This window comes from Methylobacterium brachythecii (assembly GCF_014196345.1).
Lineage (GTDB): Bacteria > Pseudomonadota > Alphaproteobacteria > Rhizobiales > Beijerinckiaceae > Methylobacterium > Methylobacterium brachythecii.
The window spans coordinates 671,054-768,656 of record NZ_JACIDN010000002.1; the positions used below are offsets into that span (position 1 = coordinate 671,054).

A 97,603-nucleotide genomic window follows, 5' to 3' on the forward strand; every position below is an offset into this window, starting at 1 on the left:
GCGCCAGCCCTCGTCTACGCCAAGATGTCGGAGGATCCGACCCCGACGCTGACGCCGGCGACCTTCCTCGCCACCATGCGCATGGCCGATCATTACAAGGCCCTGGCCGAGGCAGGCGGCTGGAGCCAGGTTCCGACTGGTCTCAGCCTTAAGCCCGGCGACCGCGATCCGGCCGTCGCGGCCCTGCGCGGCCATCTCGTCATGACCGGCGACCTCGCGGCCAACGCCACGCATTCCGATCTCTATGACGAGACGCTGGTAGCGGCCGTCAAATCCTTCCAGGCGCGGCATGGCCTGCCGGAATCGGGCCTCGTCCAGCGCCTCACAGTCGCGGCCCTGAACGTCCCGGCGAGCGTGCGCCAGCGTCAGCTCGCGGCATCGGCCGAGCGGTTGATGGGCTCGAAGTTCCCGTTCGGCGATCGCTACGTCGTCGTGAACATCCCCTCGGCCACGGTCGAGGCGGTGGAGAACGGAGCGGTCGCTCGCCGCTATGTCGCCGTGGTCGGCAAGCCCGACAAGGCGACGCCCTCGGTCGAGACCCGGGTCACCGATGTCAACCTCAACCCGACCTGGACCCTGCCCGTCTCGGTGATCAAGAACGAGATCATCCCGACGATGCGGAAGAACCCAGGCTATCTCGCCAAGAATCACATCCGCATGCTCGGTCCCGGCGGCGTCGAGGTCGATTCCACGACCTTCGACTGGAGCGGCGAGAAGGCGGTCAACTACACGCTGCGCCAGGATTCCGGCTTCGACAACTCGCTCGGCCAAGTCCGCATCGACATGCCGAACAAGTTCGCCGTCTACATGCACGACACGCCGTCGAAGTCGCTGTTTGCGGGCAACGTCCGCTTCCATTCGCATGGCTGCGTGCGCGTCGGTCAGGTCAAGGAGTTCGCGGCCTGGCTGCTCCAGGGCACAGAGGGGCCGAACGGTGCCGGCTCGGCCTGGGGTCCGATCGAGATCGAGAGCGGCATCGCCACGGGCGAGAAGCGCGACATCAAGCTCGTGAAGCCGGTCCCGGTGACCTTCGTCTATCTGACCGGGTACGCCACGCCCGACGGCCGCGCCCATTTCCGCGACGACATATACGGCCTCGACACGCCGGGTACACCGGCGCCATCGGCGGCGACCGACGTCGTGACCACCGGTTCGATCACGCCGCGCGCGGTCATCAAGCCGGCGCGGGCCGGCCAACCCGTGCCGAGCACCGCCGATCTCACACCGGCAGCCCAGCCGATCGCGCGGTCGAGGCCTGCTGCGGCGCCTGCTCCGAAACCCGAGGCCGTCCGCCAGGCCCCCATCGCGCGTCCGACCCCTCGGTCGGCGCCGCGCGAGCCGGACCTCTTGCCCCCCGGCCTCGTTGGCCCGCGCGGCTGAGGCGACCGGGCCGCGAGCCCCTCTCGGCAATTCCTAAGGACGGCGTCGAGCCAAATTCCGACGGCCACGCTTGCGTTTGGTGCTGCGAGCTTCCACCTGTTTGGCCGTTGTCTGCGGCCCACGGTCGCTTCCTCACGTCGATGCGAGAGCCGGCCCGCAGAGTTGGCCCGCATCGACGATGCCCAAGGACGAATCCCTGTTCATGCCGATGCTTTCCCGCTTCCTGCGCCCGAGCGCGCTCGTGTTCGCGCTCTCGCTTCCCGCCGCCGCTCTGGCCCAGGAGCCGGCCGCCGCCCCGGGGACGCCCGCCGCTCCCACCGCGAAGCCGTCGCCCGACACCGTGGTTGCAAAAGTGAACGGCGCGCCGATCACGCAGGGCGATCTCAACATCGCGGGTGAAGATCCGGCGCTTTCGCTGCCGGGCGTCGACGAGAGCGGTAAGAAGGGCCTACTGGTCGACTACATGATCGACCTTCGCGTGGGCGCACAGGCGGCCGACGCCGCCAAGGTCGGCGACAGCCCCGAGTTCAAGCGCAAGCTCGCCTATTTTCGCGATAAGCTGCTGCTCGACGATTACCTGGAGCAGGAGGCGAAGAAGGCAGCGACTCCCGAGGCGGCCAAGGCGCTCTACGACCAGACCGTGAAGTCGATGAAGCCGGAGGAGGAAGTCCACGCCCGGCACATCCTGGTCGACAACGAGGCCGATGCTAAGAAGATCGCCGCACGCGTGAAGGGCGGCGAGGACTTCTCGAAGATCGCCGGGGAGCTCTCCAAGGACCCGGGCTCGAAGACCGAAGGCGGCGATCTCGGCTGGTTCACCAAGGAGCGCATGGTCGCTCCCTTCGCCGAGGCCGCCTTCAAGATGAGCCCCGGCGAGGTCTCCGACCCGGTGAAGACGCAGTTCGGCTGGCACGTCATCAAGGTCGAGGAGAAGCGCACCAAGCCGATCCCGAGCTTCGACGAGATGAAGGAGCAGGTTGACCAGTACCTGACCCGCAAGGCCCAGCAGGACGTCATCATGAAGCTGCGCGAGGCCGCCAAGGTCGAGCGCACGGACGCCGCGCCGACCGCGCCGGCCCCTGCTACGTCCCAGCCGGCCACACCGCCAGCGGATACGAAGAAGCCCTGAGGCCATCACGACGCGTCATTGCGAGGCGAAGCCGAAGCAATCCAGGGCCGACGCGCCGATGGTGCGGCTGCCGCCGTGGATTGCTTCGCTGCACTCGCAATGACGTTAGAGGCGATCGAACCGACAGCGGCCTAGCCGCAGGCGATCTGGTCGCAGCGGCGCATGGAGGCGATCATGCGGGCAAGCGCCTTCGGGCCGGGATGCCCGAGGATACCGATATTGCCGAGCACGTAGGAGGGCGTCGCGGTCAGGCCGAGATTGGCCGCGAGACGCATCTGCGCGCTGAGCGCCTCGCGAATCTCGTCGCTGTTGCCGATCTCTTCCAACTCCGCGCGGGGCACGCCGATCTTGGCAGCGATGGTGAGCGCCTTGATCCCGTCGATCTGACCGGGCGTGCCGAGGAGTTGGCCGTAGAGCTTGAATGCCGCAGCCGAGCCAAGCTTGCGCTGGACTGCCAGCGCCACCTTGGCCGCCTGGGCCGACATCGGCGAGAGGATCGGATTGTTCACGAGGCCGATCCGGAGCGCAGGGTCGCTCGCCGCGAGCGCCTGGATGTCCGCAGCCGCCTTCCGGCAATAGGGGCAGTTGTAGTCGAAATACTCGTAGAGCACGACTTCGGCGTCGCGCGGGCCGATATAGGTCACGCCCTTCAGCTCGGCGGCCTGCCCCGTGAGTTCGCCCGGCAGGCGCATGTTGGCGATCGGGCGTCCCTCGTCGTTGTCGACCTTGAAGGTCTGCCCGTAGCCCTGTGCGAGGGCCGGCCCGGCGAGGGCGATGCCGGCGGTGGCTGCGAGGAAGCGGCGGCGATCGAAGGTCATGGAAGGCCCGTAGGTCGAGACGATGGCTGAAGTTCGGTCGCCGAACGGCTCAGGTTACGCTCGGGACCTGCCGGCCCTGGCGCCACCAGATCCAGGCGCAGAGCAGGGCCACCGGAATGCCGATCAGCGAGGTGCCGACGAAGAATCCGGCAAAGCCGAGCGCCTTCACCGCGACGCCCGAGGTCATCGCCAGCAGATTGCCCGGCAGCGCCACGAGGGAGGTCATCAGCGCGAACTGGCTCGCCGCATGCGCGTCCGAGGTCAGCGTCGACATGTAGGTGATCAGCACGATCGAGGCGAAGGCATAGGCGAAGGACTCGATCCCGACCGCGGCCACGAAGGTCCAGTAGGCGCCGTCGTTGTGGTCGCCGTAAAGCGCGAGATAGGCGAGCGCGAGATGAGCCGCCGAGCCGAACACGGTGCCGAACAGAAGCGTCGGCATCAGCCCGATCCGCGGGATCATCCAGCCACCGAGGAAGGTCGCGCCGAGCGCCAGCCAGAAGCCGTAGACCTTCACCACCGTGGCGATGTCGACGTCCGAATAATGCAGCGTCACGAAGAGCGGGTTCGCCATCGCGGTGGACACGTAGCCCGACATGCGAAAACCCGCGATCATGAGAAGGATCGGGATGCCGAGCGGCCCGAGCCGGTCGAGCAGGTCCTTGATCGGGGCCCAGATCGTCGCGCCGAACTTCAGCGGTTCTCGCAGGGGCTCCTTGTCGGATTTCGGCTGGGGCGCCATCCAGGCCGCCATCATGCTCGGCAGCATCATCCCGGCCATGACGAGATAGGCGACCTTCCAGCCATGCTCGCCGGCGACGATCAGCGCCCCGGCTCCGGCAACGAGGGTGCCTACGCGCCAGCCGATCTCGGCCCAGGACGACATCAGCGGCAGCTCGGCCTTCGAGACCACGGCGATGCGCCAACCGTCGACGGTAATGTCCTGCGTCGCACCGGCGACGCCGAGCGCCAGCGAGAACGCGATGGTCCAGCCGAGCCAGTTCGCCGGATCACCGAAGGCGATGCCCACGAGCCCCGCCGCGACGCCGAGCTGCGCCAGCAGGATCCACCCGCGACGTCGCCCGAGCCAGGCGCCGATGAACGGAGGATCGTAGCGGTCGAGGAACGGCGCCCAAAGGAATTTGAGCTTGTAGGGAAAGGTCAGCCCGAACAGCCAGCCGATGGTCTCGATCGGCACGCCTGACCGTGTCAGCCAGACGGATTGCGTGGCGTAGATCAGCGGGAAGGCCATCCCCGAGCCGATCCCGAGAAACAGCCCGGCGGCGATTCGGCGATCGGTGAGCAGCGGCGTCAGGAAGGACGCGCGGCTTCGTCCGGCTTCGGCGGCGGGAGCCTGCATGCGGTTCGGGCCTCGCTGACTTTGGCGAGGCCCTGCATCAGGGTTTCGGCGGTGCGGTCAAGCCCTGCTTATCCGCTCAGACTCGTTCGACCGCCGTGGCCGCCGCATCGATCGCTGCCGCCACGGCATTGATCTGCTCTTCGTCCAGCGCGCCGCGCGACAGGCGCATGCGCAGCGCCATCCTCAGGTTCTCCATCGCGCGCACCACCTGTGGCGCGGAGCCCCCGCCATGGCGACGGCCGGTCTCGTCCATGCGGGCGAGGAGCGCGTCGAGGGTCGGACGGTGGGCATCGAGAAACGCCCGTCCCTCCTCCGTGATCGTGTGCAGCTTCTTGGCACCCTCGCCGTCGCTGACCGTCACGTGGCCGAGATCCTGCAGCATGGTGAGCGTCGGGTAGATCGTGCCGGGGCTCGGGCTGTAGGCGCCGCCGACGCGCTCCTCGATCGCCTTGATGATCTCGTAGCCGTAGCGTGGCTGCTCGCCGATGAGGTGGAGCACGACGAGGCGCAGGTCGCCATGACCGAAGAAGCGGCCGGGGCCGCCATGGCGCCCGAAGCCGCGATGCGGCCCCCGGCCGAGTGGGCCGAAGCCGTGATCATCCCCGCGCTCGTGGCGGGCGAAGAGCCATTCCTGGCGAGCATCGCGACAACGGTGGTGAAAGCGTCCGAACATGTGTGATTCCGATTGTGTTTCGATATGTCGATAATCTAGATATATCGAAACACAATCGAATTGCAAGAGGGTCGTCGCGCTGCCAGCAAAAAGCCCGGCCCGCATCGCGGACCGGGCTCGTCAGCCGTCGTCTTGAGGATTCGTGCCGTCAGGCCGCCTCGGCCTCCGAGGCCCGCTCCTTGGCGAGCTTCGTCACGCCGACTTGGTCGACCTTGCCGGTGCCGAGCATCGGCAGTTTGTCGAGCACGACCACCTCCGCCGGCACGGCGATGTCCGGCGCGCCCTTCGACTTGGCGAAGGCCTGGTAGGCGGGGCGCGTGGCGCCCTTGGCCTCGGTGAACAGGATCAGCCGCTCACCCTTGCGGGCGTCGGGCACGGCGGCCACCGCGCTCGGAGCATCCGGCCAGAGTTCGGCGGCGAGCGACTCGACGGTGGCGAGGGAGACCATCTCGCCGGCGATCTTGGCGAAGCGCTTGGCGCGGCCCTTGATCGCGACGAAGCCCTCGGAGTCGATCGCGACGATATCGCCGGTATCGTGCCAACCACCGGGCGGCGGTTCGAGCGCGCCGGGATTCTCGGCGCGGTAGTAGCCGAGCATGATGTTCGGCCCCTTCACGAAGAGCCGGCCGCCCTCGTCGATGCCGGGCACGGCCTCCAGGCGGTACTCCATGCCGGGCAGGATGCGGCCGACCGTGCCGAAGCGGTTGAACATCGGCGTGTTGAGCGCGACGACCGGGCCGCATTCGGAGACGCCGTAGCCTTCGAGGATCCGCAGGCCGAACTTTTCAGCCCAGGTCTTGCGGGTGGATTCCTTCACCTTCTCGGCCCCCGCCACGACGTAGCGCAGCGAGCGCAGGTCGTAGGGGTGCGCCGCCTTGGCGTAGCCGGTGAGGAAGGTGTCGGTCCCAAACAGCACCGTCGAGTTGGTGCCGTAGATCAGCTCCGGCACGATCCGGTAATGCAGCGGCGACGGGTAGAGATAGACCGGCACGCCGGACACCAGCGGCAGCACGAGGCCCGCCGTCAGGCCGAAGGCGTGGAACACCGGCAGGGCGTTGAACACCTTGTCCTGGCGCCCGAAATCGATGCGCGCGGCTGCCTGGGCGGTGTTCGCCAGCATGTTGCGGTGGGCGAGCACCACGCCCTTCGGCGTGCCCTCGGAGCCGGAGGTGAACAGCACGGCGACCGGGTCGTCGCCCTTGCGCTTCACGAGAGGCTTGCGGGGGGCGAGCAGACCCTTGAATTTGTCGCCCGTGGTCACGGTTGCGCGCACGTCCTCCAGGTAGACCAGCTTCACCTTGCCTTCGAGACCCTCGATGAGGCCGCCGAGGCGCCCCTTCTCGATGAAGGCGCGCGAGGTGACGATGGTCGTCACTTCGGCCGCCTTGCAGGCCGAGAGAACGTTGGCGGCACCCGCCGAGAAGTTGATCATCGCCGGCACGCGGCCCGCGCTCGCCAGGGCGAAGAAGGTCACCGCGGCGCCGTTGGCGTTGGGCAGCATCAGCCCGATGGTCCTGCCCTCGGCGGCCAGCGGCATGAGCTTGCGGCCGAGGATGTTGGCGCCCATCACGAGGCGCGAGTAGGTCATGGAGCCCGTGACCGGGTCTTCGAGGGCGACGCGTCCCCAGCCGTGGCGATCCCCCGCCTCGATCAGCGCGGACATCACGCTGCGGTCGATGTCGGTGGTGTCGAAGACCAGATCCGACATGATGTCGTAGAGGGCGGCGCCGGCCGCGCGACGACGGTTCTTGCCCTTCAGCTCCGGATCGACTTCGAGCTTGACCGGCTCCATGATCGTCACGGTGACCTTGGGCCACCAGCGGCGGCGAACCTGACTGCGCGAGAGCCGCGAGAAGGCAGTCTGTTCGAGCCCGTCGATCTTCACCGGCACGACCATCGCACCGGACTTGTCGGCGATGAGGCCCGCACCGTCATAGACCTTCATCAGGCTGCCGGTGACGGTGAGGCGCCCCTCGGGGAAGATGATCAGCGTCTCGCCGTTCTTTACCGCGTTGATGAGCGAGCGGGTGGCGAGCGGCCGCGTCGGGTCGAGCGGCATCGCCTTGGTGATCTTGAGGAAGGGCTTCACCCACCAGCGCTGGGCGATGCCGTGGTCGATGGCGAAGACCGGCTCGGTATCAAGGAGCGACAGGGCGAGGGGCGCATCGAGGAAGGAGACGTGGTTGAGCGCGATGATGGCGTTCGGGCCGGCCTTCTCGACGTTCTCCAGGCCCTTCACCTCAAGGCGGTAGAAGGCGCGGAACAGGATCGAGAGGAAATCGCGAAAGGGGCTCGTCGGCATGATCTTGAAGACGATCACGCCCACGACGAGGTTGAGCACCGCCACCAGGGCAAGGAGTTGGGCCATCGATAGACCGGCGGCCTGCAGACCAGCGAGTGCCAGGGTGCCGCCCACCATGAAGGCTGCGGTTAGGACGTTGACGGCGCCGATGACGCGGGCCCGCTTCTCCTTCGGCGTCCAGGCCTGCACGGCGGCAAAGGACGGCACGATGTAGAGGCCGCCCGCGATGGCGAGGCCCGCGAAGTCGATGAGCAGGCGGATGCCCGTGCCGCTACCGATAAAGGCCAGAGCGGTCATCGGTTCGCCAACGGCCGGCATGGCATGCGCGACGGTCCAGGCGAGGTCGAGGCCGAACAGGCCCATCAGGATCGCGCCGACCGGGGTCGGCAGCAGGACGATGCGTCCGCTGGCGAGCCAGGAGGCGAGCGCCGAGCCAATCGCGATGCCGATCGAGAACACGGCGAGCAGGGTCGTGGCGACGATCTCGGTGCCGTTCAGGGTCTGGCGCACCAGCACCGGCAGCAGCGAGAGCACCACCACGCCGACGAGCCAGAACCAGCTCACGATCACCGAGCCGCGCCACAGCCGCGTATCGGCCCAGAGGTCGCGCAGCAGCTCGACAGTCGAGCGGGCGACGTTCGCGTCGACCTTGAGGGTCGGGTCGCCCTCGCCGGTGCGCGGGATCTGGCGAGCGGCGAGCCAGCACAGCACCGCGAACAGCATCAGGCCGGCGCCGAGGCCGAGCGCATGGCCGCCCATCGCCATGGCGAGGCCGGCGGTGATGGTGCCGAGCAGGATCGCGAGGAAGGTCGCGGCCTCGACCAGTGCGTTGCCGGCGGTGAGCTCCTCGCGCTTCAGGTGGTCCGGCAGGATGCCGTACTTGATCGGCCCGAACAGTGCGGCGATGACGCCGAAGGCGCCGAGTGCCGCGAAGAGCAGCGGCACCGATTGCAGCCAGAAGCCGAGCACCGAGAGCAGGGCGGCGAAGATCTCCGCGAACTTCAGACGCTTGGCCAAAATCGCCTTGTCGTGGCGGTCGGCGAGCTGGCCTCCCAGGCCCGAGAGGAGGAAGAACGGGCCGATGAACACGGCGCTCGCAAGCGTGACGAGCACACCGCCATGACCGGCATCCGCGCCGGTTTCGCCGACCTTGAACAGAATCAGCAGGGCCAGCGCGTTTTTCAGAAAGTTATCGTTGAAGGCCGAAAAGAACTGGCACCAGAACAACGGCGCGAAGCGCCGTGTCGTCATCAGGGAAGTGAACATGGACCTCTCTCCCGGCTGGCCCATGACTGCCCGGCGATAGCTTGGGCGTCAAATCCAGCCTGTCCGACCTCCCGGCGACCCGAGCCATCGGATAGTTTGCACGATGTTCAAAATATCTAACCTGCGTCGTGGCGCAACATTGATTTTGCACGACGTGCAATCTAGACGGCTCGTTGCGTGCGAAGATGCACGTGGAGCCGGCGCCGCGCGACACTAGCCGGGACATCCTAAGGTTCTGTTGTACCGTGAGATTCGACGACGGAGACGCCTGAGTGACGAGAGGCAAGCGAGCCGCCGGGCCACGAGGCGAGCACGACCGCGAGGGATTTACCGAGATGGTCGCCCAGGCCGCCGAGAGCCTCGTGCGCAACGAGGGCTTTCGCGGGCTCGGGATGCGACGGCTGGCCGCCGCGATCGGCTATGCGCCGAACTCGATCTACAATGCGGTAGGCGACCTCGATCAGGTCATCCTGCGGGTGAATGCCCGCACCTTCCGCCGCCTGCACACCACGCTGCAGAGCGCGATCGACCCGAATAGGCCTGCGCGCGACAACGCCCTGGCGCTCGCCGACGCCTATCTCGTCTTCGTCGCCGCCGACCCCCGGGTCTGGAGCCTGGTCTTCGAGCATGTCGCCGCGCCGGATGTGCCGTTTCCCGACTGGTATGCCGAGGCGCTGGCCGAGGCGGTCGGCCTCGTGGACCAAGTTCTGACGCCGATGCTGCCGGATCCGACGGAACGCCGGCAGGCCGTCGCAACCCTCTGGGCCGGTCTTCACGGCCTCGCCTCGCTGTCGACCTCGAACAAGCTCGCCGTGTTGGTGCCCGACTCGCCGCGGGTGCTGGCGAGGATGCTGGTCGGACGCTTCCTGGGCGAGGGCCCGCAAGCGCCCTGATCGCCGAAGCACGACCAAATTAAACAGGTAAACTTGCAAGTTAACCTGTCGAGTTTTACGGTGGGGCATGGCCGATGCCCTTGATCACGCCGCCGCGCTGGCGAGCGATGTCGAAGACCTCCTCCAGGCGACGGGGCTGCTGCTCCGCCGGCTTCGGTCGGAATCGAACCCCGGCGAGCTGACCTGGTCGCAATTCGCGGCGCTCGCCCGGCTCGGCAAGCTCGGCCCCGCGACGACAGCCGATCTCGCCCGCGCCGAGACAGTGAAACCGCAATCCATGGGGGCGACCCTCGCCGCCCTGGAGCAAGCGGGCTTCATCGAGCGAAGGCCGCATCCGAGCGACGGCCGTCAGGTGCTCTTCGCCCTCACCGAGGGCGGCGACGCAGCCTGGCAGGAAGGCCGCCGCCTGCGTCGCGCCTGGCTCGGCCAAGCCTTGAACCAGCTCAATCCCGCCGAGCGAGAAGCCGTGACGGGCGCCGCTGCCGTCATTCGCCGCCTCGCCACCTCCTGACCCCGAATCCTCACACCTCGCGGAGATTGCATGGCCCTCACCGCCCTCGACCCCAAAACCGCGCTTCTCGTCATCGACCTCCAGAAGGGCATCGTCGGCATGCTGTCGGCGGAGCAATCTGCAGGAGGGGTCGCCAACGCGGCCCGGCTCACGAAAGCCTTCCGTCGCCAAGGCCTGCCGGTGGTTCTGGTCAACGTCGCCGGCGGCTCGCCTGGCCGGGTCGAGCAGCGTCGCAACCTCGGCGACCTGCCGCCCGACTGGACGGAGATCATCCCTGAGCTCGACCGGCAGCCCGGCGATCATCTCGTCACCAAGCGCAGTTGGGGTGCGTTCACGGACACGGATCTCGATGCGCATCTGCGCGGGCGCGGCGTGACTCAGGTCGTGCTCGCCGGCATTGCCACCAGCGTCGGCGTCGAATCGACGGCGCGGTTCGCGCACGAGCTCGGCTACAACGTCACCCTTGCGCACGACGCGATGGCCGATCGCAGCCCCGAGGCCCACCAATACAGTCTGACCCAGATCTTTCCGCGCATCGGCGAGACCGGCACCAGCGCGGAGATCGTAGCCATGCTCGATCGGGGCGAGGCCTGAATGGGCGCGCTCGCTCTCCTCGCCCACGGTCTCGGCGGCGTGGTGCTCGCCAATGCCGTGCCTCACTTGGTCTGTGGCCTGCAGGGACGGCCGTTCCAGAGCCCCTTCGCCAAGCCGCCCGGCGTCGGATTGTCGAGCTCGACGGTGAACGTCGCCTGGGGCTTCGCCAACCTCGTGATCGCTTACCTGCTGGTGTTTGGGGTCGGCACGTTCGACCTGACCTCCAGCGGCGACGCCCTCGCCTTCGGCGTGGGCTTTCTCCTCTCCGGCCTCGGGCTGGCGCGGATGTTCGGGCGCCTGCATGGTGGCAACCACCCGGGGAGGCCGTGAACGCCGTCGCCCCGGTGCCTGCGACGGGCACCTTCCGCTCGCTGCGGATCCACAATTTCCGGCTCTGGGCCACCGGCGCCCTCGTCTCGAACATCGGGACGGGGATGCAGCGCACCGCCCAGGACTGGCTCGTCCTGACCCAGCTCACCGATCACAACGCGACGGCCGTCGGCATCGTCACCGGCCTGCAATTCGCCCCACAGGTACTGCTCCTGCCCTGGACCGGTGCCGCGGCCGACCAACTCGACCGGCGCAAGCTGCTGCTCGCCACGCAGGCGATGCTCGCTCTCCTGGCCCTCGTGCTCGGTCTGCTCACCGTGACGGGTGTCGTGCAGACGTGGCACGTCTGCCTGCTCGCGCTGCTCCTCGGCTGTACCTCGGCCTTCGATATCCCTGCCCGGCAGACCTTCGTCGCCGAGCTCGTCGGCGAGACCGATCTGGCGAATGCCGTCGCGCTCAATTCGGCGATGTTCCATGGCGCGCAACTCGTCGGCCCTGCCGCCGCCGGGCTGCTCGTCGGCGTGATCGGCACGGGCGCCGTCTTCCTGATCAATGCGGCGAGCTACGTCGCCCCGATCATCGCGCTGGCGCGGCTCCGGCGCGGCACGCTCCACCACAGCGAAAGGGCGGCGCGTCGGCGCGGCAGCATGCGGGAAGGGCTGCGCTACGTCGCCGGCCGGCCGGATCTGCTGGCCGTACTCGGCATGCTCTTCCTGATCGGCACCTTCGGCCTCAACTTCCCGATCTTCATCTCGACCATGTCGGTGAAGATGTTTCACGCCGATGCGAGCGCCTTCGGCCTGCTGGCCTCGAGCATGGCGGCCGGCTCGGTCGTCGGCTCCCTGCTCGCCGCGCGGCGCGAACGTCCCCGCATGGACTTCCTTGTCAGCGGCGCAGCTCTTTTCGGAGTTGGGCTCGGATTGGCTGCGCTGACCCCGAACTACGTGCTGTTCGGCATCGCCCTGGTCCTGGTCGGATTGGCTTTCCAGACCTTCATCACCTCTGCCAACGGCGCGATCCAGCTCGGCACTGAGCCTGCCATGCGTGGCCGGGTCATGGCGATCCTGATCGCGATCACGCTGGGCGGCACGCCAATTGGCGCGCCCCTGGTCGGCTGGGTGGCGGATCATCTCGGGCCGCGCTGGGCACTCGCCGTCGGCGCAGCGGCCGGTCTGCTGGCAGCCCTCGTCGGCCTCCGGCAGATGTCGTCGCGCCGGCCCGAACGGTCCAGCGCCGCAAGCTAGCGCTCAGACGGCCTCGGCCGCCTGGGCCTGACGGTAGTCGTTGCCGTGCGCGCAATAGCCTTCGACGATCCGCGCCATCATCGTGCGCTTGGCCGCGTCGAGCGGCGCCAGGATGCGCGCGGGGCGGCCGCCCCAGAGGTGGCCCGAGTCGAGGAGCTGGCCCGGATCGGTGGTGGCGCCGCCGGCCAGCATCACGTCGTCGGCGATCACGGTGCCGGGCGCGATCGTGGCACCGATGCCGATCAGGCTGCGGGCGCCGATCCGGCAATCGGCCATGCGCACGTTGTGGGCGATGGTGGTGTCGCGCCCGATGACCACACCCTCGCCGCGCGTGCGGATCACGCTGTTGTCCTGGATGTTGGTGTCGGCGCCGACCACGATCGGGCCGACCTCGGCGCTGAGCGCGCAGGAGAACAGCACACTCGATCCGGCCCCGAGCATGATCCGACCCGAGAGCCGCGCAGTCCGCGCGACGAAAACCGTTGGGTCGGTTTCGAGTGCATCGCCCTGCGAAGGCGCCGGAGCGGCGGCAGCGGCTTCGCGCAGACGCTCCGCGCGCTCCGCGAGATCTTCATGACCGATGGGGCGCTGAGCCTTGGCCGGGCTGCCGGCATAGACTTGTCCCGCCTCCAGCGTAGAACGCGGAAACACGGTGGACCCCGCCTCGATCAGCACGCCGTCGCCCACCACCGAGCCGTCGAGCACGATGACGTCGTCCTCGATCACCACGTCCGAGCCCACCTTGCAGGCATGGACCACGGCGTTGCGACCGACCGTGACACGGTCGCCGATGACGGTGGGGTGCGTGTCGGTCGCGATGTGGACCGTCGAGCGGTTGCCGAGCCAGAAGCGGTCGCCGATGGTGACGGTCTGGCCGTCGGCCCGGATCACGCTGTCGTCGCCGAGCCAGGCCTGCGCACCGATCGTCGCCACGCCGATCGCCGTGCTGCCCGTGCCGCACCAGACCGGCCGCGTGGAAAAGACCGGCAGCACGCCGTCATAGGGAAGAATCAGGTCAGGGGTCACGCGAGCGTCCTCGACGGAAGCAGACGCGCGATGGCGCCCAAGGCCGAGCAGGGACATATAGGCGCATACGCGGCAGGGTAAGCCGTGCCTTTCGTTTCCGAGGAGCGCATGAGCCGCGTCAGCATCCAACGCGAGCCGTTCGACGTCGCCGCAGAACTCGCGGCGGTCGAGGCAGGGCTGCAGGGCCGCGCCGGAGCGGTCGTCAGCTTCACCGGCCTATGCCGCGACGAGGACGGCCGGCTCGAGGCGCTGGAACTCGAGCACTATCCCGGCATGGCCGAGGCCGAGATCGGCCGGGTCGTCGGGGAGGCCGAGGAGCGCTGGCCGATCCAGGCGTCCCGCGTGGTCCACCGTCACGGGCTAATCCGGCCGGGCGAGGGCATCGTTCTGGTCGTCACGGCCTCGGCCCACCGCAAGGCCGCCTTCGAGGCGGCGAGTTTCCTGATGGATTACCTGAAGGCGCGCGCGCCGTTCTGGAAGCGCGAGCATCTCGCCGATGGCAGCACGGGCGGCTGGGTCGAGGCGACGGCAGCAGATGAGAAGGCCGTGCAAGGCTGGGCGTAGCGCCCGGCCGGCTACGATGGACGCCGCCTGATTTTCCGTCCATGCCGCAGGCGCCGGTGGCCCCGGCCGGAGGATGCGCATGGCGAACCTGGACAACGAGACGGCCGCCGGCGAGAAAACCGTCGTACCGAGCGGCACGCGCTCGCTCGTCAGCGCCGGTCTGGCCGTGGTGGCCGTCATCGTGGTGCTGGCGCTCGCCTGGACGGCCTCCGCGACGCTCCTTCTAATCTTCGCCGGGATCCTGCTCGGCGTCTTCCTCGACGGACTCACACGCGGCCTCGGCCATGTGCTGCCGCTTCCGCGGGCCCTCCGGTTGACGGTCGTCAGCATCGCCGTCGCCGGCTTTCTTCTCGGGATGAGCGCCTTCGGCGGCGCCACCGTTGCCCAGCAGGCGCGTGATCTCGGCCAGACCATCCAGAGCCAGTCCGGCACAGTCCGCGACTGGCTGAAGGACCGCGGCGTCGACATCGGCAAGCTCGAAGCTCTGCAGGGCACCGGCGAGGCCGGGAAGACGAAGGCAGCCGGCGACGAGGAGCAGAAGGGTGGCCTCGGCAGCATCGCCTCCGGGGTGCTCAAGAGCCCCGGCTCGCTGCTTTCAAGTGCCGGCAACGTGCTCGGTCCGGCAGCGGCCGTGCTGCTCGAACTGTTCAACGCCCTCGGCAACGTCCTGGTGATCGTCTTCCTCGGCCTCTCGGTGGCGGCCGATCCGGGCACCTATCGCAACGGCCTCGTCCGTTTTCTTCCACCTCGGCACCGCGAGCGTGGCGGCGAGGTTCTCGACGGCATGGGCGAGACCCTGCGGCACTGGCTGTTCGGCCAGCTCATCACGATGGCGGTGATCTTCCTCTGCACCTGGGCGGGCCTCGCCTTCCTCGGCATCGGCGGCTCGCTGATCCTCGGCCTTCAGGCGGGGCTCCTCGCCTTCATCCCGACGGTCGGTCCGCTCGTGGCGGGCGTGATCATCCTGCTCGCGAGCCTGGCCTCCGGCTTCAACGCGCTGCTCGGCGCGCTCGGCGTCTATCTCGTGGTGCAGACGCTGGAGAGCTACGGGCTCACGCCCTTCATCCAGAAGCGCGCGCTCGACATCCCGCCGGCCACGATCTTCGCCGGGCAGCTCCTGCTCGGCGTCCTGTTCGGGCTCTGGGGCATCGCGCTGGCGCTGCCCCTGATGGCGGTGATCAAGGTGCTGCTGGAGCAGCTCTACATCGAGGAGACGCTCGGTGAGCAACCGGAGATGTGAAGCCAGAGGCTTCCGTCATCGCGAGCGAAGCGATCCAGGGCCAACTCACCGACGTCGCGGGTGTTGCCTTGGATTGCTTCGGCCTCGCCTCGCAATGACGGTGAGGCTCAAACGGCCTGCGGCAGCGGCACCACGTTGTGGAGCGTCTTGTCGGTGTTATCGAAGAAGCGGCGGACGTTGCGGGCGGCCTGGCGGATGCGCTGCTCGTTCTCGACCAGCGCGATGCGAACGAAGTCGTCGCCATGCTCGCCGAAGCCGATGCCCGGCGCGACCGCGACATCGGACTTCTCCAGGAGCAGCTTCGAGAATTCGAGGCTGCCCATGGCCTTGTACTTCTCCGGGATCGGCACCCAGGCGAACATCGAGGCCTGCGGCGGAGGAATGACCCAGCCGGCCTTGCCGAACGACTCGACCATCACGTCGCGGCGCTTCTTGTAGATGGCGCGCATCTCCTTGATGCAGTCGTCCGGCCCATTGATCGCGGCGGTGGCGGCGACCTGGATCGGCGTGAAGGCACCGTAGTCGAGGTAGGACTTCACCCGTGTCAGCGCCGCGAGCAGGCGCTCGTTGCCCACGGCGAAGCCCATGCGCCAGCCGGCCATCGAATAGGTCTTGGACAGCGAGGTGAACTCCACCGTCACGTCGATGGCGCCGGGCACCTGCAGGACCGAGGGCGGCGGGTTGTTGTCGTCGAAATAGACCTCGGCATAGGCGAGGTCGGAGAGCAGGATGATCTCGTGCTTCTTCGCGAAGGCGACGAGGTCCGTGTAGAAATCGAGGCTCGCGACGTACGACGTCGGGTTCGACGGGTAGCAGACCACGAGCGCGACCGGCTTCGGGATCGAGTGCAGCATCGCGCGTTCCAGGATCGGGAACATCGCGGGCGTCGGCTCGGCCGGCACGGAGCGCACGACGCCACCGGCCATCAGGAAGCCGAAGGCGTGGATCGGGTAGCTCGGGTTCGGCACGATCACCACGTCGCCGGGCGCCGTGATGGCCTGCGCCATGTTGGCGAAGCCCTCTTTCGAGCCGAGCGTCGCCACGACCTGCGTGTCGGGGTTCAGGCTCACGCCGAAGCGGCGCTGATAGTAGCCGGCCTGGGCGCGGCGCAGGCCGGCAATGCCCTTGGAGGCCGAGTAACGGTCGGTGCGCGGACGGCCCGCCGTCTCGACGAGCTTCGCGATCACGTGCTTGGGGGCATCGAGGTCCGGATTGCCCATGCCGAGATCGATAATGTCGGCGCCACGGGCTCGGGCGGCGGCCTTGATCCGGTTGACCTGCTCGAAGACGTAGGGCGGGAGGCGCTTGATGCGGTGAAAATCGGTCATGGCGTTCTTGGCGTCCGGATCACGCGAGCCTCGATTGCGAGGCCCGTTCATCGCGCACGGCGATGAATCGTCTCTCCTATCACCGTCCGGCGTGAACGCCGACCCCCAAGGCGACTGCCTCAGCCTTCGAATCCGGGCCTGTGTCGCCGGCGCAGCGCGGCTATTCGGCCGGCGCCTCGGCCGGCTTGAGACCCTTGGCGATACCCTTGCCCGCGCCTTCGGCGGTCTTACCGCGCGCCTCGTTGCGGGTACGCGCCGCCTCGAGATCCGCCTCCAGCGATTTCTGGGCCGTCGCGTTGCGGGCGCGGATGGGACGCTTGGGTTCGTCTTTGCCCACGGGCATGTAGCTGCTGCCCGAGCGGCGCGACGACTCGATGAACTCGGGCGTCTCCACCGCTTTCGGACCGTAGCCGGCGCCGACCATGGCAGCCTTCATGGGATTGACGTCGCTGGAGCAGCCGGTCGCGATCGAGGCGGCGAGTAGCGCGACGGCGAGTCCCGGGAGTCTGGACGAAAGCATGGGATGCGCGATCTGGACAATGTCAGGCGGACTGGCGACATGTTCGGGTGAAGCGCTAATTTGTCCGAAACGAGGCCCACCGTCGCGCGGTTGACGTGAAGAGACGGGAGAGAGCCGGTAAGGGAGGATCAAACGCGTGACGGACGTTCCGAAGCCGGCCGGGCCGGATCTGGAAGCAATCTCACGCAACGCCGCGGCTTTGGCCGAGGGGTTCGGGCGCATGTCCGCGAGCTATCTCGCCCCGCTCGAAGGCAAGCCCAATGGGCGCGGGTCCGGCGGCCAGTCCGACGAGATGGGCGAGATGACCCGCACCCTCACCAGGGTCGCCGAGACCTGGATGAGCGACCCGCAGCGGGCGATGCAGGCGCAGGCCCAACTCGGCCAGGCCTTCATGTCGCTCTGGTCCTCGACTTTGACCCGGATGCAGGGCAACGCGGCCGAGCCGGCCATTCCCACCGATCCGCGGGACAAGCGCTTCACCGACCCGGAATGGTCGTCGAACCCGGTCTTCGACTTCATCAAGCAGAGCTACCTGATCACGTCGCGCTGGGCCGAGGGGCTCGTCGAGAATGCCGAGGGCATCGACGCCCATACCCGGCACAAGGCCGAGTTCTACCTGCGCCAGCTGCTCGCCGCCTACTCGCCCTCGAACTTCGTGATGACCAACCCGGAGCTGCTGCGGCACACCCTTGCCGAGAACGGCGAGAACCTCGTGCGCGGCCTCAAGATGCTGGAGGAGGATATCCAGGCTGGCGGCGGCGAGCTACGCGTGCGCCAGACCGACACCACCGCCTTCACCTTCGGCGTCGACGTCGCGGTGACGCCGGGCGAGGTGGTCTACCGCAACGAGCTGATGGAGTTGATCCAGTACGCGCCGAAGACCGAGACGGTGCTCAAGCGCCCGTTCCTGATCGTGCCGCCCTGGATCAACAAGTTCTACATCCTCGACCTCAACCCGGCCAAAAGCCTGATCGGCTGGATGGTCAGCCAGGGCTTGACGGTGTTCGTGATCTCCTGGGTGAACCCGGACGAACGCCACCGCGAAAAGGATTTCGAATCCTACATGCGCGAGGGCATCGAGGCGGCGATCGACCAGATCGGGATCGCCACCGGCGAGACCGAGGTCTCGGCGGCCGGTTACTGCGTCGGCGGCACGCTGCTCGCGGTGACCATGGCGGCGCAGGCGGCCACCGGTAACACCCGCATCAAGAGCACGACCTTTCTCACCACGCAGGTCGACTTCACCCATGCGGGCGACCTCAAGGTCTTCGCCGACGAGGAGCAGATCCAGGCCATCGAAGAGCGCATGAAGGAGCACGGCTATCTCGACGGCTCGCGCATGGCGAGCGCCTTCAACATGCTCAGGCCCAGCGACCTGATCTGGAGCTACGTGGTCAACAACTACGTGAAGGGGAAGGCGCCGCTACCCTTCGACCTGCTCTACTGGAACGCCGATTCCACGCGCATGCCGGAGGCGAACCACTCGTTCTACCTGCGCAACTGCTACCTCAACAACAACCTCGCCAAGGGCAAGATGGTGCTCGGCAACGTCAAGCTCGACCTCAAGAAAGTGAAGGTGCCGATCTTCAACCTCGCCACCCGCGAGGACCACATCGCTCCCGCTCTCTCGGTGTTCGAAGGGTCCTCCAAGTTCGGCGGCAAGGTCGATTACGTGCTCGCCGGCTCGGGCCACATCGCCGGCGTGGTCAACCCGCCGGGCAAGAAGCCGAAATACGGCTTCCGGACCGGAGGCCCGGCCAAGGGCAAGTTCGAGGATTGGCTTGAGGCCGCGACCGAGCACGAGGGCTCGTGGTGGCCCTACTGGTTTTCCTGGCTAGAGGCTCAGGCGCCCGAGCGCGTCCCAGCCCGCGTGCCCGGCGAAGGCGCCCTGCCTTCCCTCGGGCCGGCGCCGGGGACCTATGTTCGGATGAAGTGCTGACGCCGCGCCAAATCGCTCGGCCGGTATCATTCAGAGGCAGCCTTGAACCTCGAGCCTCCGTCGAACGACGGAGATCGGAGCGGCGTGGGCCAAGCTGCCCTCCATCGATCGGACCGCCCATGGGTCACCACGGCGAATACTTTAATTTGCCGACGACCAGATTGGCATCCAGCATTTATACTAAGCAATTGCTGATAATTCCGCGAATCATATTGAGAATCGATATCGGCTTTTATAAAGCGGAAGAACGATCAAATATCCGATGGGGTTCTCACGATGACGCCATCACAAAGTCGCCTCGCGACAGATGCCTATAAGGCGGCATGGGATATCGCGAGCAAGACTTATGACAGTTTTGCAAACACACCTGATTATATCGTCAAAAATCACATCATGATCGAGATTGTCTGCCGCATGCGGCAGGGCGTCAAAAGCAGGCGCGAGCTGATCAATTGTGGCGTTCGCGTCGCTTCCACTGCTTCGGGTCAGACGACGTAGTTAGTCGGGCGGCCAAACGAACAGAACGTTGCGACCAGGCCTCGCTATGGCAGTGAGCGCGACGCTGCCTTCTTCGAAATGAACGATTACGGTCGTTGTAACACCAATATCTCCGCGACTCTTTTGCCGAGTCTTGGCGGCAACGATCAGTCTCAACGCGTGGGCGGCGATGTCATCGCGCCAGGTCAATTCGAGTCCGGTGTCGTCCCAGTGCGGTGGGCCGTTATCGTGTACATTGAAAAAGTATTTTGGCATGGCCGAACCCAGCATGGCGCAAGCTGAGACCAACCGATTAGTCGAGTTCCGATACCTACCACTCGGTCTCTCAAGTCTTCCGGCGATCGTTTGTGCACGATCATGTGACCTGGGCTGGCTTTGGTGAAAGTACCATAATCCACCCCAGCGTCATGTATGCACGACTTTTTCGCGCTATAGACGATTAAGTCCATTTGCGTACCGAGGGAGCACGGCTGCGCAGGACTTCTGATGCGGGCTTCTCGATGTGCGTCAGCACACAGATATAGATTGCGCACAATTTATTTTGATCTAGCTGTGGGGTTGGCGGCGCATCCGCGTCATCGAACCCATCGAGTCAGGAGATCATCATGAGCGTCGACGTAAAGTACCGCACCTCCGCAACCACCACCGGCGGCCGCGACGGCACCGCCCGCACCGATGACGGCAGCTTCGAGGTGAAGCTATCCACACCGAAGGAGCTCGGAGGTGCAGGCGGCGACGGCGCGAACCCGGAGCAGCTTTTCGCTTCCGGCTATTCGGCCTGCTTCCTCGGTGCGCTCAAGGTCGCCGCCGCCCAGGCCAAGGTGAAGATCCCGGCCGAGACCATCGTGAATGCCAAGATCGGCATCGGGCCACGTTCGGAAGGCGGCTTCGGCATCACGGCGGACCTCACCGTCACCCTGCCGGGCATCGACAAGGCCGAGGCCCAGAAGCTCGTCGAGGCGGCGCACCAGATCTGCCCATACTCCAACGCCACCCGCGGCAACGTGGATGTCGGCCTGACGGTCGCCTAAAGCATGCTCTAAACCATTGAATCGATCACGTTTTCTGCGGTTTGACGAATTCCGTCGAAACGCAGCGTGATGGAAGGCGTCCCATCGTCGAGGGCACGGCCTGATGCAGCCGTCAGACGGTGCCTTTCTTCTGCCGGCGCGTCGGGTGGGTCATCGCCTCTAGTTCCAGCAATTGGTTGAGCTGGGCCTCCGTCAGCAGCCCCTCTTCCAGGACCAGTTCGGCGACGGAGCGGTTCTCCTTCAGCGCGCGCTGGGCGATGCGCGAACTCGCCTCATAGCCGAGCGTTGGGGCCAGTGCCGTGACGAGGCCGATCGAGCCCTGGACCAGGGCGCGGCAACGCTCGCGATCGGCCTCTATGCCCTCGACGCAGCGCTTGGTCAGGGTCTCGATCGCCGCCGTCAGCATGCGGATCGAGGACAGCACGCAGTAGCCGATGGTCGGCTCGAAGGCGTTGAGCTGGAGCTGGCCGCCCTCGGCGCAGAGCGTCACCGTGAGATCCTGCCCGATCACCATGTAGGCGACCTGGTTCACCACCTCGGGGATCACCGGATTGACCTTGCCCGGCATGATCGAGGAGCCGGCCTGCACCGCCGGCAGCCGGATCTCACCGAATCCGGTGCGCGGGCCGGAGGAGAGCAGACGCAGGTCGTTGCAGATCTTCGAGAGTTTTACGGCGACACGCTTCAGGACGCCCGAGAACAGCACGAAGGCGCCGAGATCCGATGTCGCCTCGATGAGGTTTCCGGCGAGCACCATCGGCTGGCCCGAGACGCGCGATAACTCCTCCACGGCCAGCGCCGCGTAGCGTGGATCGGCGTTGATGCCGGTGCCGATGGCGGTGGCGCCGAGATTGACCTCGCGGAACAGCGCGCTGGTCTCGGTCAGCCGGCCGACATCCTCCTTGATGGTCGCGTGGAAGCCGTCGAATTCCTGGCCGAGCGTCATCGGCACGGCGTCCTGAAGCTGGGTGCGGCCCATCTTGAGAACATCGGCGAACTCCACCGCCTTGCCCTTGAAGGCATAGGCGAGGTCGTCGAGCGCGCGGGTCAGGGGCTGCGTGGCGATGATGACTGCCAACCGCAGAGCCGTCGGATAGGCATCATTGGTCGACTGCGCCATGTTGACGTCGTCGTTCGGATGCAGCTTGCCGTAGGTGCCCGGCGCATGGCCCATCAGGCCGAGGGCGACGTTGGCGATCACCTCGTTGGTGTTCATGTTGGTCGAGGTGCCGGCTCCGCCCTGGATCGCATCGACCACGAAAGCCTCGGCATAGGACTTCTCGGTGGCGACGAGGGTGCAGGCCCGGTCGATGGCGTCGGCCTTGGCCGCGTCGAGATAGCCGAGCCGCTTGTTGGCCCGGGCCGCGGCCTGCTTCACCAGAGCCAAGGCCTGTACGAATTCCGGAAAGTGGCCGACGGGCACACCGGTGATCGGGAAGTTCGTCACCGCGCGCTTGGTGTGAATGCCCCAGAGCGCCTTCGCCGGCACCTCGTCATAGCCGAGCAGGTCGTGCTCGGTGCGGGTCTTGGCGGTCTCCATGTCGACGGTGCGGACCGTTGCGACGGCAATGTCGTCGGAGGTCGTGCTGTCGTCGACCGGTATCGTCTTGCCCGATTTGCCCTTGGCCGCCGTCTTCGCCTTGGTCATCGCTGGCCTCCATCCGTCGTGGAAGACGGAAGGCTAGGCTAAGTGCCAGAGGTGCAAAAGCATTTTGTCCAGGCAGTCGGACGGCTCACGAAAGAATGATCCTGCGCGCGCTCAGCTCAGCGCCAAATCCCGCAGCGTCTCGGCGATGCGCTCCCGTACCGCCTGCGGCAGAGGCAGGATCGGATGCGGCGGCTCGGCCTCGGTCAGGCCGAGGATCGCGGCGGCCGCGTACACGACTCTCAGGCTCGAATATTCGCGGAAGAGCACCCAGAGCGGTTCGAGCGCGGCATCGAGGCGACGCGCCTCCTCGGCCTCCCCGCGCTCGGCGGCGCGCACGATCGCGAGGCACACCTTCGGAAACAGTCCAGCCGCGACGCTGTACCAGGCATCGGCACCGCCAATTAGCGCCTCGGTGACGTGCCAATCGCCGCTGCAGCCGACAGAGAAGCCCTCGGGCACGGCTTGGCGCAGACGCTCGACATGCGCCGCCACGGCCGAGGCGGCCGGAGCCGGGCTCTTCATGGCGATCACCCCCGGTAGCCGGCTCACGCGGGCGACCAGTTCCGGGCCGAAACTGAAATGCGTGGTGCCGGGATTGTCGTAGATCACGAGCGGCAGGCCGCTCTCCCGCGCCACCACGGAAAAGTGCTCGAACACCTCGTCATCCGTAAGCGGCGTGTAGGAGACCGGCGCGAGGAGGCCGGCCGTCGCCCCGACCGCCTTGGCGTCCCGGGCGAGCCGAACCGTCTCGTCGGTCCGGAGCGCCCCGACCCCGACGAGGACCGGCACCCGGCCGCCGACCTTGTCGACGGCAATCTCCAGCGCCCGGCGGCGCTCTTCGCGGGAGAGGTAGGCGTAAGTGCCGGTGCTGCCGAGAAGCCCAATCGAGTCGACCTCCGCCTCCCGAAGCGGCGCGAGCAGGCCACGCAGACCTGCCTCGTCGACGCGCCCGTCCGGGCCGCAGGGCGTGATCGGGAAGGCCGAGAGCTGCTTACCCATCATTCGTCCAAGGCGGCCGGCTCGGCGCCGCGCCCGCGAAAGCCGGTGGCCAGCACATAGAGCTCGCTCGAATCTGCGCGGCTCGCATTCGGCTTCACGTGGCGTACCGTGGCGAAGTCGCGCTTGAGATCGTTCAGCAGGTCGCCCTCGGTACCGCCCTGAAACACCTTCGCGAGGTAGCTGCCGCCGGGCGCCAGGATCTCGCGAGCGAACTCCGCGGCGACTTCGGCAAGGCCGATGATGCGCAGGTGATCGGTCTTCTTGTGACCGGTGGTGTTGGCCGCCATGTCCGACATCACGAAATCGGCCGGCCCGCCGAGCAGTTCCGTGAGGATGCCGGGGGCGGTCGGATCGAGGAAGTCGAGGGTGATGAATTCGACGCCGGTCATCGGCTCGATTTCGAGGAGGTCGATGCCGACGATCTTGCCCTCCGCCCCGATCTTCTTGGCCGCCACCTGCGACCAGCCGCCGGGCGCCGCGCCGAGATCGACGATCTTCTGGCCAGGCTTGAGCAGATTGAAGCGCTCATCGATCTCGATGAGCTTGAAGGCAGCGCGCGAGCGGTAGCCCTCGCGCTTGGCCCGCGCCACATAGGGGTCATTGAGCTGGCGCTCGAGCCAGCGCTTCTGCGACAGGGTGCGCCCGCGCCCCGTCTTCACCCGCTGCTTCAGGTCGCCCCGCAGGCCGCCGCTGGCACCGCGCCGGTCGGTCATCCTCAGTCCTTCTCGATCACCGTGACCCAGGCCCGCACGGGTCAGCCCTGCGGATGGAACGGCCCATCCGACGCCGGCCGGGCGTAAAGGCTACACCAGCAACCCGACAATATCGCAAGGCGCGATCGTGACAGCACCCATCCGGCCCGACACCGTCGCGGTCCCCGAGGCGGAGCGCCCCGGCTTCCGCGAGTTCGTCGGCATCGTCGCGCTGATGATGGCGGTGACCGCGATGTCGATCGACAACCTGCTGCCGGCCTTTCCCGTAATCCAAGAACGATTCTCGGTCCCGGACCCCAACCACCTGCAGATGTTGATCTACGTCTACATGGTCGGGTTCGGCGTCGGGCAGATCCTCTACGGCCCCCTCTCCGACTCGCTCGGACGGCGCAAGACGCTGCTGGCGAGCCTCGTCATCTATCTCGCCGCCACGGCGATCGCGATGTTCAGCCCGAGCTTCGGCTGGCTGCTCGCGGCACGCTTCATCCAGGGAACCGGTGCCGCCGGCGGACGCGTGCTGTCGCTGGCCATCGTGCGTGATCGCTATGCCGGCCGCGCCATGGCGCGCGTCATGTCGCTGATCATGATGGTCTTCCTGATCACGCCGATGCTCGCGCCGGCCGTCGGCCAGACCATGTTGTTGCTGGGCTCATGGATCTGGGTCTTCGTCTCGATGCTGGCGCTCGGCGGCATCCTCACGGTCTGGTTCACGCTGCGGATGCCGGAGACGCTGCATCCGGAATACCGCCGCCCGCTCTCGCTCGGCGCGATGGCGCAGGCCTTGCGCCTGACCGTCACCAGCCGCGCGACAATCGGCTACGGCACGGCGCTCGGCCTCATGGTCGGCTGCATCATGGGCTATGTCGGCTCGGCCCAGCAGGTGTTTGATACCGGCCTCTACCATCTCGGCGGCTGGTTTCCGCTCGCCTTCGCCGTGGTCGCTGGCGCCATGGGCACCTCGACGCTGATCAATTCGCGGCTCGTCGAGCGGCTCGGCATGCACTGGCTCTCGCATGCGGGCCTGATCGCCTTCCTCGGCGTGGCCATGGCGCAGGTCGTGATCGGGTTTGCGTGGCAGGGCCACCCGCCGCTCTGGCTTTTTCTGGTCATGTTGTGCGCCAACCAGTTCCTGATCAGCTTCACCATGCCGAACTTCCAGGCTCTCTCGATGCAGCCCGTCGGCGAGGTGGCGGGCACCGCCTCCTCCTTCCTCGGCTTTTATACGACGCTGTTGGGCGCGGCCTTCGGCGCGCTGATCGGCCAGAGCTTCGATGGGACCGTGATGCCGGTCGCCGTCGGCTATGCGGGGCTTTCCGCTCTGGCGCTGATCGTGGTGGCCTGGACCGAGCGCGGACACCTCTTCCGCGCCGGGGCCTCGGCCTAGCGGGTGAAATCCGACGCCCGGTCCCATCGGCAAAGCGTGGTTTGCGGTCGGTCCGCCGAGGGTCGTAAGTGCCCCGAAACGGCCATGGCAGAGGCCTGACTAAGGAGTACCGGATGCCGAGCGAGCACATCACGATCCGGACACGCGACGGGGATTGTCCCGCGCACGTCATCACGCCCACCGGCGGCGGATCGAAGCCCGGAGTGATCTTCTACATGGATGCTGGCGGCATCCGGCCGGCGATGCTCGATATGGCGCAGCAGCTCGCCAAGGCCGGCTGCGTCGTCCTGCTGCCGGACCTGTTCTACCGCTATGGACCCTACGGCCCGTTCGTGCCGAAGGAGGTCCTTGCGGGCGATTTTCGCGCGACGCTCGGTCCCTTGATGGCCACGACCGGGAACGACAAGGCCGCCGAGGATACGGCGGCGTTTCTCGCTTACCTCGACACGCGAAGCGACGTTGCGGGGCGCCGCCTCGGTGCCGTGGGCTTCTGTATGGGTGGTGGCATGGCGCTCGCCGCCGCTGGAACCTTCCCCGACCGGTTCGCGGCTGCGGCGAGCTTTCACGGGGGCAATCTCGCGACCGACGCGCCCACGAGCCCCCACCTCTTGGCGCCGAAGCTTGAGGCGGAAGTCTATATCGGGGCGGCCGAGAACGACGGCAGCTATCCGCCGGCCATGGCCGAGCGGCTGGAAACTTCCCTCACGCAGGCCGGCGTGCGCTATGCGACGCACACCTATCCGGCCGCGCATGGCTGGATGATTCCGGACTTTCCCGTCCACGATGAGGCCGCCGCCAAACGTGGCTGGGGCGAGATGCTCGCGCTTTTCGGTCGGACCCTGAACGGCCGCACGTGAGTACGGTACCGAGCGCCAGGCGCTGCCCACTCCATCAGCGCGCCTCCCAGCCGAAGCGCCAAGTCGGCGTCGGCATCAGTTGCAGCATGATCGGAATGAGGGCGGTCATCACGGCCGCGCCGATCCTACTGCGGGTGGTCCAGCGGTTTCTCGAGGTGTCGCGCGCGGTCCAACTCGATCATCTCGGCTGAGGCGCGCCGCCGCAGGCTCGATCTGGATCTTAGCCGTAACCCGGGCGTCTCCCTCGGCGAAGAGCCTGGCGATCGGCGGGTCACACCGGCGGTCGTCGCTCTGCGTCAGACAACGTCACTCAGGACAACGATATGCTTCGCTTCACCATGATTGCCGCGCTGGCGGCACTGTCGACGGCCGCCGTCGCGGCGCCGGTCGAACGAGTCCGCGGCACGATCGAAAGCGCCAGCGACACGACGCTCACGCTCAAGCAGGATGACGGCAGCTCGAAGAGCATCAGCCTCGGTGCCGACACCACCTACGCCTCCGTGGTGAAGTCGAGCCTCGATCAGATCAAGGACGGCGTCTTCGTCGGCACGGCGACCAAGGGCGACAATCCTCCGACGGCCCTGGAGGTCGTGCTGTTCCCCGAAAAGATGCGCGGCACGGGCGAAGGCCACTACGACTGGGACGAGATCCAGGACACCAGCGCAGGAGGTACCAAGGTCAAGAGCTCGATGACCAACGGCACCGTGAAGGCGGCCACCGGAGCGCCAAAGGTAAAGAGCTCCATGACCAACGGCACCGTCTCGAAGAGCACCAGCGCGACCGGCGCCAAGACCCTCACCGTCTCCTACGGCAAGGATGGCGGCACCCAGACGATCACCGTTCCGCCCTCGGCCCCGATCGTGACCTTCGAACCGGCCGACGCTGCCGTGATGAAGCCGGGCGCCAAGGTGTTCGTCATTGCGGGCAACGAGGACGGCAAGCTCAGCGCGAAGCGCGTCGCCGTCGGCAAGGACGGTCTGCGGCCGCCGATGTAAATCATGTGCCCGGAGGCCGATGCTTAACCGGGCCTTCAGGCGAACGTCGGAAGCTGGGCCATATCGCCCGCTTCCGGAGTTTCCGCCGTGACCGATCGTGCCCGCAACGGTGCTTTTCTCGCGGCCCGGCTGCTCATGGCCGCCGCTCTGCTTCCGACCGGGATCGGCCGAGCGCTCAACGTCTCTGGCTTCGCCGTGACGCTCGCCAGCGCCGGCCTCCCGGCTCCGAACGCGTTGGCCACCGCGACCGTGATCATCCAGGTCTTCGGGCCGCTCGCCCTGATCCTCGGCGTGATGCCGCGTGTCACGGGGCTTGCGATGGCCGGGTTCGTGGCGGCCTTCGCCGTCCTGCTGCACCCGTTCTGGCTGTTCTCCGGAGCTGCCGCCGTCACCGAGCGAGCCTTCCTGCTCTCCGATCTCGGCCTCGCCGGCGCCTTCCTGATCTACGCCGTGGCCGGCCCCGGCGGCTGGAGCTGGCAGGGCTGGCGCTCGGGCAATGCCGCTCCGGCCAAGCCGCGGTCGAGCGTGGCCAAGGCCCCTGCGAAGAAGGCCCCGGTCAAGCGCTCGGGCGGCCGGGCTCCGATGCGTGAAGCGGCGTGATCGGCCCCAGGGTCTGCGGTGATCCGTCACCAGGCTTCGTCGCCAGGACCTTCTGACCCGACACCTCCGCCCCTGCATCCGGCGCCAGGCGCGCGAAAGAGAAAATCGCCGCGGCCGAGATCAGCGCCACGGTGAAGAAGGCTGGCGTGAAATCCGCCGCCGTGATGCTCGCATGCCCCTGCACCCTGGCCGAGGTCTCGAGCGCCAGCGCGCCGATCGTGACGCCGAGGCTGAGCGAGATCTGCTGCGCGACGCTGGCGAGACTCGTCGCAGCGCTCATTTCGCGCGTGTCGAGATCGGCATAGGCGATGGCGTTCACGCAGGTGAATTGCAGCGAGCGGCAGCAGCCGCCGAACAGAAGCGCGCAGACGATCAGCCAATGCGGCGTGCCGGCCGTGAACAGGCCGTTCAAGGCCAGGAAGGCCGAGGCGATGAGCGCGTTAGACAGCATGACCCGGCGGAAGCCGTAGAGGCGCAGGATGCGCGGGCCGATGATCTTGATGAGGAGCGCCCCCAACGCGGAGGCGAAAGTGATCAGCCCCGAGCGCAGCGGATCGAGCCCGAAGCCGATCTGCAGCATCAGCGGCAGCAGGAAGGGAATCGCGCCGGTGCCGATGCGGAACAAGCTGCCGCCCGTCACGGAGGCGCGGAATGTGCCGTGTTTCAGCAAGTCGAGCCGGATCACCGGGTTGGCCACGCCGCGCGAGTGCCGGAAATACGCAGCGAGCAACACTGCTCCGAAGGCGACGCTGCCCCAGGACAACCAATCCGGCAGAAGGTGCCGGCCCGTCGAGGCGAGGCCGAGCATCAGCAGGGCGAGACCGGCGCCGGAGAGGAGGAAGCCAAGGACATCGAGTGGCGGCCGCTCGGGCTCTCTGACGTTTTCGAAAAAGATCGTCGCGAGCGCGATGCCGGCAAGCCCGATCGGAATGTTGATGAAGAAGATCCAGCGCCAATCGAAATAGGTCGTGATGAATCCGCCCACTGGCGGCCCGAGCACCGGCCCCATCAGGGCGGGGATGGTGAGATAGGCGAGTGCGCCGACGAGCTCGCTCTTCGGAACGCTGCGCAGGATCACGAGACGTCCGACCGGCACCATCATCGCCCCGCCCATCCCCTGCAGGAAGCGCGCGGCGACGAACCCGGCGAGCGAACTCGATCCGGCACAGGCGAGCGAGCCCGCCATGAAGACACAGAGCGCTGCGCGAAACACCGTGCGCGCGCCGTAGCGGTCGGCGGCCCAGCCCGAGACGGGAATGAAGATCGCGAGGCTGACCAGGTATGACGTCAGCGCGAGCTTCAGCGCGATCGGATCCTCGCCGAGGCTCTTCGCGATCACCGGAAGCGCCGTGGCGATCACCGTGGAATCGGTGTTCTCCATGAAGAGCGCAGTGGCGACGACGAGGGGTACGATCTGGGAGGGACGCATTGTGGCCCGAAATAGCGCCAACAGGCCTCTCGTGGATTCCCTGGGGATGAATTCGCCGCGTGAATCGTGTTTCGGAATCGTGTCTGACGCGCCACAGGGGTGCCCGCTTGAGCGGCCCGCGACGCCCTTGGCCCTTCGCAGAGCCCAAGCTCGGCCTTAAGTTTAGAAACAATTCGCGGTGGCGTGGGCGGCGTCGCAGCTCCGCATGATCGTCCCAGTCGATCGAGGGCGATTCCAAGACGATCCATGAAAGGCATCGGATGCCATTTCGGCACGATAAGCCACGCTTTGCCCTGCGTCTCGCCCTGGCTTCCGCCATGCTCGCGTCGGTCGCCGGTTGCGGCCAGGTTGTCCTCACCGACGGCCAATCGCTGACGCGTCGCGACCGCCTGTCGGGCAGCGACGCCGTCGCCTCAGATTCGCGCCTGTTCGTCGATCAGGCCGCACTGTCGCGCACGCGCACCGTGCGCATCATCCCGACCTCCTTTCCGGCCAACGCCTTCGGCGCGTCGGTGCTGACGCCGGAACAGCGCGCGCTGGCAGCGAACGCCGCCGACCGCGCCATGTGCTACGAGCTGTCGCTGAAATACGACGTCGTCTCGACGCCCGATGCCGACCTCACGGTGCGCTCGCGGATCACCCGCGTCGATCCCACCGACCTGCTCGGCGCCGGTTCGACCATCGGCCTGTCGGCGGCGATCTCGATCGCGGGACAGCTCGGAGTCAGCGCGGCCGAGGGGCTCGGCCGCATTCCGGTACCGCGCATCCCGATCGGACTCGGCAGCCTGACCGTCGAGGCCGAGGCGATCGACCGCCATCGCCAGCAGCGGGCCGCAATGATCTGGGGCGGTGCGGCCAACTCCTTCACCAGCCAGCCGCGCTTCTCGCGGGACAGCGACGCCTACGACCTCGCCGGCGAGTTCGGGCAGGATTTCGGCTTCTTCATCGCCACCGGCAAGGATCCGTTCAAGTCGGAGCTGTTCATCCCGAACTGGAACCGCATCCGCATCACGATGCTCGGCGAGGCGCCCCTCGACCCGGATTGCGCGCGCTTCGGCCGGGCTCCGGGCGTCGACGGCATCCTGACCGATTATATCGGCCTGCCGCCGGAATATGGGGACAAGGGCACGGCCGGGCGCAGCGAGTGAAACCGTAGCCTGCGGCTTCGGGACAGCCCTGCCATCATCAACGCTCCAGCCACCGGCACTGCGCATGCGCAGCGGTCGCGCGCGTTATTTCCCCGTGCGGGAAGCATGGCATCCGCGCATTCGCGTCTTTGCGCGCGCCCGTTCCGCATGATACTGGCACGCGCCAACCTGAGACCGTCGACGCGACGCAAAAACCACGCGGCCGACCTTCACATCACCGGAGTTGGCACATGGCCCTGATCAGCGCGGAATCCATCATCGAGGGCCTGACCTTCGACGATGTTCTTCTGCGTCCCGCCGCTTCGTCCGTGATGCCCGGCGAGGTCGACATCGCCTCGCGGCTCACCCGCACCATCCGGCTCAACCTGCCGATCGTCTCCTCGGCCATGGACACGGTGACCGAGGCGCCGATGGCCATCGCCATGGCCCAGAACGGCGGCCTCGGCGTGATCCACCGCAACCTCGAGCCGCCGGAACAGGCCGAGCAGGTCCGCCTCGTCAAGAAGTACGAGTCGGGCATGGTGCTGAACCCGATCACCATCCATCCCGACGAGACCCTGGCCGACGCCTTCGAGGTGATGAAGGCCAACCGCATCTCCGGCATCCCGGTCGTCGAGCGCGGCCCCAACGGTTCGCGCGGCAAGCTCGTCGGCATCCTGACCAACCGCGACTGCCGCTTCGCCACCAATTACGGCCAGCCCGTCTCCGAGCTCATGACGAAGGACCGGCTCATCACGGTCCGTGAGGGCGTGACGCAGGACGAGGCCAAGCGCCTGCTCCACCAGTTCCGCATCGAGAAGCTGCTGGTGGTCGACGATCATTACCGCTGCATCGGCCTGATCACCGTCAAGGACATCGAGAAGCAGGTCGCCCATCCCAACGCCGTCAAGGACGAGCAGGGTCGGCTGCGCGTCGCCGCTGCGACCACCACGGGTGATGGCGGCTTCGAGCGCGCCGAGCGTCTCATCGATGCCGGCTGCGACGTAGTGGTGGTCGACACCGCCCACGGCCACTCAATCAAGGTGCTCGACGCCGTCCGCCGGGTGAAGTCGCTCTCGAACGCCGTGCAGATCATCGCCGGTAACGTCGCCACCCGCGACGGCGCCAAGGCGCTGATCGATGCCGGCGCGGACGCCATCAAGGTCGGCATCGGACCGGGCTCGATCTGCACCACCCGCATCGTCGCGGGGGTCGGCGTGCCCCAGCTGACCGCGCTGATGGAGGCGGTGGAAGCCGGCCACGAGGCCGACATCCCCGTCATCGCCGATGGCGGCATCAAGTATTCGGGCGACCTCGCCAAGGCGATTGCGGCCGGCGCCTCGGTGGCGATGCTGGGCAGCCTGCTCGCCGGCACCGACGAGGCTCCCGGCGACGTGTTTCTGTACCAGGGACGCTCCTACAAGAGCTATCGCGGCATGGGCTCGGTGGGCGCCATGGCCCGCGGCTCGGCCGACCGCTACTTTCAGGCCGAGGTCAACGACACCCACAAGCTCGTGCCCGAGGGCATCGAGGGCCAAGTCCCCTACAAGGGCCCGGTCTCGGCCGTGCTCCACCAGCTCGCCGGTGGGCTGCGCGCAGCCATGGGCTATGTCGGCGCCCCGACCGTGCCGGAACTGCAGGAGCGGGCGCAGTTCATCCGCATCACCAATGCGGGCCTGCGCGAGAGCCACGTCCACGACGTGACCATCACCCGCGAGACGCCAAACTATCCGAGCCGGTGACGGACGGATCGTATCCGGCGGCCAGCTTACTGACCGCCGGATTTCACGATTACTTCACGGTCTTGAGCAGCTCGTCATAGGCCAAGCAGGCCTGGGCGTTGTTGTTGTTCGCCGCCTGCAACTTCACGCCGACTTCCTGGAACTTCTTCATCAGCTCCTGGCCGCTCGACGGGTCTGCGGCGATCTTCTGCTGGATCGCTGTCATCAGCTCCTGCGACTTCTTGGTGATCGCTTCTGGGGTGCAATCGTTGCCCTTCGAGCAGGCTGCCACTCCGCCGGCCAATGCGACGGCGGCGATCAAGTTCACGATCTTCAACGCTTCAGTCCTCCCTCTGCTTCGGATGGTCGAGGCTGCAGGACCACTTGCCCCCAGCTTGCGGCCATCTCGAAGTCTGCAAATGCGACCTCTCCTCATCTCTCCGGATACTGATGATCCGCGAGCGGAAGAATCGCAGGGACTTTCCTATAAGGGCCACGCTCGGCCGGCGCGAACGCTTTGCCGCAGGCCTGAAGCGTCGCCGTGCCGTTGCTCACATTTGCGCCGGGGCCCGAAGGCCGCATAGAGACGCTGAAACGGAGGGAGGATGGCGATGCGGGTTCTCGTAGTCGGCGCAGGCGCGACCGGTGGCTATTTCGGCGCACGGCTCGTCGAGGCCGGGCGCGACGTCACCTTCCTGGTCAGGAAGGCGCGTGCCGAAAAGCTCGCGGCAGAAGGCCTTCAGGTCCGCAGCCCCGTCGGCGACTACAAGATCGATGCGCCGCAGACCGTCACCGCCGATGCGCTCGCCGGCGCGAGGCCGTTCGATCTCGTGCTCCTGTCCTGCAAGGCCTACGACCTCGACACCGCCCTCGCGGATGTCGCGCCGGCCGTTGGACCGCAGACCGCCGTGCTGCCGATCCTCAACGGCATGAACCACCTCGATGCCCTCGACCGAAAATTCGGCGGGGAGCGCGTGCTCGGCGGCAGCTGCGCCATCGTCGGGACGATGACCAAGACCGGCGAGATCCGCCAGATGACCGACCTGCACTCGCTCACCTACGGCGAGCGCGACGGCTCGCGTTCCGAGCGCCTCCAGGCGATCGAGGCGCTGATGGAGGGCGTGCGCTTCCAGGCTCGGTCGAGCGACAAGGTGGTGCTCGAGATGTGGGAGAAGTGGGTGTTCCTGGCGACGCTCGCCGGCAGCACCACCCTGATGCGCGCCGCGATCGGCGACATCCTCGCCGCGCCGGGCGGCAAAGCCCTCATCGAGTGTCTGCACGACGAATGCCGCGCCGTGGCGGTGGCCTCTGGCTACGGTCCGCGTGAAAAAGTCTTCGAGGGCGCGCGGAAGATGCTGACCACGGAAGGCGCGCCGATGACCGCGTCGATGCTGCGTGACATCGAGGGTGGAGCTCGTGTCGAGGCGGACCACATCATCGGCGACCTGATCGCCCGCGGCGCCAAGGTCGCGCCGGATTCGCCCCGGCCGCTGCTGCAACTCGCCTATACGGGGCTGCGCAGCTACCAGAACAGGCGCGAACGCGAGGCGGCGTGAGCGCGCCGGCCCCGGTCGCGCGCGGTCGCACCCTGCGAGCGCCCGAGACTGGAAAGACCTGGGCGTCGCATTGCGACGGCGCCGCCGTCAGGATCACGCAGGCGACCGGCAAGCCGCGGCAGAAGGATTTTCCCGATCCTGCCGCCGCGAGCGCCTGGGCGGAAAAGGAAGAGTGGTCGCGGCTCAAGAAGGGCATGGTGCTCGTTGCGCCCGACGCCGCGCCCGGCCAGCCCCTGCTGCACCGTTTCGTCGGCGGCGCCTATACCGGCGCGATGGCTTTGTGCGACTTCGGTGGGCGCCTGCTCTGCAATCGGCATGAAGACAGCGGAGAGCAGCTCCTCGCGGTCGATTCCGAGGGCGCCATCGACGTCCTTCTGGAGCAATTTCGCGACCGGCTGATCTGGTCGGCGGCGGAGGTGCCGGAGCTCGGCCGTATCCTGATGCGGGCCGATCATCAGGTCTTGGCGCTGGTGCCGGCCACGGGGGCCATGGCCGAGCTGAGCCCCAATCTTATGCCGAGCTTCATGAGCGTCGCGGGGACCCGCGTCGCCTGGTTCGACGGCACGGCGGTTGTGGTGGAGGACCTGGCCACCGGCCAGCGGCTGATGCGGCAGCCGGCCACGCCGCAGCTCTATTTGGGCCATACGACGCAGATGGAAGGCGCGCTCTCGCCCGACGGCCGCACCCTCGCTTTCTGTGCTGAAGCCGGCGAGGTCCGCCTGTTCGACGTCGGGACGGGAGCCGAGCGGCCGCCTTGGCGCGGCGGCTTCGCGATGGTCCGCCAACTTCGCTTCGCCCTCGGCGGCCAGCGGCTGCTGATGCTGGAGCAATACGGACGCAACACGTTGCATGCCTTCGATCTGCAGAGCGGCGCGGAACCGGCAGGCTGGCCTGATCTCGGCGAACTCGCCCGGGCCGATCTCGCGGTCGACGCGTCCGGCCAGCAGGTCGTCGTCACGAAGGGCAATCGGGGAACGCTTTACGATGCCGCGACCATGGCGCCGCGCCTGGAGTTCCGCATCGAGCACGTCGTTCGGCGCTGCGTGGCCGCGTGGATCGGCCCGGATCGTCTGTCGATCCGCACCGATTACGGCTGCGCGAGCCTCTATGCCATAAGGTGACCGCGCCGATGGCGGTTTGCCAAGCTTCAGCAACTCGTTAGGGTACGGCGCACCGTTCGGCGCTCGTCCGGCACACGACCTGGGATTGCCGACACCATGACCAAAGCAGACTGCATCGAGACGCTGCGCGCGCTGATCGAGCGCAGCGATCGCAATGAATTGGCGGAGGTCCAGGCCGCGATCATCCAGTTCGCGCTCGCGTCTCCCGATCTGAAGAGCCGCACCGAGGCGATGGCCGACCTGCAGACGTCCCTCGAAACCGAGATGCTGGCGGCGAAGCTCGCGCCCGATCAGGCCGCTTACCACGCGGTCGTCGAGGCGATGATCGACCGCACGCGGGATGCGGTCTTGAACTATACGGGTGCGACGGCCTGAGGCTCGCGGCTCAGTAGCGCTGCGGCGCCGGAGGGCGCGGATCGCCGTATTCGAGCTGGGTCTTGGCGTCGTAGGGACGGCGTGGCGGCGGCACCGGATCCGAGATCGGCTCGGCCGGGGCGCGAGAGCAGGCCGCGGCGGCCAGTGCGAACAGGCAGGCCGCAGCCAGGGGATAGAGGGGCGATCTGGGCTTCATCGGGTACTCCCGCTCGAACTCATACGGGAGCCGTTGACGAGAACGGCTCACGGCATGTCTTGAGGAACGAACGCGCTTTTAGCTCGGCCGTATCATGGCCAAGCCTAGCAGTAAGCGTGGCCGTATCGTGACAGAGTCAACGAGACCTTTCTGGAGTCCATCCTGACCCCTTCCGCCCGCCTTTCCGCCGCCATCGAGGTGCTCGCCGACATCGCCGAGCGCCGCCGCCCGGCCGCCGACGCCCTCAAGGATTGGGGCCTCGCGCACCGCTTCGCCGGATCGGGGGACCGTGCCGCCATCGCGAGCCTCGTCTATGACGGCCTGCGGCGGCGCGCCTCCGCCACCTGGATCATGGGCGAGGAGACGCCGCGCGCCACGGTGATCGGCATGCTGCGTCTGCAGCGCGGCCTCGCGGCATCGACCATCGCCGACCTGTTCGACGGCTCCCGCTTCGCCCCGGAGCCGCTGAGCGACCACGAGCGCGAGCGCCTCGCCAACGGCAGCCTGGACGACGCGCCGCCGGCCGTCGCGGGCGATGCGCCGGACTGGGTTTTGCCGTCGCTTCAGACCCTGTTCGGCGACGATCTGCTGCCGGAGCTGCGTGCCCTCGGCCGGCGTGCGCCCCTCGACATCCGGATCAACGGACTGAAGATCGCGCGCGACGAGGCGCTGGCCCGGCTCGGGCATCTCGCCCCCGAGCCGACGCCGCATTCGCCGATGGGTCTGCGCATTCCTCTTGGCGAGGACGGCCGCGGACCTGCGCTGCATGTTGAGCCGGAATTCATCGAGGGCCTCTACGAGATCCAGGACGAGGGCTCGCAGCTCGCGACGTTGCTGGCCGGCGCCCGGCCCGGCGAGACGGTGGTCGATCTCTGCGCCGGCGGCGGCGGCAAGACACTGGCATTGGCAGCGCTGATGCGGGGCCATGGTCGCATCGTCGCCACGGACGCCGATCTGCGCCGGCTCGCCCCGATCCACGAGCGCCTGCGCCGAGCAGGTGCCGAGGCCGAGATCCGCACGCCGCGCGCGGGCCGTGCGCGGGCCGACGTGCTGGAGGATCTCGACGGAACCGTCGATCGGGTGCTTGTCGACGCGCCCTGCACCGGCACCGGGACATGGCGGCGCAATCCGGACGCCAAATGGCGCCTTCGCCCGAACAGCCTCGCTTTGCGCGTCTCCGAGCAGGCGCAGGTGCTCGACCGGGCGGCCCAGCTGGTGCGGCCGGGTGGGCGCATCGTCTACATCACCTGCTCGCTGCTGCCCGAAGAGAACGACGACGCCATCTCGGGCTTGCTGAAGCGCCAGCCCAAGGGCTTCACCGTCATCGACGCCTCGACCGTGCTCTCGGAGGGCGTGCCGGCACTGAAGCCCTTCGTGCGCCTGACGCGGCAGGGCTTGCAGATGAGCCCGGTGCTCACAGGAACCGACGGGTTCTACCTCTCGATGATCGAGCGCGCGGGCTGACGCGGCGCGAGACTCGCCTTATCAGTCGAGTCGGCGCCCGATGCTGGCAACAGACCAGTTCGGCAAGGATCACAAGCGCTTCTGAGTCGTTTGTCAGGAGGAGCCTCGCGCCTTCGGAGATTCTCGGATGCTTCGCTCATGACGCTCGATCGCAGAGCCCTGATGGCGGCTGCTGCAGCGCTGCTGACGGCGGAGCGGGTGAAAGCCCAGGAAAATCCGGGAGAGTCGACGGTCCGGGCCCTCAGGCCGATCGGCGATCCCGCGATGCGGACCCTTCCGGAGGTGCCGCCGCAGCCGCCCGTGCGGGAGACCGTGCAGGCTCTGCCGAAATCGGCGCCGGGTTCCGAACTCGAAGTCATCGATCTCTGGCCCGGCCTGCCGCCGGGCGGCGGCGGTCCGTTCCGCAGCGACTACCGCTTCGACGAGACTCTCGGCGGGGTGATCACCGGCGTGACCCGCCCTTGCCTCATGGTCGTCCGCCCGGAGCGGCCGAATGGCGGCGCCTTTCTCGTCGCGGCCGGCGGCGGTTATCGCCGGATCGACATCAGCGGCGAGGGCCTCCCGGTCGCGGCGTGGCTCGCCAAAGCGGGCTTCCACGTCTTCGTGCTGATCTACCGTCTGCCGAGCGAGAAATGGGGCGACGGGCCGGATGCGCCGCGCCAGGACGCGCAACGCGCGGTGCGCCTGATCCGCGCCAACGCGGCGCAATACGGCATCGATTCGGAGCGGATTGGCCTGCTCGGCTTCTCCGCCGGCGGCCACCTGATGGGTGAGACGGCGGTCGATTCCGAGGTCGACCTCTATGACGACGTCGACGAGGCGGATCAGCAGAGCGCGCATGTGGCCCTGGCCGGCCTGATCTATCCGATCATCACTCTGAAGGCGCCGTTCGACCGGACCATCTCCAGCCGCGTCGTGCTGGTCGGCGAAAACCCGTCGGAGGCGCAGAGGCGGGCCTATTCGGTGGATGCGCAGGTGACAAAGCGGGCGCCGCCCGTCTTCCTGGCGCAGGCCGCGGACGATCCGGTCGGCACCGTCGATCACCCGTTGCGGATGTACAATGCCCTGCGGGCGGTCGGGGTGCCGGTCGAGATGCACCTGTTCGAGCGCGGCGGCCACGGATTCGGCCTCGGCGTGCCCGGCATGCCGGCGGCGGCCTGGGCCAGCCTGTTTCTCAGTTGGATCCGCGCCCGCGGCTTCATGCGCAACGTCTGAGCCGCGAGCGCTGCCTTCGTCCCCTTGCGGGGAGGGAAGGCGATCAGTCGATCAGAAGCACTGACGCTTGCGCACGATCACGACGCGACCCATCGGCCCACGGCGCTTGGTGACGACGGTGCGGCAGCGCGGACCGCGGATCACCGTGCGGGATACGACCCGTGCCTGCTCGATTCCATTGCCCGGCGCGATGCCGCCGGCGAGCGGCATGGCCGAAGCGGGCGCGGCAGCGACGAGGCTGCCGAATGCGAGGGCGGCGATACCGAGGAGAGATGCTCTCATGGTGCTAGGCTCCTTGCTTTTGGTGGGGCCGGGCCTGTCGCAGGAGAGGCATGAATGCGCCGTTAATGCTCAGCTTACAAACCGGAATCAAAGCGATGTGGAAAGCCGGCAAATTATGCGTGCTGCCTTAGGTGGACGCGCACATGCGCTCGCTCGGTATGGCTCTGTCTTGCAAGAACCGATCGGCCTGCGTTCCGAGCGCGAAGCCGGGAAAACTGATCTGTAGCCAGCTACGCGGCGAGGGCCGCCGCCACCTGCTTCAGCGTCGGCAGCTTGCGGATCGGCCCAATCGCGGCGAGCGTCGGCGCCCCGGCGATCACCGCGCGGCCGGCCGCACGCACCTCGTCCACCGTCACGGCATCGACCTTGGCGATGACCTCGCCCGAGGGGATCACGCGCCCCCAGGCCAGGAGCTGCCGGGCATTGCGCTCGATGCGGCCGCCGGGCGTCTCCAGCGCCGAGAGCAGTGAGACCTTGAGCTGCGCCTTGGCGCGGGCGAGTTCGGTCTCGTCGAGGTCTTCCGCCGTCGTCCGAGTGGTGGCGATGGCGACGTCGACGAGTTCGGGCAGATCCGCCCCCGAGGTCCCGGCGCCGATGCCGAACAGGCCGCAATCCGAGAAAGGCCAGTGGAAGGCCTGGATGTCGTAGGCGAGGCCGCGTGTCTCGCGGACCTCGTGCCAGAGGCGTGAGGTCAGGCCACCGCCGAGCACATGCGCGAACAGGTGCAAGGCGTAATAGCCGTCGTCGCGGAAAGAGAGACCCGGCAGGCCGAGGACGAGGTTGGCCTGTTCGAGCTTCTTCTGCATGCGGCGCTCGCCGCCGCCGTAGAGACCGGGCACCACATTCGGCACCGAGGCCGGCTTCATGTCGCCGAACAGCCGCTCGCCGGCCTCGACGATCTCCTCGTGCGACACGGCGCCGGCCGCCGCCAGCACCATGCGCTCGGGCACGTACTCGCGGGCGATGAAGGCCTCGATCCCGGCGCGGTCGAAGCTCGTGATCGTCTCGGGCCGCCCCAGAATCGGCCGGCCGATCGGCTGGTCGGGAAAGGCCGTCTCGACGAAGGCGTCGTAGACGACGTCGTCCGGCGTATCCTCGACCGCCGCGTATTCCTGCAGGATCACGCCCTTCTCGCGGGCGAGCTCGCCGGCCTCGAAGGTCGAGCGCGTGAGAATGTCGCCGAGCACGTCGAGGGCGACGCCGACATCCTCGCCGAGCATACGCGCAGTGTAGCTGGTGCTCTCAGTCGAGGTCGCGGCGTTGATCTCACCGCCGACATTCTCGATGTCCTCGGCGATCTTCCGGGCCGAGCGGGTCTGCGTACCCTTGAAGGCCATGTGCTCGATGAGATGGCTGAGGCCATGCTCCTCTGGCCGCTCATGGCGTGAGCCGGCACCGACATAGACGCCGAGCGAGGCCGTCGCCACCCCGGGGATCGCCTCCGTCGCGATGGTTAGGCCGTTGGAAAGCCGCGCGATCTTGAGATCGGGCGAGGCGCCGAACGTCGTGAAATGCTCGTTCATCTCTGCTTTCAGGCGCCTGCCGTGATGCGGGCGCGCTCACGGATGAAGCGCTCCACCGCCGCCTGGTCGTTGGCGAGATTCGAGACCAGCTCGGGCCGGTCCATGAGATCCGCGAGGTGCGGCGGCAGCGCCGGACGTCCGGCCCCGGTAGCGAGTGAAACAGCATCCGGGAATTTCGCCGGATGCGCCGTGGCGAGCGCCACGACCGGCGTCGCAGGGTCCTTCTGGAGGAGCCTGCGGCCCGCACGCACGCCGATGGCGCTGTGCGGATCGAGCACCACACCGGTCTTGCGGTAGGTGCCGGCGATCTCTTCCACCACCTCCGGCTCGGGGACGGCGGTGGCATCAAACTCGTCGCGCACGGTCTGCAGGACGGCCGGGTCGAGGCTGAAGCCGCCCGATTGCTTGAGCCCGTCCATCAGCCGGCCGAGCGAGGAGGAATCACGGCCCAAGGCCTCGAACAGAAGCCGCTCGAAATTCGAGGAGATCTGGATGTCCATCGAGGGCGACGTGGTCGGTTGGACTCCGCGCAGCTCGTAGGCGCCGTGCTCCAGGGTGCGGGCGAGGATGTCGTTGGCATTGGTGCCGATCATCAGCCGGTCGATCGGCAGGCCCATGCGCTTGGCGACCCAGCCGGCGAGGATGTCGCCGAAATTGCCCGTCGGCACCGCGAAGGAGACCGGCCGGCGCGGGCCGCCGAGCGAGACGGCGCTGGTGAAGTAGTAGACGGCCTGCGCGGCGACGCGCGCCCAGTTGATCGAGTTCACGCCCGAGAGGTGGACGTCCTTGGCGAAATCGCCGTGCTGGAACATCGACTTCACGATGTTCTGGCAATCGTCGAAGGTGCCGTCGATGGCGATGGCGTGCACGTTCGGGCAAGCCACCGTGGTCATCTGCTTGCGCTGCACCTCCGACACGCGGCCGTGCGGAAACAGGATGAACACGTCGACCTGATCGAGGCCCTTGAAGGCCTCCACCGCCGCCGAGCCGGTATCGCCCGAAGTGGCTCCGACAATGGTGGCGCGCGAACCGCGCTGGCGCAGGACATGGTCCATCAGCCGCCCGAGCAGCTGCATCGCCACGTCCTTGAAGGCGAGCGTCGGGCCGTGGAAGAGCTCGAGCAGGAAGAGGTTGTCGTCGAGCTGGGTCAGCGGGCAGATCGCCGGATGCCGGAAGGTCGCGTAGGCATCCTCGATCATGGAATCGAGCGCCTCATCCGCGATCTCGCCGTCGATGAGCGGGCGCAGCACGCGCTTGGCGGCATCGGCGTAACGCACCCCGCTCAGAGCCGCGATCTCCGCTTTCGCAATCTGCGGCCAGCTTTCCGGCACGTAGAGGCCGCCATCGCGGGCGAGGCCGGCGAGGAGGGCATCGGAAAAGCTCAAGGGCGCAGCGGCGCCGCGGGTCGAGACGTGCAGCAAAGGGGCCTCCGGGAAGGCGCCCGCTCTACACGATAGAGGCTCGACTGTCGAAGTGGATCAGGCGCTGGTGCCCGGCGCCTTCTTCAAGTGGCAGCCGGTGATGCGCCACTGGCCGTCGGACTGCTTCTGAAGCAGGTAGAGGGCCATCCAGTCCACGCCCTCGTCGTCCTGCAGCATCACGGCCTGTGCGAGCTGGTCGCCCTCGGCGTCTTCGGTCTTGTCGAAGCTGTAGCTGCGCGAGTGCAGAACCGGCTTGTAGCCCTGCTCGACCATCGCGAGGAAGGTCTCGGGCGAGGAGAACATGCTCTGAATCTGCGGGGCCGCCTGGGCGTAGGCGGTGGCCGGATCGTTTTTCTTGAAGGCCTCGAGCTGCCGCTCGATCGTGGCGCGCGCCGCGCTCCGGTCCCCGTCGTCGACCGCCCAGGCGGCCGTACCCACCATCACCAGTAAGAGACCACCAACGAGACCGCGCATCGTCGCTACCCTCCAAGGCCAGCCGATATCAAAGTACCGCGCCGCCTAAGAAGGACAAGCAGAGGTCGTGCCGAACGGTTGCAGTCTCAGCCCGTCATTCCGGCGCCGCGAAGCAGAAGCCGGACCGACGCTGCGTCAGTTATTCCGCCGGCTCTTGCAGCCGCCGCCACGCAAACACCGAAAACACGCCCACGAGGCATGCGGCGATGCCGAACCAGGTGAAGGCGTATTGCAGGTGGTTGTTCGGCAGGTCGACGCGCAGCTGGCCGCCGCGCGGCCAGCCGCCGGGATTGTCCGTGGCGTCGGCCTCGATCAGGTAGGGCGGCACGTCGGCGAGCCCCTTCGCGGCGGCGATGCCGGCAATGTCGCGGTTGAACCACTCGCCGCGGGCCGGATCGGGGGCCGGCACGAACATCGTGCGCGGCTCGGAAGCCCGCAGGATACCGATGACGGTGGTCTCGCCGGCGACTTGGCCCGCCTGACGGTCGGCGGGTTGCTTGAGTTCGGTCGGGATGAAGCCGCGGTTGACCAGGAGCGTCGGGCCGTCGGCGCGTGCGAGCGGCGTGATCACGTAGAAGCCCTGGAGCGCGCGTCCTGGCGTATCGCCGGGCGCCAGTCCGTGGACCAGGGTCTCCTTGTCGTTCTGGAAAGTGCCTGTGACGCGGACGCGGCGAAACTCGTCGACCTTCGGATCCCAGGCGGGGGAGGGCAGCGCGCCGGGCGGCTCCTCGTGCGAGCGCTCGATGATCCGGGCGATGAGCGCTTCCTTCTCGCCCTTGCGCTCGATCTGCCAGACGCCCAGCCCGAGCAGGATGACGAGGCAGACGAGCGAGGCGAGGCCCGGAGCGATCAATCCGCGCCAGCGGCGATCCGGTGGTGTAGCCGAGGCGCTCACGAGCGGAAACGTCCCTGTTCGGCCTTGTTGTGGTACTGGAGGGCTGCGAGCAGGCCCTTGAGCGGGCGCACCAGAGCGAGGCTCAAACCGATCGAGAGCGAGCCCGCGACCAGCGCGTGCACCCAGATCGGCGGCTCGAAGGTGATTTCGATCCAGAGCGCGAGGCCGACCACCACGACGCCGACGATCGACATCACGAAAAAGGCCGGCCCGTCCGCCGAGTCGAAGGCGGAAAAATCCTGGCCGCAGACCTCGCAGCTCGGCCGGAAGCTCAGGAAGCCGTTGAACATGTGACCCTCGCCGCAGCGGGGGCAGCGGCCTCTGAGGCCTGTCGGGATCGGCGGCGGAGCGTTGCTCGGTACGGGCACTGAGGGGACCTTCTTCGGCTCGCCCCTGATATGGGCAACGTCCCGCCTTCGGGCATGAAAAAGGGCGGCTCGCGCCGCCCTTCAGGGTTGCCCACCGCGCAAGACGGGGACGGGTTTGCGCGAGGCTTCAGCCGTGAGCGGCAGCGTGGCCGAAGCCCGAGCCCCAGACGTAGATGGCGGCGAACAGGAACAGCCACACCACGTCGACGAAGTGCCAGTACCAGGCGGCGAACTCGAAACCGAGGTGCTGCTTGACTGTGAAGTCGCCGGCATAGGCACGCATCAGGCAGATCGCGAGGAAGATCGTGCCGATGATGACGTGGGCGCCGTGGAAGCCCGTCGCCATGAAGAAGGTCGACGAGTAGATCGAGCCCGAGAAGCCGAAATGCGCGTGGCTGTACTCGTAGGCCTGGCACATCGTGAACAGGACGCCGAGGACGATGGTCAGCCAGAGGCCGTATTTCAGGCCCTTGCGGTCGTCGTGCAGCAGGGCGTGGTGCGCCCAGGTGATCGTGGTGCCCGAGGTCAGCAGGATCAGGGTGTTCAGGAGCGGCAGGTGCCAGGGATCGAAGGCCTCGATGCCCTTCGGCGGCCAAGTGCCGCCGGTGAACTCGACGCGCTGGGCCTGGATCGGATCGGCCGTGTAGAGCGCAGCCTCGAAATAGGCCCAGAACCAGGCGACGAAGAACATCACCTCGGAGGCGATGAACATCATCATGCCGTAGCGGTGATGAAGCTGGACGACGCGGGTGTGGTCGCCGGTATTGGCCTCGTGGGCGACGTCCTTCCACCAGGAAAGCATGGTGTAGAGGATGCCGAGGAAGCCGGCGCCGAACATGTACGGACCGACCGCGAGGCCGCCCAGCGTCAGGCTCTTCATCCAGAAGACCGCGCCGGTCGTGGTGATGAAGCCGGAGAAGGCGCCGATCAGAGGCCACGGGCTCGGGTGGAGGATGTGGTAATCGTGGTTCTTGCCGTGCGCCTCGGCCATCGAATAGCTCTCCTCACCCCTGGCCTTCGCCGCCGCCGGCTGGCCCCGTTTCACTTTGTCGACGATCGGCTTAGCACCGGCCATCGAGCCTGAAGCTCTATCGCGGGCGCGAGCCCGTTGTCACGCTTGCGCGCTCAGAAATTCGTCCGCGTTCCCGTACCGGTGGCCGTCCCCTCGGCGGCCGCCTGGGGCGAGCCGTTGCGCGAGACGAAGTAGGTATAGGACAGGGTCATCTCGGAGAGGTCGCCGATATCGGGATCCTTGCGCAGCCCCTGGTCGACGTAGAACACCAGCGGATAGTCCGCGCTCTCACCCGGCTGCAGGGTGTGCTCGGTGAAGCAGAAGCACTCGACCTTCACGAAATAGCTGCCCATCAGGCCGGGCTGCACGTTGAAGGCCGCGATCCCCGTCGCAGGCTTGGAACCGGTATTCGTCACCTTGAAGAACACGGTCTTGGTCTCGCCCGGCACGGCGTCGACGCTCGTCACCTCAGGCTGGAAGCGCCAGGTCAGGTTCGGGGCGACGTTGGTGTCGAAACGGACGCGCAGCGGCTTGGATGCGGCATCGGCCGAGGCGGTCGGCGCGGCGCCGACGCGTGGCGTGCCGTCGAAGCCCGTCGCCTTGCAGAACAGGTTGTAGAGAGGCACCGACGCGAAGGCGAGACCGGTCATCCCGGCGACCACGCCGGCGCAGGCGATCGCCGTCCAGCGAGTGCCCTTCTGCGAATTCCGGCCCGCCGCGCTCACAGCGGGCGCTCCAGGATCTGGGGGCCGAGCTTGGCGATCGTCAGCACGAAGAACAGGATCACCAGGGCGCCGAGCGTCAGCGCGATGGCGATGGAGCGCTTGCGGCGCGCCTTCTCCTCCTCGGGGGTCAGCGCTCTGACCTGGAATTTCGGATCCATCATGGCGTGCATCAGGCGATGACGGCGCGGAACAGGCCGAAGCCGTGCTCCACCAGGAGCCCTGCGAAGAGCAGGAGCAAGTAGAGGATCGAGAAGCCGAACAGGCCCATGGCCGCGCGCCGCTCCGCCTCGCCCTCGCGCAGACGAAAGACCTGGAGCGCCCCAGCGAGCATGCCGAGGCCGCCAAGCGCGGCGATCGCCGCGTAGAGCCAGCCGCCAAAGCCCATGGCGACCGGCACGAGGCCGAGCGGGGCGAGGAGCAGCGTGTACCAGACGATCTGGCGACGGGTGGAATCGGGTCCGGCCACGTTCGGCATCATCGGGATGCCGGCCTTGGCGTAATCGCCGCTCTTTACGAGCGCCAGCGCCCAGAAATGGGGCGGCGTCCAGATGAAGATGATCAGGAACAGCACCACCGAGTCGAGGCCGACATGGCCCGTCACCGCGGCCTGCCCGACGATGGGCGGCAGCGCACCGGCAGCACCGCCGATGACGATGTTCTGCGCGGTCGCCCGCTTCAGCCACATCGAATAGACGACGGCGTAGAAAACGATGGTGAAGGCCAGGAGCCCGGCGGCTAGCCAGTTCGAGGCGAGGCCGAGGATCAGCACCGAGCCGACCGAGAGCACCATGCCAAAGGCGAGCGCCTCGTTCGGGAGGATGCGACCGTCGGGGATCGGGCGCTTGGCGGTGCGCGTCATCAGCGCGTCGATGTCGGCGTCCCACCACATGTTGAGGCAGCCGGAGGCACCGGCGCCGACGGCGATCATCAGGAGCGCAATGCCGGCGATGATCGGGCTGACATGCGGGTGCGAGATCACCATGCCGACCAGCGCGGTGAAGATCACCAGCACCATCACCCGCGGCTTCAGCAGGGCGAAGAAGTCCGAAACCTCGCCGCCGGCCGCGCTGGCGGTCGGGTTGAAGGCTTGCCCTTCGAAGGCTTGGGCCTCGCCGGAGAGGCTATTCGACAGGCTCGACATGAAAACCGTGTTTCGGATCGCTTGAACCAAAGTCCTTTCAGGCTCGCGCGGCCCCTGGGGGCCGAACCGCCCTTTCCGGGAGGCCGTCGGCGCGAGGGCCTGGGGCATCCGGGAAAGAGCGAGGACCGCCGCAGCGGTCCTCGCGATGTTCTGTCGTCGAGGGAGCGGCTTAGTGGGCCGGCTCGTCGACGATCTGCGGAAGCGTCTCGTACTGGTGGAAGGGCGGCGGCGACGACAGCGTCCATTCCAGCGTCGTGGCGCCCTCGCCCCACGGGTTGTCCGCGGCGCGCTTCGACGAACGGAAGGCGATGATCACGCCGATGATGAAGACCACCATGCCGAGCGCGAAGATGTGGCCGCCCCAGGTCGCAACCTTGTGCCAGGGCGCGAAGGCTTCCGGATAGTCGGCGTAGCGACGCGGCATGCCGGCGAGGCCGAGGAAGTGCATCGGGAAGAACAGGACGTTCGCGCCGATGAAGGCCAGCCAGAAGTGCAGCTTGCCGGCCCATTCCGGGATCACGCGGCCGGTCATCTTCGGGAACCAGTAGTAGATGCCGCAGAAGATGATGAACACCGCGCCGAGCGAGAGCACGTAGTGGAAGTGCGCGACCACGTAGTAGGTGTCGTGCAGGTACTTATCGACCGCCGAGTTCGCGAGCACGACGCCGGTGACGCCGCCGACCGTGAACAGGAAGATGAAGCCCACCGCCCAGTGCATGGCGGCGGTGAAGCGGATCGAGCCGCCCCACATCGTCGCGATCCAGGAGAAGATCTTCACGCCGGTCGGAACCGCGATCACCATGGTGGCGAACACGAAGTAGGACTGCGTCTGGAGCGACAGGCCGACCGTGTACATGTGGTGCGCCCACACGACGAAGCCGACGACGCCGATCGCGACCATAGCGTAGGCCATGGCGAGGTAGCCGAAGACGGGCTTCTTCGAGAAGGTCGCGATCACGTGCGAGACGATACCGAAGGCCGGCAGGATCATCACGTACACTTCGGGGTGGCCGAAGAACCAGAACAGGTGCTGGTAGAGGATCGGGTCACCACCGCCCTCGGGGGCGAAGAAGGTCGTGCCGAAGTTGCGGTCCGTCAGCAGCATGGTGATCGCGCCGGCGAGAACCGGGAGCGAGAGCAGCAGCAGGAAGGCGGTGACCAGCTCGGCCCAGGCGAAGAGCGGCATCTTGTGCAGCGTCATGCCCGGAGCGCGCATGTTCAGGATCGTGGTGATGAAGTTGATCGCGCCGAGGATCGAGCCGGCACCGGCGAGGTGCAGCGAGAAGATCGCGAAATCGACCGCAGGGCCCGGATGTCCCGAAGAGGAGAGCGGCGGATAGACCGTCCAGCCCGTGCCCGCGCCGGCCGCGCCCGGAGCGCCTTCGACGAAGAGCGAGCAGACCAGGCTGCAGAAGCCGGCGACGGTGAGCCAGAACGAGATGTTGTTCATGCGCGGGAACGCCATGTCCGGCGCGCCGATCATCAGGGGCACGAACCAGTTGCCGAAGCCGCCGATCAGCGCCGGCATCACCATGAAGAACACCATGATCAGGCCGTGGCCCGTCACGAAGACGTTGTAGGTCTGCGGATTGGAGAAGTACTGCAGGCCGGGGGCCTCCATCTCCATACGGATGCCGAAGGAGAGAAACGCGCCCACACAGCCCGCGAAGAACGCGAACAGCAGGTAGAGCGTGCCGATGTCCTTATGGTTGGTCGACAGGAACCAACGGGCGAAGAAGGACGGCTTGTGATCGTCGTGGGCATCATGCCCGGCATGTGCTGCGGCGGTTGCCATCGGGTCTGACCTTAACTTCGAAATGTGATCAGGCGAGGGGGCCGGCGCGCAGTCGCGCCCGCCCCACGAGCGTCCTTACTTGGCCGAAGCGAACTTCGAGCCGCCATCGGTCGCGGCGTACTTGGTCTTGGCTTCCTTGAGCCACGCTGCGTAAGCCTGATCGCTGACCACCTTCACGACGATCGGCATGTAGGCGTGGCGCATGCCGCAGAGCTCCGAGCACTGGCCGTGATAGGTGCCCTCGCGGTCGGCCTTGAACCAGGTCTCGTTCAGACGGCCCGGGATCGCGTCGATCTTGCCGCCGAAGGACGGCATCGCCCAGGAATGGATCACGTCGGTCGAGGTCACCTGGACCTTCACGACCTTGTTCACCGGAACGACCATCTCGTTGTCGGTCTGGAGGAGCTTGGGCTCCTTCTCCTCGTCGATGTTGGCATCGAAGGTGAAGCCGCCATCTTCGCCGACCTTCGGGTACTCGTAGGTCCAGTACCAGGCATGGCCGGTGACCTTCACCGTCACGTCCGAGGCCGGCACGATGAGCTGCGTGCGCAGCATGCGGAAGGACGGGATCGCCACGGCGACGAGGATGAGCACCGGGATGATGGTCCAGGCCACCTCGATCGCGGTGTTGTGCGTCGTGCGCGACGGCGTCGGGTTGGCCTTCTCGTTGAAGCGGTAGATGCAGTAGACGAGCAGGCCGAGCACGAAGAGCGAGATGATGAAGGCCAGGACGTGAAGCCAGCCTTCGAACGAGGCGAGCTGCGCCGCCTCTGCCGTCACCGGCGTCTGGCGATCCATCTGCCACGGCACGGGAATGCCGGGTTCCGCGAGAGCGGAGGTCGACGTGACGAGCAGGGCGCCGAGCGCGGCAATCCCCCATTTAGACCGGTGTTGCGCGTGCGCCGTCCGCATGTGCTCTCTCGTGGCTCCCCGTTATTATCTTGATTTCGCGACGGCCCATTCGCAGATAGCGATTGTGCATTGCGAGGTCCTGATCGCGCGGGGACGGCCCAAGACGAGGCTATCAACGCGAGACTGTTGGACCGCGACGTAGAACCATACTGATCTCAAACACGCAACCGCCAAGAGCGTCGCACGGCCAAGTTCCGCGCATGACTTAAGGCGAATGCGTCGGGCCTCTCAACATTCGTTAGTGAGCTGTTGAGAAATGCCCCGGGATGCGAGCCTGACGCCATGGCATCGACCGAGCTGGCCGCCCCCGATTCCGAAAAACGCTGCGAAACGGCGCAGGCAGCGACGAGCGTGCGCGTTTCGACTCTCGTTGTTGCCTACGACGATCCCGTGCCGCGCGAGGACAGCCGGCCGCTCGCCGTCGAGATGCCGGTCAACGTCGTCTACGGCAGCGTCCCCTATGCGGTGATGATGACGAGCCCGGCGGATCTCGAGGATTTCGCCTACGGATTCAGCCTGACCGAGGGCATCGTCGAGACGGCGGAAGAGATACGCTCGGCCCAGGTCGAGCCGGGTGATGGCGGCCTGCGGCTCCTCGTCGACCTCGCGCCGGGGCGCCTGCGCGAGCACCTTGCCCGCAAGCGTGCGATCAGCGGCCGGACCGGCTGCGGCGTCTGCGGAATCGACGACCTCGCCTCGCTTCCCCTCGCCTCACCGCGCAGCGGCAAGGGCCCCGACATCGCGGTCTCGGCCATCAAGACAGCGCTCGATGGGCTTCATGAAAAACAGAGTCTCAATCGTGAGACTCGCGCGGTTCACGCTGCGGCCTGGGCCCGGCTCGACGGAACGGTGGTGGCCGTGCGCGAGGATGTCGGCCGCCACAACGCCCTCGACAAGCTGATCGGTGCGCTGATGCGGGCGGGCGAGGACCCGGACCGAGGCTTCCTGATCATCACGAGCCGCTGCTCGTTCGAGATGGCCGAGAAGGCGGCGACCTTCGGCGCCTCGGTGATCGTCGCGATTTCAGCGCCGACCTCGCTGGCGATCGAGCGCGCGAGGCAGCACGACCTGACGCTCTGCGCCATCGCGCGCTCCGACACGCTGACGGTGTTTTCCGGCCGCGAGCGGCTGCTGCCCGGCGCGTAGGCTGACGTATCCCGCGCCGTCATTCCGGAGCTCGCCATGAACGAGAATCCGGAATGTCAGTTATCGAATTGAAGACGTCCGGCGTGGACTATACCGAGCCGGATCCATCGGGAGCGATCAGTTGGCTGCCGGCGATACCGCGTCGTTGCTCGGAGCACCCGGCGCCGTCGACGTTCCGCCGATGATGCGGACCTTGCGCTTGGCATCGCCGCTCGGCGGATCCTGCCACTTCTGATTCGCGGCTTCCTTGGACTCCGGTTTCGGGGCCTCGGCCGGCTTCTCGGCCACCGGCTTGTCGACGGCCTGCGGAGCTGCGGGCGCCTCGGCAGGCTTTTCGGCCGCTTTGGCCGGAGCCTCGGCCGGCTTCTCCGTGGCCTGCGGCGCTGCCGGCTTGTCCGCGGGAGCAGGCTCGGCCGGCTTCTCGGCGGCCTTCTCCTCATTTACGGGCAGCTTGGCGGCCGGCAGAAGCGGAGCGGTCTCGGCCTTCGGCAGCTCGGCCGGCGCCTTGACGGCGTCCGGAGCCTTCACGACGTCCGGCACCTTCGCCGGCTCGGGTGTCGCGCCGGCGTTCGGAGCGGCCTGCTCGACGGGCGCCACCGTCGGAACCGGGGCCTCCGGCGCGACGCGCGGCGCGGCGGGCTTCGATGGCGGGGTGAGCTTGGCGGTCTTGCGCTGCTGGGCCTTGTCGGCCTTTCGCGCATCCGGCTTGGCGCCGGAGCGCGCGTCGGGGTTCACGCCGTAGGTATTGGGATCGGTGGCGCCAGGACGCGAGGCGATCGTCGGAGCGCGCTCGCTTTCGCTGTGCAGCGAAGGCCGCGGCAGCGGAATGTCGCCCGGCGGCAGCAAGGCTTCCTGGTCGCGGCCGCGACGCATGGCGGGCTCGTCGTTGGTCCAGCCGTAGCCGGGCGCGGCCCGGGCGACGCGGTTCGGCGGCGCATCGATGCGCTGGCGCCCGAAGATGGAGCCGTCGCCGGCATCGACATAAAGGCGGACGCGGTGGCCGGCGGGGTTGGTGGCCTCGACGACGTAGGCGCGACCGTCGAAGCGCGGACGGCTGATCTCGCTGAAGCCGCGATCCTGCAGCCGGTAGACGACGGCGCGTGGCGGCATCGGCGCCATGTCGTCCTCGTCGATCGGCCCGCGATAGGTTCCGACATAGCCGTAGAATTGTGCGGACGCCTCGCTCGCGGCGACGAGCGACAGGGCGGCTGCCCCGAGCAACATCGCGCGAAGAGCGCGGCTGCGGTGGGAAACGGCGCGGGATGACCGCGTACGGCGCATGGATGCCATGTGGCTTCTCTTTCGCCCCCTCGAGTTAGGACTCGTTCTGCCTCGACCGGCGGCGGATCTCGACCGACCCTTTAAGCCTCCGGTCCGATCAGCGAAGTCGTTGCTTCGCATCCCCTTGTGACCGGCAAGCTCGCTTCAAACAGGTGATCGGGGCAGAAATGCGGGACGAGCGCGTCCGGCATCCGCATCGTCCCGGCCGTCATGGGGAGGGTCGTTTGGCGCAGACCGATCGGGCGTCATTGCGAAAGCTGGTTTGCGGCGGCTTTGGGGCACTTGCTGGAGTCGATAAAATCTGGCAACGTCAATTTATAGGACAGGGAGACTGTCCTTTTCTCGAACTGCCGGCTGCCCGGCAGGAGCGGTTGGCGTGAACGACACGACGTCGAAACGAACCGAGATGCCGATTGCCGACGCGGCGATCAGGGCGAACGCCGGCTGAACGAGACAGCCGGTGTGACGCCCGCGGGTTGCGGGCGCCCCCCTTCGAGTAAGGTGCCGAGCCGACCCGATCGCGACGACTGAACGATCCCCGGCCGCTCTCTGGCGTTCGGGCACGAAACATGCTCGCATCCTCGCCGGATCCGGTGAGACGATCGGAGAACGGTTTGGACATGAGCGAAATCTCATCCGGAGGGTCGATGTCCCGCGCCGCCGCCGAGAGCGAGCGCGCCGCGCCATCGCGTCACGAGAGCACGGCCCCGATGATCGTGCGCGATCCGGCGATGCCGGTCGCACAGGGCATGTATGACCCGGCCCATGAGCGTGACGCTTGCGGCCTCGGCTTCGTCGCCGACATGCACGATCGCCGCACGCACACCATCGTGCAGCAGGGTCTCAAGATCCTGGAGAACATCGACCATCGCGGCGCAGTCGGCGCCGATCCGACCATGGGCGACGGTTGCGGCATCCTCACTCAGATCCCGCACGACTTCTTCGCCGAGGAGTGCTCGCGGCTCGGCTTCGAACTGCCGCCGGCCGGGCAATACGCGATCGGCCAGTTCTTCATGCCGAAGAACGATCAGGCGCGCGCCGTGATCGAGGACATCGTCGAGAAGGTGCTCGCCGAGGAGGGCCTGCCCCTGGTCGGCTGGCGTGACGTGCCGGTGGATTCGGAGGATCTCGGCCATGCGGTGAAGGAGACCGAGCCGCATCATCGGCAGGTCTTCATCGGCATGCCCGCTTCGACGAGCGACCAGGACGCCTTCGAGCGGCGCGTCTACATCGCCCGCAAGGTGATCTCGAACAAGGTCTATGGCCTCGACGACCAGCGGGTGAAGGAGTTCTATCCGGTCTCGGTCTCGAGCCGCACCATCGTCTACAAGGGCATGGTGCTGGTCCACCAGCTCGGCCACTACTACCTCGACCTGAAGGACGAGCGCTTCGTCTCGGCGATCGCGCTCGTGCACCAGCGCTTCGCCACCAACACCTTCCCGACCTGGCGCCTGTCGCACCCCTACCGGATGGTCGCGCATAACGGCGAGATCAACACGCTGCGTGGCAACGTGAACTGGATGAAGGCGCGTCAGGCGAGCGTCGATTCCGAGCTGTTCGGCAACGACATCTCGAAGCTCTGGCCGATCTCCTACGAGGGCCAGTCCGACACCGCCTGCTTCGACAACGCCCTCGAGTTCCTCATTCAGGGCGGCTACTCGCTCAGCCACGCGATGATGATGCTCATCCCGGAGGCCTGGGCGGGCAACCCGCTCATGAACGACGAGCGCCGCGCCTTCTACGAATACCATGCCGCGCTGATGGAGCCGTGGGACGGCCCTGCCGCCGTGGCCTTCACCGATGGCCGCCAGATCGGCGCGACGCTCGACCGCAACGGCCTGCGCCCCGCCCGCTACATCGTCACCGATGACGGGCTCGTGGTGCTCGCCTCCGAGATGGGCGTGCTGCCGATCCCGGACGAGAAGATCGTCCAGTCCTGGCGCCTGCAGCCGGGCCGCATGCTGCTGATCGACCTCCAGAAGGGCCGCATCGTCTCCGACGAGGAGCTCAAGAAGGAACTCGCCGCCGCGCACCCCTACGCGGACTGGGTGAAGAACACCCAGATCGTGCTGGAAGACCTGCACCCGATCCAGCCGCGCGCCTCGCGCACCGACGTGTCGCTGCTCGATCGCCAGCAGGCCTTCGGCTACACCCAGGAAGACCTCAAGCTGCTGATGGCGCCCATGGCCGTGACCGGCCAGGAGGCCGTCGGCTCGATGGGCTCCGACACGCCGCTGGCGCCGCTGTCGGACAAGTCGAAGCCGCTCTACTCCTACTTCAAGCAGAACTTCGCGCAGGTGACCAACCCGCCGATCGACCCGATCCGCGAGGAGGCCGTGATGAGCCTCGTCTCGTTCATCGGGCCGCGGCCGAACCTGCTCGACATGGAGGGCGCCTCACGCCGCAAGCGACTCGAGGTGCGCCAGCCGATCCTGACGAACGGCGACCTCGAGAAGATCCGATCGATCTCGCATTTCGAGGACCGCTTCGACACCAAGACGCTCGACATCACCTTCCCCGCCGAGACCGGCGCGGATGCGATGGACGGCGCGCTCAACCGGCTCTGCGACCGGGCGGAGGTCGCGGTCCGCGGCGGCTACAACATCATCATCCTGTCGGACCGCGCGGTCGGCCCGGATCGCATCCCGATCCCGGCGCTGCTCGCCACCGCGGCCGTGCACAACTACCTGATCCGCAAGGGGCTTCGCACCTCGGTCGGCCTCGTCGTCGAGTCCGGCGAGCCGCGCGAGATCCATCATTTCGCGTGCCTGGCCGGCTACGGCGCGGAGGCGATCAATCCGTATCTCGCCTTCGAGACCTTGATCGAGATGAAGGACGAGTTCCCGCCGGACATCACCAACGACGAGATCGTCTACCGCTACATCAAGTCGATCGATAAGGGGCTGCTCAAGGTCATGTCCAAGATGGGCATCTCGACCTACCAGTCCTATTGCGGCGCGCAGATCTTCGACGCGATCGGCTTGAACTCCGAATTCGTCGCCCGCGACTTCTTCGGAACCGCGACCACGATCGAGGGCATCGGCATGGCCGAGGTCGCCCAGGAGACGACGCTTCGCCACCGCGACGCGTTCGGCGACGCGCCGATCTACCGCAACGCGCTCGATGTCGGCGGCGAGTACGCCTACCGGCTGCGCGGCGAGACCCATACGTGGACGCCCGACACCGTGGCGACGCTGCAGCATGCGGTGCGTCTCGGCGCGGCCGAGCGCTACCGTGAATATGCGCGCCTGGTGAACGAGCAGGAGAACCACCTCAAGACCCTGCGCGGCCTGTTCGTCGTCAAGACCGCCGCCGATCTCGGCCGCGAACCCGTCGCCCTCGATCAGGTCGAGCCGGCCTCCGAGATCGTGAAGCGTTTCGCCACAGGCGCGATGTCCTACGGCTCGATCTCGAAGGAGGCGCACGAGACCCTCGCCATCGCGATGAACTCATTCGGCGGCCGCTCGAATTCGGGCGAAGGCGGCGAGGAGCCGCGCCGGTTCGTCACCGGGCCTGACGGCCGCTCACGGCGCTCGGCGATCAAGCAGGTTGCCTCGGGCCGCTTCGGCGTGACCACCGAGTACCTCGTCAATTCGGACATGATGCAGATCAAGGTGGCGCAGGGTGCCAAGCCCGGCGAGGGCGGCCAGCTGCCCGGTCACAAGGTCGATGCCAAGATCGCCAAGGTCCGCTACGCCACTCCGGGCGTCGGCCTGATTTCGCCGCCGCCGCACCACGACATCTACTCGATCGAGGATCTCGCCCAGCTGATCTTCGACCTGAAGAACGTCAACCCGGCGGCCGACGTCTCCGTGAAGCTCGTCTCCGAGGTCGGTGTCGGCACCGTCGCGGCCGGCGTCGCCAAGGCGCGCGCCGACCACATCACGATCTCGGGCTTCGACGGCGGCACCGGCGCGGCGCCGCTGACCTCGCTCAAGCATGCCGGCGGCCCGTGGGAGACCGGGCTGGCCGAGACGCAGCAGACGCTCGTCCTGAACAACCTGCGCGGCCGCGTTGCCCTGCAGGCCGATGGCGGCATCCGTACCGGCAAGGACGTCCTCATCGCCGTGCTGCTCGGGGCCGACCAGATCGGCTTCTCGACGGCGCCGCTGATCGCGGCCGGCTGCATCATGATGCGCAAGTGCCATCTCAACACCTGTCCGGTCGGAGTCGCGACGCAGGACCCGGTTCTGCGCAAGCGCTTCAAGGGCACGCCCGAGCACGTCATCAACTACTTCTTCTTCGTCGCCGAAGAGGTGCGCGAGCTGATGGCCGCGATGGGCTTCACGAAGGTCGAGGACCTGATCGGCCGCTCCGATCTCCTCGACAAGCGGGATGCCATCGAGCACTGGAAGGCCCGCGGCCTCGATTTCAGCAAGATGTTCCACCGGCCCGATGTCGGCGAACATGTCGCGATCCGCTGGGTCGATCGTCAGCATCATCCGATCGACACGGTGCTCGACCGCCGCCTGATCGAACGCGCCAAGAGCGCCATCGAGACCGGCGAGCCGGTCGTCATCACCGACGTCATCAAGAACTCGGATCGGGCCGCCGGTGCGATGCTCTCTGGTATGGTCGCCAAGGCCCATGGCCACGAGGGCCTGCCCGACGACACCATCACGGTGAAGCTCGCCGGCACCTCTGGCCAGAGCTTCGGCGCATGGCTCGCCGCGGGCGTGACCATCGAGCTGACCGGCCACGGCAACGACTACATCGGCAAGGGCCTGTCGGGCGGAAAGCTGATCATCCGCCCGAGCGAGGCGCTGAAGTCTCCCGCCGAGCGCACGATCATGGCCGGCAACACCGTGCTCTACGGCGCCATCGCCGGCGAGTGCTACATCCGCGGCTCAGCGGGTGAGCGCTTCGCCGTGCGCAACTCGGGCGCCATCACCGTGGTCGAGGGCATGGGCGACCATGGCTGCGAATACATGACCGGCGGCGTCGTCGTGTCGATCGGCGAGACCGGGCGCAACTTCGCGGCCGGCATGTCGGGCGGCATCGCCTACGTGCTCGACGAGGACGGCTCGTTCACGGCGCGCTGCAACCTCTCGATGGTCGACCTGGAGCCCGTGGAGGAGGAGGACGACATCATGCGTCGCTTCCACCAGGACGGCGATCTCGAGACCAAGGGCCGCGTCGATCTCCTCGGCGACATGTCGGGCCATGACGAGGAGCGCCTGAGCCAGCTCCTCACCAACCACTACAAGTATACCGGCTCGCCGAAGGCCAAGGCGATCCTCGACGGCTGGAGCGAGTACCGCACCAAGTTCGTCAAGGTCATGCCGGTCGAGTACCGCCGGGCGCTCCGCGAGATGGAAGCCGCCCGGATGCCGATCGCGGCGGAGTAAGATCATCTGCGCTGCCAGACCATCTGGCAGCGCTGGCTACGAAACGGACGCGGCAAGCCGCGCCATGCGCGCGCGTTCCGCGAAGGGCTGATCGATGGGCAAGATCACGGGTTTCCTTGAGTTCGACCGGCAGGAGCAGAAGTATCAGCTCGCCGCCGACCGGGTTCGCCACTTCCGCGAGTTCACGCTCCCGCTCGACGAGCATGATCTCGCCAAGCAGGCGGCGCGCTGCATGGATTGCGGCATCCCGTTCTGCCACGGCCCGACCGGATGCCCCGTGCACAACCAGATTCCGGACTGGAACGACCTCGTCTTCCAGTCGGACTGGGAGGAGGCGATCCGCAACCTCCACTCCACCAACAATTTCCCGGAATTCACCGGCCGCGTCTGCCCCGCGCCCTGCGAGGAGGCCTGCACGCTGAACCTCGAGAACCAGCCGGTGGCGATCAAGACCATCGAGCAGGCGATCGCCGACCGTGCCTGGAACATGGGCTGGGTGAAGCCCGAGCCGTCCGCCACGCAAACCGGCAAGCGCGTCGCGATCGTCGGATCGGGCGCCGCCGGCATGGCAGCCGCCCAGCAGCTCGCCCGCGTCGGCCATGAGGTCCATGTCTTCGAGCGCGAGCCGAAGGCCGGAGGCCTGCTTCGCTATGGCATCCCCGACTTCAAGATGGAGAAGCGCCACATCGACCGGCGCGTGAAGCAGATGGAGGCCGAGGGCGTCCAGTTTCACTACAAGGTCAATGTCGGCGTCGATAAGCCCGTCGACGAGCTGACCGCCGAGTTCGACGCCGTGCTTTTCGCAGGGGGCGCCGAAGAGCCGCGCAACCCGCAGCTTCCGGGCCAGGAGCTCGACGGCGTGCATTACGCCATGCCCTATCTCGTGCAGTCGAACCGGCGCGTCGGCGCCGAGCCGATGCCCGGCAACGGCGAGCTGCCGATCATCGCCGCGAGCAAGAACGTCGTCGTCATCGGCGGCGGCGACACCGCGTCGGACTGCGTCGGCACCGCCTTCCGCCAGGGCGCCCTCTCGGTGACGCAGCTCGATATCCGCCCGCGTCCGCCCGAGCGCGAGGATAAGCTGACGGTATGGCCGTACTGGCCGACCAAGATGCGCACCTCGTCCTCGCAGGCAGAGGGCGCCGAGCGCGAGTTCCAGGCGGCGACGCTGGGCCTCGAAGGCGACCGCAAGGGTCGGCTGACCGGCGTGCTCTGCGCGCGTGTCGACGAGAAGCGCCAGCCCATCGCAGGCACCGAGTTCGTCCTGCCAGCCGACCTCGTTTTCATGGCGATTGGCTTCGCGAGCCCCCTGCACAAGGGCATGGTCGCGGATTCCGGCGTGAGCCTCGACAAGCGCGGCAATGTGCTCGCCAACGAGGAGGATTACCGGACCTCGCATCCGAAGATCTACTCGGCCGGCGACATGCGCCGCGGCCAGTCGCTCATCGTCTGGGCGATCCGCGAAGGCCGCCAGGCCGCCCGCTCGATCGACGAGGATCTGATGGGCGAGAGCGTGCTGCCGCGCTGAGGCGTCTCGCTCACGATGCGCAAGGGCGTGTCGTGAGCGATTTGGATGAAGCAGATCTCTCCTCGCCGCGATCAAGCTTCAGCGCATTCGCTCGACCCATTGTGCGCGCGAAGGTCCCGGTTCGAAAGGATCCCCGAAGTACTGCGTCTCGCGGCTCACCCGCCCGTCCAAAAACTCCATGATGCTCACGGTGTAGGACGGCCGCCCGTCATAGGTCAGGACATATTCGGTGACCCATAGGTCGCCCGCACCGACGATCCGCCGGACTGCAAACCTTTTCTGATTTGGTTGCGCGGCGCGAGACGATCGAATCCGCCACCGTCCGCAGATGCGCTCTCCCGATTGCGGATATTCGAGCACCGCGTCGTCTCGGTAGATCTGGTGCTCACCTTCGAGGTCGTTCGCATCGGAGGCCGCCCAGTGGCGGTCGAGAGCCGCTCGGATGTCTCGATCCTCCATCCTGGATCTCCCTGTCCGCGGCGATCGATGTCCCTACCCCGGCGGCCACTTGAAGTCGTCGGCGCGGCCGGGCTGCGGCACCGGTGCGGCGCCGCGCTGCAGGGTGCGCTCCACCGTTCCCGCGGCGTCGCCCTCGCGCGGACGGCCGCTGGCGAGCACGCCGCCGGGCGAGATCTCGTTGCGGCCGAGAGGCACCACCGGGCCGGCGGCCGGCTTCACCGGCAGGCTCGGGATGCCGGGCGGCTCGGGCAGGCTCGGCAGCATCGCCGTGATCTTGCGGTCGATGGCCGAGGAGTCGTCGAGGCTCGGACCGGCATCCCCGGGCGTCGCCGAGGGCACCGTCGCGACGGTCGGCTGCTCCGGTTGCAGCGTACCATTCGCCCCCATCAGCCGCTTCAGCTCAATATCGGCGAAATGGGCGGCCTTGCGGGCTCCGGGGAAGGTGAAGTGGATGCCGTCCGAGGTGCGCAAGGTGGCGCGCTGGCCGTCGAGGTCGGGGCCGGTCGCGGTATAGCGGTTGCGGTCGTCGACGAAGCCCGGCCAGATGTCGACATAGGTCTGGCCGGCCTTCTGGACGCGCTCGCGCGCGAGGTCATTGATCGAAGCGAGATCCTTGGTCAGCATCTCGAAGCGCACCGGGGGCACGCCGACCCAGACCAGCGGGATCTTGTGGTCGGTGAAGACCTTGATCACCGCGTCGATCCGCGCCGCGTAGACCTCGCGCCACTTGTCGGTGAGCGGCTCGAAACTCTCTCCGCCTTCTCGGATCGCCTGGCGGTCGTTCACGCCGATCATGAACAGGGCGTAGGCGACCTTCGGGTTGGCCTTGAGATAATCTTCGGCGGCCTTGGGCCAGTCGACCACGTCCTTGCGCACGATGCCGCTGTCGCCGCGAGACCGGTCGACCACCGCAACGTCGGCGTTCTCACGGAAGGCGTCGTCGAGCCCCTTGGCGAGATAGGAGGCGAGGGAATCGCCGAACACCGCGACCTGGACGTTCGGGGAAGTCTTGGCGGGCGCAGGCGGCGCCTGCCGCGCGACGCTCGGCGCGGCCGCCGGCGTGCGCCGCCGGACGGTCTGCCCGTCCTGACCGCCGCGCGACCCGATCGACGGAGCGCGCGGATGGGACGGACGGCCGAAGGTCCGCGACGGCGCCTGCCGCTGGGGCTGCACCTGCTGCTGCGGGCGCTCCTCCCAGGGCCAGTAGAACTGGCGCGGCGCCTCCTGCTGCTGCGGCGCATAACGGCGATCCTCGCGCGCGGCGCGGCGGCGCGGGGCGTAGTAGGGATCGCGCTGAACCTCGTAGCTGTCGCCCCACTGCGCCCTCGCCTCCTGCGCCGGCGTCAGGAACGAGACCAGCGCGAGCAGCACGAAGACGGCGATCTGTTTCGGCGCGAAGGCCATCGGGCTCCCGGATTCCGACCGCCGGGGCGAGAGGGGCTCGTCCCGGCATGGGCCGTGATCATAGCGGGGAACCGCGACGTGTCGAATGCCGGGGCGGAACGCCCCCGGGCATCGCGCCGAGACCGCCGTTCCGGAGCGACGGCGAGCCGGAAGGCTTCAGTCCAGGTGGTGGCCGTAGCGCTCGACGTGGACGGCCAGGCCGAGCCCGTGATCGCGCACGAGGCGCTCCGAGAGGTCCGCGTCGCGCGCTTCCAACGCCTCGATGATCTGAACGTGCTCGGCGATGGACGTCGAGGCGCGGTCGCCCTCGCGCAGGGCGATGTTGCGCACGCCCTTCACATGCATCAGCAGGTTGCTGCACAGGTCTTGGATGACCTCGCAATGGCCGAGCGAGATGATCTTCTGATGGAAGCGGATGTTGGCTTCCGAATATTCGGCGAGGTGCTCTGCCGGCTTCCCCTCGAAGAATTCGGGGAACATCTTGCGCATGCATTGGAGGTCGTCGTCCGAAGCGCGCGTGCAGGCGAGACGCGCCGCCATGCTCTCCAGGGCCGCCCAGGCCTGGATCATGCCGACGATCTCGCGCTTCGTCTTTTTGACGACGAAGACGCCGCGCCGCGGCTCATTGCGCACGAAGCCTTCCTGCTCCAGCACGGTCAGCGCCTCGCGGATCGGCGTCCGGCTGACGCCCAGCGTCTGCGACAGGCCGCGCTCGTCCAGACGGATGTCTCCGTTCTGACCGTAGATATCCATGTTGGTGATGGCCGACTTCAAAGCCTCGTAGGCCAGAGTCCGTAGACTCGTCGCCGGAACGAGCGGCTTGATCGTGAAGTTCTGCATGGCGTCAGTATCGGTCTGGTACTGGCTACGGATCGGCGATGTCGGCATCGTTTCCCGGCGCGGACCATGGCGATTCGGTCTGGGAAACACAAGACAAGCGCCAAGCATAGCCGGGTATAGCCCGATTGGGGCTTGACGCCGCGATGGGTAACGCTGCCGGGTTTCAGTCGGCAAAATTGACCATTGGTATTTGGTATGCCAATATCGAGCCGTCGTCAAAAGCGAATGTTTCGCCCTGCGCCGCGTCCATCGAGACGCAGGCCGTCCGGGCTTCCCGCTTCCGGGCGGCGCATGGCTCGACACGGGATCACTGAAATCCCGGTCGAAGTATCGCAGAAGCATCTCCCTGGGAGGAGAGGATGACGAGCACGCCACTGCACGGGGTGAGAATCCTGGACTTTACGCATGTCCAGTCGGGTCCGACCTGTACGCAGCTTCTCGCCTGGTTCGGCGCCGACGTGATCAAGATCGAGCGGCCGGGCACGGGCGACGCCACGCGCCAGCAGCTCCAGGATCTCCCTGGCGTGGACAGCCTCTATTTCACGATGCTGAACCACAACAAGCGTTCGATCACGATCGACGCGAAGAACGCCCAAGGCAAAGAAGTGCTCTGGCGGCTGATCCGCGAATGCGACGTGCTGGTCGAGAACTTCGCCCCCGGCGCGCTCGACCGCATGGGCTTGACCTGGGAGAAGCTGCAGGCCGCCAATCCAGGCCTGATCCTCGCTTCGGTGAAGGGATTCGGGCCGGGCCGCTACCAGGATTGCAAGGTCTACGAGAACGTCGCGCAATGCGCGGGCGGCTCCGCCTCGACCTCGGGCTGGCGCGACGGCGTGCCGATGGTGACCGGGGCCCAGATCGGCGATTCCGGCACTGGGCTGCACTTGGCGCTCGGCATCGTCACGGCGCTGTTTCACCGTACGCAGACCGGTCAGGGCCAGCGCGTCGACTGCTCGATGCAAGACGGGGTGCTGAATCTCTGCCGCGTGAAGCTGCGCGACCAGCAGCGCCTCGAAAAGGGGCCGCTGCAGGAATACAGCCAGTTCGGCGAAGGCGTGGAGTTTGGTGAATCCGTGCCGCGGGCTGGAAACGATTCCGGCGGAGGCCAACCAGGCCGCATCCTGAAGTGCAAGGGCTGGGAGCAGGACCCCAACGCCTACATTTACTTCATCACGCAGGGCGCGGTCTGGGACCCGATTTGCGACATCATCGGTGAGCCCGGCTGGAAGACCGATCCGGACTACATGACGCCGAAGGCGCGTCTGCCGCATCTGAACGAAATCTTCACGCGCATCGAAGCGTGGACCATGAAGCACGACAAGTTCGAGGCGATGGACATCCTCAATGCCTACGACATCCCGTGCGGGCCGATCCTGTCGATGAAGGAGATCGCCGAGGACGAAGCGCTGCGGGCGAGCGGCACCGTGGTCGAGATCGAGCATCCGACCCGCGGCAGCTACCTCACCGTCGGAAACCCGATCAAGCTCTCGGCGAATCCGGTCGAGATCAAGCGGTCGCCTCTGCTCGGCGAGCATACCGACGAGATTCTGCGCGAGGTCTTGGGCTGCTCGGACGCCGAGGTCGACGCGATCCTCGGCTCGGGAGCGACGGGTCCGGTCCAGCGAGCCGCTGCCGAATAGCCCAGCGCACCGAACCGACGGGCATGCATGCACTATATTGACGAACTCGCCGTTGGTATGCCAGATACCAACCTTGATGCGGCAGTCGGCTGTGAAGGCCAGGACGCCGGGGCGGTGAGCGGAGGACGAGGATGATCGATTTCGTTTTCGACGAACCGTTGGCCATCCTCGCCGAGGCCTTCGGGCATGAGCCAAACGGAGACGCCCTGTCTCGCTATGATGGCGAGACAGCCCCTCCGATGCCAATCGCGGCCGCCGTTTTCACCGCGACGCGGGCCGAAGTCGTCATCTCCGCCGATCAGGCAGAGTGACTGCCGGCAGGCTTTCTGAGCGACTCAGCCGATCTCAGGCGGCGAGCTGCGCGTAGCGGCCGGCGCCCTGGAGATTGCCGTTGCGGCCGTCCTGGCTGGTCACGGCGTCGGCGGTCAGCTTGTCGGCGACCTTGACCACGAGCAGGGCCTGAAGAGCGAACAGGAGAACGAGAGCGACGAGTGCGGTGCCGAGCATGGTGGCCTCTGGAAGCAATATTGCGTTGCAATAGAGATAGCCCCGGCGTTTTTGGATATGAAGTACAAAATACCAGATACCGTTATGCGCAAAACGCATAGCACAGCATTTTTTTGCCGATTTTAATCCTTAGCGCGGCGCATTTCGCCGCTTTCTGCACTGCAGTGCAACAAAGCCAGCCATCATTGGGCTCGGGCGTCTTGCTCGGATCCCCACACGCCGAGCGTCGACGCATCCGCGCAGCGCAGCGTCTCTTCGATCGGCGGTGCATCGGCTTGGTCGAGAACGAGGCCGGCAGCCGTCAGAGCGGCGCGCATCTCGCCGTCTTCGCAGACCCGGACGAGGACGCTCCGGTCGAGCCCGATCAATCGCCTGTTCTCGAAGTGGGCGAAGACACGCCCTGTCCCCTGTTCCGCGAAACGGACGCTCGACAGACGCGAGAGACAGTCGCGCAGGAAGCCGGCGTTGCGCTCCGGCGCAAGGTCCGCACCGGCATAGACCTCTTCCGGCGCGTGCGCGTGGATATTGATTCGGCGGAAGCGGTCGATGTCGAGCATCCGCCGCGCATCGAGGATGGTGATGGCGCCGTTGCTGCCGAAGGCGATCGTGCGCGGGGTCTCGCCCAACGCGACGGTGTTGTCGAGGAACTCGAACGCCACCGCCTTGTCGGTCCGCAGCGCCCAGAGGAAGAACAGGCGCGGCATGCCGGCGAAGGCCTCGACGTTGTGCGCGAGCAGATCCTCGACCGCCTTGTAGCGGCCGAACTGCTCGCCGCGCTTCCAGGCGCGCTCCACCGTCGCCTCGGGCGGCGTCACCATGAACTGCAGATAGATGCGGTGCCCGAAGCGGGTCAGCAGCTGGCTGGTGCCGTCCCCGCGGGAATCCGCCGAGAAGCTGTCGAAGCGGAATCGGTCGATCAACAGGTGCGAGATCCGACCCTCGGCCGCCTTACGCGTCATGTAGCGGTCCAGCTTCGAATCGACGACCTCGACCTCGTGGCCGGTCAGCGGGCCGGCATAGCGCCGGGCCGAGCCGAGGCTGTCGTAGTCGAGCAGGAACTTGCGCCAGACGTCGGGCGTGATCACGGCGAAGTCGGACCAATCCGTACCGTTTCGCTCGGCGAGACCGCGCTGGTAGGGACGGATCGTGCTCTTGCCGGAGGCCGAAGCGCCCTTGACGTTCATCACCACCGGCTCGCTTTGGGCGCGGACGCGGCGATACCCCTCGCGTGCGACGATCTCGGCGATCCACGGGTCGATGGTCTCGCCGATCCGCCGGCTGCCATGGGCGTTCGAGACTAGGATGGCGGCAAGCTTGCCGAGCAGCGCCTTGTCGCGGATCAGGAAGCCCTGGCGGCCGATGAGTCCGGCGACGACGCAGCGCAACGCCTCGCGGACCTCCTGTTCGAGACTTCCCAGTGGACCGGCCGTCTCGTCGAGGCGGCGGCAGGCCCGCGTCTGCCAGTCCTCGGCAGGCTTCGGCGCGTCCCGTCGCCCGAACGGCCAAAACCCGCGCTTGCGGGCCGGGGACGCCTCCGGCGGATCGAGGAGCGCGGCGATCTCGCGCGCGATCAGCGCATCCGCCTCGGCGCGAACGGCGCGCAGGGTCTCGGCGACCTGCGGCATGCGATTCCCGATCCCATCGCGCAGGATCGTCGTCACGATGCGGCGGAAATTGACGCCGAGATCCGCATAGACGGCGCCGAGCGGCACCGACAGGTCGGCCATGACGCGGATCAGCACCGCATGGACGACGAGCCGCTCCGGGCGGAACAAGGCGAGCTGGGTGGCCTGAAGGCCGCTGAAATCGCTGAGCTCCTGGATCTCCGCGTAGGAGTTCTCGATGTTCTCGGCGCGAAAGATCGTGGCGAGCGGCCGGACATGCCGCGGCAGGCCGGAGACGATGCCCGGGTTCCAGGCATCGAAAGGGGCGTCCTCGGTCTCAGGGGCGGAGGTCGGCGCCGGCATCGTCCTACCAGCTCCCGCGCCCCGGTCGGATCAGGCCGCCGAGGCGTCGTCGATCGGCTCGAAGCGGGTCTGGTAGGCGTCGCCCCAGACGTCGTCGGCCTTTTTGTGCCAATCCTTGTCGAAGAACCGCTTGGCCTGGAACTCGCTGCTCCAGATGCAGACCGCGGTGATGCGGTTGTCGAGGACCCGCACGTGCCGGCTCTCGAGGCCGGAGGTGACGCCGGCGCGGGGGAGCATGTCCTTGCTCGAAAATCCGTGTTCGTTCTCTGCCGGGAACACCACGGGGCATTCGACGACGGTCAGATATTTCATCGGACGCTCTTCCGGCTTTCTCGATTGATCGGATGGGTGGCTCATGCGCGCAGGTCCGCGCAGGCGCAGTCCCAGATACTAAGGACTCCGCTGACCCGAAATCCATCCATCAGCGCGATATGATCGACCTTGCGGTCGCAAAAGGCCTGCAGCCGGTCCCGGGGTGAGGCGGCAACGTCGATCGCCGGGAAATCATGCTCGGTGATGAGCCAGACGCGGTGGCCGTAAACGTCGGGTCCGCGAGCGGACAGCGCTCGGAAGATGTCGCGCTCGGTCAGCAGTCCAACGACGCTGGCCTCCTGCCCGTGGCCATCGACCACGAGGAGGGCGCCCACACCGGACCGTGCGAGCAACCGGGCCGCGTCCCCGACGGAGCTGTCCACATGAACACGCGGTACGCCGACAGCGTCGCGCGCTTGGCCCGTTCCTCGGTCCACGGCGCTTCTCCCGATGGCCGCCACCTTTACGTGGGGACGATCCATGCTTCTCATCCTGGTATACAACATACCTGTTGTCAATTCTGGATTTTGAATTATGGTGCCAGAGTCGGTCAACGCAAGCGGAAGAATACAACCGCTGGCATTGATCGCAGCATTCATGTTTTTCGGTGTGGCCCGAAAGATTGATCGGGCCAGATTTCGCGTTCTTCGTCACTCTGGCGAAGACGAGTCCGGAAGAAGCAGGAGGGGGTTCGCCGAGTTCACCTTGAAATGGCTTTTCGCCCGCGGCGTTTGCGCAGGGGCTGAGCCGACGACCACGATTACAGGCTTTCGACACACAACGATCGAAGCCCAAGAACACAAACACTATCGGCCCAATAACGCCAGAAATTCCAAAGGCCTTAGGAGATAAACAATGGCTACCCCTTCTGTAACCGCGAGCGCGCCGCCGAGCGGCCGATGGCTGCAACTGATCTTCGGCGTCATCTGCATGTGCATGATCGCCAACATGCAGTACGGCTGGACCTTCTTCGTGAACCCGATCCAGGAGCGCCACGGCTGGGACCGCGCCGCGATCCAGGTCGCCTTCACGATGTTCGTCGTCACCGAGACCTGGCTCGTTCCGATCGAGGGCTGGTTCGTCGATAAATACGGCCCGCGCATCGTCGCGCTCGTCGGCGGCCTGCTCTGCGCCATCGGCTGGGTGATGAACTCCTATGCCGACTCGCTCACCATGCTCTACGTCGCCGCTGCGGTCGGCGGCACGGGCGCTGGCGCCGTCTACGGCACTTGCGTCGGCAATTCGCTCAAGTGGTTCCCGGATCGCCGCGGTCTCGCCGCCGGCATCACCGCGATGGGCTTCGGTGCGGGCTCCGCTCTGACCGTCGTGCCGATCCAGGCCATGATCAAGAACTACGGCTACGAGTCGGCGTTCTTCTACTTCGGCATCGGCCAGGGCGTGATCGTCATGCTGCTGGCTCTATTCCTCATCGCCCCGAAGAAGGGTGACGTGCCGGAAGTGGCCAAGGTCAGCCAGAGCAAGCGCGACTTCACGCCTGGCGAGATGGTGCGCACGCCGGTCTTCTGGATCATGTACATCATGTTCGTGATGATGGCGGCAGGCGGCCTGATGGCCACCGCGCAGCTCGGCCCGATCGCCAAGGACTTCCACATCATCGACACGCCGGTGAGCCTGCTCGGCATCACCCTTCCGGCGCTGACCTTCGCGGCGACCATCGACCGCGTGCTCAACGGCGTCACGCGACCGTTCTTCGGCTGGGTCTCCGACCATATCGGCCGCGAGAATACGATGTTCCTCTCCTTCGCCATCGAAGGTGTCGGCATCTACCTCCTGAGCGTGTTCGGCAACGACCCGTTCATGTTCGTGATCCTGACCGGTCTCGTCTTCTTCGCCTGGGGTGAGATCTACTCGCTGTTCCCTGCGACCTGCGGCGATACCTTCGGGTCGAAGTATGCGGCGACCAATGCCGGCCTGCTCTACACGGCCAAGGGGACGGCCGCGCTCATCGTGCCCTTCACCAGCATCCTGACCACGATGACGGGCTCCTGGCACGCGGTGTTCCTTGCCGCAGCCGCGATGAACATCCTCGCTGCGATCATGGCGCTCTTCGTGCTCAAGCCGATGCGGGCCTCCTACACCAAGGCGCCGGCTCCCCTGGGCGCAGTCCAGACTGCGCAGGCCTGACGACAACCTCCGCTGCCGGTCTCCCGACCGGCAGTCACATCAGACCAGCAACGCGCGCCGCGGCGGATTCGCCCGGCGCGCGTTGTCGTATTCAGGGAGCGATTCGCCCGGCACCCCGCGACGGTGTCCCTCGCAGAAAATCTTCTGGAAAATCGTTCGGATCCCGAAGTCCTCCGCAGTCGTCTCGTGCTGCAGGATATTACGTTCTGCGCATATCTTTAATCCTGGTATATTGCATACCTAGCGATCCCGTGCATGATGGCGCCGGTAAGGGCTCGAGAAGACCCTCAAAGGAAGGAATCCGGGATGGAACGCCAGGACGGGCTGACTTCAGCCGCTCACCCCGCGGCTGCGCCGCACGATGCCCCTTCGGCCAAGTGGTGGCAGCTCGCCTTCGGCGTGCTCTGCATGGCGATGATCGCCAACCTCCAGTACGGCTGGACGCTCTTCGTCGACCCGATCGACGCCAAGTTTCACTGGGGCCGCGCGGCCATCCAGTTCGCCTTCACCCTCTTCGTCGCCACCGAGACCTGGCTCGTTCCCGTCGAGACGTGGTTCGTCGATCGCTACGGCCCGCGGGTGGTGGTGTTCTTCGGCGGCGTGATGATCGCTCTCGCCTGGTTCATCAACGCGCACGCCGATTCGCTGGCTCTTCTGTATCTCGGTGCCGTGGTCGGCGGCATCGGTGCCGGCTCGGTCTACGGCACCTGCGTCGGCAACGCCCTCAAGTGGTTCCCGCACCGCCGCGGTCTCGCCGCGGGTGCCACCGCCGCCGGCTTCGGTGCCGGTGCGGCCATCACCGTGGTGCCGATCGCCAAGATGATCGCCACCAGCGGCTACCAGGATGCCTTCCTGTATTTCGGCATCGGCCAAGGCGCCGTCGTGGTCCTGCTCTCGTTCCTGCTCCGCAAGCCCTCGGTCGCGGTGCCGGTTCAGCGCAAGAGCCTGCGCCTGCCCCAGACCAAGGTCGACCGCACTCCGAAGGAAGCCGTGCGCACGCCGGTCTTCTGGGTGATGTACGCCATGTTCGTCATGGTCGCCTCGGGCGGCCTGATGGCGGCCGCGCAGATCGCCCCCATCGCCCACGACTACAAGGTCGCGGACGTCCCGGTGAGCCTGTTCGGCCTGCAGATGGCAGCGCTGACCATGGCGATTTCCCTCGACCGTATCTTCGACGGCTTCGGCCGCCCGTTCTTCGGTTGGGTCTCGGACAATATCGGCCGTGAGAACACGATGTTCATCGCCTTCTCCACGGCGGCGATCGCCATCATCGCGATGCTGAACTTCGGCACGAACCCCTACGTGTTCGTCTTCGCCACGGCGGTGTATTTCGGCGTGTTCGGCGAGATCTACTCGCTGTTCCCGGCGACCTGTGGCGACACGTTCGGTTCGAAGTTCGCAGCCAGCAATGCCGGCCTGCTCTACACGGCCAAGGGCACCGCGGCCTTCCTCGTGCCCTTCGCGAGCATGCTCTCGGCGGCCTATGGCTGGTCTGCGGTCTTCGCGCTGATCATCATCCTCAACGCCATCGCCGCCTCGCTCGCGATCTTCGTGCTGAAGCCGCTGCGTCGCCGCTACCTGCTCGAGGGTGCCGATGCGAAGGACGGCAAGGTCAGCTCCCTGACCCTCGCCTGATCGCGATACCCACACATCATGACGCCGGCCGGATCCGATCCGGCCGGCGTTTTCGTTGACCCCTATTTGGTATCTGGTATACCAGTCGCCTGGCTCAAAGCCGTAGGTGTCGATTCGGCCTGGTCCGAACCAGCAACTGCGGTGCGCCGACAAAAAATCACTCGGGAGGAAATGACATGTCCGCAGTGGCACATCTCGTCGATACGTCCGCATCTGCCGAAGCCGAACAGACCGACGGCTTCCACCTCGTCATCGATGCGCTCAAGCTGAACGGCATCGAGACGATCTACGGCGTGCCCGGCATTCCGATCACCGATCTCGGCCGCATGTGCCAGGCCGAGGGCATCCGCGTAGTCTCGTTCCGCCACGAGCAGAACGCCGGCAACGCCGCCGCCATCGCCGGCTTCCTGACCAAGAAGCCCGGCATCTGCCTCACCGTTTCGGCGCCCGGCTTCCTGAACGGCCTCACCGCCCTCGCCAACGCCACCACCAACTGCTTCCCGATGATCCTGATCTCGGGCTCCTCCGAGCGTGAGATCGTCGACCTCCAGCAGGGCGACTACGAGGAGATGGACCAGCTCGCCATCGCCAAGCCCCTCTGCAAGGCCGCCTTCCGCGTGCTGCACGCTGCCGACATCGGCATCGGCGTCGCCCGCGCCATCCGCGCCGCCGTCTCCGGCCGTCCCGGCGGCGTCTATCTCGACCTGCCCGCCAAGCTGTTCTCCCAGGTGATGGATGCCGAGGCCGGCGCCAAGTCGCTGGTCAAGGTGATCGACGCGGCTCCCGCCCAGATCCCGGCTCCGAGCGCCATTACCCGCGCCCTCGAGGAGCTCAAGAACGCCAAGCGTCCGCTGATCGTGCTCGGCAAGGGCGCCGCCTACGCCCAGGCCGACGACCTCGTGCGCGACCTCGTCGAGAAGAGCGGCATCCCCTACGTGCCGATGAGCATGGCCAAGGGCCTGCTCCCCGACACCCACCCGCTCTCGGCCGGTGCCGCCCGCTCGACGGCGCTCAAGGATTCCGACGTCGTCCTGCTCGTCGGCGCCCGCCTCAACTGGCTGCTCTCGCACGGCAAGGGCAAGACCTGGGGCGAGCCCGGCTCCAAGCGCTTCATCCAGATCGACATCGAGCCGCGCGAGATGGACTCGAACGTCGAGATCGTCGCCCCGGTGGTCGGCGATATCGGCTCCTGCGTTTCCGCCCTGCTCGACGGCATGGCCAAGGGCTGGACGGCCCCGCCGGCCGACTGGATCGAGACCCTGCGTACGAAGCGCGAGGCCAACGTCGCCAAGATGGCGCCGAAGCTGATGAAGAACACCTCGCCGATGGACTTCCACTCGGCTCTCGGTGCCCTGCGCACGGTGATCAAGGAGCGTCCGGACGCGATCCTCGTCAACGAAGGCGCCAACACCCTCGATCTCGCCCGCGGCGTCATCGACATGTATCAGCCGCGCAAGCGTCTGGACGTGGGCACCTGGGGCGTGATGGGCATCGGCATGGGCTTCGCCGTCGCCGCCGCGATCGAGACCGGCAAGCCGGTGCTCGCCGTCGAGGGCGACTCGGCCTTCGGCTTCTCGGGCATGGAGGTCGAGACGATCTGCCGGTACAATCTCCCGGTCTGCATCGTGATCTTCAACAACAACGGCATCTACCGCGGCACCGACACCGACCCGACGGGTCGCGATCCGGGCACCACGGTCTTCGTGCCGGGCTCGCGCTACGACAAGATGATGGAGGCCTTCGGCGGCGTCGGCGTCAACGTGACGACGCCGGACGAGCTGAAGCGCGCCGTCGACGCCGCGATGGATTCCGGCAAGCCGACCCTCATCAACGCCGAGATCGACCCCGCTGCCGGCAGCGAGAGCGGCAATATCGGCAGCCTCAACCCGCAGAGCGTGGTCAAGAAGAAAAAGTGAGGCGGCGCATCAGCATCGCCTGAACCGGGGCCGCAGCGTCACGCGCTGCGGCCCTTTCCATTTCACTCACCAGCGCAAGGGACGGCCATGAGCTCCACTGCGACGGAAACCCCTCCCCTCGATCCCCATCTCGCCGGACGCCTCGGCTTCCTGCACCGGCTCCCGACCGCCGAGCCGATCCCTGCGGGCCGCCACGAGCTCGGGCTCTTCACCGAGCGGGACGCGGTCCTCGTCGTTCCCGAGGGGATCGACGCGCGGAAGCCCGTGCCGCTCGTCGTACTGTTCCATGGCGGCGGCGGCAGCGCGGAAAAGATCCTGCCGATGCTCCAAGGGCATGCGGAGGCGCGCGGCTTCCTTCTACTGGCGCCGCAATCCATGCATCCGACCTGGGATCTGGTGATCGCCGGCAACGGACCGGATCGCGCACGTCTCGACCTGACCCTCGCCGTGCTCGCCCGGCACTTCATGCTCGACCCGTCGCGCATGGCCTTCGCGGGCCATTCCGACGGCGGCAGCTACGCCATGTCGATCGGCATCACCAACGGCGACATCGTCAGCCACGTGATCGTGTCGTCGGCCGGCTTCCTCTCCGTCCAGGCCCAGGCCGGGTCGCCGCGCATCTTCATCTCGCACGGCACGCAGGACGAGCAGATCCCGATCGACCGCAGCGGACGGGCCCATTCCCGGGCGCTGCGCGAGGCGGGCTATGACGTCACCTATGTCGAGTATGACGGACCACACGCCTACAACCCAGGCGTCGTGCGCCAGGCCGTCGACTTCTTCCTGCAGGATCCGCCGGCGGCGGCCTGACTCCTCAGCCGGCCACGGCCAACGGCGTGGTGTCGTTGTCGCCGCGGCTGGCCATATCGGCCAGCATCGCGCCCACGAGATCGGTCTGAGCGACGACACCGACTAGGCGGCCATCCGCCGCGATCACCGGTGCGTGGTGGAGACCGGCCTGGGTCATCTCCAGAGCCGCCTCGCTCGCGACCGTCTGCGGATGCAGCGTCGCGAAATGCTTGGTCATCACGTCGGCGACCGAGCCGTGCGGTGCCCGCCCGCGCTCGACGGTGAGCCGGACGCGGCGATCGAAGGCGAGGCGCGGTCCGCGCTTATCCCAGACCGCCTTGTCGATCAGGTCGGTCTGCGTGACGACACCGAGCACCCGCGCATTCTCGTCGGTCACCGGGAGCATGGTGACGCGGTAGCGCCGCAAGGTGTCGAGCGCCTCGCGCAAGGACGTCTCCGGCGCGATCGCGCGAACCTCCAGCGACATCACGGCGGCGCAGGTCGTCTGGCCCGAGCGGCGCAGCGAGGCGTGGATCTGCGCGCGCCGCAGGATCGCCTGCAGGTCGCCGCGGCCGATATCGAGCACCTCGTCGACCTCGCTCAGCGCGGCGTCGACGTCGGCGGCGGTCAGGCCGCCGGCGGAAGCAGGCCCCGCATTCGCATCGTTGGCCGGCTGTTTCGGCGCGACATGCGGGTAGGAGCGTCCGGTAAGGTTGTTGAACACAAGAGCCGTCGTCAGCAGCAGGGCCGAGTTCACGCCGACCGGCCAGAGCACGAAGCCGTAGCCGAGTTCGCGGATCACCGGGCCCCCGAGCACGGCGGTCAGCGCGACGGCGCCGCTCGGCGGATGCAGGCAGCCGAGCAGCATCATCAGCGCGATGGCCACGGAGCCGGCGACCGCACAGGCGAGAATCGGGTCTGATATGCTGGCGGCGGCGGTCACGCCGACGAGCGCCGAGACGAGGTTCCCGCCGAGGATCGACCAGGGCTGTGCCAGCGGGCTCGACGGCACCGCGAAGAGCAGGACGGCGGAAGCGCCCATCGGGGCGATCAGCGTCGGCAGCGCGGTTCCCGAACCGACGGCGAGATGCGCGACCAGCCCGGTGACGAAAAGCCCGATCATGGCCCCGCAGGCGGAGCGGACACGCTCACGCGGACTGACGGAGGGCAGTTCCGGCACGAAACGGCGCAGGAAAGGGCTCTGCATCGGCGGTGACCTCGGTGCTGCGATGGGGCGTCCTGAAACGGGTCTCAGCGGCTCGCTACGCGGGCAAAAGCCGCACGGAAACCGCCAAGGTTGCATGGCCGGGTAAAGAAAAGCCGGGCCGACGGAGTCGGCCCGGAGTTGAAAAGGACGGGTCTTGGGCTCTTCCCACCGATCCATCCTTCCTGGGAGAGGAGAAACCAGGATGGTCCGGAACCGAGGGCAGCGGCGCGCGCCGCCCTCTCGCCGGGCTTCAGGCCGTCGTGTCAGACGGCCTTCGCGTCATGCAGTTCTGCGATCTGCTGCTGGGTATAGCCCAGATCCTTCAGAACCTCGTTGGTGTGCTCGCCGAGCAGCGGCGAAGCCTTGATGTTGACCTTCAAGTCCGAGAACTTGATCGGGCTTCCGACGGTCAGGTACGAGCCGAGCTTCGGATGCTGCACTTCGGCAATGGTGCCGCTCTCGCGCAGGGACTTGTCGTTGGCGATCTCCTTCATCGACAGAACCGGCGAGCACGGGATGTCGAACTTGCGCAGAATGTCGACGGCCTCGAACTTGGTCTTGTCGGCGAGCCACTCCTCGATCGTCTTGAAGATGTCGAAGATCTTGTCCTGGCGAGCGCGGGCGGTGTTGTAGGCCGGATCGTCGATCCACTCTTCCTTGCCGAGCGCCTTACAGATCGGGGCCCAGGCATGGCCCTGGATCGTGAAGTAGATGTAGGCGTTCGGGTCGGTCTCCCAGCCCTTGCACTTCAGCACCCAGCCCGGCTGGCCGCCGCCGCCGGCATTGCCGCCGCGCGGAACCACGTCGCCGAACTCGCCATGCGGATACTGCGGGTACTCCTCGAGGTAGCCGAGGGCATCGAGGCGCTGCTGGTCGCGCAGCTTAACGCGGCAGAGGTTGAGCACCGAATCCTGCATGGACACGGCGACCTTCTGACCCTTGCCGGTCTTATCCTTGTGGCGGAGCGCCGTGAGGATGCCGATGGCGAGGTGCATGCCGGTGTTCGAGTCACCGAGAGCGGCGGCCGAAACGGTGGGCGGGCCATCCCAGAAGCCGGTGGTGGAAGCGGCGCCGCCGGCGCACTGGGCAACGTTCTCGTAGACCTTCAGGTCCTCGTAGTGGTGGCCGTCCGAGAAGCCCTTCACCGAGGCGAGGATCATGCCCGGGTTCAGCTCCTGGATGCGCGCCCAGGAGAAGCCCATGCGATCGAGGGCGCCGGGGCCGAAATTCTCGACCATGACGTCCGACTCGCGGATCAGCTTCTCGAGGACTTCCTTGCCCTGCTTGGTCTTGGTGTCGAGGGTCAGCGAACGCTTGTTCGAGTTCAGCATCGTGAAGTAGAGCGCGTCGGCATCTTCCACGTGGCGCAGCTGGCTGCGGGTGACGTCACCGGCGCCGGGACGCTCGACCTTGATCACGTCCGCGCCGAACCAGGCGAGGAGCTGCGTGCAGGCAGGACCGGCCTGGACGTGCGTGAAGTCGATGATCTTGATGCCTTCCAACGGCTCGCTCATTGTTGCTTTCTCCCTGTCTTTCGATCTCGTTGCGGTTCAGGTAAACTCTTGTCGAAACTGCCATAATTGGCAGTTTCTGCGGGCTAGACCGAAGCTGGCTTCAGTTCTGCCTCGAGGTCGGAGACACGGCGTTTCAGGCGCCGCTCCTCCTCCCAGCGCGCGGTCTCGTCGCGGATGATCGCGGCGATCCCGGTGACCTCTCCGTCGGCGCCGTGGAGCATGCCGACGGTGAAGGCGATCGAGAGCTGGTGCCCGTCCTTGTGCAGCGCGGGGACCTTCAGAACGTCGGCGCCGTACTTGGTGGTGCCGGTGCTCATGCTCTTGTGGTAGCCGTCCCAGTGCCGGCGGCGGTGCCGGTCGGGCGTGATCAGGTCGAGGCTCTGGCCGAGGGCCTCGGCTTCGGAGAAGCCGAAGATCCGCTCCGCGGCCGGATTCCACACGACGATCAGTCCCTCACGATCGGAGATGACGACACCATCGCCGATCGCATCGACCAGTCCCGACACGTCGAACGTCGACGGCATGTCAGACCGAGTGCCGCACGCGCCGAAGGGCTGGGCAAGGATCGGTCATGGCGTTTGTCCTCCCGTTTGCCGTGGCGAGGGCTCTCCCCCCGTCCGGTGACTCGGTGATTGGCATCTGGTATACCAGACACAGAAGATGGGTCAAGGCCGTCTATCCGCGTACTGAAACGGCTGGGGATACCGAGGCCGGTACCATTCGTTGTGAGGGCATGATCCGGCCCAGAAGCACGGATCGAGGGAGGATCGAGCCGGCATGGCTCAGCAACCGACGATCACCATCACTCAGGTCGATGGCTTCAAGTTCCTGGTCGATTTCGGGGAGGCCTTCCCCGATCTCGTGACCGACGAGCCGGAGCCGATCGGCCGCGGGGCGGGCCCCTCACCGGAACAACTGGTCATCGCGGGGGTCAGCAATTGCCTCTGCGCCAGCCTCGCCTTCGCGCTGGGTAAATTCCGGCAGGAGGGCGGAGGAGTCTCGGCCCGTGCCGCGGCGCGGATTGAGCGCAATGCCGAGCAACGGCTGCGGATCGGCGGCATCGACGTAGAGATTACGCTCGGTGCGGCGGCGGCGGCGATGCCGCGGATCGACCAGGTCCTCGCTCAGTTCGAGCGGTTCTGCACCGTCTCGGAGAGCGTGAAGACCGGGATTCCTGTCGCGGTCACCGTCCGTGACACCCTCGGGGAACGCCTCAAATAGCCACAGGAGAACGCCTGATGACGGATCATCACCACGGGGCCCGCGAGCCCCGCGAACTCGCCGGCCTCTTCAACGCCCGCGCCAATGCCGGCGACGTCGAGGGTCTGGTCGCCCTCTACGAGCCCGAGGCCGTCCTTGCAGCGGGCGACGTCGTCGCGACTGGCCACACGGAGATCCGCCGGTTCTATACCGACCTTCTCGCGCGGAAATCGGAGTTTCCCGCCGCCGAGGAATTGCCGGCCATCGTCAACGGCGACCTGGCCCTGACCTTCGCTCGCCTCCCCAACGGCTCCCTGTCCGTCGAGGCGGCGCGCCGGCAAACGGACGGCACGTGGCGGTGGGCAATCGACCAGCTGAAGATCAAGCCGAAGGCCTGAGCCTGCTCCACCTCTTTGAATCGATCATGTTTTTTGGGTTTCGATGGATTCCATCGACACGCAACATGATCTACCGGCCGCCGCTCACATGCGCGAGCAGGGCCGGGCTGGCATAGCCATCCGCAGGAAGGCCGGATTTGATCTGGTACTGCCGCACGGCCTCTCGCAGCTTGGGACCGGCCCGGCCGTCGAAGTCGCCCTTGTAGAAGCCGGCGGCCGCCAACCCTTCCTGCAGTGATTTCAGGCCCGCATTGTCGAGCCGCGCGGCGCCGGTCGGCCACGGGGCCGCAAGCGCCGGGGCACCCGAGAGTCGGTCGGCGAGATGGCCGACCGCCAGCGCGTAGGAATCGCTCGTGTTGTAGACCCGGATGACCTCAAAATTGTCGGTGATCAGGAAGACCGGTGCCCCCAGGCCGCCAGGCAGGAACAGGCTGCCGGTCCCTGTGGCCGGGAGCGCCTTGCCGTCGGTGCGCTTCACGCCGCGCCGGCCGAACTCGGCGAGATCGCCCCGGTAGCGGGTCAGGTCGAAATCCGGCGGCAGGCGCACCTCGTAGCCCCAGGAATAGGCCCGGTTCCAGCCGATCTCCTGCAGGTAATGCCCGATCGAGGCCAGGGAATCGGCCTGGGAGCCCCAGATGTCGCGATGGCCGTCGCCATCGAAATCCACCGCGTACTTCAGGAAGACGGACGGCAGGAACTGTACCTGCCCCATGGCGCCAGCCCAGGAGCCCTTCATCTTGTCGGGGGTGATGTCGCCCCGCTGGAGGATGTCGAGGGCGGCGAGCAGTTCGGGGCGGAAGAAGTCGCCGCGATGCCGCGCATAGGCGAGGCTCGCCAGCGACCGCACGATCGGCAACGTGCCGGGACTGGTGCCGAAATCCGACTCGACGCCCCAGAAGGCGAGCATGATCCAGCGTGGCACGCCGGTCTTCGCCTCGATCTTGCCGAGGGTGTCGGAGAGCCGCGCGGCGTGGGTGCGGCCCCGGTCGAGCCGCCCCGGCGAGATCGCGCCGACGAGATACTCCCAGACCGGCCGGCTGAACTCGCCCTGCTTCTTGGTGCGGCCGATGACGTCGAGGTCGGGGGTCGTGACGTCGCGGAAGGCGGCGTCGAAGGTTTGCTGAGAGACGCCGCGGGCCCGGGCCCCGGGGCGCAGGCCGTCGATGAAGGCGCGGAAGTCGGCATCGGCCGCGAGGGCGCGGTGGCTGCCGCCAAAGACGAGTGTCACCGCTGCTGTCAGCAGGGAGCGGCGGTCCCATACGGGCGGCCATCCCCTCCCCCTTGCGGGGAGGGGTAGGGTTTGGGGTCGTCCAGGATCGAGCGCAGGGGTGCGTTCTGCACCACCCCCACCTCCACCTCCTGCCCGCAAGGGGGAGGAGAGCGCCCGTGACATCATCCCCAAGGGCATCACTTCCGGTTCCGCTTGCCCAGCGCATCCTCCCAGGCCATCGCCTGCCGGACGATGCCATCGAGATCGTCGTGTTTCGGAGTCCAGCCGAGCTCGTTCCGGATGCGGTCGGCCCCGGCGATGATCTGGGCAGGATCACCGGCGCGGCGCGGCGAGATCCGTACCTCGAAATCCTTGCCCGAGACGCGCTTCACCACATCGACCACCTCCAGCACGGAGTAACCGCGCCCGTAGCCGCAATTCAGCGTCAGGCTCTCGCCGCCCTTCCGAAGGTGATTGAGCGCCACGAGATGAGCCTCGGCGAGGTCTGAGACCTGGATGTAGTCTCGCAGGCACGAGCCGTCCGGCGTCGGGTAATCGGTGCCATAGACCTCGAGATGCGTGCGCTGGCCCAAAGCCGCCTGCGTCGCCACCTTGATCAGATGCGTCGCGTTCGGCGTCGATTGGCCGGTACGGCCGCGCGGGTCGGCGCCGGCGACGTTGAAGTAGCGCAGGATGACGTAGCTGAAGCCATGCGCCTTGGCCGCGTCGGCGATCATCCATTCGCTCATCAGCTTGGAGCGGCCATAGGGGTTGATCGGGTTGGTCGTCAGGGTCTCCGGAACGGGCACGACCTCTGGCTCGCCATAGACCGCGGCGGTCGAGGAGAAGATGACGTGCCGCACGCCCTCCTTCACCGCCGTCTCGATCAGCGCCCGCGTCTTCACGGTGTTGGCGAGGTAGTAATGCAGCGGGTCGGCCACCGAATCCGGCACCACGATCCGTGCCGCGAAATGCGCCAGCGCCTCGACCTTGTGCTCACGGATGGTCTTGGCGACGAGGTCCTGGTCGGCGATGTCGCCGACCACCAGCGTCACCTCTGGAGGCAATGCCCATTCGAAGCCGGTGGAGAGGTCGTCGATCACCACGACGTCGTCGTGCCCCGCATCGATCAGCGCCAGCACCATGTGGCTGCCGATGTACCCAGCGCCCCCCGTGACCAGTACCGCCATGATGTGAAAATCCTCCTCTGAGCCGCTGGACGCTACACAATGGCATGCGCCTGATGAAGCGAGTTTGTCGCCACTCTCGAACCACCCATCGGGAGGAGATCCATAAATCTCAAGGCTTAAGCCAGGCTGGACGGTGAATTGGGCCGGCCCCATGTTATGTAAAGCTGAGCAACACCAGTTCCCGACGCATGCCACCAACGGGTCCGACATCGATGAAGAGAATTCGCAAGGCCGTCCTCCCCGTCGCCGGCCTCGGCACGCGCTTCCTGCCGGCCACCAAGGCCGTGCCGAAGGAGATGCTCACCGTGGTCGACCGGCCGGTGGTTCAGCACGTGGTGGACGAGGCCAAGGCGGCTGGCATCGAGCACTTCATCTTCGTCACCGGCCGCGGCAAGGCGGTGATCGAGGACCATTTCGACATCGCCTACGAACTCGACGCGACGCTGCAGGAGCGCGGCAAGACGGCGGCCTTCGAGGAGTTGAAGAGGGACCTGCCCAAGGCCGGTCAGACCAGCTTCACCCGCCAGCAGGCGCCGCTCGGCCTCGGCCACGCGGTCTGGTGCGCCCGCGAGATCGTAGGCGACGAGCCTTTCGCGGTGCTGCTTCCGGACATGCTGAGCCCGGGCTGCATGGGCCAGATGCTGGCGGCTTACGAGCAGCACGGGGGCAACGTCATCGCCGTCGAGGAGGTGAAGCCCGAGGAGACGCATCAATACGGCATCGTCTCCGTGGGCGAGACCTACGGCCAGACCTTCGAGATCACCGGCATGGTCGAGAAGCCGAAGCAGGGCACCGCCCCGTCGAACTTCATCATCTCCGGCCGCTACATCCTGCAGCCCGAGGTCTTCTCGATCCTGGAACACGGCAAGAAGGGCGCCGGCGGCGAGATCCAACTCACCGACGCGATGATCGACCTGATGGCCGATCAGAAGTTTTTCGGGATGCGCTACGAGGGCAAGACCTACGACACCGGCTCGAAGATCGGCTTCCTCACCGCGAACATTGCCTATGGGCTGCAGCGGCCGGACTTGAAGGATGCACTGGTGGCGGAGATCAAGGCGCTGTTGGGGTAGACCAAGCGCATTCCTCTCCCCCTTGCTGGGAGGGGCAAGGGGTGGGGGTCGCTCAGGATCGAGCACCGCAGTGCTGCCTGCACGCCCCACACCTCCAACTCCTCCCCGCAAGGGGGAGGAGAGCAGGTCGCGCTAAAACAGCCCGTCGATCTGGCCGTTCTCGTCGAGCCGGATGGTATCCGCGGCCGGGACCTTCGGCAGGCCCGGCATCGTCATGATCTCTCCGCAGATCACCACCACGAAGCCCGCACCGGCCGAGAGTCGGACGTCGCGCACGGTGATGGTGTGGCCGGAAGGCGCGCCCATCAGGGTCGGGTCGGTCGAGAACGAGTACTGCGTCTTGGCCATGCAGACCGGCAGGTCGCCATAACCGTCCTTCTCGAAGCCGGCGAGCTTGGTGGCGGCCTTTCCGTCGATCGAGATGCCTGAGGCGCCGTAGAGCTTGGTCGCGATCGCCTTTACCTTGTCAGCGAGCTTGGCGCTGGTCTCATAGGCGAAGGTCAGCGGCTTCTGCTCGCCCTCGGCGAGCTTCACCACGGCATTGGCCAGACCCTCGGCGCCGGCACCGCCGTCAGCCCAGTGCTTGCAGGTGAGCGCCTCGACCTGGAGCTTGTCACGGCACAGCTCTTTGAGCTTGGTGTGCTCGGCGTCCGTATCCTGGAAGAAGTGGTTCACGCCGACCACGACCGGCAGGCCGAAGCTGCGCACGTTCTCGACGTGGCGGGCGAGATTGGCGAAGCCCTTCTCGAGCGCCTCGAGGTTCTCGGTGGCGAGGCTCTTCTTGTCGACGCCGCCATGCATCTTGAGCGCCCGCACGGTGGCGACGATCACGACGGCCGAGGGCTGTAGGCCGGTCTGCCGGCACTTGATGTCCAAGAACTTCTCGGCGCCGAGATCGGCACCGAAGCCGGCTTCGGTCACGACGTAATCGGCGAGCTTGAGGCCGGTCTGGGTGGCGATCACCGAGTTGCAGCCATGGGCGATGTTGGCGAAGGGGCCGCCATGGATGAGGGCCGGGTTGCCTTCGAGGGTCTGCACGAGGTTCGGCTGCAGAGCGTCCTTGAGCAGCACGGTCATGGCGCCGGTCGCCTTAACCTGGGCCAGCGTCACCGGCTTGCGATCACGCGTCTCGGCAATGACGATCTTGCCGAGGCGCGCTTCGAGGTCGGCGAGATCCTTGGCGAGGCAGAACACCGCCATGACCTCGGAGGCCACGGTGATGTCGAAGCCGTCCTCACGCGGAAAACCGTTGGCGACGCCGCCGAGCGACTGGTTGATGGAGCGCAGCGCCCGGTCGTTCATGTCGACCACACGGCGCCAATGGATGCGGCGCACGTCGATGTTGAGCTCGTTCGCCCAGTAGATGTGGTTGTCGATCAGCGCGGCGGCGAGCGAGTGCGCCGAGGTGATCGCGTGGAAGTCGCCGGTGAAGTGCAGGTTGATTTGCTCCATCGGCACGACCTGCGCCTTGCCGCCGCCGGCCGCGCCGCCCTTCATGCCGAAGCACGGGCCGAGCGAGGGTTCGCGCAGACAGGCCACCGTCTTCTTGCCGACGCGGTTCAGCGCGTCCGACAGGCCGACCGTCGTCGTGGTCTTGCCCTCGCCGGCAGGCGTCGGCGAGATCGCGGTGACAAGGACGAGCTTACCCTGGCTCTTGCCGTCCAGCGACTTGATGAAGTCGTGGTCGATCTTGGCGATGTGCTTGCCGTAATTGTGGAGCGCCTCGTCCGGAATGCCGATCTTAGCGGCGACCTCGGCGATGGGCTTCAGCGTCGCCGCGCGGGCGATCTCGATATCTGAGGGCATTTCCTCTCCTTGTCCTTTTAGGGGCCGGCCATCGCCGGGATCTCGGGGCACGCGCTGGCGTACGCGGCCATCACCGAGGTCCTCAGTGGCCGAGATAAAGGCTTCCGCTTGTTTTGGTCGAGAGCGCGGAGAAAAGCACCTCGGACTTTTTGGAGGTTTTTCCGAAATTTAATTTGAATAGCTTCGCATCCGCCGAAAGCAGCGACTTCAGGATCCGGCAGGCCCGCGGCCGGTGAAGGACCCGCCTTGCCGCCCGCCACCGATGAACTGAGCGGCGACGGTTCTCACGGACGTTGGGATCCGCGCCGCTACTGCTCGATCACGCCGCGCCAGCCGAGCCCGCGGTAGGTCTCGTAACCCGGCGTCTCGTGGAAGGCGACGACATGGCCTCGCTCGTCGGCATAGTGCCCCTGCGGTTGGCCGCCGGTCCGCAGCGGATAGATCTCGCTCAGCACGCCGCGCCCCTTGGAGCAGGCGATCACTCTGTCACGGGCGTCGAGCAGCATCACGCGTGTGCCCTCGCGCTCGCCGGCGCCGAGGCGGATGCCCTCGACGATCGCGCGGGCCTGTGGCTGCCAGTCGAAGTGGATCGCGAGCACGCCGAGGGCGCGGCCGTCGCTGCGTCCTTCCTCGCGGACACTGGCGCAGTAGGTCGCGACCTGTGCGCCGACGAGGCGCGGCTCGGCGCGAACATCGGCAGCGGTGAACGCATCGCCGTTCGGCAGGCCCATGGCCTCGCGGAACCAAGGCTCTCCGCCGACGCGCATGCCCCTCACCTCGGGATAGGTCTCTGGCCGGCCATTGGCGATGACGCGCCCATCGAGGTCGCACAGCCAGAGATCGAGATAGACCGTGTAGGCATTGAGGATCACACCGAGCCGCTCACTGGCATAGACCACGGCCTCGGGGGTCGGCTGCACGGCACAATCCACCACCGCTGCATCGGTCGCCCACCAGCGCACGTCGCAGGTGCGCTCATAGAGATTGCGATCGATCAGCTCGACGGCGTTCAGGGCCAGGTCGACGCAGCGCGTGGCGCGCGCCTCGTCGGCCAGGCGTCCGACGGCCTGAGTGAGATTTTCGACGCCGTCGCTCAGGCTGTGGCCGAGGGCGGCGGCGAGGCGCTCGACTTCTGCGGAGACGACGCGCACCTCCTGGGCGACCACGGAGAAGCCTGCGCCCTTCTCGCCGGCATGGGCCGCCTCGATCAGTGCATTCAGCGCGAGCAACTTCATGCGCTGCGTGATCGACTGGATGGACGCGAGATTGGCCGACGCGCCGGCCTTCAGTGCAAGCGCGGATTTTCCGACGAGGTCGGACAGGGCGAGGTTGCTCATAAAACCATCCGGGCGCCAACGACCGCTGCAATGCTTCGTTGCATCGCAAAATAATCCCGTCCGGATCTATAAAAATCTGACGTTAACAAAACCTACCCTGCACGCGGTAGACCAAAGTACGACTTCGGTTGGCGCATCGTATTACCCAAGCAAATCCTGATTATTTCTTGAGCAAATGCTCAGTAAAACATCGCTTGCGGGGCGTCACGCCACCGCTCTGATCATCGCACGCGTTTTTTCTACTAGCTCGCCGATCTGATCTTCGCTGACGATCAGCGCCGGACAGAGGGACAGCGTGTCGCCCGAGATTCGGATCACCAGATCGTTCACGTTGAAAGCGTGGACCATGGCGTCGTAGCCGCGCGCTCCCGGCGCGTCGGCGCTCGGCGCGAGGTCGATGCCGGCGGCGAGTCCGATGGTGCGGATATCGAGCACGTTCGGCTCCTCGCGCAGGCTCATCACGGCTTCCGCGAAGACCGGCTCCAGGGTGCGGGCGCGCTCGAACAGGCCCTCGTCTCGGTAGAGGTCGAGCGTGGCGAGGCCAGCGGCACAGGCGAGCGGGTGGCCGGAATAGGTGTAGCCGTGGAACAGTTCGATCGCCCGCTCGGGCCCCTGCATCAGTGCCGCATGGATGGCCTCACGCACGATGACGCCGCCGAGCGGCACCGCGCCCGAGGTCACGCCCTTGGCGAAGCAGATCATGTCCGGCACGACGCCGTAGCGCTCGGCCGCGAAGGCGAAGCCGAGACGGCCGAAGCCCGTGATTACCTCGTCGAAGATCAGCAGGATGCCGTGCCGGTCGCAGAGCGCACGCAGCCGCTGCAGGTAGCCCTTCGGGGGCGCCAGCACACCAGTCGATCCGGCCATCGGTTCGACGATCACCGCGCCGATGGTCGAGGCATCGTTCAGGGCGACGATCCGTTCGAGATCGTCGGCCAGATGCGCGCCCCATTCGGGCTCGCCGATGGAGAAGGCCTGCTGCTCGCGATCGTAGGTGTGCGGCAGGTGGTCGATTCCGGAGAGGCCGTGGCCGAAGGCCTTGCGATTGGCCGGCAGACCGCCGACCGAGATGCCGCCGAAGCCGGTACCGTGATAGCCGCGCTCGCGCCCGATCAGCCGGGTCCGGCCGCCCTCCCCTCTCGCATGGCGATAGGCCAGCGCGATCTTGAGCGCCGTATCGACGGATTCTGAACCCGAATTGCAGAAGAAGACGTGGTCGAGATCGCCTGGCGCCAGGGCCGCGATCCGAGAAGCGAGCGCGAAGGCGCCTTCGTGCCCGAACTGGAAAGGCGGCGCATAGTCGAGCCGCGCGGCTTGGTCCTGGATCGCGGCAACGATCGGGGCGCGGTTGTGCCCGGCGTTGCAGCACCACAGCCCGGAAATGCCGTCGAGCAACCGCCGCCCGTCCGGCGTGCAGTAGGTCATGCCCTCCGCGCTGGCGATCAGGCGTGGATCACGCTTGGCCGCGCGGTTGGCGGTGAAGGGCATCCACCATGCGTCGAGGTCGTTGCGCGAAGCGTTCATCAGACCGAAATGCTGTTCCATCGGCGCGAAATCGCGGTCGTCATGCGGCAGCGTGTGACAATGCTCGATTCAGTACGTGCCGATGATGATGTTGGCCATCTTACGCATGGCCATCATTGGCGTCAGCTTATCGGGCGCCTGGGCTCGCCGAGCTCGTGAGCACCGATCGGCGCGCTGGGACGGCAATGCCGCGTGTCGTCCCAGGAGTGGCGCGCGCCTGCTTCTGCCGCAGTTGCCGCGAGGGAAGTGCCTCGCTACCTACACGCCAACCGATCGCCGGCTGCGCCGACGCGCGCACCACCCTCACCGGAGCCCTCCGTGGAGCTTTTGAAGCTCGCCGCCCTCGACGCCGACGATCTCGCCGTCGTCTCCGCGCATCTGCAGGACGCGATCCTGCGCGCGGACGATCTCGCTTGGCTCGCGGGCGAGCATCGTTTCGTGCTGGTCGCTCGCCGCTTCGACCGCGACACCGCGCCTGGCGAGGCCCCGCGGCGGCGGCTCGTCGGCATGCATTTCGAGCGCGTGCTGAGCGTGAAGACCAAGGGCATCGCGCCGGGGCACGCCACGGACGAGACCCTGAGCCTGCTCGCCGTCACGTTCGAGCCGGGCGAAGCCCCATCCGGTACCGCGACCCTGGTCTTTGCCGGCGGTGCCGCGATTCGGCTCGACCTCGAATGCATCGAGGTCCGCCTGAAGGATCTCGGTCCCGTCTGGGAAGCGGAGGGGCGCCCCGACCACGACGCCGAGCAAGCCGGGCAGGCTGCGCTCGAGGGCCAGACCCGAGACCTCACATCATGATCCGCCTCGACAGCCGCGCCGCCGATTTCGGCGACGCCTTTGCCCGCCTGCTCAGCGTCAAGCGCGAGATCTCCGAGGATGTCGACGAGACCGTGCGCGGCATCATCAAGGGGGTGATCGCCGGCGGCGATGCGGCGCTGGTCGATTACAGCCGCCGTTTCGATCGCCTCGGCGAGGACTTTTCGGAAGTCACTTTGCGCTTCACCGCGGACGAGATCGAGGCCGCGATGGCCGAGTGCTCGGCCGAGACGCTGGCGGCCCTTCGCCTCGCCGCCGAACGGATCGAGACCTATCACCGCCTCCAGGTCCCGAAGGATCACCTCGCCACCGACGATCTCGGCGTGACCTCGGGCTGGCGTTGGACGGCGCTCGAATCCGTCGGGCTCTACGTCCCCGGCGGCACCGCGAGCTATCCCTCCTCGGTGCTGATGAACGCGATTCCCGCGCGCGTCGCCGGTGTGCCGCGCGTCGCCATGGTGGTGCCGACGCCCGAGGGCCGGCTCAACCCGCTGGTGCTCGCCGCCGCTCACATCTCCGGCGTCACCGAAATCTTCCGGATCGGCGGCGCGCAGGCCGTGGCGGCGCTGGCCTACGGCACGCAGAGCGTGGCGCCGGTGGCGAAGATCGTCGGCCCCGGCAATGCCTATGTCGCGGCGGCCAAGCGCCGGGTGTTCGGCCAAGTCGGCATCGACATGATTGCCGGCCCCTCCGAGGTGCTGATCCTCGCCGACCATCACGCCAATCCCGACTGGATCGCCGCCGACCTCCTGGCCCAGGCCGAGCATGACGAGGCGGCTCAGGCGATCCTCATCACGACCTCCGACAGCCTTGCCGAGCAGGTCGAGCAGTCCGTCGAGCGCGCGCTCGGCACCATGTCCCGCGAAAGCATCGCACGGGCGAGCTGGCGCGATTACGGCGCGATCATCCGCGTGGCGAATTTCGACGAGGCCGTCCCGCTGGTCGACCGGCTCGCGCCCGAGCATCTCGAGGTCGAGACGGAGGATGCCGAGGCACTCTCCCTCAAGATCCGCAATGCCGGCGCCATCTTCCTCGGTTCACACACGCCCGAGGCAATCGGCGACTATGTCGGCGGCCCCAACCACGTGTTGCCCACCGCCCGCTCGGCGCGGTTCTCCTCGGGGCTCTCGGTGCTCGACTTCATGAAGCGCACCTCGATCCTGCGTTGCGACCCGGCCGCTTTGCGGGCACTCGGCCCTGCGGCCATCGCCCTCGGGCACTCCGAAGGCCTGGATGGTCACGCCCGCTCGGTCGCGATCCGCTTGAACCTCTGATAGGCGTGTCCTGACGCGAAGCTGAGAGAAGGCAACGGCGATGCCGGCCGAGGCGGACAAAGCGACTGAGACCGACGCCTCGACCAACCGCCTCGCGGCGGTGAGCCTCGACGAGGCCTCGATCAGTCGCGGCAATCCGGATCAGGAACACGAGCGCGCTATCGCGATCTTCGACATCCTGGAGGAAAACTCCTTCAGCCTGCCGGGCCGCGATCACGGCCCCTATGCGCTGGTGATCGGCCTCGTGGAGAACAAGCTGTCCTTCGCCATCTCGACGGAGAAGGGCGAGGCGGTGATGACCCACCTGCTCTCGCTCTCGCCGTTCCGGCGGGTGATCCGCGACTACGAAATGGTCTGCGAGAGCTATTACAGCGCCATCCGCACCGCCTCGCCTACCCAGATCGAGGCGATCGACATGGGCCGGCGCGGTCTGCACAACGAGGCTTCGGAACTGCTGAAGCAGCGCCTCGACGGCAAGGTCGACCTCGACCACCAGACCGCACGGCGGCTGTTCACCCTGGTCTTCGCCTTGCATTGGAAGGGCTGACGGGCGTGCGTCGCGCGTCCTGAGGAACCGGCATGGCGGACGAGGCTCCCCCCGGCGGCCCTGCGAAGAAACGGCGGGTCCAGGCCGTTCTGTTCATGTGCAACTTCAACGCCGTCCGCTCCCTCGCGGCGGAGGCCATCGCGCGGCATTATTTCGGCAAGTCGATCTACGTGCAGTCGGCCGGGATCCGCACTGGGGAGCCGCGCGATCCGCTCATGGTGGCCGCCCTCGACGAGATCGGCATCGACGCCTCGCGCCATAAGCCGCGCACGGTCGAAGAGTTGGAGGAGTGGGAGGGCCTGAACTTCGACCTGATCGTCACGCTCTCGCCGGAGGCGCACCACAAGGCGATCGCGCTCACGCATACTCTTGCGGCGGATGTCGAATATTGGCCGACGCCCGATCCGACGCTCAACCAGGACGGCACCCGAGAACAGCGCCTCGACGGCTACCGCGACGTGCGCGACGGCCTCACCTATCGGATCAAGTCACGGCTGAAGAGCTGAGCCCGGCCATTGCCGTGCAAAGCCTTCCCGGCTGAATGTCCGGCGAAACGATGAAGGCTTACTTTTCGGTCTGAACCGCTTCGGCGGCAGCGGCGCGCTGCGCCCATGACGCGCGCAGGTCCTTCACCATCTGCGTGATGAACATCTCGAACGAGACGTACGAGAAGATCGCGATGCAGATCAGGAGGGCGAGAGAGACCAGGGTCTTGGCGGTTGCGACGTCCACGGCGAAATGTCCAAATGCGATGTGTCAGGCGAAGGGCTGAATAAGGAGGCCTGAATTCCTTTGCGCTCAGCGCATGGCATTCATATGAACCTGCCCCAGACCGGCCGCCGTGCGCAGACGCACCTCGCCCTGCACCGGACGAGCTTTTGCAAGTGTGTCCTAAGATTTCGCAAAAATCAGAAACGCATTTGGCGAGTCTTCGCCGAATCCATCCGCCGAATGGGCTAGTCTATGCCGCGGCCTGCGAAAGACGCCGGATCGAGGTGACCGCGCCGAAACTCTTCTCGGCGATCCGCTCCACCGCTTCGCGCAGCGGCTCCACGGCGACGGTCATATGGTGGCCGTTGGCGTGGATGAGCCGCTCGGCATCGAGCATGAGGCCGACATGGCCCTTCCAGAAAACCACGTCGCCGCGTTGCAGGCCGTCGAGGCCCAAACGGAGCGGCTCGCCGAGAGCGGCTTCCTGCATGTCGGTGTCGCGCGGACAGGCCATGCCGGCCATCAGCAGGGAGAGCTGGACGAGCCCCGAGCAGTCGAGCCCGAGGCTGGTGCGGCCGCCCCAGAGATAGGGCGTGCCCACGAGCCGCTCGGCCGTCGCGCAGAAATCCGGCTGCCGATCCCCCAGGTCTCCGGCATGGTCAGCGACGATGTAGGCACCCGGCCGGATGCGCAGATAATCTCCCTCGCGCGCCTCGGAAGCGAAGGTCGCGCCCAGGCTGAGATGGCCGAGATTCGGCCGCTTCATGTTGGGTGCGGGGTAGAGGAAGGTGCGAAGCGCCGTGACGCGATCGGTCGGCTCGGCACCGATCGGACCGAGAGCGGCCTCGGGCAGGTAACCTACATAGCCGTCGAGCCCGAGCTGCACGAAGGCGAAGCCGTCCCGGGCCTCGTAGAGCGTGACGGCCTCGCCCATCACCGCCTCGGTTTCGTAACCGGCTTCGCTGTCAGGGCGTTTGCGCAGAGGCGCAGATGGCGCGACGACGCGGCGAGCTTCACCCGCAACATACCGCTCGGCCTCGACGAGCCCCTTCAGATGCAGGGCGGCCAGATCGGGCCGTGCGGGCGTCAGGCGGGGATCACGGGCGTCGAGCGTCATGCCCACGATCCGATGACGAACGGTCTGGACAAGTCAACGCGGTTTGGGCCGAAGCGGCTACCTAATGTCGGGTATCGCTCACCGGAGGCGTGGCGGTTCGTGCCTCCTCGTCCGCCGTGTAGCCCTCCAGCCAATCCAGGCTGTCCTGGGAGCCAGCGCGATAGGGATTGTCCTCGTCCGACTGGTTCGCCGCCTTCGCGGCGCGGCCTTCGTCGTAGATCGTCTGGGAATGAATGAGCATGATGGCGCCCTCCTGTTCCAGGAGAACAAAGCGCTAGTGCGTCGCCGGTTCCGGGAGGCCGGCTAACCGGCGACGGCCGGCTCCTCCGGCGCCTTGAGCCGGTAGCCGATTCCGGTTTCGGTGAGCAGGATGCGCGGGCGCTCGGGGTCGGCCTCCAGCTTCTGGCGGAGCTGGCGCATATAGACCCGGAGATATTGCGGATCGGCCGAGACCGAGACCCGGCTGAGCAACTGCGAATGCGTCAGCACCTTGCCGGCATGCTGCACGAGGATGCGCAGGAAATCGTATTCCCGCGGCGTCAGCTTCACCTCCTCCTCGTTCACGCGCACGATGCGGCGCACGAGATCGACGGATAAGCCGTCCACCTTGAAGACCGCACGCTCGCCCTGCGTCGCGAGCCGATGGCGCAAGGCGTTGCGCAGCCGCGCCAACAGTTCGGCCATGCCGAAAGGCTTCGTGACGTAGTCGTCGGCGCCGAGATCGAGCGCCTCGACCTTGCCTGGCTCGTCGTCGCGGCTCGACAGGACCACGACGGGCAGATCCGGCTTGCGCTCGTGGATGGCGCGCAACAGGTCGTGCCCGCGCATGTCGGGCAGGCCGAGATCGAGAATCGCGAGGTCGATGGTCTCGGCAGCGAGCGCATCGAGGGCGGCCTTTCCGGTGGCGGCCTCGACGATGGCGTAGCCTTGCGTGGTGAGCCCCATCCGCAGCAGCTTCCGGATGGGAGGCTCGTCGTCGATGACGAGGATGGTGGCAGCGGTCATGGACGCGCCCATCTCTCCTCCCCCTTGCGGGGAGGAGTTGGAGGTGGGGGTGGTCCCGCCGGGCTCGGTCGGCGGCAGGCGGAACCACCCCCACCCCTGCCCCTCCCCGCAAGGGGGAGGGGATGGCGGCTCCTCCCTTCGCGATGGTCCGAATCCTCTCTCATGCCGCCAATTCCGATGCACTTTGAGCGGTGGTCGAAACAGGTAAGGTCAACGAGAACACAGCCCCTCCCCGCTCGCGCCGGTTGGCGGCAGTCAGCCGTCCCCCCATCGCCTCGATGAACCCGCGGGCGATGGCGAGGCCGAGACCGGTGCCGGCGCGGACCCGATCGCCCTTCCGCGCCCGATAGAACTTTTCGAAGACCCTCTCGGCATCGCCTTCGGGAAGGCCTTCGCCCTCGTCGAGCAAGTCGATGCGCAGGCTCGCTCCCTCGCGGCTGCCACGGATCGTCACCGTCGTGCCCTCGGGGGCGTATTTCGCGGCATTGTCGAGCAGGTTCACCAACACCTGCTCGAACAGAACCGGATCGAGCGAGACCGGCGGCAGACCGGGGGCCATCTCCACGACGACGCGGTGGTCCGCGAGGATCTTCTCCATGCGCCGAAGCGCCGTGGCGACGATCTCGGCAACGTCGTGCTGGGCGAGGTTCGGGGCGACTGCGCCCGCTTCCAGCCGGGTCATGTCGAGGAGATTGGCGATGAAGCGGTTGAGCCGCTCCGATTCCGCGACGATCGTCGCCAGCAGGTCGGCCTTGGATTCCCGTGGCAGGGCCTCGTCGAGATCGCGCAGCGTCGTGGCGGCGCCGAGCACCGAGGCGAGCGGCGTGCGCAGGTCGTGCGAGATCGAGGTGAGCAGCGCTTGGCGCAGCCGGTCGGTCTCCGCCGCGCGTTCGGCCCGGTCGAGGTCTTCCACGAGGCGGACCCGCTCGATGGCGAGAGCGCCCATGTCTGTGAGCGCGTCGATCAGGCGGCGGCCCTCCGGCGTCAGCAATGGTCCGCTCGCATCGGAATCGAGCCCGATCACGCCGAGCGTGCCGCGTCCGGTGCGCATCGGCAGAAAAAGGCGTCGGGCGCCGGGCAACGTATCGGCCCCCCGGCCAGCCGGCCGCTCGTTATCGAAGGCCCAGCGCGCGGCAGCGAGATCGGCCTCGTCGAGGTGATCCTCGGGCGGGTAGCCGGCGCGCACCGCCACGCTGCCATCCTCCGGCAGCACGAGAACCACCCGCACCCGCAGCATGGCCGCGACCTGGGCGGCGGTCGCCCAGAGAACATCGTCGAGGGTGCCGCAGCTCGAGAGCTTGCGGCTGAACCCGTAGAGCCGCTCGGTCGCCGAGGCGCGCGCCTGCGAAACCACGGCCTGCTTGCGCGAGCGTGCCGCGAGGTTCGAGACCAGAATGGCGACGAGCGTGAACAGCAGGAAGGCCGCGATGTTGGTCGGGTCGGCAATGGTGAAGGTGTAGAGCGGCGGCAGGAAGAAGAAGTTGTAGGCGAGCGAGGCAGAGACGACCGCCGCGAGCGACGGGCCGAGGCCCAGGCGCACGGCCACCGCGACCACGGCCGTCAGCAGGATCAGGTCGGCATTCTCGACGCCGAGAAGCGGCTGAAGCAGCAGGGCCAGCCCTAGCGCCGAGCCCGTGGCCAGCAACGCTAGCGCATAGGGCAGCGGGCTCCTGCGGGTGCTGCCGGGCGCCGTGTCGACGGTCCTGCGGGGCCGGGACCCGCCTTCGACCGTTTCTCCGCTGATGACGTGGACGCTGATATTGCCGCTGCCACGCACGAGGTCGTGCACCACGGAGCCGTTCACGAGTTCGAACAGCCGCGAGCGGTCCGACTTGCCGACGACGATGTGGATGACGTTGGAGGCGCGGGCATGGGCGAGCACGTCCTCGGCGATGCGCCGGCCGCCCGGAATGGTGACGGGCTCGCCGCCAAGCCGGTCGGCGAGGCGCAGGGCCTCCGCGATCCGGTCGCGCTCCGCCTCACCGAGGGAGGCGCTGCGTGGCCCCTCGACGGTGAGCGCCGTCCAGGGCGCATGCAGCCGGTCGGCGAGGCGCTTGGCGTAGCGCACGAGCCCGTGTGAGCGCGGATCCTCGCTGATACAGACCAGCACGCGCTCGCCGGCGCCCCAGGGGCCGGAGATCGCGTTGGCCCGCATGTGGCTCAAGAGTTCGTCGTCGACGCGGTCGGCCGTGCGGCGAAGCGCCAGCTCACGAAGCGCCGTGAGATTTCCGCGCGAAAAATAATGGAGCAGCGCCCGCTCGGCATTCTGCGGAACGTAGACCTTACCGTCCTTGAGCCGCTGGATCAGGTCGTCCGGGTTGAGATCGACCACCTTGATGTCGTCAGCTCGGTCGAGAATGCCGTCGGGCACCGTCTCGCGCACGCGGATGCGGGTGATCTGGGCGACAACGTCGTTGAGGCTGTCGACATGCTGGATGTTGAGCGTGGTGTGGACGTCGATGCCGGCATCCAGCAGCTCCTCAACGTCCTGGAAGCGCTTGGGATGCCGGCTGCCCGGCGCATTGGTGTGGGCGAGTTCGTCCACCAGAGCCAAAGCCGGCCGGCGGGCGAGCAGCGCATCGAGATCCATCTCCTCGAGCACCGCGCCGTGATAGTCGATCTGCCGCCGTGGCAGCACATCCAGGCCCTCGACCAGGGCCTCGGTCTCGGCCCGGCCATGGGTCTCGACGATGCCCACCACTACGTCGATGCCGGCCTTGGCCCTGGCACGCCCGACGGTGAGCATCTCGTAGGTCTTGCCGACCCCCGGCGCCGCGCCGAGAAAAACCTTCAGCCGGCCGCGCGGGCTCTCCTCCCGGCGCGCGACGTCGAGCAGCGCGTCGGGCGAGGGGCGGCTCGGGTCTCTCCGCTCATCCGGCATGGTGCGATCTTAGCACCGCGCGCTCATTTCCGGGCGAGATCGTCGAGAGCGAGATTGAGCGCCAGCACGTTGACGCGCGGCTCGCCGAGGACGCCGAGCCAGCGGCCCTGAACCTGGCTGGCGACGAGGGCCGCGACCTTCTCCTCCGCGATGCTTCGCGCCTTGGCGACCCGCGGGATCTGGAAGCGTGCCGCCTCCGGCGAGATGTCGGGATCAAGGCCCGACCCGCTCGTCGTGACGAGATCGGTCGGCACCGGCTGAGCGGAATTCTCCGCCTTCAGCGTCGCGACGTCGCCCTTGAGACGCTCGGCCAGCGCGGCGCTGGCCGGGCCGAGATTGGCGCCGCCGGAATTCGCGGCGTTGTAGGGCGCCGGCACCGTCTTCGACGCGTCAGCCGGATCGGGCGCCACGGTGGCGGAGGGGCGGCCATGGAAGTAGCGCTCGCTGCTGAAGCTCTGGCCGATCAGGCCGGAGCCGACGATCGTGCCGTCGCGCTCGATCAGGCTGCCGGCGGCTTTCGCGGGGAAGATCGCCCCGGCGATGCCAGTGATGGCAAGGGGATAGGCGAGCCCGGTGATCGCGGTCAGCGCAACGAGGAGGACGAGAGCGGGGCGCAGATGGGAGAGCATGGGTTGATGTCCGGTGGGCGGGGGCAACTCTCCTCCCCCTTGTGGGGAGGAGTTGGAGGTGGGGGGTGCCAGATGAAGCTCTGCGTCTGATCCTGAGCCACACCCACCCTCGATCCCTCCTCGCAAGGGGGAGGGAAAGTGCTCGTCAGGCCAAGTGCAGCGCACTGACGGCGAGGTCGATCGCCTTGATGCCAACGAAGGGCACCAGGATGCCGCCGAGGCCGTAGATCAGGAGGTTGCGCCAGAGCAACGAAGCGGCGCCGACCGCGCGGTAGGTCACCCCCTTCAGGGCGAGCGGGATCAACGCGATGATGATCAGCGCGTTGAAGATGATCGCAGACAGGATCGCGCTCTGCGGCGAGGCGAGGCCCATGACGTTGAGCGCCTGAAGCTGCGGATAGAGCGTCAGGAACATCGCCGGGATGATCGCGAAGTACTTCGCGACGTCGTTGGCGATGGAGAAGGTGGTCAGCGCGCCGCGGGTCATCAGCAGTTGCTTGCCGATGCCGACGATCTCGATGAGCTTGGTCGGATCGGAGTCGAGATCGACCATGTTGCCGGCCTCGCGGGCGGCGACGGTGCCGGTGTTCATGGCGACGCCGACATCGGCCTGGGCGAGCGCCGGGGCGTCGTTGGTGCCGTCGCCGCACATGGCGACGAGCTTGCCCTGCGCCTGCTCCTTGCGGATCAGCGCGAGCTTGTCCTCGGGCGTGGCCTGCGCGAGGAAATCGTCGACGCCCGCCTCGGCCGCGATGGCAGCGGCGGTCATCGGGTTGTCGCCGGTGATCATCACCGTGCGGATGCCCATCTGGCGCAATTCCGAAAAACGCTCGCGGATGCCGCCCTTCACGATGTCCTTGAGATAGACGACACCGAGCAGCCGGCCGTCTCGTGCCACCGCCAGCGGCGTGCCGCCGGCCTTGGCGATCTCCTCCGCGATCGCGCGCACCTCCCCGACCACCTCGGTCTCCGCGGCCGGATGATAGGCGAGCGCAGCGCTGGAGCCGCGCGTCGCCATCGGCTGACCGGTGACGGAGGCGATGACGGAATCGACCGCGCCCTTTCGGATCGACGAGCCGTCGAGGTCGGCGCCTGACATGCGCGACTGCGCCGTGAAGGGCACGAAGGTGGCGTTCAGCCCGGCCATGTCCCGGGCGCGGATGCCGTATTTCTCCTTGGCGAGCACCACGATGGAGCGGCCCTCGGGTGTCTCGTCGGCGAGCGAGGCGAGCTGGGCGGCATCGGCCAGCTCCTGCTCGGAGACGCCGCGCACCGGGCGAAACTCGGTTGCTTGGCGGTTGCCGAGCGTGATGGTGCCGGTCTTGTCCAGCAGCAGCGTGTCGACGTCGCCCGCCGCCTCGACGGCGCGGCCCGACATGGCGAGCACGTTGAACCGCACCAGCCGGTCCATGCCGGCAATGCCGATCGCCGAGAGCAGCGCGCCGATCGTCGTCGGGATCAGCGTGACGAACAGCGCCACGAGCACGATGAGCGGGATCGACCCGCCAGCGTAGGAGGCGAAACTCGGGATCGTCGCCACTGCGAAGACGAAGACGATGGTGAGCCCCGCGAGCAGGATGTTCAGCGCGATCTCGTTCGGCGTCTTCTGGCGGGCGGCGCCTTCGACCAGCGCGATCATGCGGTCGACGAAGGTCGAGCCGGCCGCAGCGGTGATGCGCACACGGATTTCGTCGGAAATCACCTGGGTGCCGCCCGTCACCGCCGAACGGTCGCCGCCGGATTCCCGGATGACGGGGGCGGATTCGCCGGTGATCGCCGCTTCGTTCACCGAGGCGACACCCTGGATCACCTCGCCGTCGGAGGGGATCAGGTCGCCGGCCTCGACGAGGACGACGTCACCGACCTTGAGGCTCGCGCCGGGCACCGTCTCGTAGTCGCGGCCCGTGCCTGTCAGGCGCTTGGCCGTCATTTCAGTTCGGGTGCGGCGCAGGCTGTCGGCCTGGGCCTTGCCGCGGCCCTCGGCCAGCGCCTCTGCGAAATTCGCGAAGATCAGGGTGAACCAGAGCCAGAGGATGATCTGAGCAGAGAAGAGCAGGTCGGAGCCGCCTGCGAACACGTCGCGCAGGAACAGGAGGGTGGTCAGCGCTGCAACCACCTCCACCGTGAACATCACGGGGTTCCTGATCATGGCGCGCGGGTCGAGCTTTCGCAGCGAACCGAGGAGGGCCGGCCCGATCAGGGCGTAGCTGAAGAGGGAGGAAGTCCGGGAAACCATCGCGAGACGATCCGATGAGAGAAAGCGGGGGCACGGCGTGCGCCGTCAGGAACCGAAGGCGGACAGGCCGGCAAACAGGGCGGCCGCGCCGAGCAGGCCGACGCCGAGCACGGCAAGGATCAGGTCGGAGACCCGCATCGGCGGCATCCGGGCCGCGCGAGCCCGAACCTGGGACCGGGGTCTGTGCTGGCGAAGGCCGGCCGAGGCGATGCGGGCTGGAGGCTGAGCGGGACGCATCTCAGCCTCCCGTCGCGAAGGTCTGGCCGGCGGAACCGGCGAAGTGCTCGACGATCGGGCCGAGCGCCAGGGACGGGAAGAAGGTCAGGCCGCCGACGATTAGGATGACACCGACCAGCAGACCGACGAACAGGCCACCATGCGTCGGGAAGGTCCCCGCGGAGGCCGGCAGCACCGCTTTGCCGGCCAAGGACCCGGCAATGGCGAGTGCCGGGATGATCACGAAGAACCGTCCCACCAGCATGCCGAAGCCGAGCGTGGTGTTGTAGAAGGGCGTGTTTCCGCTGAGCCCACCGAAAGCCGAGCCGTTATTCGCGGCTGCCGAGGTGAAGGCGTAGAGGATCTCGGAAAACCCGTGCGGCCCGGCATTGGCGGGTCCGGCGAGGCCGGCGGCGGTCACCGTGGCGAGCGCGGTGAAGCCGAGCATCATCAGCGGCAGGCAGAGCACGGCGAGCATCGCCATCTTCACCTCGCGCGCCTCGATCTTCTTGCCGAGATATTCCGGCGTGCGACCGACCATGAGCCCGGCCACAAAAATCGCGACGATCACGAAGACCAGCATGCCGTAGAGGCCGGCGCCCACGCCGCCGACGATGATCTCGCCGAGCTGCATGTTGATCATCGGGATCATGCCACCGAGCGCCGTGAAGGCGTCGTGCATGGCGTTGACCGCGCCGCAGGAGGCCGCCGTGGTCACCACCGCGAACAGCGCGGAGCCGACGATGCCGAAGCGGATTTCCTTGCCTTCGAGATTGCCGCCCGGCAGGCCCAGCGCATTCAGCACGGGGCTGCCGGCGCTCTCGGCCCAGTAGGTCACGACGGTACCGGCCAGGAACATCACCCCCATCGCGGCGAGGATGGCCCAGCCCTGGCGCTCGTCGCCGACCTTGCGGCCGAAGACGTTCGTCATCGCCGCACCGAGCGCGAAGATCGCGACCATCTGCACGAAGTTCGAGAGCGCCGTGGGGTTCTCGAAGGGATGCGCGGCGTTGGCGTTGAAGAAGCCGCCGCCATTGGTGCCGAGCATCTTGATCGCAACCTGGCTGGCCACCGGCCCGACCGCGATCGTTTGCTTGACGCCTTCTAGCGTCGTCGCTTCCACGTAGGGGCCAAGAGTCTGCGGCATGCCCTGGAAGACCAGGAACAGGGCCAGGATCACGCAGAGCGGCAGCAGCACGTAGAGCGTGCAGCGGGTCAGATCGACCCAGAACGAGCCGACCGTCTTGGCCGAAGAGCGGGCGAAGCCGCGGACCAACGCCATCGCCAGGGCGATGCCGGTGGCGGCCGAGAGGAAGTTCTGATGGGTCAGCCCCAGCATCTGGGAGAGGTAGGAGAGCGTGCTCTCGCCACCGTAATTCTGCCAGTTGGTGTTGGTGACGAAGCTCGTGGCGGTGTTGAAGGCGAGGTCCGGCGCCACCGCCCCCTGCCCCGCCGGGTTCAGCGGCAGAAGGTCCTGTAAGCGCAGCACCGCGTAGAGCAGTACGAAGCCGAGGACGTGGAAGGCGAGCATGGCGAGGCCGTAACCGAGCCAGCCCTGCTCGTGGCGCGCATCGATCCCAGCGAGCCGATAGAGCGCGCGCTCGACCGGCACGAGCACCGGCGAGAGCAGGGTGCGCTCGCCATCGAAGACGCGGGCCATGTAGAAGCCGAGCGGCTTTGCGAGGGCCAGCACCGCCGCGCAGAACAGCGCGATCTGGATCCATCCGAGGAGGGTCATGAGGGTGGGATCCTTCAGAACCGCTCGGGACGGACGAGGGCGTAGGCGAGGTAGGCGAGGAGGCCGGCGGCCGTCAGCGCGCCGAGCACGAGGTCGAGGGCCACGTGCACCTCCCTCAGAGCCGTTCGCAGACGAGAGCGTAGCCGGCCGCCACGCCAAAGAAGGCGAGGCCGGCGGCGATGAAGACGATGTCGAGCATGATGAATGCGTCCGGCGAGCGAATGCGCTCCAGGCCTTCACGAAAAGTGGCCTGCGCGGATCGACTCGTGCCGGGAAGTGCATGAGGATTCGAGACGCTCGACACGTCGCGCGCATTAGGATCGCATGAGGATCGCATGAGGATCTGGGACACCGGAGAAAGCTTGGCAGCCTGGGCTTCCGGTTTCCGCAATCGCCCTCTCAAGGATCTTCCGGTTTTTTTTGAACCGTTTTGGTTTGTGTTTCGACCCATGGATCGAGGGGC

The 97,603-nt window shown here is 67.1% G+C and carries 91 protein-coding genes (1 of these 91 only partly in view); 39 read left to right on the forward strand and 52 right to left on the reverse strand.

What is annotated here, in order from left to right; genetic code table 11:
* Together GGR33_RS07175 and GGR33_RS07180 are read left to right on the forward strand one after the other, a co-directional pair.
* On the forward strand, positions 1-1,380 hold the 3' portion of the coding sequence (locus GGR33_RS07175) for a L,D-transpeptidase family protein (RefSeq protein WP_425488754.1). The gene continues 165 nt to the left of window position 1, outside the view; the window shows 1,380 of its 1,545 coding nt (coding positions 166-1,545); its start codon lies beyond the left edge, outside the window; the stop codon is at positions 1,378-1,380.
* Positions 1,381-1,582: 202 nt separating this feature from the next.
* Positions 1,583-2,509, forward strand: coding sequence for a peptidylprolyl isomerase (locus GGR33_RS07180; protein WP_183503613.1), 927 nt, complete (start codon positions 1,583-1,585; stop codon positions 2,507-2,509).
* A gap of 131 nt (positions 2,510-2,640) precedes the next feature.
* Here the strand turns inward: GGR33_RS07180 and GGR33_RS07185 are convergent, their stop codons facing one another.
* From GGR33_RS07185 to GGR33_RS07200, 4 genes are all read right to left on the reverse strand, one after another.
* Complete coding sequence (locus tag GGR33_RS07185) at positions 2,641-3,327, reverse strand: DsbA family protein (protein ID WP_183503303.1); 687 nt, start codon at positions 3,325-3,327, stop codon at positions 2,641-2,643.
* Between the two features lie 49 nt (positions 3,328-3,376).
* The gene (locus GGR33_RS07190) at positions 3,377-4,687 is read right to left on the reverse strand and encodes an AmpG family muropeptide MFS transporter (RefSeq protein ID WP_183503305.1); all 1,311 of its coding nucleotides are present in this window, start codon (positions 4,685-4,687) and stop codon (positions 3,377-3,379) included.
* 76 nt (positions 4,688-4,763) lie between these two features.
* Entirely contained in the window at positions 4,764-5,360 is a 597-nt protein-coding gene (locus tag GGR33_RS07195) for a PadR family transcriptional regulator (RefSeq protein ID WP_183503307.1), read from the reverse strand.
* A 148-nt stretch (positions 5,361-5,508) separates the two neighbouring features.
* On the reverse strand, positions 5,509-8,928 hold the full coding sequence (locus tag GGR33_RS07200; RefSeq protein WP_183503309.1) for an acyl-[ACP]--phospholipid O-acyltransferase: 3,420 nt from the start codon (positions 8,926-8,928) through the stop codon (positions 5,509-5,511).
* A 335-nt stretch (positions 8,929-9,263) separates the two neighbouring features.
* On the opposite strand from GGR33_RS07200, the gene GGR33_RS07205 reads away from it, so the two are divergent.
* The 5 genes from GGR33_RS07205 (at position 9,264) to GGR33_RS07225 (ending at position 12,500) form a co-directional block, all read left to right on the forward strand.
* Positions 9,264-9,821, forward strand: a complete 558-nt coding sequence (locus GGR33_RS07205; RefSeq protein WP_183503615.1) for a TetR/AcrR family transcriptional regulator — start codon at positions 9,264-9,266, stop codon at positions 9,819-9,821.
* 67 nt (positions 9,822-9,888) lie between these two features.
* Positions 9,889-10,332 carry a MarR family transcriptional regulator gene (locus GGR33_RS07210; protein WP_183503311.1) on the forward strand — a complete coding sequence of 148 codons (444 nt, stop codon included), beginning with the start codon at positions 9,889-9,891 and terminating at the stop codon, positions 10,330-10,332.
* 30 nt (positions 10,333-10,362) lie between these two features.
* Positions 10,363-10,926 carry an isochorismatase family protein gene (locus tag GGR33_RS07215; RefSeq protein WP_183503313.1) on the forward strand — a complete coding sequence of 188 codons (564 nt, stop codon included), beginning with the start codon at positions 10,363-10,365 and terminating at the stop codon, positions 10,924-10,926.
* Positions 10,927-11,256 carry a hypothetical protein gene (locus GGR33_RS07220; protein WP_183503315.1) on the forward strand — a complete coding sequence of 110 codons (330 nt, stop codon included), beginning with the start codon at positions 10,927-10,929 and terminating at the stop codon, positions 11,254-11,256.
* Positions 11,253-12,500 (forward strand): MFS transporter, encoded by a 1,248-nt coding sequence (locus GGR33_RS07225; protein WP_284211073.1) that lies wholly within the window; start codon positions 11,253-11,255, stop codon positions 12,498-12,500. The genes GGR33_RS07220 and GGR33_RS07225 overlap by 4 nt, the downstream gene beginning before the upstream one ends.
* A 3-nt stretch (positions 12,501-12,503) precedes the next feature.
* On the opposite strand, the gene GGR33_RS07230 is transcribed toward GGR33_RS07225, so the two are convergent.
* Complete coding sequence (locus tag GGR33_RS07230; RefSeq protein WP_183503317.1) at positions 12,504-13,526, reverse strand: gamma carbonic anhydrase family protein; 1,023 nt, start codon at positions 13,524-13,526, stop codon at positions 12,504-12,506.
* Between the two features lie 108 nt (positions 13,527-13,634).
* Here GGR33_RS07230 and GGR33_RS07235 point away from each other — a divergent pair, with 108 nt between their 5' ends.
* Positions 13,635-14,090, forward strand: coding sequence for a molybdenum cofactor biosynthesis protein MoaE (locus GGR33_RS07235; RefSeq protein WP_183503319.1), 456 nt, complete (start codon positions 13,635-13,637; stop codon positions 14,088-14,090).
* A gap of 79 nt (positions 14,091-14,169) precedes the next feature.
* Positions 14,170-15,330 carry an AI-2E family transporter gene (locus GGR33_RS07240; RefSeq protein ID WP_183503321.1) on the forward strand — a complete coding sequence of 387 codons (1,161 nt, stop codon included), beginning with the start codon at positions 14,170-14,172 and terminating at the stop codon, positions 15,328-15,330.
* A 107-nt stretch (positions 15,331-15,437) separates the two neighbouring features.
* Here GGR33_RS07240 and GGR33_RS07245 read toward each other — a convergent pair whose 3' ends face one another.
* Both GGR33_RS07245 and GGR33_RS07250 read right to left on the reverse strand, forming a co-directional pair.
* Complete coding sequence (locus tag GGR33_RS07245) at positions 15,438-16,658, reverse strand: LL-diaminopimelate aminotransferase (protein ID WP_183503323.1); 1,221 nt, start codon at positions 16,656-16,658, stop codon at positions 15,438-15,440.
* A 160-nt stretch (positions 16,659-16,818) separates the two neighbouring features.
* Positions 16,819-17,178, reverse strand: a complete 360-nt coding sequence (locus GGR33_RS07250; RefSeq protein ID WP_183503325.1) for a hypothetical protein — start codon at positions 17,176-17,178, stop codon at positions 16,819-16,821.
* Positions 17,179-17,314: 136 nt separating this feature from the next.
* Between GGR33_RS07250 and GGR33_RS07255 the strand changes: the two genes are divergently transcribed.
* Both GGR33_RS07255 and GGR33_RS07260 read left to right on the forward strand, forming a co-directional pair.
* Positions 17,315-19,117, forward strand: a complete 1,803-nt coding sequence (locus GGR33_RS07255; RefSeq protein WP_284211075.1) for a PHA/PHB synthase family protein — start codon at positions 17,315-17,317, stop codon at positions 19,115-19,117.
* A gap of 276 nt (positions 19,118-19,393) precedes the next feature.
* On the forward strand, positions 19,394-19,615 hold the full coding sequence (locus GGR33_RS07260; RefSeq protein WP_183503327.1) for a hypothetical protein: 222 nt from the start codon (positions 19,394-19,396) through the stop codon (positions 19,613-19,615).
* Here GGR33_RS07260 and GGR33_RS07265 read toward each other — a convergent pair whose 3' ends face one another.
* The gene (locus GGR33_RS07265; RefSeq protein WP_183503329.1) at positions 19,616-19,885 is read right to left on the reverse strand and encodes a hypothetical protein; all 270 of its coding nucleotides are present in this window, start codon (positions 19,883-19,885) and stop codon (positions 19,616-19,618) included.
* Between the two features lie 335 nt (positions 19,886-20,220).
* Here GGR33_RS07265 and GGR33_RS07270 point away from each other — a divergent pair, with 335 nt between their 5' ends.
* Positions 20,221-20,646 (forward strand): organic hydroperoxide resistance protein, encoded by a 426-nt coding sequence (locus tag GGR33_RS07270; RefSeq protein ID WP_183503331.1) that lies wholly within the window; start codon positions 20,221-20,223, stop codon positions 20,644-20,646.
* Positions 20,647-20,758: 112 nt separating this feature from the next.
* Here the strand turns inward: GGR33_RS07270 and GGR33_RS07275 are convergent, their stop codons facing one another.
* The 3 genes from GGR33_RS07275 to GGR33_RS07285 form a co-directional block, all read right to left on the reverse strand.
* Entirely contained in the window at positions 20,759-22,294 is a 1,536-nt protein-coding gene (locus GGR33_RS07275; RefSeq protein ID WP_183503333.1) for an aspartate ammonia-lyase, read from the reverse strand.
* Positions 22,295-22,405: 111 nt separating this feature from the next.
* Positions 22,406-23,296 (reverse strand): dihydrodipicolinate synthase family protein, encoded by an 891-nt coding sequence (locus GGR33_RS07280; protein ID WP_183503335.1) that lies wholly within the window; start codon positions 23,294-23,296, stop codon positions 22,406-22,408.
* Positions 23,293-24,006 carry an RlmE family RNA methyltransferase gene (locus tag GGR33_RS07285; RefSeq protein ID WP_183503337.1) on the reverse strand — a complete coding sequence of 238 codons (714 nt, stop codon included), beginning with the start codon at positions 24,004-24,006 and terminating at the stop codon, positions 23,293-23,295. The genes GGR33_RS07280 and GGR33_RS07285 overlap by 4 nt, the downstream gene beginning before the upstream one ends.
* Before the next feature lie 214 nt (positions 24,007-24,220).
* Here GGR33_RS07285 and GGR33_RS07290 point away from each other — a divergent pair, with 214 nt between their 5' ends.
* The 4 genes from GGR33_RS07290 (at position 24,221) to GGR33_RS07305 (ending at position 27,842) form a co-directional block, all read left to right on the forward strand.
* Positions 24,221-25,390 (forward strand): multidrug effflux MFS transporter, encoded by a 1,170-nt coding sequence (locus tag GGR33_RS07290; protein WP_183503621.1) that lies wholly within the window; start codon positions 24,221-24,223, stop codon positions 25,388-25,390.
* 113 nt (positions 25,391-25,503) lie between these two features.
* On the forward strand, positions 25,504-26,247 hold the full coding sequence (locus GGR33_RS07295; protein WP_183503339.1) for a dienelactone hydrolase family protein: 744 nt from the start codon (positions 25,504-25,506) through the stop codon (positions 26,245-26,247).
* Between the two features lie 323 nt (positions 26,248-26,570).
* On the forward strand, positions 26,571-27,242 hold the full coding sequence (locus GGR33_RS07300; RefSeq protein ID WP_183503341.1) for a metal ABC transporter permease: 672 nt from the start codon (positions 26,571-26,573) through the stop codon (positions 27,240-27,242).
* An 87-nt stretch (positions 27,243-27,329) separates the two neighbouring features.
* Positions 27,330-27,842 (forward strand): DoxX family protein, encoded by a 513-nt coding sequence (locus GGR33_RS07305; RefSeq protein WP_183503343.1) that lies wholly within the window; start codon positions 27,330-27,332, stop codon positions 27,840-27,842.
* Here GGR33_RS07305 and GGR33_RS07310 read toward each other — a convergent pair.
* Entirely contained in the window at positions 27,799-29,271 is a 1,473-nt protein-coding gene (locus tag GGR33_RS07310; RefSeq protein ID WP_183503344.1) for an MFS transporter, read from the reverse strand. The genes GGR33_RS07305 and GGR33_RS07310 overlap by 44 nt on opposite strands.
* Positions 29,272-29,531: 260 nt before the next feature.
* On the opposite strand from GGR33_RS07310, the gene GGR33_RS07315 reads away from it, so the two are divergent.
* Positions 29,532-30,419, forward strand: coding sequence for a DUF3313 domain-containing protein (locus GGR33_RS07315; RefSeq protein ID WP_183503346.1), 888 nt, complete (start codon positions 29,532-29,534; stop codon positions 30,417-30,419).
* Positions 30,420-30,649: 230 nt separating this feature from the next.
* Positions 30,650-32,140 carry an IMP dehydrogenase gene (guaB, locus tag GGR33_RS07320; protein ID WP_183503348.1) on the forward strand — a complete coding sequence of 497 codons (1,491 nt, stop codon included), beginning with the start codon at positions 30,650-30,652 and terminating at the stop codon, positions 32,138-32,140.
* A gap of 49 nt (positions 32,141-32,189) precedes the next feature.
* Here the strand turns inward: guaB and GGR33_RS07325 are convergent, their stop codons facing one another.
* Positions 32,190-32,456, reverse strand: coding sequence for a hypothetical protein (locus GGR33_RS07325; RefSeq protein ID WP_183503350.1), 267 nt, complete (start codon positions 32,454-32,456; stop codon positions 32,190-32,192).
* A 274-nt stretch (positions 32,457-32,730) separates the two neighbouring features.
* Here GGR33_RS07325 and panE point away from each other — a divergent pair, with 274 nt between their 5' ends.
* From panE to GGR33_RS07340, 3 genes are all read left to right on the forward strand, one after another.
* Positions 32,731-33,675, forward strand: a complete 945-nt coding sequence (panE, locus tag GGR33_RS07330) for a 2-dehydropantoate 2-reductase (RefSeq protein WP_183503352.1) — start codon at positions 32,731-32,733, stop codon at positions 33,673-33,675.
* Positions 33,672-34,796, forward strand: a complete 1,125-nt coding sequence (locus GGR33_RS07335; RefSeq protein WP_183503354.1) for a WD40 repeat domain-containing protein — start codon at positions 33,672-33,674, stop codon at positions 34,794-34,796. The genes panE and GGR33_RS07335 overlap by 4 nt, the downstream gene beginning before the upstream one ends.
* Before the next feature lie 96 nt (positions 34,797-34,892).
* Positions 34,893-35,171: a hypothetical protein gene (locus GGR33_RS07340; RefSeq protein WP_183503356.1), complete on the forward strand. Its 279-nt coding sequence runs from the start codon at positions 34,893-34,895 to the stop codon at positions 35,169-35,171.
* A 10-nt stretch (positions 35,172-35,181) separates the two neighbouring features.
* Here the strand turns inward: GGR33_RS07340 and GGR33_RS07345 are convergent, their stop codons facing one another.
* Positions 35,182-35,367, reverse strand: a complete 186-nt coding sequence (locus GGR33_RS07345) for a hypothetical protein (protein ID WP_183503358.1) — start codon at positions 35,365-35,367, stop codon at positions 35,182-35,184.
* A gap of 162 nt (positions 35,368-35,529) precedes the next feature.
* On the opposite strand from GGR33_RS07345, the gene GGR33_RS07350 reads away from it, so the two are divergent.
* On the forward strand, positions 35,530-36,831 hold the full coding sequence (locus tag GGR33_RS07350; protein ID WP_183503622.1) for an RsmB/NOP family class I SAM-dependent RNA methyltransferase: 1,302 nt from the start codon (positions 35,530-35,532) through the stop codon (positions 36,829-36,831).
* Positions 36,832-36,969: 138 nt separating this feature from the next.
* Positions 36,970-38,046, forward strand: coding sequence for an alpha/beta hydrolase (locus GGR33_RS07355; protein ID WP_183503360.1), 1,077 nt, complete (start codon positions 36,970-36,972; stop codon positions 38,044-38,046).
* 51 nt (positions 38,047-38,097) lie between these two features.
* Here the strand turns inward: GGR33_RS07355 and GGR33_RS07360 are convergent, their stop codons facing one another.
* The 12 genes from GGR33_RS07360 to coxB form a co-directional block, all read right to left on the reverse strand.
* Positions 38,098-38,328, reverse strand: a complete 231-nt coding sequence (locus GGR33_RS07360) for a hypothetical protein (protein WP_183503362.1) — start codon at positions 38,326-38,328, stop codon at positions 38,098-38,100.
* A gap of 230 nt (positions 38,329-38,558) precedes the next feature.
* A complete protein-coding gene (locus GGR33_RS07365; protein WP_183503364.1) occupies positions 38,559-39,851 on the reverse strand; it encodes a M16 family metallopeptidase in 1,293 nt (430 codons plus the stop codon).
* Between the two features lie 8 nt (positions 39,852-39,859).
* Positions 39,860-41,272, reverse strand: a complete 1,413-nt coding sequence (gene thrC, locus GGR33_RS07370; protein ID WP_183503366.1) for a threonine synthase — start codon at positions 41,270-41,272, stop codon at positions 39,860-39,862.
* A 57-nt stretch (positions 41,273-41,329) separates the two neighbouring features.
* Entirely contained in the window at positions 41,330-41,746 is a 417-nt protein-coding gene (locus tag GGR33_RS07375; RefSeq protein ID WP_183503368.1) for a DUF4864 domain-containing protein, read from the reverse strand.
* A gap of 139 nt (positions 41,747-41,885) precedes the next feature.
* Positions 41,886-42,641, reverse strand: coding sequence for an SURF1 family protein (locus tag GGR33_RS07380; RefSeq protein WP_183503370.1), 756 nt, complete (start codon positions 42,639-42,641; stop codon positions 41,886-41,888).
* Positions 42,638-43,009, reverse strand: a complete 372-nt coding sequence (locus GGR33_RS07385; RefSeq protein ID WP_284211077.1) for a DUF983 domain-containing protein — start codon at positions 43,007-43,009, stop codon at positions 42,638-42,640. Before GGR33_RS07385 ends, GGR33_RS07380 begins: the two co-directional genes overlap by 4 nt.
* 127 nt (positions 43,010-43,136) lie before the next feature.
* Positions 43,137-44,000 carry a cytochrome c oxidase subunit 3 gene (locus tag GGR33_RS07390; protein ID WP_183503374.1) on the reverse strand — a complete coding sequence of 288 codons (864 nt, stop codon included), beginning with the start codon at positions 43,998-44,000 and terminating at the stop codon, positions 43,137-43,139.
* Between the two features lie 134 nt (positions 44,001-44,134).
* On the reverse strand, positions 44,135-44,746 hold the full coding sequence (locus GGR33_RS07395; protein ID WP_183503376.1) for a cytochrome c oxidase assembly protein: 612 nt from the start codon (positions 44,744-44,746) through the stop codon (positions 44,135-44,137).
* Entirely contained in the window at positions 44,743-44,907 is a 165-nt protein-coding gene (locus GGR33_RS07400; RefSeq protein ID WP_183503378.1) for a hypothetical protein, read from the reverse strand. The genes GGR33_RS07395 and GGR33_RS07400 overlap by 4 nt, the downstream gene beginning before the upstream one ends.
* Before the next feature lie 8 nt (positions 44,908-44,915).
* Positions 44,916-45,887, reverse strand: a complete 972-nt coding sequence (locus GGR33_RS07405) for a heme o synthase (RefSeq protein WP_183503380.1) — start codon at positions 45,885-45,887, stop codon at positions 44,916-44,918.
* Between the two features lie 169 nt (positions 45,888-46,056).
* Positions 46,057-47,682 (reverse strand): cytochrome c oxidase subunit I, encoded by a 1,626-nt coding sequence (gene ctaD / locus GGR33_RS07410; protein WP_183503382.1) that lies wholly within the window; start codon positions 47,680-47,682, stop codon positions 46,057-46,059.
* 75 nt (positions 47,683-47,757) lie between these two features.
* Positions 47,758-48,594, reverse strand: a complete 837-nt coding sequence (gene coxB / locus GGR33_RS07415) for a cytochrome c oxidase subunit II (protein WP_183503384.1) — start codon at positions 48,592-48,594, stop codon at positions 47,758-47,760.
* Between the two features lie 282 nt (positions 48,595-48,876).
* Here coxB and fdhD point away from each other — a divergent pair, with 282 nt between their 5' ends.
* Complete coding sequence (gene fdhD, locus GGR33_RS07420) at positions 48,877-49,740, forward strand: formate dehydrogenase accessory sulfurtransferase FdhD (protein WP_183503386.1); 864 nt, start codon at positions 48,877-48,879, stop codon at positions 49,738-49,740.
* A 117-nt stretch (positions 49,741-49,857) separates the two neighbouring features.
* Here the strand turns inward: fdhD and GGR33_RS07425 are convergent, their stop codons facing one another.
* Positions 49,858-50,964 (reverse strand): hypothetical protein, encoded by a 1,107-nt coding sequence (locus tag GGR33_RS07425; RefSeq protein WP_210301864.1) that lies wholly within the window; start codon positions 50,962-50,964, stop codon positions 49,858-49,860.
* 704 nt (positions 50,965-51,668) lie between these two features.
* Between GGR33_RS07425 and gltB the strand changes: the two genes are divergently transcribed.
* A complete protein-coding gene (gene gltB / locus GGR33_RS07430; RefSeq protein WP_246412882.1) occupies positions 51,669-56,369 on the forward strand; it encodes a glutamate synthase large subunit in 4,701 nt (1,566 codons plus the stop codon).
* A 94-nt stretch (positions 56,370-56,463) separates the two neighbouring features.
* Positions 56,464-57,897 (forward strand): glutamate synthase subunit beta, encoded by a 1,434-nt coding sequence (locus GGR33_RS07435; RefSeq protein ID WP_183503392.1) that lies wholly within the window; start codon positions 56,464-56,466, stop codon positions 57,895-57,897.
* Positions 57,898-57,975: 78 nt separating this feature from the next.
* Here the strand turns inward: GGR33_RS07435 and GGR33_RS07440 are convergent, their stop codons facing one another.
* The 3 genes from GGR33_RS07440 to GGR33_RS07450 all read right to left on the reverse strand — a co-directional run bounded on the left by GGR33_RS07440 (position 57,976) and on the right by GGR33_RS07450 (position 60,600).
* Entirely contained in the window at positions 57,976-58,356 is a 381-nt protein-coding gene (locus tag GGR33_RS07440) for a nuclear transport factor 2 family protein (RefSeq protein WP_183503394.1), read from the reverse strand.
* 33 nt (positions 58,357-58,389) lie between these two features.
* The gene (locus GGR33_RS07445; protein ID WP_183503396.1) at positions 58,390-59,760 is read right to left on the reverse strand and encodes an SGNH/GDSL hydrolase family protein; all 1,371 of its coding nucleotides are present in this window, start codon (positions 59,758-59,760) and stop codon (positions 58,390-58,392) included.
* A gap of 156 nt (positions 59,761-59,916) precedes the next feature.
* A complete protein-coding gene (locus tag GGR33_RS07450) occupies positions 59,917-60,600 on the reverse strand; it encodes a GntR family transcriptional regulator (RefSeq protein ID WP_183503624.1) in 684 nt (227 codons plus the stop codon).
* Between the two features lie 359 nt (positions 60,601-60,959).
* Between GGR33_RS07450 and frc (GGR33_RS07455) the strand changes: the two genes are divergently transcribed.
* Together frc (GGR33_RS07455) and GGR33_RS07460 are read left to right on the forward strand one after the other, a co-directional pair.
* The gene (gene frc, locus GGR33_RS07455) at positions 60,960-62,240 is read left to right on the forward strand and encodes a formyl-CoA transferase (RefSeq protein WP_183503398.1); all 1,281 of its coding nucleotides are present in this window, start codon (positions 60,960-60,962) and stop codon (positions 62,238-62,240) included.
* Positions 62,241-62,371: 131 nt separating this feature from the next.
* Positions 62,372-62,551: a hypothetical protein gene (locus GGR33_RS07460; RefSeq protein ID WP_183503400.1), complete on the forward strand. Its 180-nt coding sequence runs from the start codon at positions 62,372-62,374 to the stop codon at positions 62,549-62,551.
* Between the two features lie 34 nt (positions 62,552-62,585).
* On the opposite strand, the gene GGR33_RS07465 is transcribed toward GGR33_RS07460, so the two are convergent.
* The 4 genes from GGR33_RS07465 to GGR33_RS07480 form a co-directional block, all read right to left on the reverse strand.
* A complete protein-coding gene (locus tag GGR33_RS07465) occupies positions 62,586-62,747 on the reverse strand; it encodes a hypothetical protein (RefSeq protein WP_183503402.1) in 162 nt (53 codons plus the stop codon).
* Between the two features lie 182 nt (positions 62,748-62,929).
* Positions 62,930-64,714, reverse strand: coding sequence for a DEAD/DEAH box helicase family protein (locus GGR33_RS07470; protein ID WP_183503404.1), 1,785 nt, complete (start codon positions 64,712-64,714; stop codon positions 62,930-62,932).
* A gap of 30 nt (positions 64,715-64,744) precedes the next feature.
* Positions 64,745-65,026: a hypothetical protein gene (locus GGR33_RS07475; protein WP_183503406.1), complete on the reverse strand. Its 282-nt coding sequence runs from the start codon at positions 65,024-65,026 to the stop codon at positions 64,745-64,747.
* Positions 65,027-65,067: 41 nt separating this feature from the next.
* Positions 65,068-65,508 carry a CBS domain-containing protein gene (locus tag GGR33_RS07480; protein ID WP_183503408.1) on the reverse strand — a complete coding sequence of 147 codons (441 nt, stop codon included), beginning with the start codon at positions 65,506-65,508 and terminating at the stop codon, positions 65,068-65,070.
* 373 nt (positions 65,509-65,881) lie between these two features.
* On the opposite strand from GGR33_RS07480, the gene oxlT (GGR33_RS07485) reads away from it, so the two are divergent.
* From oxlT (GGR33_RS07485) to GGR33_RS07500, 4 genes are all read left to right on the forward strand, one after another.
* Positions 65,882-67,171, forward strand: a complete 1,290-nt coding sequence (gene oxlT / locus GGR33_RS07485) for an oxalate/formate MFS antiporter (protein WP_183503411.1) — start codon at positions 65,882-65,884, stop codon at positions 67,169-67,171.
* Between the two features lie 306 nt (positions 67,172-67,477).
* Positions 67,478-68,806 (forward strand): oxalate/formate MFS antiporter, encoded by a 1,329-nt coding sequence (oxlT, locus tag GGR33_RS07490; protein ID WP_183503413.1) that lies wholly within the window; start codon positions 67,478-67,480, stop codon positions 68,804-68,806.
* A 176-nt stretch (positions 68,807-68,982) separates the two neighbouring features.
* Positions 68,983-70,722 carry an oxalyl-CoA decarboxylase gene (gene oxc, locus GGR33_RS07495; RefSeq protein WP_183503414.1) on the forward strand — a complete coding sequence of 580 codons (1,740 nt, stop codon included), beginning with the start codon at positions 68,983-68,985 and terminating at the stop codon, positions 70,720-70,722.
* 87 nt (positions 70,723-70,809) lie between these two features.
* Entirely contained in the window at positions 70,810-71,532 is a 723-nt protein-coding gene (locus GGR33_RS07500; protein ID WP_183503416.1) for an alpha/beta hydrolase, read from the forward strand.
* A 4-nt stretch (positions 71,533-71,536) separates the two neighbouring features.
* Here the strand turns inward: GGR33_RS07500 and GGR33_RS07505 are convergent, their stop codons facing one another.
* The 3 genes from GGR33_RS07505 to GGR33_RS07515 form a co-directional block, all read right to left on the reverse strand.
* A complete protein-coding gene (locus GGR33_RS07505) occupies positions 71,537-72,718 on the reverse strand; it encodes an HPP family protein (RefSeq protein ID WP_183503418.1) in 1,182 nt (393 codons plus the stop codon).
* A 263-nt stretch (positions 72,719-72,981) separates the two neighbouring features.
* Positions 72,982-74,232 carry a formyl-CoA transferase gene (gene frc, locus GGR33_RS07510; RefSeq protein ID WP_183503420.1) on the reverse strand — a complete coding sequence of 417 codons (1,251 nt, stop codon included), beginning with the start codon at positions 74,230-74,232 and terminating at the stop codon, positions 72,982-72,984.
* A gap of 83 nt (positions 74,233-74,315) precedes the next feature.
* Positions 74,316-74,756, reverse strand: a complete 441-nt coding sequence (locus tag GGR33_RS07515; protein ID WP_183503423.1) for a PAS domain-containing protein — start codon at positions 74,754-74,756, stop codon at positions 74,316-74,318.
* A gap of 253 nt (positions 74,757-75,009) precedes the next feature.
* Between GGR33_RS07515 and GGR33_RS07520 the strand changes: the two genes are divergently transcribed.
* Positions 75,010-75,453, forward strand: coding sequence for an OsmC family protein (locus tag GGR33_RS07520; RefSeq protein WP_183503425.1), 444 nt, complete (start codon positions 75,010-75,012; stop codon positions 75,451-75,453).
* A gap of 17 nt (positions 75,454-75,470) precedes the next feature.
* The gene (locus GGR33_RS07525) at positions 75,471-75,830 is read left to right on the forward strand and encodes a YybH family protein (RefSeq protein ID WP_183503427.1); all 360 of its coding nucleotides are present in this window, start codon (positions 75,471-75,473) and stop codon (positions 75,828-75,830) included.
* Positions 75,831-75,900: 70 nt separating this feature from the next.
* Here the strand turns inward: GGR33_RS07525 and GGR33_RS07530 are convergent, their stop codons facing one another.
* Both GGR33_RS07530 and galE read right to left on the reverse strand, forming a co-directional pair.
* Entirely contained in the window at positions 75,901-77,058 is a 1,158-nt protein-coding gene (locus tag GGR33_RS07530; protein WP_284212033.1) for a lytic murein transglycosylase, read from the reverse strand.
* Positions 77,059-77,237: 179 nt separating this feature from the next.
* Positions 77,238-78,230: a UDP-glucose 4-epimerase GalE gene (gene galE, locus GGR33_RS07535; protein WP_183503429.1), complete on the reverse strand. Its 993-nt coding sequence runs from the start codon at positions 78,228-78,230 to the stop codon at positions 77,238-77,240.
* Positions 78,231-78,442: 212 nt separating this feature from the next.
* Between galE and GGR33_RS07540 the strand changes: the two genes are divergently transcribed.
* Positions 78,443-79,303, forward strand: a complete 861-nt coding sequence (locus tag GGR33_RS07540) for a UTP--glucose-1-phosphate uridylyltransferase (RefSeq protein WP_183503431.1) — start codon at positions 78,443-78,445, stop codon at positions 79,301-79,303.
* Between the two features lie 132 nt (positions 79,304-79,435).
* Here GGR33_RS07540 and GGR33_RS07545 read toward each other — a convergent pair whose 3' ends face one another.
* The 3 genes from GGR33_RS07545 to aptA all read right to left on the reverse strand — a co-directional run bounded on the left by GGR33_RS07545 (position 79,436) and on the right by aptA (position 83,991).
* Positions 79,436-81,109 (reverse strand): formate--tetrahydrofolate ligase, encoded by a 1,674-nt coding sequence (locus GGR33_RS07545; RefSeq protein ID WP_183503434.1) that lies wholly within the window; start codon positions 81,107-81,109, stop codon positions 79,436-79,438.
* A 308-nt stretch (positions 81,110-81,417) separates the two neighbouring features.
* Positions 81,418-82,446: a methyl-accepting chemotaxis protein gene (locus GGR33_RS26225; RefSeq protein WP_183503436.1), complete on the reverse strand. Its 1,029-nt coding sequence runs from the start codon at positions 82,444-82,446 to the stop codon at positions 81,418-81,420.
* 204 nt (positions 82,447-82,650) lie between these two features.
* On the reverse strand, positions 82,651-83,991 hold the full coding sequence (gene aptA / locus GGR33_RS07555; protein WP_183503438.1) for an omega-aminotransferase AptA: 1,341 nt from the start codon (positions 83,989-83,991) through the stop codon (positions 82,651-82,653).
* Positions 83,992-84,288: 297 nt separating this feature from the next.
* On the opposite strand from aptA, the gene GGR33_RS07560 reads away from it, so the two are divergent.
* From GGR33_RS07560 to GGR33_RS07575, 4 genes are read left to right on the forward strand one after another with little or no spacing between them, the layout of a single operon-like run.
* Complete coding sequence (locus tag GGR33_RS07560) at positions 84,289-84,768, forward strand: DUF2948 family protein (protein ID WP_183503440.1); 480 nt, start codon at positions 84,289-84,291, stop codon at positions 84,766-84,768.
* Positions 84,765-86,060: a histidinol dehydrogenase gene (gene hisD / locus GGR33_RS07565; RefSeq protein WP_183503442.1), complete on the forward strand. Its 1,296-nt coding sequence runs from the start codon at positions 84,765-84,767 to the stop codon at positions 86,058-86,060. Before GGR33_RS07560 ends, hisD begins: the two co-directional genes overlap by 4 nt.
* A gap of 40 nt (positions 86,061-86,100) precedes the next feature.
* The gene (locus GGR33_RS07570; protein ID WP_183503444.1) at positions 86,101-86,607 is read left to right on the forward strand and encodes a UPF0262 family protein; all 507 of its coding nucleotides are present in this window, start codon (positions 86,101-86,103) and stop codon (positions 86,605-86,607) included.
* A gap of 32 nt (positions 86,608-86,639) precedes the next feature.
* A complete protein-coding gene (locus GGR33_RS07575; RefSeq protein ID WP_183503446.1) occupies positions 86,640-87,113 on the forward strand; it encodes an arsenate-mycothiol transferase ArsC in 474 nt (157 codons plus the stop codon).
* Between the two features lie 58 nt (positions 87,114-87,171).
* Here GGR33_RS07575 and GGR33_RS07580 read toward each other — a convergent pair whose 3' ends face one another.
* The 10 genes from GGR33_RS07580 to GGR33_RS25715 all read right to left on the reverse strand — a co-directional run.
* Positions 87,172-87,339 carry a hypothetical protein gene (locus GGR33_RS07580; RefSeq protein ID WP_183503448.1) on the reverse strand — a complete coding sequence of 56 codons (168 nt, stop codon included), beginning with the start codon at positions 87,337-87,339 and terminating at the stop codon, positions 87,172-87,174.
* A gap of 229 nt (positions 87,340-87,568) precedes the next feature.
* Positions 87,569-88,435 carry a C40 family peptidase gene (locus GGR33_RS07585; RefSeq protein WP_183503450.1) on the reverse strand — a complete coding sequence of 289 codons (867 nt, stop codon included), beginning with the start codon at positions 88,433-88,435 and terminating at the stop codon, positions 87,569-87,571.
* Positions 88,436-88,496: 61 nt separating this feature from the next.
* On the reverse strand, positions 88,497-88,676 hold the full coding sequence (locus tag GGR33_RS07590; RefSeq protein WP_183503452.1) for a hypothetical protein: 180 nt from the start codon (positions 88,674-88,676) through the stop codon (positions 88,497-88,499).
* A 62-nt stretch (positions 88,677-88,738) separates the two neighbouring features.
* Positions 88,739-89,440 carry a response regulator gene (locus tag GGR33_RS07595; RefSeq protein WP_183503454.1) on the reverse strand — a complete coding sequence of 234 codons (702 nt, stop codon included), beginning with the start codon at positions 89,438-89,440 and terminating at the stop codon, positions 88,739-88,741.
* Positions 89,441-89,600: 160 nt separating this feature from the next.
* Positions 89,601-92,321, reverse strand: a complete 2,721-nt coding sequence (locus GGR33_RS07600; protein WP_183503456.1) for a sensor histidine kinase — start codon at positions 92,319-92,321, stop codon at positions 89,601-89,603.
* A 23-nt stretch (positions 92,322-92,344) separates the two neighbouring features.
* Positions 92,345-92,950 carry a K(+)-transporting ATPase subunit C gene (locus GGR33_RS07605; protein ID WP_183503458.1) on the reverse strand — a complete coding sequence of 202 codons (606 nt, stop codon included), beginning with the start codon at positions 92,948-92,950 and terminating at the stop codon, positions 92,345-92,347.
* Positions 92,951-93,095: 145 nt separating this feature from the next.
* A complete protein-coding gene (gene kdpB / locus GGR33_RS07610; RefSeq protein ID WP_183503460.1) occupies positions 93,096-95,186 on the reverse strand; it encodes a potassium-transporting ATPase subunit KdpB in 2,091 nt (696 codons plus the stop codon).
* A gap of 238 nt (positions 95,187-95,424) precedes the next feature.
* Positions 95,425-97,140 (reverse strand): potassium-transporting ATPase subunit KdpA, encoded by a 1,716-nt coding sequence (gene kdpA, locus GGR33_RS07615; RefSeq protein ID WP_183503462.1) that lies wholly within the window; start codon positions 97,138-97,140, stop codon positions 95,425-95,427.
* A 14-nt stretch (positions 97,141-97,154) separates the two neighbouring features.
* A complete protein-coding gene (gene kdpF / locus GGR33_RS07620; protein WP_183503464.1) occupies positions 97,155-97,244 on the reverse strand; it encodes a K(+)-transporting ATPase subunit F in 90 nt (29 codons plus the stop codon).
* Positions 97,245-97,255: 11 nt separating this feature from the next.
* Positions 97,256-97,603: hypothetical protein (locus tag GGR33_RS25715; RefSeq protein ID WP_210301865.1), on the reverse strand; the 348-nt coding region annotated here is incomplete at its 5' end.

Excerpts from the sequence above, each read along its gene's own strand:
- GGR33_RS07180 (WP_183503613.1), top strand. The coding sequence starts at position 1,583 with ATGCCGATGCTTTCCCGCTTCCTGCGCCCGAGCGCGCTCGTGTTCGCG.
- GGR33_RS07185 (WP_183503303.1), bottom strand. The coding sequence starts at position 3,327 with ATGACCTTCGATCGCCGCCGCTTCCTCGCAGCCACCGCCGGCATCGCC.
- GGR33_RS07190 (WP_183503305.1), bottom strand. The coding sequence starts at position 4,687 with ATGCAGGCTCCCGCCGCCGAAGCCGGACGAAGCCGCGCGTCCTTCCTG.
- GGR33_RS07195 (WP_183503307.1), bottom strand. The coding sequence starts at position 5,360 with ATGTTCGGACGCTTTCACCACCGTTGTCGCGATGCTCGCCAGGAATGG.
- GGR33_RS07200 (WP_183503309.1), bottom strand. The coding sequence starts at position 8,928 with ATGTTCACTTCCCTGATGACGACACGGCGCTTCGCGCCGTTGTTCTGG.
- GGR33_RS07205 (WP_183503615.1), top strand. The coding sequence starts at position 9,264 with ATGGTCGCCCAGGCCGCCGAGAGCCTCGTGCGCAACGAGGGCTTTCGC.
- GGR33_RS07210 (WP_183503311.1), top strand. The coding sequence starts at position 9,889 with ATGGCCGATGCCCTTGATCACGCCGCCGCGCTGGCGAGCGATGTCGAA.
- GGR33_RS07215 (WP_183503313.1), top strand. The coding sequence starts at position 10,363 with ATGGCCCTCACCGCCCTCGACCCCAAAACCGCGCTTCTCGTCATCGAC.
- GGR33_RS07220 (WP_183503315.1), top strand. The coding sequence starts at position 10,927 with ATGGGCGCGCTCGCTCTCCTCGCCCACGGTCTCGGCGGCGTGGTGCTC.
- GGR33_RS07235 (WP_183503319.1), top strand. The coding sequence starts at position 13,635 with ATGAGCCGCGTCAGCATCCAACGCGAGCCGTTCGACGTCGCCGCAGAA.
- GGR33_RS07240 (WP_183503321.1), top strand. The coding sequence starts at position 14,170 with ATGGCGAACCTGGACAACGAGACGGCCGCCGGCGAGAAAACCGTCGTA.
- GGR33_RS07245 (WP_183503323.1), bottom strand. The coding sequence starts at position 16,658 with ATGACCGATTTTCACCGCATCAAGCGCCTCCCGCCCTACGTCTTCGAG.
- GGR33_RS07250 (WP_183503325.1), bottom strand. The coding sequence starts at position 17,178 with ATGCTTTCGTCCAGACTCCCGGGACTCGCCGTCGCGCTACTCGCCGCC.
- GGR33_RS07260 (WP_183503327.1), top strand. The coding sequence starts at position 19,394 with ATGACGCCATCACAAAGTCGCCTCGCGACAGATGCCTATAAGGCGGCA.
- GGR33_RS07265 (WP_183503329.1), bottom strand. The coding sequence starts at position 19,885 with ATGCTGGGTTCGGCCATGCCAAAATACTTTTTCAATGTACACGATAAC.
- GGR33_RS07270 (WP_183503331.1), top strand. The coding sequence starts at position 20,221 with ATGAGCGTCGACGTAAAGTACCGCACCTCCGCAACCACCACCGGCGGC.
- GGR33_RS07275 (WP_183503333.1), bottom strand. The coding sequence starts at position 22,294 with ATGACCAAGGCGAAGACGGCGGCCAAGGGCAAATCGGGCAAGACGATA.
- GGR33_RS07280 (WP_183503335.1), bottom strand. The coding sequence starts at position 23,296 with ATGATGGGTAAGCAGCTCTCGGCCTTCCCGATCACGCCCTGCGGCCCG.
- GGR33_RS07285 (WP_183503337.1), bottom strand. The coding sequence starts at position 24,006 with ATGACCGACCGGCGCGGTGCCAGCGGCGGCCTGCGGGGCGACCTGAAG.
- GGR33_RS07290 (WP_183503621.1), top strand. The coding sequence starts at position 24,221 with ATGATGGCGGTGACCGCGATGTCGATCGACAACCTGCTGCCGGCCTTT.
- GGR33_RS07295 (WP_183503339.1), top strand. The coding sequence starts at position 25,504 with ATGCCGAGCGAGCACATCACGATCCGGACACGCGACGGGGATTGTCCC.
- GGR33_RS07300 (WP_183503341.1), top strand. The coding sequence starts at position 26,571 with ATGCTTCGCTTCACCATGATTGCCGCGCTGGCGGCACTGTCGACGGCC.
- GGR33_RS07310 (WP_183503344.1), bottom strand. The coding sequence starts at position 29,271 with ATGCGTCCCTCCCAGATCGTACCCCTCGTCGTCGCCACTGCGCTCTTC.
- GGR33_RS07315 (WP_183503346.1), top strand. The coding sequence starts at position 29,532 with ATGCCATTTCGGCACGATAAGCCACGCTTTGCCCTGCGTCTCGCCCTG.
- guaB (WP_183503348.1), top strand. The coding sequence starts at position 30,650 with ATGGCCCTGATCAGCGCGGAATCCATCATCGAGGGCCTGACCTTCGAC.
- panE (WP_183503352.1), top strand. The coding sequence starts at position 32,731 with ATGCGGGTTCTCGTAGTCGGCGCAGGCGCGACCGGTGGCTATTTCGGC.
- GGR33_RS07340 (WP_183503356.1), top strand. The coding sequence starts at position 34,893 with ATGACCAAAGCAGACTGCATCGAGACGCTGCGCGCGCTGATCGAGCGC.
- GGR33_RS07345 (WP_183503358.1), bottom strand. The coding sequence starts at position 35,367 with ATGAAGCCCAGATCGCCCCTCTATCCCCTGGCTGCGGCCTGCCTGTTC.
- GGR33_RS07355 (WP_183503360.1), top strand. The coding sequence starts at position 36,970 with ATGACGCTCGATCGCAGAGCCCTGATGGCGGCTGCTGCAGCGCTGCTG.
- GGR33_RS07360 (WP_183503362.1), bottom strand. The coding sequence starts at position 38,328 with ATGAGAGCATCTCTCCTCGGTATCGCCGCCCTCGCATTCGGCAGCCTC.
- GGR33_RS07365 (WP_183503364.1), bottom strand. The coding sequence starts at position 39,851 with ATGAACGAGCATTTCACGACGTTCGGCGCCTCGCCCGATCTCAAGATC.
- GGR33_RS07375 (WP_183503368.1), bottom strand. The coding sequence starts at position 41,746 with ATGCGCGGTCTCGTTGGTGGTCTCTTACTGGTGATGGTGGGTACGGCC.
- GGR33_RS07390 (WP_183503374.1), bottom strand. The coding sequence starts at position 44,000 with ATGGCCGAGGCGCACGGCAAGAACCACGATTACCACATCCTCCACCCG.
- GGR33_RS07400 (WP_183503378.1), bottom strand. The coding sequence starts at position 44,907 with ATGATGGATCCGAAATTCCAGGTCAGAGCGCTGACCCCCGAGGAGGAG.
- GGR33_RS07405 (WP_183503380.1), bottom strand. The coding sequence starts at position 45,887 with ATGTCGAGCCTGTCGAATAGCCTCTCCGGCGAGGCCCAAGCCTTCGAA.
- ctaD (WP_183503382.1), bottom strand. The coding sequence starts at position 47,682 with ATGGCAACCGCCGCAGCACATGCCGGGCATGATGCCCACGACGATCAC.
- coxB (WP_183503384.1), bottom strand. The coding sequence starts at position 48,594 with ATGCGGACGGCGCACGCGCAACACCGGTCTAAATGGGGGATTGCCGCG.
- fdhD (WP_183503386.1), top strand. The coding sequence starts at position 48,877 with ATGGCATCGACCGAGCTGGCCGCCCCCGATTCCGAAAAACGCTGCGAA.
- GGR33_RS07425 (WP_210301864.1), bottom strand. The coding sequence starts at position 50,964 with ATGTTGCTCGGGGCAGCCGCCCTGTCGCTCGTCGCCGCGAGCGAGGCG.
- gltB (WP_246412882.1), top strand. The coding sequence starts at position 51,669 with ATGTCCCGCGCCGCCGCCGAGAGCGAGCGCGCCGCGCCATCGCGTCAC.
- GGR33_RS07435 (WP_183503392.1), top strand. The coding sequence starts at position 56,464 with ATGGGCAAGATCACGGGTTTCCTTGAGTTCGACCGGCAGGAGCAGAAG.
- GGR33_RS07440 (WP_183503394.1), bottom strand. The coding sequence starts at position 58,356 with ATGGAGGATCGAGACATCCGAGCGGCTCTCGACCGCCACTGGGCGGCC.
- GGR33_RS07445 (WP_183503396.1), bottom strand. The coding sequence starts at position 59,760 with ATGGCCTTCGCGCCGAAACAGATCGCCGTCTTCGTGCTGCTCGCGCTG.
- GGR33_RS07450 (WP_183503624.1), bottom strand. The coding sequence starts at position 60,600 with ATGCAGAACTTCACGATCAAGCCGCTCGTTCCGGCGACGAGTCTACGG.
- frc (WP_183503398.1), top strand. The coding sequence starts at position 60,960 with ATGACGAGCACGCCACTGCACGGGGTGAGAATCCTGGACTTTACGCAT.
- GGR33_RS07460 (WP_183503400.1), top strand. The coding sequence starts at position 62,372 with ATGATCGATTTCGTTTTCGACGAACCGTTGGCCATCCTCGCCGAGGCC.
- GGR33_RS07465 (WP_183503402.1), bottom strand. The coding sequence starts at position 62,747 with ATGCTCGGCACCGCACTCGTCGCTCTCGTTCTCCTGTTCGCTCTTCAG.
- GGR33_RS07470 (WP_183503404.1), bottom strand. The coding sequence starts at position 64,714 with ATGCCGGCGCCGACCTCCGCCCCTGAGACCGAGGACGCCCCTTTCGAT.
- GGR33_RS07475 (WP_183503406.1), bottom strand. The coding sequence starts at position 65,026 with ATGAAATATCTGACCGTCGTCGAATGCCCCGTGGTGTTCCCGGCAGAG.
- GGR33_RS07480 (WP_183503408.1), bottom strand. The coding sequence starts at position 65,508 with ATGGATCGTCCCCACGTAAAGGTGGCGGCCATCGGGAGAAGCGCCGTG.
- oxlT (WP_183503411.1), top strand. The coding sequence starts at position 65,882 with ATGGCTACCCCTTCTGTAACCGCGAGCGCGCCGCCGAGCGGCCGATGG.
- oxlT (WP_183503413.1), top strand. The coding sequence starts at position 67,478 with ATGGAACGCCAGGACGGGCTGACTTCAGCCGCTCACCCCGCGGCTGCG.
- oxc (WP_183503414.1), top strand. The coding sequence starts at position 68,983 with ATGTCCGCAGTGGCACATCTCGTCGATACGTCCGCATCTGCCGAAGCC.
- GGR33_RS07500 (WP_183503416.1), top strand. The coding sequence starts at position 70,810 with ATGAGCTCCACTGCGACGGAAACCCCTCCCCTCGATCCCCATCTCGCC.
- GGR33_RS07505 (WP_183503418.1), bottom strand. The coding sequence starts at position 72,718 with ATGCAGAGCCCTTTCCTGCGCCGTTTCGTGCCGGAACTGCCCTCCGTC.
- frc (WP_183503420.1), bottom strand. The coding sequence starts at position 74,232 with ATGAGCGAGCCGTTGGAAGGCATCAAGATCATCGACTTCACGCACGTC.
- GGR33_RS07515 (WP_183503423.1), bottom strand. The coding sequence starts at position 74,756 with ATGCCGTCGACGTTCGACGTGTCGGGACTGGTCGATGCGATCGGCGAT.
- GGR33_RS07520 (WP_183503425.1), top strand. The coding sequence starts at position 75,010 with ATGGCTCAGCAACCGACGATCACCATCACTCAGGTCGATGGCTTCAAG.
- GGR33_RS07525 (WP_183503427.1), top strand. The coding sequence starts at position 75,471 with ATGACGGATCATCACCACGGGGCCCGCGAGCCCCGCGAACTCGCCGGC.
- galE (WP_183503429.1), bottom strand. The coding sequence starts at position 78,230 with ATGGCGGTACTGGTCACGGGGGGCGCTGGGTACATCGGCAGCCACATG.
- GGR33_RS07540 (WP_183503431.1), top strand. The coding sequence starts at position 78,443 with ATGAAGAGAATTCGCAAGGCCGTCCTCCCCGTCGCCGGCCTCGGCACG.
- GGR33_RS07545 (WP_183503434.1), bottom strand. The coding sequence starts at position 81,109 with ATGCCCTCAGATATCGAGATCGCCCGCGCGGCGACGCTGAAGCCCATC.
- GGR33_RS26225 (WP_183503436.1), bottom strand. The coding sequence starts at position 82,446 with ATGAGCAACCTCGCCCTGTCCGACCTCGTCGGAAAATCCGCGCTTGCA.
- aptA (WP_183503438.1), bottom strand. The coding sequence starts at position 83,991 with ATGGAACAGCATTTCGGTCTGATGAACGCTTCGCGCAACGACCTCGAC.
- hisD (WP_183503442.1), top strand. The coding sequence starts at position 84,765 with ATGATCCGCCTCGACAGCCGCGCCGCCGATTTCGGCGACGCCTTTGCC.
- GGR33_RS07570 (WP_183503444.1), top strand. The coding sequence starts at position 86,101 with ATGCCGGCCGAGGCGGACAAAGCGACTGAGACCGACGCCTCGACCAAC.
- GGR33_RS07575 (WP_183503446.1), top strand. The coding sequence starts at position 86,640 with ATGGCGGACGAGGCTCCCCCCGGCGGCCCTGCGAAGAAACGGCGGGTC.
- GGR33_RS07585 (WP_183503450.1), bottom strand. The coding sequence starts at position 88,435 with ATGACGCTCGACGCCCGTGATCCCCGCCTGACGCCCGCACGGCCCGAT.
- GGR33_RS07590 (WP_183503452.1), bottom strand. The coding sequence starts at position 88,676 with ATGCTCATTCATTCCCAGACGATCTACGACGAAGGCCGCGCCGCGAAG.
- GGR33_RS07595 (WP_183503454.1), bottom strand. The coding sequence starts at position 89,440 with ATGACCGCTGCCACCATCCTCGTCATCGACGACGAGCCTCCCATCCGG.
- GGR33_RS07600 (WP_183503456.1), bottom strand. The coding sequence starts at position 92,321 with ATGCCGGATGAGCGGAGAGACCCGAGCCGCCCCTCGCCCGACGCGCTG.
- GGR33_RS07605 (WP_183503458.1), bottom strand. The coding sequence starts at position 92,950 with ATGCTCTCCCATCTGCGCCCCGCTCTCGTCCTCCTCGTTGCGCTGACC.
- kdpB (WP_183503460.1), bottom strand. The coding sequence starts at position 95,186 with ATGGTTTCCCGGACTTCCTCCCTCTTCAGCTACGCCCTGATCGGGCCG.
- kdpA (WP_183503462.1), bottom strand. The coding sequence starts at position 97,140 with ATGACCCTCCTCGGATGGATCCAGATCGCGCTGTTCTGCGCGGCGGTG.